Origin of the sequence: Rhodococcus sp. APC 3903 (assembly GCF_030407755.1) — a bacterium.
GTDB lineage: Bacteria > Actinomycetota > Actinomycetes > Mycobacteriales > Mycobacteriaceae > Rhodococcus_F > Rhodococcus_F erythropolis.
Window position 1 is genome coordinate 1 of sequence record NZ_JASDCV010000003.1, and the last position, 115343, is coordinate 115343.

The 115343-nt window shown below is 63.2% G+C and carries 102 protein-coding genes, 2 tRNA genes and 1 pseudogene (1 of these 105 running past the window's edge); 70 read left to right on the forward strand and 35 right to left on the reverse strand.

Going from position 1 to position 115343, the window contains the following annotated elements; genetic code table 11:
- From QMA15_RS04655 to QMA15_RS04680, 6 genes and pseudogenes are all read left to right on the forward strand, one after another.
- Nucleotides 1-167: pseudogene (locus tag QMA15_RS04655) on the forward strand (hydroxylase); the annotation flags it as partial.
- A gap of 166 nt (nucleotides 168-333) precedes the next feature.
- Entirely contained in the window at nucleotides 334-2013 is a 1680-nt protein-coding gene (gene ettA, locus QMA15_RS04660) for an energy-dependent translational throttle protein EttA (RefSeq protein ID WP_007730925.1), read from the forward strand.
- 4 nt (nucleotides 2014-2017) lie between these two features.
- Nucleotides 2018-2437, forward strand: coding sequence for an acyl-CoA thioesterase (locus QMA15_RS04665; RefSeq protein ID WP_019749099.1), 420 nt, complete (start codon nucleotides 2018-2020; stop codon nucleotides 2435-2437).
- 99 nt (nucleotides 2438-2536) lie between these two features.
- Entirely contained in the window at nucleotides 2537-7384 is a 4848-nt protein-coding gene (locus tag QMA15_RS04670) for an NAD-glutamate dehydrogenase (RefSeq protein WP_279163984.1), read from the forward strand.
- The gene (locus QMA15_RS04675; protein WP_003944573.1) at nucleotides 7381-7800 is read left to right on the forward strand and encodes a thioesterase family protein; all 420 of its coding nucleotides are present in this window, start codon (nucleotides 7381-7383) and stop codon (nucleotides 7798-7800) included. Before QMA15_RS04670 ends, QMA15_RS04675 begins: the two co-directional genes overlap by 4 nt.
- Nucleotides 7793-8479 carry a hypothetical protein gene (locus QMA15_RS04680; protein ID WP_019749097.1) on the forward strand — a complete coding sequence of 229 codons (687 nt, stop codon included), beginning with the start codon at nucleotides 7793-7795 and terminating at the stop codon, nucleotides 8477-8479. The genes QMA15_RS04675 and QMA15_RS04680 overlap by 8 nt, the downstream gene beginning before the upstream one ends.
- Before the next feature lie 66 nt (nucleotides 8480-8545).
- Here the strand turns inward: QMA15_RS04680 and QMA15_RS04685 are convergent, their stop codons facing one another.
- A complete protein-coding gene (locus tag QMA15_RS04685; protein WP_060939155.1) occupies nucleotides 8546-10144 on the reverse strand; it encodes a glycoside hydrolase family 13 protein in 1599 nt (532 codons plus the stop codon).
- A gap of 163 nt (nucleotides 10145-10307) precedes the next feature.
- Between QMA15_RS04685 and QMA15_RS04690 the strand changes: the two genes are divergently transcribed.
- A complete protein-coding gene (locus QMA15_RS04690) occupies nucleotides 10308-10742 on the forward strand; it encodes a cupin domain-containing protein (protein ID WP_021344735.1) in 435 nt (144 codons plus the stop codon).
- A gap of 4 nt (nucleotides 10743-10746) precedes the next feature.
- Here QMA15_RS04690 and QMA15_RS04695 read toward each other — a convergent pair whose 3' ends face one another.
- Nucleotides 10747-11154 carry a globin gene (locus tag QMA15_RS04695; RefSeq protein WP_003944464.1) on the reverse strand — a complete coding sequence of 136 codons (408 nt, stop codon included), beginning with the start codon at nucleotides 11152-11154 and terminating at the stop codon, nucleotides 10747-10749.
- 335 nt (nucleotides 11155-11489) lie between these two features.
- On the opposite strand from QMA15_RS04695, the gene QMA15_RS04700 reads away from it, so the two are divergent.
- From QMA15_RS04700 to QMA15_RS04710, 3 genes are all read left to right on the forward strand, one after another.
- Nucleotides 11490-12035 carry an HNH endonuclease gene (locus tag QMA15_RS04700; protein WP_019749093.1) on the forward strand — a complete coding sequence of 182 codons (546 nt, stop codon included), beginning with the start codon at nucleotides 11490-11492 and terminating at the stop codon, nucleotides 12033-12035.
- A gap of 118 nt (nucleotides 12036-12153) precedes the next feature.
- Nucleotides 12154-12417, forward strand: a complete 264-nt coding sequence (locus QMA15_RS04705) for a hypothetical protein (RefSeq protein WP_007730943.1) — start codon at nucleotides 12154-12156, stop codon at nucleotides 12415-12417.
- Nucleotides 12404-12883, forward strand: coding sequence for a DUF5130 domain-containing protein (locus QMA15_RS04710; protein ID WP_279163983.1), 480 nt, complete (start codon nucleotides 12404-12406; stop codon nucleotides 12881-12883). The genes QMA15_RS04705 and QMA15_RS04710 overlap by 14 nt, the downstream gene beginning before the upstream one ends.
- 71 nt (nucleotides 12884-12954) lie before the next feature.
- Here the strand turns inward: QMA15_RS04710 and pepN are convergent, their stop codons facing one another.
- Nucleotides 12955-15534 (reverse strand): aminopeptidase N, encoded by a 2580-nt coding sequence (gene pepN / locus QMA15_RS04715; RefSeq protein WP_279163982.1) that lies wholly within the window; start codon nucleotides 15532-15534, stop codon nucleotides 12955-12957.
- A 65-nt stretch (nucleotides 15535-15599) separates the two neighbouring features.
- Nucleotides 15600-16835 (reverse strand): FAD-dependent oxidoreductase, encoded by a 1236-nt coding sequence (locus tag QMA15_RS04720; RefSeq protein ID WP_279163981.1) that lies wholly within the window; start codon nucleotides 16833-16835, stop codon nucleotides 15600-15602.
- Between the two features lie 166 nt (nucleotides 16836-17001).
- Here QMA15_RS04720 and QMA15_RS04725 point away from each other — a divergent pair, with 166 nt between their 5' ends.
- On the forward strand, nucleotides 17002-17625 hold the full coding sequence (locus QMA15_RS04725; RefSeq protein ID WP_003944541.1) for a DsbA family protein: 624 nt from the start codon (nucleotides 17002-17004) through the stop codon (nucleotides 17623-17625).
- Here the strand turns inward: QMA15_RS04725 and QMA15_RS04730 are convergent.
- Complete coding sequence (locus QMA15_RS04730) at nucleotides 17613-18491, reverse strand: M48 family metallopeptidase (protein ID WP_290283735.1); 879 nt, start codon at nucleotides 18489-18491, stop codon at nucleotides 17613-17615. The genes QMA15_RS04725 and QMA15_RS04730 overlap by 13 nt on opposite strands.
- A gap of 100 nt (nucleotides 18492-18591) precedes the next feature.
- Here QMA15_RS04730 and QMA15_RS04735 point away from each other — a divergent pair, with 100 nt between their 5' ends.
- Nucleotides 18592-19065, forward strand: a complete 474-nt coding sequence (locus QMA15_RS04735) for a ribose-5-phosphate isomerase (RefSeq protein WP_003944571.1) — start codon at nucleotides 18592-18594, stop codon at nucleotides 19063-19065.
- Between the two features lie 15 nt (nucleotides 19066-19080).
- Nucleotides 19081-19878: a DNA-formamidopyrimidine glycosylase family protein gene (locus tag QMA15_RS04740; protein WP_020908236.1), complete on the forward strand. Its 798-nt coding sequence runs from the start codon at nucleotides 19081-19083 to the stop codon at nucleotides 19876-19878.
- On the opposite strand, the gene QMA15_RS04745 is transcribed toward QMA15_RS04740, so the two are convergent.
- Together QMA15_RS04745 and QMA15_RS04750 are read right to left on the reverse strand one after the other, a co-directional pair.
- The gene (locus tag QMA15_RS04745) at nucleotides 19875-20669 is read right to left on the reverse strand and encodes a hypothetical protein (RefSeq protein ID WP_050768698.1); all 795 of its coding nucleotides are present in this window, start codon (nucleotides 20667-20669) and stop codon (nucleotides 19875-19877) included. The genes QMA15_RS04740 and QMA15_RS04745 overlap by 4 nt on opposite strands.
- 193 nt (nucleotides 20670-20862) lie before the next feature.
- Nucleotides 20863-20936, reverse strand: a tRNA-Gly gene (locus tag QMA15_RS04750).
- 399 nt (nucleotides 20937-21335) lie between these two features.
- Here QMA15_RS04750 and QMA15_RS04755 point away from each other — a divergent pair.
- The 5 genes from QMA15_RS04755 (at nucleotide 21336) to clpX (ending at nucleotide 26063) form a co-directional block, all read left to right on the forward strand.
- Nucleotides 21336-21409, forward strand: a tRNA-Pro gene (locus QMA15_RS04755).
- A 115-nt stretch (nucleotides 21410-21524) separates the two neighbouring features.
- Nucleotides 21525-22898 (forward strand): trigger factor, encoded by a 1374-nt coding sequence (gene tig, locus QMA15_RS04760; RefSeq protein WP_019749086.1) that lies wholly within the window; start codon nucleotides 21525-21527, stop codon nucleotides 22896-22898.
- A 216-nt stretch (nucleotides 22899-23114) separates the two neighbouring features.
- Nucleotides 23115-23702, forward strand: a complete 588-nt coding sequence (locus QMA15_RS04765) for an ATP-dependent Clp protease proteolytic subunit (RefSeq protein WP_007730960.1) — start codon at nucleotides 23115-23117, stop codon at nucleotides 23700-23702.
- A 48-nt stretch (nucleotides 23703-23750) separates the two neighbouring features.
- Nucleotides 23751-24413, forward strand: a complete 663-nt coding sequence (locus tag QMA15_RS04770; RefSeq protein WP_003944539.1) for an ATP-dependent Clp protease proteolytic subunit — start codon at nucleotides 23751-23753, stop codon at nucleotides 24411-24413.
- 369 nt (nucleotides 24414-24782) lie between these two features.
- Nucleotides 24783-26063, forward strand: coding sequence for an ATP-dependent Clp protease ATP-binding subunit ClpX (clpX, locus tag QMA15_RS04775; protein ID WP_003944582.1), 1281 nt, complete (start codon nucleotides 24783-24785; stop codon nucleotides 26061-26063).
- An 83-nt stretch (nucleotides 26064-26146) separates the two neighbouring features.
- On the opposite strand, the gene QMA15_RS04780 is transcribed toward clpX, so the two are convergent.
- The 3 genes from QMA15_RS04780 to QMA15_RS04790 form a co-directional block, all read right to left on the reverse strand.
- Nucleotides 26147-27484: an MFS transporter gene (locus QMA15_RS04780; protein ID WP_020970000.1), complete on the reverse strand. Its 1338-nt coding sequence runs from the start codon at nucleotides 27482-27484 to the stop codon at nucleotides 26147-26149.
- Between the two features lie 203 nt (nucleotides 27485-27687).
- Nucleotides 27688-29910 (reverse strand): glycoside hydrolase family 3 C-terminal domain-containing protein, encoded by a 2223-nt coding sequence (locus QMA15_RS04785; protein WP_279163980.1) that lies wholly within the window; start codon nucleotides 29908-29910, stop codon nucleotides 27688-27690.
- 71 nt (nucleotides 29911-29981) lie between these two features.
- A complete protein-coding gene (locus tag QMA15_RS04790) occupies nucleotides 29982-30656 on the reverse strand; it encodes a TetR family transcriptional regulator (protein WP_019749082.1) in 675 nt (224 codons plus the stop codon).
- Between the two features lie 127 nt (nucleotides 30657-30783).
- Between QMA15_RS04790 and aroQ the strand changes: the two genes are divergently transcribed.
- Genes aroQ through QMA15_RS04805 form a run of 3 tightly spaced genes read left to right on the forward strand, consistent with a single transcriptional unit; the run spans nucleotide 30784 to nucleotide 34021 of the window.
- Nucleotides 30784-31233 (forward strand): type II 3-dehydroquinate dehydratase, encoded by a 450-nt coding sequence (gene aroQ / locus QMA15_RS04795; RefSeq protein ID WP_029538345.1) that lies wholly within the window; start codon nucleotides 30784-30786, stop codon nucleotides 31231-31233.
- Nucleotides 31233-32111 (forward strand): shikimate dehydrogenase, encoded by an 879-nt coding sequence (locus QMA15_RS04800; protein WP_029255675.1) that lies wholly within the window; start codon nucleotides 31233-31235, stop codon nucleotides 32109-32111. Before aroQ ends, QMA15_RS04800 begins: the two co-directional genes overlap by 1 nt.
- A complete protein-coding gene (locus tag QMA15_RS04805; RefSeq protein WP_020908230.1) occupies nucleotides 32108-34021 on the forward strand; it encodes a sugar phosphate isomerase/epimerase and 4-hydroxyphenylpyruvate domain-containing protein in 1914 nt (637 codons plus the stop codon). The genes QMA15_RS04800 and QMA15_RS04805 overlap by 4 nt, the downstream gene beginning before the upstream one ends.
- Here the strand turns inward: QMA15_RS04805 and fdhD are convergent.
- Together fdhD and QMA15_RS04815 are read right to left on the reverse strand one after the other, a co-directional pair.
- On the reverse strand, nucleotides 33972-34841 hold the full coding sequence (fdhD, locus tag QMA15_RS04810; protein ID WP_020908229.1) for a formate dehydrogenase accessory sulfurtransferase FdhD: 870 nt from the start codon (nucleotides 34839-34841) through the stop codon (nucleotides 33972-33974). The genes QMA15_RS04805 and fdhD overlap by 50 nt on opposite strands.
- 1 nt (nucleotide 34842) lies before the next feature.
- Nucleotides 34843-37152, reverse strand: coding sequence for an FdhF/YdeP family oxidoreductase (locus QMA15_RS04815; RefSeq protein ID WP_021344728.1), 2310 nt, complete (start codon nucleotides 37150-37152; stop codon nucleotides 34843-34845).
- Nucleotides 37153-37272: 120 nt separating this feature from the next.
- On the opposite strand from QMA15_RS04815, the gene QMA15_RS04820 reads away from it, so the two are divergent.
- The 3 genes from QMA15_RS04820 (at nucleotide 37273) to QMA15_RS04830 (ending at nucleotide 41004) form a co-directional block, all read left to right on the forward strand.
- Nucleotides 37273-38280 (forward strand): iron-siderophore ABC transporter substrate-binding protein, encoded by a 1008-nt coding sequence (locus QMA15_RS04820; RefSeq protein WP_019749076.1) that lies wholly within the window; start codon nucleotides 37273-37275, stop codon nucleotides 38278-38280.
- 63 nt (nucleotides 38281-38343) lie between these two features.
- Nucleotides 38344-38958 (forward strand): GNAT family N-acetyltransferase, encoded by a 615-nt coding sequence (locus QMA15_RS04825; protein WP_290283736.1) that lies wholly within the window; start codon nucleotides 38344-38346, stop codon nucleotides 38956-38958.
- A gap of 12 nt (nucleotides 38959-38970) precedes the next feature.
- Complete coding sequence (locus tag QMA15_RS04830) at nucleotides 38971-41004, forward strand: S9 family peptidase (protein WP_279163979.1); 2034 nt, start codon at nucleotides 38971-38973, stop codon at nucleotides 41002-41004.
- A gap of 72 nt (nucleotides 41005-41076) precedes the next feature.
- Here the strand turns inward: QMA15_RS04830 and QMA15_RS04835 are convergent, their stop codons facing one another.
- On the reverse strand, nucleotides 41077-41778 hold the full coding sequence (locus tag QMA15_RS04835; protein ID WP_290283737.1) for a hypothetical protein: 702 nt from the start codon (nucleotides 41776-41778) through the stop codon (nucleotides 41077-41079).
- 172 nt (nucleotides 41779-41950) lie between these two features.
- Here QMA15_RS04835 and QMA15_RS04840 point away from each other — a divergent pair, with 172 nt between their 5' ends.
- From QMA15_RS04840 to proB, 9 genes are all read left to right on the forward strand, one after another.
- Entirely contained in the window at nucleotides 41951-44632 is a 2682-nt protein-coding gene (locus QMA15_RS04840) for a valine--tRNA ligase (protein WP_290283738.1), read from the forward strand.
- Complete coding sequence (locus QMA15_RS04845; protein ID WP_019749072.1) at nucleotides 44629-46068, forward strand: folylpolyglutamate synthase/dihydrofolate synthase family protein; 1440 nt, start codon at nucleotides 44629-44631, stop codon at nucleotides 46066-46068. The genes QMA15_RS04840 and QMA15_RS04845 overlap by 4 nt, the downstream gene beginning before the upstream one ends.
- A complete protein-coding gene (locus QMA15_RS04850) occupies nucleotides 46065-46520 on the forward strand; it encodes a DUF4233 domain-containing protein (RefSeq protein ID WP_019749071.1) in 456 nt (151 codons plus the stop codon). Before QMA15_RS04845 ends, QMA15_RS04850 begins: the two co-directional genes overlap by 4 nt.
- Before the next feature lie 18 nt (nucleotides 46521-46538).
- The gene (gene ndk / locus QMA15_RS04855) at nucleotides 46539-46958 is read left to right on the forward strand and encodes a nucleoside-diphosphate kinase (protein ID WP_019749070.1); all 420 of its coding nucleotides are present in this window, start codon (nucleotides 46539-46541) and stop codon (nucleotides 46956-46958) included.
- Between the two features lie 471 nt (nucleotides 46959-47429).
- Nucleotides 47430-50678 (forward strand): translation initiation factor IF-2 N-terminal domain-containing protein, encoded by a 3249-nt coding sequence (locus tag QMA15_RS04860; RefSeq protein ID WP_279163978.1) that lies wholly within the window; start codon nucleotides 47430-47432, stop codon nucleotides 50676-50678.
- Nucleotides 50679-50997: 319 nt separating this feature from the next.
- A complete protein-coding gene (rplU, locus tag QMA15_RS04865) occupies nucleotides 50998-51309 on the forward strand; it encodes a 50S ribosomal protein L21 (protein ID WP_003944533.1) in 312 nt (103 codons plus the stop codon).
- Between the two features lie 42 nt (nucleotides 51310-51351).
- Nucleotides 51352-51621: a 50S ribosomal protein L27 gene (gene rpmA, locus QMA15_RS04870; RefSeq protein WP_003944532.1), complete on the forward strand. Its 270-nt coding sequence runs from the start codon at nucleotides 51352-51354 to the stop codon at nucleotides 51619-51621.
- Nucleotides 51622-51833: 212 nt separating this feature from the next.
- On the forward strand, nucleotides 51834-53285 hold the full coding sequence (gene obgE, locus QMA15_RS04875; RefSeq protein ID WP_019749068.1) for a GTPase ObgE: 1452 nt from the start codon (nucleotides 51834-51836) through the stop codon (nucleotides 53283-53285).
- Nucleotides 53286-53329: 44 nt separating this feature from the next.
- Nucleotides 53330-54433: a glutamate 5-kinase gene (proB, locus tag QMA15_RS04880; RefSeq protein ID WP_019749067.1), complete on the forward strand. Its 1104-nt coding sequence runs from the start codon at nucleotides 53330-53332 to the stop codon at nucleotides 54431-54433.
- Here the strand turns inward: proB and QMA15_RS04885 are convergent.
- Entirely contained in the window at nucleotides 54406-55263 is an 858-nt protein-coding gene (locus tag QMA15_RS04885) for an NAD-dependent protein deacetylase (RefSeq protein ID WP_019749066.1), read from the reverse strand. The genes proB and QMA15_RS04885 overlap by 28 nt on opposite strands.
- A gap of 50 nt (nucleotides 55264-55313) precedes the next feature.
- Between QMA15_RS04885 and QMA15_RS04890 the strand changes: the two genes are divergently transcribed.
- The gene (locus QMA15_RS04890; RefSeq protein ID WP_341464808.1) at nucleotides 55314-55835 is read left to right on the forward strand and encodes a VOC family protein; all 522 of its coding nucleotides are present in this window, start codon (nucleotides 55314-55316) and stop codon (nucleotides 55833-55835) included.
- A 44-nt stretch (nucleotides 55836-55879) separates the two neighbouring features.
- Here the strand turns inward: QMA15_RS04890 and QMA15_RS04895 are convergent, their stop codons facing one another.
- From QMA15_RS04895 to QMA15_RS04935, 9 genes are all read right to left on the reverse strand, one after another.
- Nucleotides 55880-56812: a D-isomer specific 2-hydroxyacid dehydrogenase family protein gene (locus QMA15_RS04895; RefSeq protein ID WP_007731007.1), complete on the reverse strand. Its 933-nt coding sequence runs from the start codon at nucleotides 56810-56812 to the stop codon at nucleotides 55880-55882.
- Nucleotides 56813-56821: 9 nt separating this feature from the next.
- Complete coding sequence (locus QMA15_RS04900; protein WP_003944463.1) at nucleotides 56822-57220, reverse strand: ectoine synthase; 399 nt, start codon at nucleotides 57218-57220, stop codon at nucleotides 56822-56824.
- A 15-nt stretch (nucleotides 57221-57235) separates the two neighbouring features.
- Nucleotides 57236-58498, reverse strand: a complete 1263-nt coding sequence (ectB, locus tag QMA15_RS04905; RefSeq protein WP_020969986.1) for a diaminobutyrate--2-oxoglutarate transaminase — start codon at nucleotides 58496-58498, stop codon at nucleotides 57236-57238.
- Between the two features lie 48 nt (nucleotides 58499-58546).
- Nucleotides 58547-59062 carry a diaminobutyrate acetyltransferase gene (ectA, locus tag QMA15_RS04910; RefSeq protein WP_019749063.1) on the reverse strand — a complete coding sequence of 172 codons (516 nt, stop codon included), beginning with the start codon at nucleotides 59060-59062 and terminating at the stop codon, nucleotides 58547-58549.
- Nucleotides 59063-59222: 160 nt separating this feature from the next.
- On the reverse strand, nucleotides 59223-61322 hold the full coding sequence (locus tag QMA15_RS04915) for a DEAD/DEAH box helicase (RefSeq protein WP_046378764.1): 2100 nt from the start codon (nucleotides 61320-61322) through the stop codon (nucleotides 59223-59225).
- A 39-nt stretch (nucleotides 61323-61361) separates the two neighbouring features.
- Nucleotides 61362-62183, reverse strand: a complete 822-nt coding sequence (locus QMA15_RS04920) for a MerR family transcriptional regulator (RefSeq protein ID WP_021333411.1) — start codon at nucleotides 62181-62183, stop codon at nucleotides 61362-61364.
- A 69-nt stretch (nucleotides 62184-62252) separates the two neighbouring features.
- Entirely contained in the window at nucleotides 62253-63119 is an 867-nt protein-coding gene (locus QMA15_RS04925; protein ID WP_279163976.1) for a ribokinase, read from the reverse strand.
- Nucleotides 63116-64558, reverse strand: a complete 1443-nt coding sequence (locus QMA15_RS04930) for an MFS transporter (RefSeq protein ID WP_279163975.1) — start codon at nucleotides 64556-64558, stop codon at nucleotides 63116-63118. The genes QMA15_RS04925 and QMA15_RS04930 overlap by 4 nt, the downstream gene beginning before the upstream one ends.
- A gap of 243 nt (nucleotides 64559-64801) precedes the next feature.
- Complete coding sequence (locus tag QMA15_RS04935; RefSeq protein ID WP_195791273.1) at nucleotides 64802-65905, reverse strand: NADH:flavin oxidoreductase/NADH oxidase; 1104 nt, start codon at nucleotides 65903-65905, stop codon at nucleotides 64802-64804.
- 172 nt (nucleotides 65906-66077) lie between these two features.
- On the opposite strand from QMA15_RS04935, the gene QMA15_RS04940 reads away from it, so the two are divergent.
- From QMA15_RS04940 to holA, 11 genes are all read left to right on the forward strand, one after another.
- Entirely contained in the window at nucleotides 66078-67364 is a 1287-nt protein-coding gene (locus tag QMA15_RS04940) for a glutamate-5-semialdehyde dehydrogenase (RefSeq protein ID WP_019749057.1), read from the forward strand.
- A 41-nt stretch (nucleotides 67365-67405) separates the two neighbouring features.
- Nucleotides 67406-68317, forward strand: coding sequence for a MoxR family ATPase (locus tag QMA15_RS04945; protein WP_019749056.1), 912 nt, complete (start codon nucleotides 67406-67408; stop codon nucleotides 68315-68317).
- 8 nt (nucleotides 68318-68325) lie between these two features.
- Entirely contained in the window at nucleotides 68326-69789 is a 1464-nt protein-coding gene (locus QMA15_RS04950) for a VWA domain-containing protein (RefSeq protein WP_020908216.1), read from the forward strand.
- Between the two features lie 18 nt (nucleotides 69790-69807).
- Nucleotides 69808-70524: a nicotinate-nucleotide adenylyltransferase gene (gene nadD, locus QMA15_RS04955; RefSeq protein ID WP_080657183.1), complete on the forward strand. Its 717-nt coding sequence runs from the start codon at nucleotides 69808-69810 to the stop codon at nucleotides 70522-70524.
- A gap of 46 nt (nucleotides 70525-70570) precedes the next feature.
- On the forward strand, nucleotides 70571-71017 hold the full coding sequence (rsfS, locus tag QMA15_RS04960) for a ribosome silencing factor (RefSeq protein WP_003944502.1): 447 nt from the start codon (nucleotides 70571-70573) through the stop codon (nucleotides 71015-71017).
- Nucleotides 71014-71688 carry a histidine phosphatase family protein gene (locus tag QMA15_RS04965; protein ID WP_019749053.1) on the forward strand — a complete coding sequence of 225 codons (675 nt, stop codon included), beginning with the start codon at nucleotides 71014-71016 and terminating at the stop codon, nucleotides 71686-71688. The genes rsfS and QMA15_RS04965 overlap by 4 nt, the downstream gene beginning before the upstream one ends.
- Nucleotides 71675-72457, forward strand: a complete 783-nt coding sequence (gene octT, locus QMA15_RS04970) for a diglucosylglycerate octanoyltransferase (RefSeq protein ID WP_019749052.1) — start codon at nucleotides 71675-71677, stop codon at nucleotides 72455-72457. The genes QMA15_RS04965 and octT overlap by 14 nt, the downstream gene beginning before the upstream one ends.
- Nucleotides 72458-72461: 4 nt before the next feature.
- The gene (locus QMA15_RS04975) at nucleotides 72462-73316 is read left to right on the forward strand and encodes a DegV family protein (RefSeq protein ID WP_019749051.1); all 855 of its coding nucleotides are present in this window, start codon (nucleotides 72462-72464) and stop codon (nucleotides 73314-73316) included.
- An 81-nt stretch (nucleotides 73317-73397) separates the two neighbouring features.
- The gene (locus tag QMA15_RS04980) at nucleotides 73398-74318 is read left to right on the forward strand and encodes a ComEA family DNA-binding protein (RefSeq protein WP_290283739.1); all 921 of its coding nucleotides are present in this window, start codon (nucleotides 73398-73400) and stop codon (nucleotides 74316-74318) included.
- Entirely contained in the window at nucleotides 74315-76675 is a 2361-nt protein-coding gene (locus QMA15_RS04985; RefSeq protein WP_290283740.1) for a ComEC/Rec2 family competence protein, read from the forward strand. Before QMA15_RS04980 ends, QMA15_RS04985 begins: the two co-directional genes overlap by 4 nt.
- Nucleotides 76672-77649 (forward strand): DNA polymerase III subunit delta, encoded by a 978-nt coding sequence (gene holA / locus QMA15_RS04990; protein WP_003944476.1) that lies wholly within the window; start codon nucleotides 76672-76674, stop codon nucleotides 77647-77649. The genes QMA15_RS04985 and holA overlap by 4 nt, the downstream gene beginning before the upstream one ends.
- Nucleotides 77650-78315: 666 nt before the next feature.
- Here the strand turns inward: holA and rpsT are convergent.
- Entirely contained in the window at nucleotides 78316-78576 is a 261-nt protein-coding gene (rpsT, locus tag QMA15_RS04995) for a 30S ribosomal protein S20 (RefSeq protein WP_003944567.1), read from the reverse strand.
- Between the two features lie 197 nt (nucleotides 78577-78773).
- On the opposite strand from rpsT, the gene QMA15_RS05000 reads away from it, so the two are divergent.
- Genes QMA15_RS05000 through QMA15_RS05015 form a run of 4 tightly spaced genes read left to right on the forward strand, consistent with a single transcriptional unit; the run spans nucleotide 78774 to nucleotide 83096 of the window.
- Complete coding sequence (locus tag QMA15_RS05000) at nucleotides 78774-80396, forward strand: circularly permuted type 2 ATP-grasp protein (protein ID WP_290283741.1); 1623 nt, start codon at nucleotides 78774-78776, stop codon at nucleotides 80394-80396.
- 56 nt (nucleotides 80397-80452) lie between these two features.
- Nucleotides 80453-81424, forward strand: coding sequence for an alpha-E domain-containing protein (locus QMA15_RS05005; RefSeq protein WP_019749046.1), 972 nt, complete (start codon nucleotides 80453-80455; stop codon nucleotides 81422-81424).
- Between the two features lie 8 nt (nucleotides 81425-81432).
- Entirely contained in the window at nucleotides 81433-82263 is an 831-nt protein-coding gene (locus QMA15_RS05010; RefSeq protein WP_007731033.1) for a transglutaminase family protein, read from the forward strand.
- A gap of 59 nt (nucleotides 82264-82322) precedes the next feature.
- The gene (locus QMA15_RS05015) at nucleotides 82323-83096 is read left to right on the forward strand and encodes an aquaporin (RefSeq protein ID WP_019749045.1); all 774 of its coding nucleotides are present in this window, start codon (nucleotides 82323-82325) and stop codon (nucleotides 83094-83096) included.
- A 30-nt stretch (nucleotides 83097-83126) separates the two neighbouring features.
- On the opposite strand, the gene QMA15_RS05020 is transcribed toward QMA15_RS05015, so the two are convergent.
- Nucleotides 83127-83660 carry a type II toxin-antitoxin system PemK/MazF family toxin gene (locus QMA15_RS05020; RefSeq protein WP_020969977.1) on the reverse strand — a complete coding sequence of 178 codons (534 nt, stop codon included), beginning with the start codon at nucleotides 83658-83660 and terminating at the stop codon, nucleotides 83127-83129.
- Nucleotides 83661-83732: 72 nt separating this feature from the next.
- Between QMA15_RS05020 and lepA the strand changes: the two genes are divergently transcribed.
- From lepA to QMA15_RS05035, 3 genes are all read left to right on the forward strand, one after another.
- Complete coding sequence (gene lepA, locus QMA15_RS05025) at nucleotides 83733-85625, forward strand: translation elongation factor 4 (protein ID WP_024487634.1); 1893 nt, start codon at nucleotides 83733-83735, stop codon at nucleotides 85623-85625.
- Nucleotides 85626-85631: 6 nt separating this feature from the next.
- Nucleotides 85632-86561 (forward strand): nitronate monooxygenase, encoded by a 930-nt coding sequence (locus tag QMA15_RS05030; protein ID WP_020908208.1) that lies wholly within the window; start codon nucleotides 85632-85634, stop codon nucleotides 86559-86561.
- An 80-nt stretch (nucleotides 86562-86641) separates the two neighbouring features.
- A complete protein-coding gene (locus QMA15_RS05035) occupies nucleotides 86642-87622 on the forward strand; it encodes an ABC transporter substrate-binding protein (protein ID WP_257207344.1) in 981 nt (326 codons plus the stop codon).
- Between the two features lie 57 nt (nucleotides 87623-87679).
- Here QMA15_RS05035 and QMA15_RS05040 read toward each other — a convergent pair whose 3' ends face one another.
- Nucleotides 87680-89638, reverse strand: a complete 1959-nt coding sequence (locus QMA15_RS05040; protein WP_003944557.1) for a glycoside hydrolase family 15 protein — start codon at nucleotides 89636-89638, stop codon at nucleotides 87680-87682.
- An 82-nt stretch (nucleotides 89639-89720) separates the two neighbouring features.
- On the opposite strand from QMA15_RS05040, the gene QMA15_RS05045 reads away from it, so the two are divergent.
- The 6 genes from QMA15_RS05045 to QMA15_RS05065 all read left to right on the forward strand — a co-directional run bounded on the left by QMA15_RS05045 (nucleotide 89721) and on the right by QMA15_RS05065 (nucleotide 94073).
- A complete protein-coding gene (locus tag QMA15_RS05045) occupies nucleotides 89721-89927 on the forward strand; it encodes a hypothetical protein (RefSeq protein ID WP_003944489.1) in 207 nt (68 codons plus the stop codon).
- Between the two features lie 123 nt (nucleotides 89928-90050).
- A complete protein-coding gene (locus QMA15_RS32750) occupies nucleotides 90051-90140 on the forward strand; it encodes an Ms4533A family Cys-rich leader peptide (protein ID WP_309599318.1) in 90 nt (29 codons plus the stop codon).
- 196 nt (nucleotides 90141-90336) lie between these two features.
- Entirely contained in the window at nucleotides 90337-91368 is a 1032-nt protein-coding gene (locus QMA15_RS05050) for a sulfate ABC transporter substrate-binding protein (protein ID WP_003944569.1), read from the forward strand.
- A 7-nt stretch (nucleotides 91369-91375) separates the two neighbouring features.
- Nucleotides 91376-92224 carry a sulfate ABC transporter permease subunit CysT gene (cysT, locus tag QMA15_RS05055; RefSeq protein ID WP_003944556.1) on the forward strand — a complete coding sequence of 283 codons (849 nt, stop codon included), beginning with the start codon at nucleotides 91376-91378 and terminating at the stop codon, nucleotides 92222-92224.
- Complete coding sequence (cysW, locus tag QMA15_RS05060) at nucleotides 92221-93027, forward strand: sulfate ABC transporter permease subunit CysW (RefSeq protein ID WP_003944503.1); 807 nt, start codon at nucleotides 92221-92223, stop codon at nucleotides 93025-93027. Before cysT ends, cysW begins: the two co-directional genes overlap by 4 nt.
- Entirely contained in the window at nucleotides 93024-94073 is a 1050-nt protein-coding gene (locus tag QMA15_RS05065; protein WP_020908203.1) for a sulfate ABC transporter ATP-binding protein, read from the forward strand. Before cysW ends, QMA15_RS05065 begins: the two co-directional genes overlap by 4 nt.
- Before the next feature lie 125 nt (nucleotides 94074-94198).
- On the opposite strand, the gene QMA15_RS05070 is transcribed toward QMA15_RS05065, so the two are convergent.
- The 7 genes from QMA15_RS05070 to QMA15_RS05100 form a co-directional block, all read right to left on the reverse strand.
- The gene (locus tag QMA15_RS05070; RefSeq protein ID WP_021333400.1) at nucleotides 94199-95095 is read right to left on the reverse strand and encodes a universal stress protein; all 897 of its coding nucleotides are present in this window, start codon (nucleotides 95093-95095) and stop codon (nucleotides 94199-94201) included.
- A 55-nt stretch (nucleotides 95096-95150) separates the two neighbouring features.
- Nucleotides 95151-95927 (reverse strand): DUF998 domain-containing protein, encoded by a 777-nt coding sequence (locus QMA15_RS05075; RefSeq protein WP_020908202.1) that lies wholly within the window; start codon nucleotides 95925-95927, stop codon nucleotides 95151-95153.
- 94 nt (nucleotides 95928-96021) lie between these two features.
- Entirely contained in the window at nucleotides 96022-96777 is a 756-nt protein-coding gene (locus QMA15_RS05080) for a sirohydrochlorin chelatase (RefSeq protein WP_020969974.1), read from the reverse strand.
- A gap of 4 nt (nucleotides 96778-96781) precedes the next feature.
- Nucleotides 96782-98068, reverse strand: coding sequence for a GTP-binding protein (locus QMA15_RS05085; protein WP_020969973.1), 1287 nt, complete (start codon nucleotides 98066-98068; stop codon nucleotides 96782-96784).
- Entirely contained in the window at nucleotides 98068-99003 is a 936-nt protein-coding gene (gene cysD / locus QMA15_RS05090; RefSeq protein ID WP_020908199.1) for a sulfate adenylyltransferase subunit CysD, read from the reverse strand. The genes QMA15_RS05085 and cysD overlap by 1 nt, the downstream gene beginning before the upstream one ends.
- Entirely contained in the window at nucleotides 99000-99743 is a 744-nt protein-coding gene (locus QMA15_RS05095) for a phosphoadenylyl-sulfate reductase (RefSeq protein ID WP_021333398.1), read from the reverse strand. Before QMA15_RS05095 ends, cysD begins: the two co-directional genes overlap by 4 nt.
- Complete coding sequence (locus QMA15_RS05100; RefSeq protein ID WP_019749031.1) at nucleotides 99740-101470, reverse strand: nitrite/sulfite reductase; 1731 nt, start codon at nucleotides 101468-101470, stop codon at nucleotides 99740-99742. Before QMA15_RS05100 ends, QMA15_RS05095 begins: the two co-directional genes overlap by 4 nt.
- A gap of 503 nt (nucleotides 101471-101973) precedes the next feature.
- Between QMA15_RS05100 and hemW the strand changes: the two genes are divergently transcribed.
- Both hemW and QMA15_RS05110 read left to right on the forward strand, forming a co-directional pair.
- Complete coding sequence (gene hemW, locus QMA15_RS05105; protein ID WP_029255651.1) at nucleotides 101974-103200, forward strand: radical SAM family heme chaperone HemW; 1227 nt, start codon at nucleotides 101974-101976, stop codon at nucleotides 103198-103200.
- A 35-nt stretch (nucleotides 103201-103235) separates the two neighbouring features.
- Entirely contained in the window at nucleotides 103236-103856 is a 621-nt protein-coding gene (locus QMA15_RS05110; protein WP_024487635.1) for a hypothetical protein, read from the forward strand.
- A gap of 26 nt (nucleotides 103857-103882) precedes the next feature.
- On the opposite strand, the gene QMA15_RS05115 is transcribed toward QMA15_RS05110, so the two are convergent.
- Complete coding sequence (locus QMA15_RS05115) at nucleotides 103883-104206, reverse strand: type II toxin-antitoxin system VapB family antitoxin (protein WP_003944521.1); 324 nt, start codon at nucleotides 104204-104206, stop codon at nucleotides 103883-103885.
- A 157-nt stretch (nucleotides 104207-104363) separates the two neighbouring features.
- Between QMA15_RS05115 and hrcA the strand changes: the two genes are divergently transcribed.
- From hrcA to QMA15_RS05140, 5 genes are all read left to right on the forward strand, one after another.
- Nucleotides 104364-105407, forward strand: a complete 1044-nt coding sequence (gene hrcA / locus QMA15_RS05120) for a heat-inducible transcriptional repressor HrcA (RefSeq protein WP_019749027.1) — start codon at nucleotides 104364-104366, stop codon at nucleotides 105405-105407.
- A gap of 81 nt (nucleotides 105408-105488) precedes the next feature.
- Nucleotides 105489-106640: a molecular chaperone DnaJ gene (gene dnaJ, locus QMA15_RS05125; RefSeq protein ID WP_019749026.1), complete on the forward strand. Its 1152-nt coding sequence runs from the start codon at nucleotides 105489-105491 to the stop codon at nucleotides 106638-106640.
- A 2-nt stretch (nucleotides 106641-106642) separates the two neighbouring features.
- Nucleotides 106643-107404, forward strand: a complete 762-nt coding sequence (locus QMA15_RS05130) for a 16S rRNA (uracil(1498)-N(3))-methyltransferase (protein WP_021333396.1) — start codon at nucleotides 106643-106645, stop codon at nucleotides 107402-107404.
- 163 nt (nucleotides 107405-107567) lie between these two features.
- Nucleotides 107568-108806 carry an Ig-like domain-containing protein gene (locus QMA15_RS05135; RefSeq protein ID WP_020908192.1) on the forward strand — a complete coding sequence of 413 codons (1239 nt, stop codon included), beginning with the start codon at nucleotides 107568-107570 and terminating at the stop codon, nucleotides 108804-108806.
- A gap of 14 nt (nucleotides 108807-108820) precedes the next feature.
- The gene (locus QMA15_RS05140) at nucleotides 108821-109597 is read left to right on the forward strand and encodes an alpha/beta hydrolase (RefSeq protein ID WP_021333395.1); all 777 of its coding nucleotides are present in this window, start codon (nucleotides 108821-108823) and stop codon (nucleotides 109595-109597) included.
- On the opposite strand, the gene QMA15_RS05145 is transcribed toward QMA15_RS05140, so the two are convergent.
- Entirely contained in the window at nucleotides 109589-111193 is a 1605-nt protein-coding gene (locus QMA15_RS05145) for an MFS transporter (protein WP_279163969.1), read from the reverse strand. The genes QMA15_RS05140 and QMA15_RS05145 overlap by 9 nt on opposite strands.
- A 128-nt stretch (nucleotides 111194-111321) precedes the next feature.
- On the opposite strand from QMA15_RS05145, the gene QMA15_RS05150 reads away from it, so the two are divergent.
- From QMA15_RS05150 to era, 5 genes are all read left to right on the forward strand, one after another.
- Nucleotides 111322-112017, forward strand: a complete 696-nt coding sequence (locus tag QMA15_RS05150) for a TetR/AcrR family transcriptional regulator (protein WP_279163968.1) — start codon at nucleotides 111322-111324, stop codon at nucleotides 112015-112017.
- 199 nt (nucleotides 112018-112216) lie between these two features.
- Nucleotides 112217-113218 carry a PhoH family protein gene (locus tag QMA15_RS05155; RefSeq protein ID WP_223304543.1) on the forward strand — a complete coding sequence of 334 codons (1002 nt, stop codon included), beginning with the start codon at nucleotides 112217-112219 and terminating at the stop codon, nucleotides 113216-113218.
- A 48-nt stretch (nucleotides 113219-113266) separates the two neighbouring features.
- Nucleotides 113267-113809, forward strand: coding sequence for an rRNA maturation RNase YbeY (ybeY, locus tag QMA15_RS05160; RefSeq protein WP_279163967.1), 543 nt, complete (start codon nucleotides 113267-113269; stop codon nucleotides 113807-113809).
- A gap of 21 nt (nucleotides 113810-113830) precedes the next feature.
- Nucleotides 113831-115135: a hemolysin family protein gene (locus QMA15_RS05165; RefSeq protein WP_019749019.1), complete on the forward strand. Its 1305-nt coding sequence runs from the start codon at nucleotides 113831-113833 to the stop codon at nucleotides 115133-115135.
- Between the two features lie 24 nt (nucleotides 115136-115159).
- Nucleotides 115160-115343, forward strand: partial view of a GTPase Era gene (gene era, locus QMA15_RS05170; protein ID WP_019749018.1) — the 5' portion only. 734 nt of this gene lie beyond the right edge of the window; the window shows 184 of its 918 coding nt (coding positions 1-184); the start codon lies at nucleotides 115160-115162; its stop codon lies off the right edge, out of view.

Sequence of the window (115343 nt, forward strand, 5' to 3'; positions counted from 1 at the left end):
GTTCCGGTGGTGGCGCGTTGCAGTTGAACACGCCGATGCAGCGGTTCTGGCGTGATGCTCATGCCGGTCTCGCGCACGCGATCCATGTGCCTGGTTCCATTTTCCATTCGTCGACGCTCTCGCAGCTCGGTGGCGAGCCGAAGGGCATCCACCGGGCAATGATCTGAGCCGTCCTGGGGACACCCGGAGGTGTCCCCGTCGCGGTTTTCGTGGGGGTCGATGAGCATGTCGGTGAATCTGGTCGATGACCTCGGACTGTCCGCAGAACCCGGATCGGAGTGAGCGCCAACGCGCAATGTGGGTTATAGGACAAACACCGATAGGCTGGCGGTCATGGCTGAGTTCATTTACACGATGAAGAAGGTGCGCAAGGCGCACGGTGACAAGGTCATCCTCGATGACGTCACGATGAGCTTTTACCCCGGCGCGAAGATCGGTGTCGTCGGACCGAACGGCGCTGGTAAATCCAGCATCCTCAAGATCATGGCCGGACTGGACCAGCCGGGCAACGGCGAGGCATTCCTGGCTCCGGGCGCGACCGTCGGCATCCTCATGCAGGAGCCGGAGCTCGACGAGACCAAGACGGTTCGCGAGAACGTCGAGGACGGTCTCGGAGAGACGATGGTCCAGCTCAAGCGGTACAACGAGATCGCCGAGCTGATGGCCACGGATTACTCCGACGAGCTCATGGAAGAGATGGGCGAACTGCAGGAGAAGCTCGATCACGCAGACGCGTGGGAGATCGACTCGCAGCTCGAGCAGGCTATGGACGCCCTGCGCTGCCCCCCGCCGGAAGAGATGGTCACCCACCTCTCCGGTGGTGAGAAGCGACGCGTTGCGCTCTGCAAGCTGCTGCTGAGCAAGCCCGACCTCCTGCTCCTCGATGAGCCCACCAACCACCTCGACGCCGAATCTGTCCTGTGGCTCGAGCAGCACCTCGCTGCTTACCCCGGCGCAATCCTCGCCGTGACCCACGATCGTTACTTCCTCGATCACGTCGCGCAGTGGATCTGTGAAGTCGACCGCGGACGCCTGTACCCGTACGAGGGCAACTACTCCACCTACCTGGAGCAGAAGGCTGCACGCCTCGAAGTTGCCGGCAAGAAGGATCAGAAGCTGCAGAAGCGCCTCAAGGACGAGCTCGCATGGGTTCGTTCCGGCGCCAAGGCCCGCCAGGCCAAGAACAAGGCTCGTCTCGATCGCTACGAGGAAATGGCGAACGAAGCCGAGAAGACCCGCAAACTCGACTTCGACGAGATCCAGATCCCGGCACCGCCGCGCCTGGGTGACGTGGTCGTGGAGGTCTCGAACCTCGACAAGGGCTTCGACGGCCGCGTGCTGATCAAGGATCTTTCGTTCACGTTGCCGCGCAACGGAATTGTCGGCGTCATCGGCCCCAACGGCGTCGGTAAGACGACGCTGTTCAAGACCATCGTCGGTCTCGAGGAGCCTGACGCCGGTGAGGTCAAGATCGGTCAGACGGTCAAGCTGAGCTACGTCGACCAGAACCGTTCCGGAATCGACCCCAAGAAGACGGTCTGGGAGACCGTGTCCGACGGGCTCGATTTCATCGTCGTCGGCCAGACCGAGTTCCCCTCGCGTGCGTACATCAGCTCGTTCGGTTTCAAGGGCCACGATCAGCAGAAGCCGGCCGGCGTCCTCTCCGGTGGTGAGCGCAACCGTCTGAACCTGGCGATGACGCTCAAGCAGGGTGGCAACCTGATCCTGCTCGATGAGCCCACCAACGACCTCGACGTCGAAACCCTCGGCTCGCTGGAGAACGCTCTCGAAGAGTTCCCCGGCTGCGCCGTCGTGATCTCGCACGATCGCTGGTTCCTGGACCGCACCTGTACCCACATCCTCGCGTGGGAAGGTGGCTTCGGCGACAACGAGGCAGCTTGGTACTGGTACGAGGGCAACTTCGAGGGCTACGAGGCGAACAAGGTCGAGCGACTCGGCCCCGACGCCGCACGCCCGCACCGCGTGACTCACCGCAAGCTCACCAGGGACTGATCCGGTGTCCGACGTATACACAGCGCAGATCCAGGTCCGGTGGGGCGATTCCGACCGGTTGGGTCACGTCAACAACACGCGTTACGTCGAGTACATGCAGGAAGCTCGCATCCAGTTCCTGGAAGCGAAACTGGCGCCGCTCGGCGGCCGGCCGGGATACCTCGTGGTTCGAAAGATGACCATCGAGTTCCTCAAGCCGGTCACCGATCGGTCCGGTCCGTTGAACGTAGAGATCTTCACGACTCACGTCGGGACTTCCTCGTTCACGGTTCGGCACGTCATCCGTGACAACGCGGGTGTCGAATGCGCCTTCGGCGACGCGTTGATGGTCGGATTCGACACCGTGTCCGAAAAGTCCAGACCGCTGGCGGACAGCGAACGTGCGGTGCTCGAAGCATCGCTTGTTCAGATGACGACATCGTAGATTTCGTTTCTCAGTTCACCCTAGGTACTGGTTGCCGCGGCTAGTCTCGAGTCAGAGATTGGTCGCGGCGATCAGAACCCACAAGGATGTGAGCCAGGAATGACAGACCGTGTACGGCAGCAGGGCACAGGCCTCGACGAAGCGACGTTGTTGACGCGTCTTCGCGAGGCCTTTTTCACGCACATCGACGAGGGTGACAGCGACGACGTCATCAACGGTCGATCGGATCGAGTCCTGCTCGCGCATCTCGCGCTCGGGAGGCAGCGGACGCCAGGCACGGCCGTATGGCGTGTGTACCGCCCGTCCGGATCCGAGGGTCTCGGCGCTGCCGTCCAGATCGTCACCGACGACATGTCGTTGCTCGTCGAGTCCGTTACGGCGATGCTCAACCGACAAGGCGTGGGAATCAGTCAATTCGCCCATCCGATCCTGACGGTTGAACGCGACAACGCGGGCAATCTGATTTCCTTGGGCGACAGCGGTATCCAAGAATCCTGGATGCACGTCCAGTTGGACTCCGAAGTCGAGGATTTCGATCTCGACGCGATCGAAGCCCACCTCGGCAAAGTGCTCGCGGACGTCCGCCAGGTGGTTGGTGACACCCCGGACATGAAGGCACTGCAACTGCGCGTTGCCGACGAGTTGGAGAGTGCTGCAGAAACTGCCTCCGGGAGGATCACCCCCGAAGAATTCTCCGATACCGCTCGACTGCTCCGGTGGATGGCGGACGGAAACTACGCCGTACTCGGATACCGGCGATTCGAGGGCACGAAGGACGGCTCACGCACGGTCGCCGGCAGCGGGCTCGGCGTGCTGCGTTCCGACGCGGTCACCGAAGGCCCGATGAGTTTGCCTCCAGTTGCAGATCTCCCGGATCGACCGCTTCTGGTCCTGACGCAGGGATCGTTCCCCGCCACGGTGCACCGCGCTGTCTACCCGTACTTCGTGGGCGTGTCGATCCTCGACGACGAGGGAAACATCGTGGGGGAGCACAGATTCCTGGGTGTGTTCACCGTGGTCGCACTCCACGAGAACGTTCTCGCGATTCCCCTGATCGAGCGACGCGTCCGCGAAGTCATCGCGCGTGCCGGTGTCGACCTGCATTCGTACTCCGGGCAGGCGATGCTCGAGGTCATCCAGTCCTTCCCGCGCACCGAGTTGTTCTCGAGCGATGCCGAGACCTTGTTCGAGACCGTCCACGCCGTGCACAGCATCGGGCTCCGCCGCCAGGTGCGACTCTTTGTCCGCGAGGACACGTTCGGACGGTTCGTATCCTGCTTGGTGTATCTGCCTCGCGACCGGTACACGACGCGGGTGCGACTGGCGATGCAAAACCTGTTGTGGCGCGAATTCGGCCCAGGCACAGTTGATTACACCGCCCGGGTTACCGAGAACGATCTTGCGCTGTTGCACGTGACGATCCGGCGCGATCCGGACAGTGAGCCGGTTCATCTGGATGTCTCCGAGGCCAACCGCGAGCGAGTTCAGGCCCTGCTCACCGAAGTCAGTCGTAGCTGGGACGACCGCATCAACGACCTTGTTCGCGACATTCCGGGTGTGGATCCGGAACTGGTGCAACGGTATTCGCGGGTACTTCCCGATGGATACAAGGAGGACTTCGAGCCGTCACGCGCGCTGGCCGACATCGCCAGGCTCGAGGCGTTGGCGCCAGGCGCGATCGACGTACTGCTCTATCGCGCTGTGGACTCCGCGCCCGGTGCCTGGCGCTTCACGCTCTTCGTCGGCGGCGACGGCATCTCGCTGAGTCAGGTGCTCCCCGTGCTGCAGTCACTCGGCGTCGAAGTTCTCGACGAGCGGCCGCACGTCGTGCAGCGACTCGACGGCGTTCAGTGCTGGATCTACGATTTCGGATTGTCGGTACCGGCGGACCTTCGGGCGTCGGTCGAGATCGACCTCGATGCGCAGGTGCCACTCGAGACCAGTACCGCCCCGCTGACCGAGGTCCAGAAGCGATTCACGGCTGCATTCGGTGCAGTCTGGTTCGGCCGGGCAGAAGCTGACCGATTCAACGAGTTGGTGCTGCGGGCCGGAATGTCCTGGCGGCAAGCCGTGGTGTTGCGTGCTTACGCAAAGTATTTGCGCCAGGCCACATTTCCGTACAGTCAGTTCCACATCGAAGGAATCGCGCTAACGCACCCGCAGACCGCGTTTGCATTGGTGCAGTTGTTCGAGGCGATGTTCGACCCCGAGAAACAGGACGACATTCGCGTCGCCGAATTGGACGAGCAGTTGCGTGCGTCCATCGACGAGGTGCTCAGCTTGGATGCCGATCGCATTCTGCGTGGAATGTTCTCCTTGGTGAAGGCGACCTTGCGTACCAATTTCTACGTCGTCGACGCCGATGGCCGCTCTCGCGACTACCTGTCGGTCAAGCTCGATCCCTCGCGGATCAGCGAGTTGCCCAAGCCGCGGCCGGCTTTCGAGATCTACGTGTACTCACCCGAGGTCGAAGGCGTCCACCTGCGATTCGGCGCAGTCGCGCGCGGCGGACTCCGCTGGTCCGACCGGCGCGAGGATTTCCGCACCGAGGTGCTCGGCTTGGTGAAGGCTCAGGCCGTCAAGAACGCGGTGATCGTGCCGGTCGGCGCCAAGGGCGGCTTCGTCGTGAAGAATCCGCCTCTGCCGACGGGTGATCCGGCCGCTGATCGAACGGCGACGCTGGAAACGGGCAAGGCCTGCTACACCACGTTCATCTCCGGATTGCTCGACATCACGGACAACGTGCACGCGGCCACCGGCGAAGTTGTGACGCCGGATCGAGTGGTGCGCAAGGACGATCAGGATCGCTACCTGGTGGTCGCCGCGGACAAGGGCACGGCGACGTTCTCGGATCTCGCGAATTCGGTTGCCGCCAAGTACGACTTCTGGCTCGGCGACGCGTTTGCCTCCGGTGGCTCCGTGGGATACGACCACAAGGGCATGGGAATCACCGCTCGCGGCGCCTGGGAAAGCGTCAAGCGGCACTTCCGCGAACTCGGGGTCGACACGCAGACGCAGGATTTCACGACGGTAGGCGTCGGCGACATGAGCGGAGACGTGTTCGGCAACGGAATGCTCCTCAGTCGGCACATCCGTCTGGTGGGCGCGTTCGACCATCGACACATCTTCCTCGATCCGAACCCGGATGCACCGAGCTCGTTCGTCGAACGTCAACGACTTTTCGAGTTGCCACGGTCGTCATGGGCCGACTACGACAAGAGCCTGATCAGTGAAGGTGGCGGCGTCTGGGACCGCACGGTCAAGTCGGTTCCGATCGCCGAAAGCGTCAGAATCGCACTGGGTCTGGCCGAGGGGGTCACGAAGCTCTCGCCGCCGGAATTGATGCAGGCGATTCTGTCGGCACCGGTGGATCTGCTGTGGAACGGCGGAATCGGTACATACGTCAAGGCTTCGACCGAGACGAACGCGCAGGTCGGAGACAAGAGCAACGACGCGGTGCGAGTCGACGGTCAAGACCTACGAGTCAAGGTGATCGGTGAGGGCGGCAACCTCGGCGTGACTGCTCTGGGACGAATCGAGTTCAGCGCCAACGGCGGTCACATCAACACCGACGCCATCGACAACTCGGCCGGGGTCGACTGCTCCGATCACGAAGTGAACATCAAGATCCTTCTCGATTCGCTCGTGCGTTCGCAGTTACTGCCGACGCAAGAACGGAATCCGTTGCTGGCGTCGATGACCGACGACGTGGCGGCGTTGGTGTTGGCGGACAACATCGCCCAGAACGCGCTGCTCGGAATCTCCCGCGTGACCGCGCCGCAGATGCTCGGTGTTCACCGCCGTCAGTTGACGGATCTGACCAAGGCACGTGGCCTTGACCGCAAGCTCGAGGCGTTGCCGACCGACAAGGAGATCGAGCGTCGACTCGAGGCCGGTGTGGGTCTGACGTCGCCGGAATTGGCGACGCTGACGGCGCACGTCAAGCTTTCACTCAAGGACGATCTGCTCGCAACCGAGTTGCCGGACAACGATTTCTTCGCCCAGCAGATCCCGCAGTACTTCCCGACCGCTGTTCGCGATCGGTTCGAAACGGAGATCAAAGCACACCCATTGCGGCGGCAGATCGTCGCGACGATGCTCGTGAACGAAGTGATCGACAACGGCGGAATCACGTACGCCTACCGCTTGGCCGAGGAGACCGGAGCGAGCAGTACCGACTCGATCCGCGCGTACGCCGCTGTGCGAGAGGTCTTTGCGCTCGACGAGGTGTGGTCGCGAATCCGCTCGGCCGGCGTCAGTGCAGAGATCGAAAACGAGCTGATCGTGGAGTCATGCCGCTTGCTCGACCGCGCGTCGCGGTGGTTCCTGGCCAATCGGCCCCAGCCGATCGCGGTCGGCGCCGAAGTTGCGCGCTACTCGGCAGCGTATCGGGCGACGGCGCCGCTGGTTCCGGGGCTGCTCGCCGGCCACCAGCTCGACGATCTGCTCGTGCGCGCTCAATCCGTGATCGATCGCGGGGCTCCGGAAGCGTTGGCGCTGGACGTGTTCCGACTGCTCGACGTCTACTGCCTGCTCGACATCGCGGATATCGCCGACATCGCAGATCACGACATCACCGAAGTCGCGGAGCTGTATTACGCCTTGGACGCGCATCTGGGAATCGACTGGCTGCTGAGCGCGGTCTCGGGACTCGAGCGCGGCGATCGCTGGCACTCGCTTGCTCGGCTCGCGTTGCGAGACGACCTCTACAGTTCGCTGCGGCAGTTGACGATGGAGGTTCTGGCCGGCGGCGAGCCGGGGGAGTCGCCGCAGGAGAAGATCGACGAATGGGAATCGACCAACGCCTCGCGGCTGAGCCGAGCGAGGGCAGCTCTCGTCGAGATCTTCGAGTCTGGGACGCTTGACCTCGCGACGCTCTCGGTGGCGGCGCGTCAGGTTCGTAGCATGGTGCGCAGCATGGGCACCCGATCGGAGGTAGGACGTTGAGCGAAGGATTCCACGCCGAAGTTGTGGTTCGGTGGTCCGACATGGATGCCTTCCAGCACATCAACCACGCACGGATGGTGACGTTGCTCGAAGAGGCGAGGATTCCTTGGTTGTTCGAAGACTCGCGCCCGACGGTCACCCTGCGTGACGGGGCTGTGATTGCCGATCTCCATGTGCGGTACCGCGGGCAACTGCGGCACGACGATTCACCGCTCGATGTCTTCATGTGGGTGGAAAAGGTTCGCGCGGTGGACTTCACCATCGCGTACGAGGTTCGCCCCCGCGGCGCCGATCTCAGCGTCCCGCCGTCCATCGTGGCATCGACTCAGATCGCGGCCTTCGATATCGACACTCAACGTCTGCGCCGCCTCAGCGGGCCCGAGCGGGAGTACTTGGAGAGCTGGCAACGTGCATGAACGTGTCCTGACCGTGCCCGAGGAGGCCGAGCGAAAGAACTTGGCCGGCTTCATCGGTCACGCCTTGCGTTTGGACGAGTCCGCGGTCATCCGAATGCGTCGACGCGGCGATGCGCACCTGAGCGTCTGGGCGTCAACGGGTTTCGACGCTCTGGCGACGCGAACCGTGGCGGGCACCATCAACCCTGACGACACGTCGGCTGCCGGCGATCAGTTGCTCTCGGCGGTGGAGCAGGCAACAGGTGAGCTGATCGATCCGGGGTTCGCCATGGATTCGGCGTGGCGTGGGGCGTTGCCGCCGATGGACGGCTTCGAGCACCTGGACGACGTACCCGCCCGGGTGTTGATCGAACTGGCGCAGCGGGGCAACGCCTTGGCGCTCGAGCATGGAAGTAGCCACGGCCCGCCGGCGTCGTTGCTCGATCAGGACGTGCTCGAGGTCAGTGGTCCGTCAGGCACGGTCGGGATCTCGATGCGAGTTATTTTTGCCCTGACCGCAATGGGATTCGTTCCGCACGCCGGATCCGAAGCGATGACTGCGGACATCGATCTCGAACAGATCGACGCGTCGGAACTGGTTCGGGTGCGGGCGAGTAGATCGTGGGTGCGCCTCGATGCACGGTTTGGTTCGATCTACCGTCACCGCGGTGGTTCGATACCGCTGATGGTTGCGCGGTAGGAGTTCAGGCGACGGCCACCACCAGCGCGATGGGGCCGCCGCCTGACGACGTGCGAGAGTGTTCGGTCAGATCAGCCACGCCGCAGCGTTGACGGGCAACTGACCGTCGACGAGTGGTGCGCTGCTCAACAGCAGCTGCCCGCTCGGCAGTGCGATCGGCACCTCCGTGGTGTTGAGAGCACAGATCAGACCGCCGCGTCGACGGAAAGCGAGGCAGCCGGGGGGACTGCCGTACCAATCGATGTCGGTGCCGGAAAACTCCGGCCTGGCGCTGCGAAGTTCGAGGGCGGCGCGATACAGCGAGAGCATCGAGTCCACATCCTCGATCTGAGCCTCCACGGTGAGCGTCGACCACTCGGCCGGCATCGGCAGCCAGGTGCTCGCACCGGTGGTGAATCCGAAAGGCGGCTCGGTTCCTTCCCAGGGAAGGGGCACTCGACAGCCGTCGCGTCCTCTCTCGGCATGCCCGGATCGTTCCCAGACCGGGTCCTGTAGTGCATCGTCGGGCAGGTCGACGTTCGGCAGGCCGAGTTCGGCTCCGTTGTAGATGAAGCTCGCGCCCGGAAGCGCCAACTCGACGAGGATCATCGCCCGTGCGCGTTGCGTTCCGATCTCGCCCCCGCCGTAGCGCGTGACTTCACGTTCGACGTCGTGATTCGACAGTGTCCACGTGGGCACACCCCCGACCTCGGCGACGGCCGCGAGGGAGTTCTCCACGGCCTCTCGGACGGACTCGGCGGAGAATTCGGTTTCTGCAAGCCGGAAGTTAAATCCGAGATGCAGTTCGTCTGGCCGGATGTATTCGCCGAACTTCTGGTTGTCCTTCACCCAGATCTCGCCGACGGTCATCGCCTCCGGGAACTCGTCCATGACCTTGCGGATGCCGCGGTGGATTTCGTGAACTGCCGGATTGTTGAACCGCGGGTCGTCGTCGGAATTGCGCATGAGCTCGTTGAGCTCCCAGTCGTGGTCCGGCAAACCGTCCGGCTTGGCCATTCCGTGGGCCACGTCGATGCGGAATCCGTCGATTCCGCGCTCGAGCCAGAAGCGCAGAGTCTTGGCGAGGTCGTCGAAGACCTCGGGGTTGTCCCAGTTCAGGTCCGGCTGTTCCTTGGCGAAGATGTGCAGGTACCACTGGCCGGGTGTTCCGTCGGCTTCGCTGACGCGGGTCCATGCCGGGCCGCCGAAGATGCTCGGCCAGTTGTTCGGCGGTTCGTTGCCGTTTTCACCTTTGCCGTCTCGGAAGATGTAGCGGGATCGCTCCGCAGAACCGGGCGCCGACGCCAGGGCTGCCTTGAACCACTCGTGCTGATCACTCGTGTGGTTCGGGACCAAGTCCATGGTGACCTTGATTCCGCGCTCGTGGGCCGACGTGATCAGCGAATCCATCGTCGCCAGATCACCGAACAGGGGATCGATGTCGCGAGGATCCGAGACGTCGTAGCCGTGGTCTGCCATCGGTGACTTCATCACCGGGCTCAACCAGATCGCGTCGATGCCGAGCAGCTCGAGGTAGCCGAGTTTCTCCTCGACTCCGCCGAGGTCGCCGATACCGTCACTGCCCGAATCGGCAAAGGAACGCGGATAGATCTGATAGAAGACCGCCTCGTTCCACCACGGGGCTTCGGGCCGGCTTACAGAGGACGAATCCGCGGGGGTGCTCACAGCAGTTCATAGTGCCAAACGTCTGGCACTCTCACGACTTGGACACGGCAAAAGCGTGACTCTTTACCTAGCCTTGGTGTACTTTGCATTCACGCGGTGACTCCATGTGGCAACTTTGGTGTTACTGCCGGGGGAGAAGTATCGAGAATACAACCAAGGGGGCTTGGCCTTGACTTTGTCGGCAATCGAAGCGGTCAGTTTGGATCACGTACTGCTCGACGATGATCCGATCAACCGTGACTGGATAATCTTCGGCACACCGGTTGCACGGTCGGCGCAATGGTCGGCGAGTAAAGACGGGACCACGACTACGCACGTCTGGGATTGCACGAAGGGGCGCTTCCGCTGGTACTTCCATGCGGACGAAATCGTGCACATCATCGAAGGGTCGGTCACCGTTCAGGGCGACGGAATCGCGAAACGAACCCTGGGCGTCGGCGATGCCGCACTGTTCCGGGCGGGCAGCTGGTCGGAGTGGGAGGTCGAAGAGTACGTGCGCAAGCACGCAATCTTGAGTTCTCCCCTGCATCCCACGGTGTCGTTCGGGGTACGGGCAGCCCGCCGGATCGCGCGTGTGTTCAGGCCGAAGGCGAAGTAAACGGTCAGATGGCGGAGTTCACCATGGACGCAGCAGCCATCTCCATGTAGTCGATCAACTGCTTGCGGTGCACCGGGCTCAGGGTCTTCTCGTCGATGGACGCGATGGCGACGTGCATGCACCTAAGCCACGCATCACGCTCGATCGGGCCGATCACGAAAGGATTGTGGCGCATCCGCAGACGCGGATGCCCACGCTCCTCCGAGTACGTGTGCGGCCCGCCCCAGTACTGCTCGAGGAACATCCGCATCCGCCGCTCTGCCGGGCCGAGATCGGCCTCGGGGTAGAGCGGGCGCACAACCTCGTCCTTCGCGACTTCTTCGTAGAATCGCGCGGTGAGCTTGTGAAACGTCTCGGCTCCGCCGACGGCGTCGTAGAAGGTCTGCTGCACGTCGTGCTGTACGTCATTCATGGCAAGTTCCATTGTGCCTGACGGCCGTAGTGGTCGGTTTCCGGGTCGACGACGGTTGCATCGGGTCGGAATGCGTACCCATTCACCGGAAATTCACCGGCCGTCCTGGCAATTTTGTTCGAAATGGGAGTGCGTAACGCGATCATCCGTGGTCAACTTGGGGGCAGTCTCCCGGAGGTCGTATGAAGAACCGACATGCTGCACGCAATCACCGACAACTCCAGCCCACTAGCGCGCGGAACGACCACGCGTTAGGGGCTGTTCTGGAAGTTGTTCCTGACGGGTTCGCGCACACTGCTGACCCACTCTTTTCCGAAGAGCATTCTCACCTCGAGATGTTCCCTCCCGATCGCGTTGTGCCCGAGTGGGTAAAACGTCGGGTGCTACTGCTCAACGTCACGTACGAACCGCTGACCGCCCTTCCTGCCAGGCGCGCGGTCGTACTGATGGCCTGCGGCAAGGCCGATACCGTCCACGAGGACGAACAGGGCCCGGTAGTCCATTCTGCGGACTGGTCGGTGCAGGTTCCCTCGGTCATTCGATTGCGCACCTATGTGCGCGTTCCGTATCGCGCCCGCATCCCCATGACTCGTGCCGCACTGATGCATCGTGACCACTTCCGATGTGCGTACTGCGGAGCCAAAGCCGAAACCATCGACCACGTCGTTCCTCGCAGCCGAGGGGGCGGGCATTCGTGGGAGAACTGCGTCGCGTGCTGTGCCCCCTGCAATCACCGCAAGGCCGACAAGATGCTCAGCGAACTCGGATGGACTCTCCGTGCGGAATTGGTTCCCCCGTCCGGTCCGCATTGGCGTCTGCTCGCGGCGACCAAGGAATTGCATCCGGCGTGGATGCCGTATCTCGGCGTGGGCGCAGCCTGAGCTATGTGTCGGCGTGGGCGCAGCCTGAGCCGCGTTCTGTGGTCACGGAAACGAAATTGCCCGAGAATTTGTGGCCCTGACGCTTTCCTTCCTGGCGTTCTGGGCTACCTTATCTGGTGTGAGCATTCTCGAGGTAGTACTGATATACGTTGGGATTCCGGCCTTGATCACCGCGTTCTTCGCGGCTGCGTCCTTCCTCGGGAAGAAGACGCCGGGACCGGTTCCGCCGGCGTTCCATCTCGGTGAGTCGTGGGATCACGCTCCCGTGCTGTGGAGTGCTGTCGACGAAGTCACCGTTCGCGGTGGCCATCACGGCAGTGCACACGCAATCGAAGCCGGTTCGGCTGATCTGATCGGAGGGTCCGCAAGTGGCAAGTGGTGATCATTCGACCGCGCTCGCAGTAGCGCCCGAGGACCTGCCCGTCGGCAGCGTCGTCACGTCCAGCGGACGCGTTTCCGGTGTGCACCGCATCGGCGAGCCGTTCACCGACGATCTTCCGTTCGAGACCATGGATCTGGTCGCGCTCGACGTCGCGATGACCGAAGCGACGCGGGCCACCAAGGTGCGATTCAACGCCTACATCGGTGATCTCGGTTCTGATCCGGCAGCGGGTGCCGACGCACTGTTCCCGACCACGCCCGAAGCCGAGCGTTCCGTGCTGATCGCCGTCTCGCCCAACCAGCGCACCGTCGAGGTACGGAGCGGGCGGGCAATCGCCGATCGGGTCACTGATCGCGTTACCCAGCTCGGAGCAACGGCAGCTGTTGCATCCTTCAGTGAAGGCAACCTGATCGACGGAATGATCAGTGCCATCCGCGTTATGGCAGCCGCAATTTCAGCGCCGTAACTGTTTGTCAGACACAGGCCGGTGCCCGCGTCGATTCGTGAGAATCGACGCGGGCACCGGCCTTTCGCATGTCAGCTCGCGTCGAACTTTCGTGCTGCCAGTGAACGAACCACACCGGCCTGGCCTTCGACGACCAGACGACGTAACGCGGGAGGGATGTCGCCTTCGAGGAATCGGTCTGCCGCCGCGACGGATTCTGCGGAGATCGACCACGCCGGGTAGAGCCCGATGACGACGGTCTGTGCCACTTCGCTCGAGCGTCGTTCCCACACCGCCGCGATGTCGGCGAAGTAACGGGAGACGAAGGGTTCGAGCAATTCGTCCTGGCCTTCGCGAGCGAACCCGCCGATGATCGATCGCGCGGTGATGTTGGGCACCGAGTCGTCGCCGACGACCTTCGCCCAGACCTCTTCCTTGACAGCGGCCTGCGGACGTCCGGCCGCGGCCGCCGCGGCTTGACGAGCGCCCGCAGCGGTCGGGTCACGCTGGGCTTCGGCGTCGATGAACGGAGTTGCGGTTCCTTCGGCGTCGATCTCACCGGCAGCTGCCAGTGCCCCGACGATGCGCCAGCGCAGGTCCGTGTCGACGATCAGGCCGTCGAGCCCAACGGTGGAGGGATCGGCGTCGAGCAATTCGCGCAGTACCTCGGTGTGCCACGGGGAGAGTGCTGCACCGGTGAGTGCGTTGACGAATGCCAGCTGGTGGTCGGACCCGGCCTCTGCCTCACGTGCGAGTTCGAGCAACCGATTGGCGAAGCTCGCCGCACCTTCGGCCTCGGCCCAGGCCGGATCTGCGTAGGAGCCGATGGCGGTTTGGGCTTGGAGCAAGAGACGTTGCACCACACCGACTTCGGTCTCCGAACTGATGCCGCGCTCGACCAGTGCGACGAAGTCGCGCGCCTTCAGTTCGGCCTGACGGGTCATTTCCCACGCCGCCGACCAGACCAGGGTGCGGGGGAGTGAGTCGGTGATGTCGCCGACCCGCTCGATCGCCGTCGCCAAAGATTCGGGATCGAGTCGCACGGAGCCGTAGGTGAGATCGTCGTCGTTGACCAACACGAGTGCACCGCGGGCGACGCCGACAAGTTCGGGGACATCCGTGCTTTCCACAGCATCGAGGTCGAGTTCGACGCGATGGCTTCGTACCAACTTGCCGTCGACGTCGTCGTAGATGCCGATGGCGATCCGGTGGATTCGCCGCTCGCCGGCGCCTGGTGCCGCACCGTCCTGCAGGACGGCGAAGCGGGTGAACTTTCCGTCTGCGTCGACATCGAAGTCGGGGCGCAGGATGTTCAAACCGGTGGTCTTGAGCCACTGCCGACCCCAGTCGGAAAGGTCACGGCCCGAGGACTTTTCGAGTGAGCCCAGCAGATCGTCGAATGTTGCGTTTCCGAATGCGTGCTCACGGAAGTACTCACGCAGTCCGGCGAGGAACGGCTCGAGTCCGACGTATGCGACCAACTGCTTGAGGACGCTGGCGCCCTTCGCGTAGGTGATGCCGTCGAAGTTGACCTCGACGGCAGCCAGGTCCGGAATGTCCGCGGCAATCGGGTGCGTCGACGGCAACTGATCCTGGCGGTATGCCCACGACTTCTCGACGTTGGCGAACGTCGTCCAGGCGTTCGTGTACTCCGTGGCCTCGGTCTGGCACAGGACCGAAGCGAAGGTCGCGAACGACTCGTTGAGCCACAGGTCGTCCCACCACTCCATCGTGACGAGGTCGCCGAACCACATGTGCGCCATTTCGTGCAGCACCGTCTCGGCGCGACGCTCGTACGAGTAGCGGGTCACCTTGGAGCGGAAGACGTAGTCCTCGAGGAAGGTCACGGCGCCGGCATTCTCCATCGCGCCCGCATTGAATTCGGGGACGAAGAGCTGGTCGTACTTGCCGAAGGCATAAGGAACACCGAAGTTGCGGTGGTAGAAGTCGAATCCCTGCTTGGTCTCGGTGAAGAGCCGCTCCTCGTCCATGAACTCGGCCAGCGAAGCGCGGCAGAAGATTCCGAGCGGGATGTCGCCGTGCTCGTCGGAGTAGTTGTCGGTCCACTGCGCGTAGGGACCGGCGATGAGCGCCACCAGGTACGTGCTCATCTTCGGGGTGGTCCGGAAAACGTGCTTGCCGGGATCGGCGGCGAGGGTCTCGACGACCGCGGAGTTGGAGATGACCTTCCACGACGTGGGAGCGGTGACGCGGACGTCGAACGTGGCCTTCAGATCGGGCTGATCGAAGCACGCGAACATGCGCTTGGCGTCAGCCGTCTCGAACTGTGAGTAGAGGTAGACGGCGTCATCGGTCGGGTCGACGAATCGGTGCAGTCCCTCGCCGGTGTGGGAGTAGATGCAATCGGCCTCGATGACCAACTCGTTGTCGGCAGCGAGGTCGGGAAGGCTGATGCCCGTCGACTCGTCGTAGTCGGAGACGTCGAGTGCGGTGCCGTTGAGGACCGCGGAATGGACTCGGGCCGCGACGATGTCGATGAAGCTGCTTGCTCCGGCCGTAGCCGTGAACGTGACGGTGGTCTTCGAAGAGAACGTCTCCTCGCCGGGTGCGTCGTTGCCGTCGGTGAGATCGAGTTCGATCAGATAGTTCTCGACGGTCAGGATTGCTGACCGTTGCGCTGCGGTTTCGCGTGTCAGGTTCGGTGCGACCACAAAGATCTCCTCGTAGATGGTGCGGATCTATTACGCCCATCCCATCACGAAGAGAACGGCTTTACTCAAGCGGACACTTCTGCCAGCGGAATCTCCGGATCGGCCAGCCGCTCCGGATCGACAGGACGCGAAGAGGCGACCAATTCCTTGATGGCGTCACCGGCATCCCAGATGTTCACGTTCATGCCGGCGAGCACCTTGTTCGCGGAATCGAGCCAGAATGCCAGGAACTCGCGCTTGTCGACATCGCCGCGCGTGACGACACGGGAGTAGCCGCCGTGCGGCGCGTGACCCACGTATTCCATCCCGAGGTCGTACTGATCGGTGAAGAAATACGGCATGCGCACGTACTCGGCGGGCCGACCCAACATGGTGTCTGCGGCGGTCTCGGGTTGGTTGAGTGCGTTTGCCCAGTGCTCCACCCGAATTCGTGCATTCAGAATCGGATGCTGTGCGGCCGCGATGTCGCCTACTGCAACGACGTCGGGGTCGCTGCTCTGCAGACCGGCGTCGACGAGAACTCCGTTGTCGACGTCGATACCCGCCTCCGACGCCAACTCGGTGTTCGGCAACGCGCCGACAGCAATCAACACGGCGTCGGCCGGAATCACGGTGCCGTCGCTCAAAGTGACGCCGGCGGCGTGATCGCCGTCGACAGAGATTGCGCTGACGTCCGTGCCAGTGCGCAAGTCGACGCCGTTCTGGCGGTGCAGAGCGGCGAAGACCTCACCCATTTCCGGGCCCAGGGTCGATTCGAGCGGAAGGCCGGCATGTTCGAGCACGGTGACCTCGACGTCGAAACCGCGAGCCGACGCGGCAATTTCGAGACCGATCCAGCCGGCACCGATCACGACGAGCTTCTTGTCGGCGGCCAGGGTGCGCAGTAGCGCAGCGGCTTGATCGACTGTTCGTACGTAGTGAACGCCCTCGGCGTCGGACCCCGGGATGTCGAGGCGCCGCGAACGTGAGCCGGTGGCCAAGGCGAGCTTGTCGTAGCTGATCGTGGAACCGTCCGGAAGTGACACGGTGTGCGCAGCGGGGTCGATGGCCGTTGCCGTCGTTCCCGGACGAAGATCGATGTGATGGTCGCGGAACCACTCGCCGTCGTGGACGGTGAATTCGGGGAGTGTCTTCTTGCCTGCGAAGAACTCTTTCGACAGCGGCGGCCGCTCGTACGGAAGGTGGTCTTCTTCGCTCAATACGGTGATCTCACCGTCGAAATCTCTGTCACGCAGGGCTTCTGCGATCTTTGCGCCCGCGAGCCCGCCGCCGACGATCACGAATCTCCGGTTGGTGCTCATTACTGAACCACTCCTTCGTACTCGTTTCTTTTCGACACTACTGCGATCGGAAGGTGGTTCGGGGGAAAGCGCGGGAAGGATTGCGGGTTCATGATTGTTGGCAGAACGGGAGTATGTCCCAGAACTGATAGAACCTGACCGACATGAACTGATAGGGAGTTTCTTCGTGAGCGCAACCTCGAGTAAGACCACGGACACTGCTGACTTCTGGTTCGACCCGCTCTGCCCGTGGTGCTGGATCACCTCGCGCTGGATTCTCGAGGCCCAGCAGGTACGCGACATCGAGGCCAAGTTCCACGTGATGAGCCTTGCGGTTCTCAACGAGGGCCGCGACCTCCCCGACGAGTACCGCGAGATGATGACCAAGGCCTGGGGCCCGGTCCGCGTCGCTATCGCTGCAGCGCAGCTGAAGGGTGACGAGATCCTGCTGCCGCTGTACACGGCCATGGGTACGAAGATTCACAACGAGGGCAACAAGGACTTCGCCGACGTCATCAAGTCGTCGCTCGCCGAGGTCGGACTGCCGCCCGAACTGGCCGAGGCTGCCGACACCGACAAGTACGACGAGGCACTGCGTGAGAGCCACCACAAGGGCATGGACGCCGTCGGACCCGACGTCGGAACCCCGACGATCCATGTCAACGGCGTGGCGTTCTTCGGTCCCGTGCTGTCACGTATCCCGCGCGGCGAGGATGCAGGCAAGGTGTGGGACGGCGCCGTCGCGCTGGCCGGCTACCCGCACTTCTTCGAGCTCAAGCGGACCCGCAACGAGGATCCTCAGTTCGACTGAGCGGTAGTGAGCGCCGGATTTCGGTAGAGCTGACCGGGCCGGAAGAACAGATGCCCTGAGTGCGTGCGGTTGCGAAGCGCGGCCGCACGCCAGGTCAGCACCGGATGCGCCGACAAGATGTTGACGAACCACGGGAAGAAACCGGATTCGAGTGTCGCGCGATCGGCGAGTTCGTCGAACCCGACCAGACCCACGAGATACTTTCCGGCGCCGAGGACACCCATTGCGCCCGGTGCGCCCTGCGGGCGCATGTGAAAACCGAAGTTGTCTGCCGTGTACTCCATGGAACGCGACAGCGAAGATCCGATCACCGGAATGTAGTTCGACGCGAACTGTCCCCACTGGCGCCAGTACGACGCATGCCCAGCAGCGATGTGGCCGACCTCGTGACCGATGATGAATGCGAGCGCATCGGGCTCGCGGGCCTGCCCACCGACCTCGAACAGGTCGCTGTAGACGACGACGAAACGCCGAAATCCGTGCCCTGACGCAAATGCATTGATCCGTCCGTTCCCCAGCACGACGTAGGCATCCGGCGGAGTTTTCATGCCGAATCGTGCCGCAGCCTCGGCGACCAGCCGATACCCCTCGGGAAATTGCGAAGGCGTCATCTTGATTCCGTTGACCTGCTGCGATCCGTACAGCTGACCTCGCGCGAGGAACAGCAGGATCGGAGCCGCGAGCACCACGAGGATCCACGTCGACAGATCACCCGCAGCGATCAGAACGATCGCCACCACATAGGTGACGACTGTCGTCAGAACGGCGAGCACGAGTAGCGGGATTTCCCACGGGTGGCGAACCGCGTCACTGCCTGGTGACACACGAACGGCGGGTGCAGCGGCCTGGCCGTTGACGGGGTACATGGGCACCACGATAGGTGCGCTCGTGCGGCGATGCGTGTTCCTGAAAGTGTGACGTCGACCCGGGTGCGCCCGGCTGGTCGGGCCTGAGAGAATTGTCGCCATGCGCGTATACCTGGGTGCCGACCATGCCGGATTCGAACGTAAGAACGAGATCATCGAACACCTCAAAGCGAACGGCCACGAGGCCATCGACTGTGGTGCTCACGAGTACGACGCCGTGGACGACTACCCGGCATTCTGCATCGAAGCCGCAAAGCGCGTCGTTGCCGACGAGGGCAGCCTGGGAATCGTCCTGGGTGGCAGTGGCAACGGTGAGCAGATCGCCGCGAACAAGGTTCCCGGCGCACGGTGCGCTCTCGCTTGGAGCGTCGAAACGGCGAAGCTGGCCCGCGAGCACAACAACGCTCAGCTGATCGGCATCGGTGGACGTATGCATTCCCTCGAGGAATCACTCGCCATCGTCGATGCTTTCCTCGCCACCGCATGGTCGGGTGAAGAGCGTCATCAGCGTCGTATCGACATCTTGTCCGAGTACGAGAAGACCGGCGTCGCACCGGCTCTGCCGCAAGCCTGATCCGAAAGTTGTTCCGTGCCTGAAGGTCATACCCTGCATCGACTGGCACGGTTGCATGCCCGCAAGTTCGTCGGTTCACCGGTCCGCGTCCTCAGCCCGCAAGGCAGATTCGCCGAGGACGCGCGTCTGGTGGACGGACACGTACTCACGTCCTCGGATGCCTGGGGGAAGCACCTCTGGCACACCTATGACAACGGATTGACAGTTCACGTACACCTCGGGCTGTACGGAAAGTTCACCGACTCCGCCCTGCCGATGGAAGAACCGGTAGGCCAGGTCCGGATGCGAATGGTCGGTGCCGATTTCGGCACCGACCTTCGTGGTCCCACCGCCTGCGAAGTCCTACTGCCGCCTCAGGTCGCCGCGATCGAGGCCAGACTCGGGCCGGACCCACTGCGCCGCGGCGCGGATCCACACCAGGCATGGGTGCGAATCTCCAAGTCCAAGAAGGCGATCGGCGCGCTGCTCATGGATCAAGCGGTCCTGGCGGGTGTCGGCAACGTCTATCGCGCCGAACTTCTCTTTCGTCACGGAATCAGCCCTGAACGACCGGGGAATCTCATCTCTCACGACGAATGGACTGCCATGTGGGCAGATCTTGTCGAATTGATGAAGGTTGGTGTCAGGCGCGGGAAGATGCACGTCGTTCGCGCCGAGCACGACAACGGTGATCCGGCGTACGCGAAGGATCGTCCGCGGACTTACGTTTACCGAAGAGCGGGATCGCCGTGCCGCGTGTGCGGCACACCGATCCTGCATTCCGTCATGGAGGCGCGAAACCTGTTCTGGTGCCCGGTGTGCCAGTCGGTTTAGAAGTCGAAGCCGCCGAAGTCTCCGCCTCCGAAATCGCCGCCTCCGAAGTCCCCGTAGTCGCTGCCTCCACCGTCTGCGGTGAAATCGGTGTTGTCGACACTTCCTTGATCCGCGCCGGAGTCACCGGCGTCCATACCCTGATCTCCCGAGTCACCCTGATCTCCCGAGTCACCCTGGTCTCCCGAGTCGCCGGCTCCCGTATCGCCACCCTGCGCGAAAGCTTCTGCGCCGTAAGGAACCCCGGCCATGCCGGAGAACATGGTCGAGAACAGCATCATCGAACCCAGACCCCAGGCGCCGGCGACGAGGGCAGGCTTCCACCATGGCTCGGAGTACCAGCCGGCCGGGACCGGGCGTCCGGCGACTCGGCCACCGGGGTAGTAGTTGGGTGTGTGCGACGACGGATTGGGTGATGCCGCGACCTTGCGGCCCTCGAATTCGACCTCACGGTCTTCGGTGACCGAACCCGCAGCCTTCTGTCCGTCGATGGAAGGAACTTCCGGTCCCGGATCCATGCCCATTGCCACCCGCGCCGCGCGGATGTAGTAAAGCCCTTCCAGCGCAGTCTGTTTCGCGAGACGTGCCTGCACCGGCGTTGCGGCCTGATCGATCTGCGAGCCTGCGGCGTTGTACCGTTCGGCCGCGTCGGCGAGGGCTTGGCGCGACGCGTCGTCACTGCCGGTCAGGTTGTAGACCTGACCGCCGAGGCGTTCGATCGCCTGCCTGGCATCGGCTTTCGCGTCGTCGAGTTGTGTTGCGCTGTGGCCGGAACCGCGTTGCTGGCTTTTCATGACCAGAAATACGACTACGGCCAGAACGACGAGTATGAGAAGAATCGTGGTCACGAGTGGCCTCCCGAGCAGAATCGATCCGGACAACTCCAGGATACGGACCACAGGGGAGTGGCCTGAGTGCACAAAGTCTGAACACAAAAAATCCGCACCGGCCAGGCCGATGCGGATTTTTTTGGAGTTTCCCTCCTCATGGAGGGGATGACGGGAATCGAACCCGCGTGATCAGTTTGGAAGACTGAGGCTCTACCATTGAGCTACATCCCCGTGCATACGACAACTCGGGATCGCCGTGTTCGTCGTCTGCGATACGAAACTGTACCCAATGCCCCACCGGATTTCATAATCGGGGGGTTGGAGAAGTTCGATACCGTCGTTCACCTGGGGAATTGCCGAAATGCCCGGCGAGTCGGGGTGTCTTGCCTTGCGGCCCGGCTTCTGATTCCGGCTGTCATCACGTTTCGTTCAGCCAAGGCTGTATGTGGCGGCGGTCGGATGACATACTGACGGGGTCGGACAGGCGGGCCGTGTACAAACGACGGTCGGGTTCGTGAGAGAGTAGTGAGCGCGATAGGGTTGTGCGCGGTCACCGATGGTGGCTGCCTTTGTGGCCCGCTGTCTTTGTGGCCTCGGATGGCCGTATCGTGTGTTTCATGTGATCGGAAACGGGATGTAGCGCAGCTTGGTAGCGCATCCGCTTTGGGAGCGGAGGGTCGCAGGTTCAAATCCTGTCATCCCGACAAGTACGTACATGGCACTTCACCTCCAGTAAGTCCGGGAGTGAAGTGCCGCGCCAGACAGCAGTACCGATTCAACACAAGTTGTGAGCAAGACCAGACGAAGGAGCGAAGTTTCGTGAAGAGCACCGTCGAGCAGCTCAGCCCGACGCGAGTCCGTATCAACGTTGAGGTGCCCTTCGCGGAACTCAAGTCTGATTTCGACAAGGCCTACAAGGCCCTCGCGCAGCAGATTCGTCTCCCCGGCTTCCGTCCCGGCAAGGCTCCGGCTCGCCTCCTCGAAGCACGTGTCGGTCGCGGCGCTGTGCTCGAGCAGGTCGTCAACGACGCTCTGCCGTCGCGTTACTCCGAGGCTGTCACCAGCGCCGGCGTGAAGGCCATCGGCCAGCCCGAGATCGAGGTCACCAAGATCGAAGACGGCGAGCTCCTCGAGTTCACCGCCGAGGTCGACGTGCGCCCCGAGATCGAGCTCCCTGACTTCAGCTCCATCAACGTCGAGGTCGATCCGATCGAGATCACCGACGAAGCCATCGAAGAGCAGTTGCTTTCGCTGCGTCAGCGTTTCGGCACCCTCACCGGCGTCGACCGCGCAGTCGAGGACGGCGACTTCGTCTCCATCGACCTGTCGGCCACCGTCGACGGCGAGAACGTTGCCGAGGCAACCGCTAGCGGACTGTCGCACGAGGTCGGATCGGGCCAGCTCATCGAGGGCCTCGATGAAGCCATCATCGGCCTCAAGGCGGGGGAGTCCAAGGACTTCACGTCGACGCTGGTCGCCGGCGAGTACGCGGGCAAGGAAGCTGTTGTCACCGTGACCGTGCAGACGGTCAAGGAGCGCGAGCTTCCGGCTGAGGACGACGAGTTCGCTCAGCTCGCCAGCGAGTTCGACACCCTGGAAGAACTGAAGGCTGACCTCCGCGAGCGCGTCGCACGCGTCCGCAAGGTCGAGCAGGCCGGTCAGATCCGCGACAAGGTTCTCGAGCAGCTGCTCGAGACGGTCGAGGTTCCGTTGCCGGAAGCCGTCGTCAAGGCTGAGGTCGATGCTGCACTGCATGACGCCGTTCACGGTCTCGATCACGACGAAGAGGCACTGAACAAGCTCCTCGAAGAGCAGGGCAGCAGCCGCGAAGAGTTCGACAAGGATGCCCAGGAAGCCGCTGAGCGCTCCGTCAAGACGCAGCTCTTGCTCGACTCGATCGCCGATGCGGGCAACGTCACCGTCGGTCAGGACGAGCTCACCGAGCGCATCCTGTTCCAGGCGCAGCGTTACGGCATGGCTCCTGAGCAGTTCATCCAGCAGATCCAGCAGGCCAACCAGCTCGGCGCCGTCTTCGCAGACGTCCGTCGTGGCAAGGCTCTCGCGTCCGTCGTCGAGTCGGCCGGTGTCAAGGACACCTCCGGCGCCGTTGTCGACACCGCTGAACTGTTCGGCAGCAGCGAGGACGAAACCGAAGCGGATGCGTCTGATTCCGCCGAGAGCGAAGACAAGTAAAAACGCAGGCGGACGGGTGTTTTCACCACGATCGACTGCACTGAGTTTTCCGCTTTGAGCGAAGTAGGGCGGCACCGGGACTCCGGTGCCGCCCTACTTCGTTACTGTCTGTGTCAGTAGAAGTGTTTCGCATAGACGATCCACCGCACAAGTAGATCCACATAGAAGGCAGGTACCGTGACTTCCAATCACCTGGAGACTTTGCAGAGTCCCGCCATGACTTCAGCGACCGCTGGGTTGAACCTCAGCGACTCGGTGTACGAGCGCTTGCTGCGAGAGCGCATCATTTTCCTCGGTACCCAGGTCGACGACGACATCGCCAACAAGCTGTGCGCGCAGATCCTGCTGCTCTCGGCCGAGGACCCGACGCGAGACATCTCGCTCTACATCAACTCGCCCGGTGGATCTGTCACCGCAGGTATGGCGATCTTCGACACGATGCAGTTCGCCGAGTGCGACATCGCCACCTTCGGTATGGGCCTTGCGGCGTCGATGGGTCAGTTCCTGCTCTCGGCAGGCACCAAGGGCAAGCGTTACGCACTGCCTCACGCCCGCATCATGATGCACCAGCCGTCCGCCGGTATCGGTGGTTCCGCCAGTGACATCGCGATCATGGCCGAGCAGTTCAAGCACACCAAGCGCGAAATGGCCGAGCTGATCGCTCAGCACACCGGCCAGACGGTCGAGCAGATCACCGCGGACTCCGACCGTGACCGTTGGTTCACGGCGAAGGAAGCTCTCGAGTACGGCTTCGTCGACCACGTCGTCTCCCGTGCGAATCAGGCCGGCGGCACCGGCAACTGAGCCGGTTCGTCCATCCTTTCGCTGCCCAATTCATACTTTGGAGAACTGATGACCAATCTTTTCGGAGCTAACTCGCTGGGCGGCCAGGCGCCGTCGGGCCCCCAATCGCGTTACATCCTGCCCCAGTTCACGGAGCAGACCAGCTACGGCGTCAAGACGTCCGACCCGTACAACAAGCTGTTCGAGGAGCGCATCATCTTCCTCGGCTCGCAGGTCGACGACGTCTCCGCCAACGACCTCATGGCACAGTTGCTCGTTCTCGAATCGCAGGATCCGGACCGCGACATCACCATGTACATCAACTCGCCCGGTGGTTCGTTCACCGCGCTGATGGCGATCTACGACACGATGCAGTACGTCCGTGCCGACATCTCCACCGTCTGCCTCGGTCAGGCTGCTTCGGCAGCTGCTGTGCTTCTCGCCGGTGGTACGCCGGGCAAGCGCTTCGCGCTCCCCAACTCGCGCATTCTGATTCACCAGCCGGCCACGGGCGGCATCCAGGGTCAGGTTTCCGATCTGGAGATCCAGGCTGCGGAAATCGAGCGTATGCGTCGACTCATGGAGAGCACGCTGTCGCTGCACACTGGCAAGGATCCGGAGACCATCCGCGTCGACACCGATCGCGACAAGATCCTCACGGCCGAGCAGGCCAAGGAGTACGGCATCATCGACGACGTGCTGGCTTACCGGAAGCTCAGCGCACAGAAGTAGTCGATTTCCGCCTCGTGTCGAGGATCTGTATTCCGATTCCCGACACGAGGCGGACACGTCGAGAAGTGCCTGGTGGAGCGCTCGCCAGGCTGAAATCTCGACTCTTTTCTTTTTTATCCGCAGGCGAAACGCCGAGAACAGGTCGACCCCGTTCGGGATCTGCGGGTACCGTCACTTCACGGGCTGGTTCTCGACCGGCGTTCTGCGATTGTTCGACCAGATTTGTTCGATCGGTTTGTTGATCAGTTTGTCTGATCCGACAACTTCTGATCTGACAACTTCTGATCTGATACCGAGTACTGCGGAGCGTCTCGACCGATCGAGTGGCGGCGAGTGCACGTACATGATGGAAAGTAGGGACCTCACGAGATGGCACGCATCGGCGACGGCGGGGATCTGCTCAAGTGCTCTTTCTGCGGCAAGAGTCAGAAGCAGGTCAAAAAGCTCATTGCAGGACCCGGGGTGTACATCTGCGACGAGTGCATCGACCTCTGCAACGAGATCATCGAAGAGGAATTGGCCGAGTCGAGCGAGGTCAAGCTCGACGAGCTTCCCAAGCCTGCGGAGATCCGAGAATTCCTCGAGAACTACGTCATCGGTCAGGATTCCGCCAAGCGGACGCTGGCCGTGGCCGTCTACAACCACTACAAGCGCATTCAGGCCGGAGACAAGGGCCGTGATGCGCGGGGTGAGACGGTTGAGCTCGCGAAATCCAACATCTTGATGCTCGGCCCCACTGGCTGTGGCAAGACGTACCTCGCTCAGACTCTCGCGAAGATGCTCAACGTCCCGTTCGCCATCGCCGATGCGACGGCGTTGACCGAGGCCGGCTACGTCGGTGAGGACGTCGAGAACATTCTGCTCAAGCTGATTCAGGCTGCCGACTACGACGTCAAGCGCGCCGAGACCGGAATCATCTACATCGACGAGGTCGACAAGATCGCTCGCAAGAGCGAGAACCCGTCGATCACGCGTGACGTCTCCGGCGAAGGTGTTCAGCAGGCGTTGCTGAAGATCCTCGAAGGTACGCAGGCGAGCGTCCCGCCGCAGGGTGGTCGCAAGCATCCGCACCAGGAATTCATTCAGATCGACACCACGAACGTGCTGTTCATCGTCGCGGGTGCTTTCGCTGGTCTCGAGCGGATCGTCTCCGATCGTGTCGGCAAGCGCGGTATCGGTTTCGGCGCCGAGGTTCGGTCGAAGGCCGAACTGGATACGGTCGATCGTTTCGCCGAGGTCATGCCGGAGGATTTGATCAAGTTCGGTCTGATTCCCGAGTTCATCGGCCGTTTGCCGATGATCGCGTCGGTGACCAACCTCGACAAGGAATCGCTCGTTCAGATCTTGTCGGAGCCCAAGAACGCTCTCGTCAAGCAGTACCGTCGTCTCTTCGACATGGACGGCGTCGAACTCGAGTTCACCGAAGAAGCGCTCGACGCTATCGCCGATCAGGCGATCTTGCGTGGAACCGGCGCTCGTGGTCTGCGCGCCATCATGGAAGAGGTTCTTCTTCCGGTGATGTACGACATCCCCAGCCGTGACGACGTCGAAAAGGTGGTCGTCACCGCGGAGACCGTCAACGACAACGTACTTCCGACCATCGTTCCGCGTAAGCCGGAGCGTGGCGAGCGTCGCGACAAGACGGCGTAGAAACTTCAAAACGACTGTGGCCCGGTATCTCTCGCGAGATGCCGGGCCACAGTCGTTCGTGCAGGGTGTCTGGGGGTGTTCGGCTAGATCGGGTTGCCGAGTTCCTTGAGGGGAGTGCGGAACGTCTCCTTGGCGGTGAACGCGGAGATCGCGCAGATGACGCAGGCCACCGATGTCAGAATGGCAACGGGCATCCAGTGTGTCTTGTCCCCGCCCATGAGGGCGTTGCCGATGGCGGGTGCAAAGCCTGCGAGGGCGAAGCCGACCTGGGTGCCGATCGCGATGCCGGAGTAGCGGACCTTGGTGTTGAACATTTCGGAGTAGAACGACGGCCAGATGGCATTCGGGGCAGCGTAGAAGACGGACATCAATCCGATTGCGGCCAGGAAGATCAGCGGGACGTTGCCGCTGGCGATTGCGCCGAAGTACACGTAGATGAACACCGCGCTACCGAGGGCGCCACCGATGAACAGCGGCCTGCGACCGATCCGGTCGGAGAGAATCGCCCAGGCGGGCTGGCTGAGCAAGGCCACGGCGTTGGCTGCGATGGCCACCCAGAGCATGGTCGACTTCGGAATCCCCACTTCCTCGGTGGTCGCGAAGGCGAGTCCGAAGACGGAGAAGATGGTCGAGACGACGGCGATGAAAGCGCAGCAGATCACGCGAATCAGATTTGCGCTGTGGGTGCGAAGGAGATCGGCAACAGGCAATTTGGCGACGGCCTTCGACTCCTGCTGCTCGGTGAACTCTTCCGGCTCTTCGAGCTTGAGACGCATGATGTATGCAGCCACGAGAACGATCAGGCTGCCCCAGAACGGGATTCGCCAGCCCCACGTGTAGAGGATGTCGTCGGGGAGTGCGGCGATGGGCAGGAAGACGAGGCTGGCGAGGATGAAGCCGGCCTGGGTGCCGTTGAGGGTCCAGCTGCAGAAGAATGCCCGTCGACCTTCGGGAGCATGTTCGAGAGTCAGTGAGCTGGCGCCACTCTGTTCACCAGCGGCGGAGATGCCCTGAGCGATTCTCATCAGGACCAGCAGTATCGGTGCAAGAACTCCGATCGAATCCGCGCTGGGAATACATCCGATGAGGAATGTTGCTGCGCCCATCATGATGAGCGTGAGCAGCATGATCTTCTTGCGGCCGACGCGGTCACCGAAATGGCCGAGGACCACAGCGCCGAGGGGACGCGCGACGTACGCGACACCGAAGGTGGCCAGCGAAAGCAGTGCCGCATGTCCGCTGTCAGGGAAGAACACGGTGGGGAAGATGAGTGCAGCGGCGGAGGCGTAGATGTAGAAGTCGTAGTACTCGAGCATGCTGCCGAGAAACGACGACGTTGCGGCGCGCTTGACCTTGGTCGTGTCCGGCCTGGCCAAGGATCCCGCCTCGGGGCCGGACGGTGTAACCGTGCTAGCTGACATGCTCATCTCCTGGGTGGAAGCGTCGTGGAGGCTCTACATCCGCCGATGATGTTCGTCGAGGGTGTTCGTATCGAGAACGTCTGTGCGGAGAGCGATACAAGGAATGTAACCGACGCCACAGCGACTGCACAAGATTATTAACCAAATAGTTCATAAAAATCTACCGGCGGACTCTTCGCACGTCGAAACCGCAGTTCAGGCGGTCAGGAGCCTGGCTGCGCGGCGGCCGCCACCAACTGCGCCACCTGTTCCTCGGTGATGCCGAGGCCGAAGGTGGCGAGTTTTTCGAGCGGCATCGAGCCTGCGAGGGCCATCATCTCGGGGCTGACCGCCTGTGCACCGTCGCCCGCTGCGGCAGCCATGGCGGCGCCGAGAACTGCGCTGCCGACGGGATGGGCGAGCCATTCGCCGATGGTCGACATGGCGTCGAGCGTGCCGACGCCGACGTTCCCGGCCAGGGTGATCGTGTCGGTGGTTGCGATGTCCCGAGACGAGAAGCCGACGCGGATCTCGTAGTCGCCAGGTTCGATCGCCCAGTCCTGCGCCGCGACGGACCAATAGGCGAATGCCCTGGTGTCGAGCGTGATGGTCACAGTCGCGGATTCGTCGGGGTCGAGGTAAACCTTGGCAAAGCCCTTCAATTCCTGCGCGGGTCGATCGATGCTTGCCGAGGCGTCGTGGACGTAGACCTGAACGACGGTGCTGCCCGATCGGTCGCCGCTGTTGCGCACGGTGACGGTCACTTCGGCGGAGTTCTCACCGGCCTCGACGGAGGTATCGGTGATGTCGAAGGTGGTGTAGCTCAGCCCGAACCCGAACGGGTACGCCACTTCGCGCAGCGCGGAGTCGTAGTAGCGGTATCCCACGTACAGGCCTTCGCCGTAGCGGACGTGCTGCTGTGATCCCGGGAAATGCAGATACGACGGATTGTCTTGGAGGCGAAGCGGAATGGTCTCCGTGAGGCGGCCGGACGGATTCGTGATGCCGAACAGAAGATCGGCAATCGCCGAGCCGCCCGCCTGGCCGAGTAGCCAACCCTCGAGGATTGCGGCGGCATGATCCTTCCAAGGCTCGGTCGAAACCACACCGCCGTTGGCGAGCACGACGACCGTGTTCGGGTTCGCGCCGTGGACCGCTTCCAGCAGGGCGATCTGGTCAGCCGGCAGTTCGATGTCGGTTCGGTCGAATCCTTCGGATTCTGTGGCGGACGGTAGTCCGAGGAACAGCACCGCGACGTCAGCGCGGCGTGCGGCGTCGACAGCCTCGGTGACCATGTCGTCGTTCGGAGTGCCGTCGAAGGTGAAGCCCGGTGCGAAAGTGACGCGGTCGGCGCCTTCGAGGTCGAGGATCGCGTCCAAGGCATTGTCGAGCTTGGTGGGAACCACCTGTGAACTGCCGGCCCCCTGGTACCGCGGGCTGCACGCGAATTCGCCGATCACCGCGACAGTTTGCCCGCCGGGGGTCAGCGGCAGTAGTTCTCCGTCGTTGGCCAGCAAGACAGCGGACTCCGCTGCAGCGGTCCGTGCCAGTTCGTGGTGACGCTCGACGTCGTACGTGTGGCCCTCGGTGCGCGCGGCGGCGGTGCGTTTCACCAGCGTAGACAGGCGCTCGGCGGCAGTGGTGAGCACTGATTCGTCCAGGTCGCCGCCGCGCACGGCGTCGACGATCTGGGTATCGGTTCCGGTCGGCGGCATTTCCAGGTCGAGGCCCGCGGCGAGTGCCGCCACGCGGTCGTTGACCGCTCCCCAGTCCGAAACGACGAGGCCGTCGAAGCCCCACTGTTCGCGGAGTACCTCGGTGAGCAGCCAATGGTTCTGGCTCGAGTACACACCGTTGATCTTGTTGTACGAGCACATGACCGTCGTCGGGGCCGCGGTCTTGACGGCGTATTCGAAGCCGGCCAGATAGATCTCGCGCAGCGTCCGTTCGTCGACGTCGGCACTGACTCTCATCCGGTCGTGTTCTTGGTTGTTGGCAGCGAAGTGCTTGAGCGAGGTTCCGACGCCGCGAGACTGGATGCCGGTGATCAGCGCTGCCGCGACGCGGCCGGAGAGGAATGGGTCCTCGGAGACGTATTCGAAATTCCTGCCACACAAGGGTGACCGTTTGATGTTGATGCCTGGGCCGAGGAGGACCGAGACCTGTTCGGCTTTGGCTTCGTCGCCCAGAGCCTCACCGACCTGGCGGATGAGGTCGAGGTTCCACGACGAGCCCAACCCGACCGCCGGTGGGAAACATGTCGCTGGAATGCTGTGGCCGAGTCCGAGTGCGTCGCCGCCCTCGGGTTGTTTCCGGACTCCGTGCGGACCGTCGGTCAGGAGTATCGATTCGATTCCGGCAACGGACTGGCTGTGCCAGAAATCCGAGCCGGACGTCAACGACGCCTTCTCCTCGAGTGAAAGCCCGTCTACGTAATTCTCGGTCACGTCATTCCTCCCGGTGGCAGCTGTGAGTTCCACTCACCACCGTAGGGGGATTTTTCGGACTTCGGGGTAGGTCAGGACGGCGCCTTCGAGGTCAGGAACGCAACAACCATGTCGCCGAGCATTGTTCGAAGATGCTCACGATGCGTCGAGTCGGTCAGATCGCGGTCGAAGAGCGCTTTGAAGGTGTACCGATTGGCGATACGAAAGACGCAGTAACTGCTGATCAACATGTGAATATCGAGAGCATCGACGTCGGAGCGGAATGCCCCAGACTGCTGCCCGTCGTGCAGGATCTGCGAGACCAGGTCGGCGGCAGGGGCGCCGAGGCCGCTGAGTAACTCGGATTTCTCGATGTGCTCGCCGCGGAGCATGTTCTCGTTGGCCACGAGCCGAATGAAATTCGGGTGCTGTTCGTGGTGGTCGAAGGTGAGTTCGGCCAAAGCGCGGACTGCTGCCGTGGGGTTCAATCCCTCGAGGTCGAGTTCACGTTCCTGCGCACGAATGACGCTGTACGCATGCTCGAGTACCGACTTGTACAGCCCTTCCTTGTCGGTGAAGTAGTAGTAGATCATGCGCTTGGTGGTATGCGTCTTGGTTGCGATCTCGTCGACCCGGGCGCCGGCGAAGCCTTTGTCGGCAAACTCCTCGGTCGCGACGGCGATGATGTTCACCCTGGTCAGATCGCTGTTTCGGCGTCGTTTCTCCGGCTTCGACACCACAGAGTTCACTGACTGCTCGGAAACCATGTGCTCACTCTATCTGCCAGCAGTTTGTCGACTTTGCTTGTCGAGTTCACGTCGGGGGAGTAACGTCCAGTGAACTAACTCACTAGTTCGTACATTAGTTTCGAGCGTCAACCCCGAGGTGCCCCTGATGACTCCATCTCTACCGGTTCTGGTCCTCAACGGACCCAACTTGAATTTGTTGGGCCAGCGCCAACCGGAGTTCTACGGGAGAGACACCCTGGACGACGTCGTTTCCCGCTGTGAAGCGGCGGCCGAGAAGTTCGGAGTGGTGGTCGAGGCAAAGCAGTCGAACCACGAGGGCCAACTGATCGATTGGGTCCACGAGGCCAGGGGAAATGTCGCGGGCATCGTCATCAATCCGGGTGGGTACTCGCACACCTCCGTTGCGTTGCGCGACGCTCTGGTCACACTCGATGCCCCCGTCGTGGAGGTGCACATCAGCAACATCCACAGTCGCGAAGAATTCCGTCACCACTCGTATGTCTCCGGCATCGCCGACGCCGTCATCTGTGGATTGGGAATCGACGGATACAGCGCCGCAGTCGAATTCGTCTGCATCCGAGAAGGGAAGAACTGATGAGTGATTCGATCCTCTGCGGTCTGATCGGCACCGGAATCGGAGCCTCCTTGACTCCGATCATGCACGAGGAAGAAGGGCGCAGACAGGGCCTGCCTTACGTCTACCGCATCCTCGATCTCGACGTGATGGGAATGGCGCCGTCGGACATCGGTGAACTTCTCACCTATGCAAGACGTTTCGGCTTCCGCGGCCTCAACATCACTCACCCGTGCAAGCAGTTGGTGATCGAGCACCTCGACGAGCTCTCGCCGGATGCGAGCCGGCTCGGTGCGGTGAACACGGTCCTCTTCGACTCCGGCAAGGCGATCGGACACAACACTGATTGGTCGGGCTTCGGCCGAAATTTCGACGACGGACTTCCCGGAGCACAGCTCGATCGCGTCGTGCAGCTCGGTGCCGGCGGAGCCGGTGCGGCGGTTGCCTATGCCGCGCTCACCCGGGGCGTCGGGACACTGACGTTGGTCGATTCGAGCCTGCCTCGCGCGCAGGAACTTGCACAAACCTTCGCGCAGCAGTTTCCGGCGCAGGTTGTCGAGGCGCGGCACACGAGCGACCTCGCCGAAGTGCTCGGCAACGCAAACGGATTGATCCACGCGACGCCAATGGGAATGGCGGCTCATCCTGGAATGGCATTCTCGCCAGATCTGCTCCGTCCAGATCTGTGGGTAGCGGAAATCGTCTACCGCCCGCTCGAGACCGAGCTGTTGCGTCAGGCGAGGTTGATCGGAGCCCCGACGCTCAGCGGAGGCGGAATGACTGTCTTTCAGGCCGTCGACGCGTTCCGGATCTTCACGGGCATCGAGCCCGACAGTAAGCGGATGCTCGCGCACATGACGGAACTCGTGCACGGCGAACAGACTGCGGCAGCGCTGTGAGTGCCCCGGTCCGGACGTCGATCGCGACGGTATCGCTCAGTGGGACTCTCGAGGAGAAGCTCGACGCCATCGCTGCTGCCGGCTTCGACGGCTTCGAGGTGTTCGAGCCGGATTTTGTCGCTTCGCCGTGGTCCCCGAAGGAATTGCGAACGCGGGCTGCGGATCTGGGCTTGACCCTCGATCTGTATCAGCCGTTCCGTGACTTCGACACGGTGGACGAGGCCCAATTTGCTCGGAATCTTGTTCGAGTGCAACGCAAATTCGAGCTGATGGATCAACTGGGGTGCGAGACGCTCCTGGTGTGCTCCTCGCCCCTGCCGACCGCAAGTCACGATGACGGTCAGTTGACAGAGCAATTCGGAGCTCTCGCCGAACTGGCGTCCGAGCACGGCAAGAAGGTTGCCTACGAGGCGCTCGCGTGGGGTGCCCACGTCAATACGTACGGCCATGCGTGGCAGATCGTCGAGGGCGTCGACCATCCTTCGCTCGGTACCTGTCTGGACAGCTTTCACATCCTCTCGCGCGGTGACGATCCCGCCGGAATTCGCGAGATTCCCGGCGAGAAGATCTTCTTCCTCCAGTTGGCGGACGCTCCGTTCTTGGCGATGGACATCCTCCAGTGGAGCCGGCATCACCGAAACTTCCCGGGGCAGGGCAGCTTCGATCTCAGTGCGTTCGCTCAGCATGTCTACGCCACCGGTTACGACGGACCGTGGTCGCTCGAGATCTTCAACGACGTATTCCGCCGCGCGGACACCCAGCGGACGGCAATCGACGCTCATCGGTCGCTCCTCCATCTGGAAGAACAGGTCGCTGCCGCGAACCCTGCCGCCGGTGGACCCACGCTGTTCACCGCCCCGGAGCGCACCCCGCTCGAAGGGATCGTGTCTCTGCGAATCGCTGCGGGTCCGGCTAAACAGGACCAGGTGCACTCGATGCTCTCTCGCGTCGGTTTCCATCTGGTCGGACGGCACCACGATCACGACTTGCAGTTGTGGCGGCACGGACCGCTCACCGTTGCCGTCGACGCGACAGCGGGCACGGTGTGGACGGCGCCCGGGCTGCCCGCGGATCTGCCGGTTCTCACTCAGATCGGCATCAGGGCAACCGAACCCGAAGTGTGGGGAGAGCGCGCTCTGGCTCTCGAAGTACCGGCGACGCGCGTGCAGTTGCCCGGTTCGAGCGACGAGAACTCCGAGGTACCGGACGTCGTACGCTTGAAGGTCACCGATGCGACATCGATCGACCTTCGTGGCCCCGGCAGCGCTGCAGCGTGGGAATCGGCATTCGAGATCTACCCGCTGCCCGCCGAGCGCAATCGTGAACAGGGCGCGGTGTTCACCGGGATCGACCACGTGGCACTGGCAGTTCCGGCCGAGAGTTGGGACGGCATCATGCTGCTCCTGCGGTCCGTGTTCGAGATGCAACCGCACGAGGGGCAGGATGTCACCGATTCGGTCGGACTCATGCGGAGCCAGGCACTCACGCTCGTTCAGGACGGTGACGGACATACCCTGCGGATCTCACTGAACATGGTGGAGGGCAGTCGAAGCGGGCTGCCGACGGTCCGTCGCGGCGGCGTCAGCCACGTCGCTTTCGCGTGTGAGAACATCTTCGGTGCCGCTGCGTCCATGCAGGACTGGGGCTTTGCTCCGCTACCCATTTCCCCGAATTACTACGACGATCTGGACGCACGTTTCGGTCTGAATTCAGAACTGCTCGACCGGATGCGCAGCGCCGGAATCCTTTACGACGCTGACGCCCGCGGTGAGTTCTTCCACCTGTTCACCCCGACGGTCGGGGGAGACCTTTTCTTCGAGGTCGTGCAGCGAGTGGGTGGATACGAGGGCTACGGGGAGGTCAACTCCGCTGTGCGACTGTCGGCTCAGTTGCGCGCGAATCAGACGTGACCTCGACTCGGTGCGGGTGCGAGTAGATATTCATCGAATCGCCGCGGATGAAACCGGCGAGGGTCAACCCCGATTCCTGTGCCAGCTCCACGGCCAATGACGACGGCGCGGAGACTGCGCCCAGAATCGGAATGCCCGCCATGACGGCCTTCTGGACGAGTTCGAACGACGCCCGCCCACTGACGATCAGGATCGTGTCGTAGAGCGGCACTCGGCCGTCGGTGATTGCCCAACCGATCACCTTGTCGACTGCGTTGTGCCGGCCGACGTCCTCGCGCAGCGCCAGGAGTTCGCCGGTGGCGGTGAACAATCCGGCTGCGTGCAGGCCTCCGGTGCGCTCGAAGATCCGTTGGCTCTCCCGGAGCGTGACCGGCATGGCCGACAGGACGGTGGAGGTGACGGAAGTCGTGTCACCGACCAGGGGATGCCGCGTGGTGGTTCGGACGGCATCGAGTGACGTCTTGCCGCACACGCCGCACGCGGAACTGACGACGGTGTTGCGATCGGTGGTGTGATCGGGCAACGGCACTCCGGGAGCGAGCGCAATGTCGAGGACGTTGTATGTGTTCGCGCCGGTTTCGTCGACGCCGTCGCAGTACCGGACGACGCTCACGTCGTCGCGGGTACCGATGACGCCTTCGCTGAGAAGGAATCCGTGGACGAGGTCGACGTCGTTGCCTGGTGTTCGCATCGTCACGGCCAGCACCTGACCGCCAACCCTCATTTCGAGTGGTTCTTCGACGGCCAGCGTGTCGGGGCGCGTGACGACCCGATCACCCGAGATTCGAACGACCGGTGTTCGTGCGGTGACCCGTCCCATCTCAGGCGCCTGATGCTTCGAGTCGAACAGTGACGGCCTTCGAGACCGGCGTGTTCGACTTGGCTGCAACGTGTTCGAGGGGTACGAGCGGATTTGTCTCGGGGTAGTACGCCGCCGCATTGCCGCGGGGGGTGTCGTAGGAGACGATGCGGAATTCCGTGACCCGACGCTCTTCGAGTGTTCCGTCTGGTGTTGTCCACTCGGACACGATGTCGACGAGATCGCCGTCGCGGAATCCGAGTGCAGTGATGTCTTCGGCATTGACGAGGATGACCTTGCGTCCGCCCTTGATACCGCGGTATCTGTCGTCGAGGCCGTAGATCGTGGTGTTGTACTGGTCGTGGCTGCGCATGGTCTGCAGAATCAGGCGCCCGCTCGGAGTGGGTATCCAGTGCAGTTCGTTCACGCCGAAGTTGGCTTTGCCGGTGTGCGTGCGGAACTCACGCGAGTCACGCGGTGGGTGTGGGAGCTGGAATCCATCCGGCTGGCGAACCCGGGTGTTGTAGTTTTCGCATCCGGGCACCACTCGTGAGATGGAGTCGCGAATCAGGTCGTAGTTGCCCTCGAAGGCCGACCAGCGGACGGAGTGATCGCTGCCGAGTAGTTCGCGGGCGAGTTGGCAGATGATGGCGACTTCGCTACGTAGGTAGGGGCTGACCGGCGTGAGGCGTCCGCGCGACAGGTGCACCATGGACATCGAATCTTCCACGGAGACAAGCTGCTTTCCGCCGGCCTGGACGTCGAGGTCGGTGCGTCCGAGGGTGGGGAGGATGATTGCGGTCTGCCCGTGAACGACGTGGCTTCGGTTCAGTTTGGTGGAAACCTGAACGGTGAGTTCGCATTGGCGCAGCGCGGTTTCGGTGGCTGCGGTGTCCGGGCTGGCCTGGATGAAGTTGCCGCCCATCGCCATGAAGAAGCTTGCCTTGCCGGCATTCATCGCGCGGATCGCGTCGACGGTGTCCCACCCGTGCTTGCGGGGGCTCGAGATCGAGAACTCGGTGTCGAGCGCGGCCAGGAACTCTTCCGGCATCTTCTCCCAGATGCCCATCGTGCGGTCACCCTGGACATTGGAGTGTCCTCGCACCGGACAGACCCCGGCACCGGGTTTGCCCATCATTCCACGCATGAGCAGCAGGTTGACCGCTTCTTCGATGGTGGCGACTCCGTGTGTGTGCTGAGTGATGCCCATGGCCCAGCAGGTGACGGTTCGCTCGGATCGGGCAAGCGCGGCAGCCGTTTCCTCGAGCTGCGCCATCGACAGGCCCGTCGCCTCGAGTACCGTGTCGAGATCGACCGCGCGGATGTGCTTCTCGTATTCGTCCCAACCGGCGCAGTAGCGGTCGACGAATGCGCGATCGACCACCGTGCCGGGAGCGCGATCTTCCTGCTCGAGCAGCAGCTTCCCCAAGCCTTGGAACAGCGCCATGTCGCCGCCCAGCCGGATCTGCAGGAACTCGTCCGCGATGTCGACTCCGTGCCCGATCACGCCGGAGACTTTCTGCGGATCCTTGAACCGCCGCAATCCCGCCTCGGGGAGGGGATTGATGGCAATGATCTTGGCGCCGTTGCCCTTTGCCTTCTCGAGTGTCGAGAGCATTCGAGGGTGGTTGGTGCCGGGATTCTGTCCGGCGATGAGGATGAGATCGGCGTTCTCGAGGTCGGGAACCGTCACCGAGCCTTTGCCGATGCCGATGGATTCGGTCAGTGCGCTTCCGGACGACTCGTGACACATGTTGGAACAGTCGGGCATGTTGTTGGTGCCGTAGCTACGAATCATCAACTGGTAGAGAAACGCTGCTTCGTTGGACGTGCGACCGGAGGTGTAGAACACTGCTTCGTCCGGCGACGCGAGGCCGTTCAGATGTTCGGCGATCAGTGCGTACGCGCCGTCCCAGTCGATCGGCTGGTAATGGGTTGCTCCCGGGGTCAGGACCATCGGGTGCGTCAGTCGGCCCTGTTGGCCGAGCCAGTAATCGGTCTTGCCTTCGAGGTCGGCGATCGAGTGCTCCGCGAAGAATTCAGGCGTGACCGTGCGAAGCGTTGCTTCCTCGGCAACGGCCTTCGCTCCGTTCTCGCAGAACTCGGCGGGCTTGCGATGTCCGGGAGTCTCCGGCCACGCACACCCCGGGCAGTCGAAGCCGTGACGCTGGTTGAGCCTGGTGAGCGTTCGGGCGGTCCGCAAGGCTCCCATCTGCTCGATTCCTCGTTGCAGCGACACCAGAACGGCCGGCACTCCGGCGGCGTAGTCCTTGGGATGCGTGACTTCGAGATCCGATTCGTCGATGTCTTTCGAGGGGCCCTGGCGCGTCATGTCTCCATACTGGCCCGAACGGCGCGGTACTGCCATCGAATGGGCCGGTCGAACTCACCGGAATGCGACATTCATCGGCTAGCCTTACCTACCGAACGAGCGGACTTAAGGGGTAAGAGCATGGATCGAACGGACGCAGGTCGGCTGACCCGGCGCGGATTTCTGATCGGCACGTCGGGAGCGTTGCTGGCATTCGCCGCAGCCTGCTCCAGTTCGAACGACGAGGACACGCCCCCCAGCGGTGACTCTGCGGGATCGATCACCCACAAATTTGGGGCTACCGAGCTGCCCGAGGATCCGCAGCGGATCGTCAGTGTCGGATACAACGATCAAGATGCGATCCTCGCCCTCGGTGGGACTTTGGTCGGAACCTTCGACTGGTACGGCGATTACCCCTACGGTGTGTGGCCATGGGCGCAGCCGCTGCTGAACGGGGCGACTCCCGAGATCATCGGAACCGCGGGCACCACCATTCAGATGGAGAAGGTCGCTGCCACGACACCCGACCTGATTGTCGGCACCTACTCCGGGCTCACTCAGGCGCAGTACGACAAACTCAGTGCCATTGCGCCGACGGTGGCGCAGCCGAAGGAGTTCGCGGATTACGGAATCCCCTGGCAGAACCAGACGACCATCATCGGCGAAGCGCTGGGGCAGCAAGGAAAGGCCACCGAGCTGATCGCCGGCGTCGACAAGAAGTTCGCCGACGTGAAGACGGCCAATCCGGCGTTTGCCGGCAAGACCGTTCTGGTCGGCGCGTTGAAGGGGCCGGGGCAATTCGGGGTCTACGGACCGGAAGACCCCAAGGTGAGGTTCTTCACTGAACTCGGATTCGTGAATCCGCCTGTCACCGATCAGATCACGGGTAACTTCGCCGAGATCAGCACCGAGCAACTCTCGCTTGCGGACGTCGACGTACTCGTCTGGTACGCCGGTGGTGGCTACGGCGACAAGCTTCGGGCGGAATTGGACAAGACCCCGATCTACCAGGAACTCGACGTCGTGAAGGACGGCCGCGCGATCATTCTGGAAGACGCTGCTGCCGAAGCCATGACGTGGAGCACCGTACTGAGCTTGCCGTATGCGCTCGAACAGATTCCGCCGCGGATTGCGGGCTTGCTCGTCTGATCGGTTCAAGGACAGCGCTGTTCAAAGTCCAGGGATTCGGACAGTCGGCGGTACTCTCGCCTCATGGGTGTACACGTGCGGCCGGCTGTCCGATCCGATATTCCGGCGCTGTCGGCGGTGTTGGCCGAGGCGTTCGAAGATGATCCTTTGATGGCCTGGATGTTGCCGGACGAGGACTCCAGGGCTGAGCGCCTGACGAAACTGTTTGCCGCAGAAGCTCGTTACCACCACTTCGCCGGTGGCGGTGTCGAGGTGGCCACCGATGACAACGGCGTGATCGGCGGGGCAACTCTGTGGGATCCGCCGGGGCGGTGGAAGCAGTCGTGGATTTCCGGGCTCGTGAGCCTGCCCGCAATGGTGAGTGTCTTCGGCAGGGGGCTACGACACGCGGCCGAGGTCAGCTCCGTTCTCGAAGGAGCACATCCGAATTCGCCGCACTGGTATCTCGCGACGGTCGGGACCGGCAGCGCGGCGCGCGGTGGGGGATACGGCAAAGCCCTACTGAACTCCCGGTTGGAGCGTTGCGATCGTGAACACGTCGACGCTTACCTCGAGAGCAGCAAGGAATCGAACATCCCGTACTACAACCGCTTCGGTTTCGAAGTGACCCGTGACATCGTCATGCCAGGCGGCGGGCCGACGATCTACGCAATGATGCGTCAACCGCGGGGCGCGTGATACCAACTAGTGGTGACCCAGATTCCCGAGCTCCACGCAGGCACACCGTTCGACGAACTCGACGACTACATCGCCTTGGCCAGGTTGTCCAGCCTGGTGTTGTCACCCGACGGCTCGCTGCTGATCTGCGCGCGCGCCGTTCTCGACGACAAGAGCGCCGAATACGTGTCCTCGTTGTGGGAGATCGACCCGGAAGGTCGGCGTCCGGCGCGTCGGTTGACCTGGGGCTCGACCAGCGAGTCGGGTGCTGCCTTCGCGTTCGACGGCGACGTGCTCTTCACCGCCACGCGAGCCGTGCCGGGCGAGAGCGATCCGCAACCCGCACTCTGGCGCTTGCCCGCGGCGGGCGGAGAAGCTCAGCTGTTGATCTCACGTCCCGGTGGTGTCTCGTCGGTATCAGCGGCCAAGGCGGCGCCGACGTTCGTGGCCCAGACTTCGGTCATGGCTTCGGCGATCAGCCTCGACCAGGACGATCAGGTGCGATCGGCGCGCAAGGACAAGAAGGTCACGGCGATGCTGCACACCGGATATCCGGTGCGCCACTGGGACCACGACCTGGGCCCCGATCATCCGCATCTGGTTGTCGCCGAGACGGATTCGAAGGAATCCGTCGAGTTGCGGGACATCACACCGACTGCAGCCGCGGCGCTGCGAGAGACGTCGACCACGATTTCCGACGACGGTCTCTTCGTCGTGACAACGTGGACTGTCGGCGATGCGAGTGCCGCCCGCCGATCGACGTTGGTTCGGATCGACACGGTGACCGGCGACCGAACCACCCTTGTCGACGAGGCCGACGCGGACGTCTACAACCCGGTGCTCTCACCGGACGGAACCAAGCTCGCGTTCATCCGGGAGACTCTCACCACGCCGGAGTTCGCACCGCGAATGACTCTGCAGCTCTACGACTTCGGATCCGGTGCCGTGACCGGCGTCGCCGACGGCTGGGACCGCTGGCCCACCTCACTTGCCTGGCTACCCGACGGATCCGGGCTGGTGGTCACCGCGGACGACGGCGGCCGAGGGCCGATCTTCACCATCGACCTGTGGGGCCAGCCGGTGCGCCTGACAGCCGACGACGCGGCGTACACCGATGTTCGAGTGGCGCCGGACGGCGAGTCGATCTACGCGTTGCGAGCCTCCTACGAAGCGCCCCCGCACGTGGTGCGGGTGGATCTGGGATCCGGTGAGATCACCGCACTTCGTGGACCCGACGCATTGCCGGAGCTGCCGGGAACACTGACCGAGATCACCGCTCGCGCCGAGGACGGTTCGACAGTCCGGAGTTGGTTGGCACTGCCGACCGGCGCCGCACCGCACGCGCCGGTGCCGTTGCTCCTCTGGGTCCACGGCGGCCCACTCGGTTCGTGGAACACCTGGTCCTGGCGGTGGAACCCGTGGCTGCTCGTCGCCAAGGGCTATGCCGTACTGCTGCCCGATCCCGCACTCTCGACCGGATACGGGCAGGATTTCGTCCAGCGCGGGTGGGGTCAGTGGGGCAAGGCGCCCTTCACCGATCTGATGGCGATCACCGATGCTGCCGTCGCGCAGCCCGAGATCGACCCCAAGCGAACCGGCGCGATGGGTGGTTCGTTCGGCGGTTACATGGCCAACTGGATCGCCGGCCATACCAACCGTTTCGACGCGATCGTCACCCACGCAAGCCTCTGGGCACTCGATCAATTCGGCCCGACGACGGACGCGGCCTGGTACTGGCAACGCGAGATGTCGCCGGAGATGGCCGTCGAGAACTCGCCACACCTGTACGTCGCGGACATCACGACTCCGATGCTGGTCATCCATGGCGACAAGGACTACCGGGTTCCTATCGGTGAGGGCTTGCGACTCTGGTACGAACTGCTCGCCGAGTCAGGTCTGCCCGCCGACGACGACGGGAAAACGGACCATCGCTTCCTGTACTTCCCCGACGAGAATCACTGGGTGCTCAAGCCGCAGCACACCAAGATCTGGTACGAGGTGGTCACCGCGTTCCTCTCCGAGCACGTTCTCGGCGAAGATGTCGCGCTGCCGGAGATTCTGGGCTGAACGCGCGCATGCCTCGTTCGGCTGAAGCAGCCGAACGAGGCACGATCGTCTTCGCGCGGATCCGGACCGGACTCAGGCGCCGGGGCAACGAACGGTGTACGACCACTCGGTGTGGTCAGGGCCCGTGACGCGAACCAGAACGGACGACGCCCCACCGGCGGGCACGTTGACGACAGCTGAACCAGTTCCCTCGTTGATGTTGTCGCCGATGTATCCGCTGCTGTGGATCAACCGACCTTCGTAGTACACCTCGATCAGGTCCGGGACGTTTTCGGTCTCGTAGCCGAGCACGAACGAGGTCGGGCCACCGCGGCCGAGTTCGTGCTTGGTGCTGGTGATTCCTGCGCCGCCCGAGACGGTCGAGGCGTCGCAGCGCTGCGTGGGTGCAAACGATCCGCCGCCGCCGCTGCCGCTGGCCAGGCCACTGAGAATGTCCCTGACGTTGCCACTGGCCAGGCCGTTGACGATGTCCGTCGCGCTGGTCGAGCCGGCGTTCAGGCCGCCGAGGACGTCGTTGAGGTTCCCAGTGGCGATCCCGCCGACGATGTCGCCCACGCTGCCGCTGGCGATGCCGTTTGCGATGTCGTTCCCGATATCGCCGACGCTTCCGTTGATCGTGGCGCTACCACTGTCGATGCTTCCTTGCACACTTTCTTCGATGCCGGGGGCAGCGGACGCAGTCGCCGGAAGCACGAGGGCAACCGCCGCTCCGATCGTCGCGGCCGCCGCCAACGTTCGAACGCCGGGACGGCGAGAACTCCAGTTGTTCAACATATTTGCTCCACAGGTAGTTGGTCGGTCGTCCTTCAGAGCGATCCTGTCAGCGGAGCGGATCGGTGAATATCGTTTGTTCGGCTGACCCCGGACTGCGGGGCAGTCGTTCGTGTGCGCCGCGGCGGCCGACGGGCGAATTCGTTCACGACGGGGGAGTCATTAGGATCAAGTGGTGACCAGTGCAGCTCCAGAGAACCCCCAGACCCCCGCCGACGCCCTACCCAAGAGCTGGGACCCCAGCGCTGTAGAGGCCGATCTGTATCAAGGCTGGGTAGACGCCGGGTACTTCCAGGCCGACGCGACCAGCGACAAGCCCGGCTACTCCATCGTGCTGCCGCCCCCGAACGTCACGGGCAGCTTGCACATGGGCCATGCCCTGGATCACACCCTCATGGACGTGCTCAGCCGTCGCAAGCGGATGCAGGGCTACGAGGTGCTGTGGCTACCTGGCATGGACCACGCCGGTATCGCCACGCAGTCCGTCGTCGAGAAGCAGCTCGCTGCCGACGGCAAGACAAAGGAAGATTTCGGCCGCGAGCTCTTCATCGACAAGGTCTGGGACTGGAAGCGCGAATCCGGTGGAACTATCGGGGGCCAGATGCGGCGCATCGGTGACGGTGTCGACTGGAGTCGCGATCGTTTCACCATGGACGAGGGCCTCTCGCGCGCCGTCCAGACCGTCTTCAAGCGCATGTTCGACGAGGGTCTGATCTACCGCGCCGAGCGTCTCGTGAACTGGTCGCCGGTGCTGCAGACCGCGATCTCCGACATCGAGGTGAAGTTCGAGGACGTCGAGGGTGAGCTGGTTTCCCTGCGCTACGGCTCGCTCGACGACAACGAGCCGCACGTCATCGTCGCGACCACTCGCGTCGAGACGATGCTCGGTGATACCGCAGTGGCGGTCCATCCCGAAGACGAGCGCTACAAGCACCTCATCGGAACCACTCTCGATCATCCGTTCACCGGGCGTCAGATTCCGATCATCGTGGACGACTACGTCGACCCCGAGTTCGGAACCGGCGCAGTGAAGATCACGCCGGCTCACGACCCCAACGACTTCGAGATGGGCCTGCGGCACAACCTGCCGATGCCCACGATCATGGACAAGACCGGCAAGATCGCCGACACGGGAACCGAATTCGACGGTATGGACCGCTTCGAGGCTCGCGTCAAGGTTCGCGAAGCTCTCGCCGAGCAGGGCCGCGTCGTCGCCGAGAAGCGCCCGTACCTGCACAGCGTCGGGCACTCCGAGCGCAGTGGCGAGGCCATCGAGCCTCGTCTCTCGTTGCAGTGGTGGGTCAAGGTCGAGACGCTCGCCAAGGCTGCGGGTGACGCGGTTCGCAACGGGGACACCGTCATTCACCCGGCGAGCCAGGAACCGCGATGGTTCGACTGGGTCGACAATATGCACGACTGGTGCATTTCCCGCCAGCTCTGGTGGGGCCACCGCATTCCGGTCTGGTACGGCCCCGAGGGTGAAGTTGCGTGCTTCGGTCCCGACGAAACAGCGCCGGAAGGCTGGGTCCAGGATCCCGACGTCCTCGACACCTGGTTCTCCTCGGGACTGTGGCCCTTCTCGACGATGGGCTGGCCGGACAACACGCCCGAGCTCGAAAAGTTCTATCCCACCAGCGTTCTCGTCACCGGCTACGACATCCTGTTCTTCTGGGTCGCCCGTATGATGATGTTCGGCACCTACGTGTCCGAGGACGAGTCGATCACCGCCGGTCCGGGTAAGTCCGGTGCGCAGATGCCGTTCAAGGACGTGTTCCTGCACGGACTGGTCCGCGATCAGTACGGCAAGAAGATGTCGAAGTCTCGCGGCAACGGTATCGACCCACTCGACTGGGTCGATCGTTTCGGCGCCGACGCCCTGCGATTCACACTCGCGCGCGGCGCCAACCCGGGCAGTGACCTGTCCGTCGGTGAGGATTCGGCGCAGTCCTCGCGCAACTTCGCGACCAAGTTGTTCAACGCGACCAAGTTCGCACTGATGAACGGCGCTGCTCCCGCGCCGCTACCCGCTCGAAGCGAACTGACCGACGCCGACCGTTGGATCCTCGACCGTCTCGACACGGTCCAGGCCGAGGCGGACGCCGCATTCGATCGCTACGAGTTCAGCAAGGCGTGCGAAGGCTTGTTCCACTTCGCGTGGGACGAGGTCTGTGACTGGTACCTCGAACTCGCCAAGGTGCAGTTCGCCGCCGACGAGGCTGTCGCCGCGAACACCCGCGCCGTGCTCGGCAATGTTCTCGATGCACTGCTCCGCCTCCTGCACCCGGTCATTCCGTTCGTGACCGAAACCCTGTGGAAGGTGCTCACCGGCGGCGAATCCGTCGTCGTCGCCGACTGGCCGACGTTGTCCGGTGTGGCGGTCGACGCCCAGGCCGCCACCAGGATCGAAGACACGCAGAAGCTGATCACCGAGGTGCGACGTTTCCGAAACGATCAGGGGCTCAAGCCTTCCCAGAAGGTTCCGGCTCGTGCGTCCGGGCTCTCGGAGGCAGGCATGGACGGCCAGTTCGCCTACGTGGCGGCGCTTGCCAAGCTGACCGAACCCGAAGAGGGGTTCACCGCGTCGATCTCCGTCGAGGTGCGTCTGAGCCAGGGCACCGTCACGGTCGACATCGACACCTCGGGCACCATCGACCTCGGCGCGGAGAAGAAGCGGCTCGAAAAGGACCTCGCGGCAGCGCAGAAGGAGCTCGTCACCGCTGACAACAAGCTGGCGAACGAGGCCTTCCTGGCGAAGGCGCCCGACGCCGTCGTCGACAAGATCAAGACACGTCGCCAGATCGCCGTCGAAGAGATCGAGCGCATCACAGGACGTCTGAAGGAGTTGGCCGACAAGTGAGTTCGTACGAGCCGTCCCAATTCGACGCTCAGAGTTCGGTTCCGACTCCGGTCGACATCGCCGAACTGGCGCTGGTGGAAGCAGAACTCGACAAGCGTTGGCCTGAGACCAAGATCGAGCCGTCACTGACTCGTATCGAGGCGCTCATGGATGTCCTGGGCTCACCGCAGCACAACTATCCGTCGGTGCACGTCACGGGAACCAACGGCAAGACGTCGGTGACGCGCATGATCGACTCCTTGATGAGCGCTCTGCATCGTCGTACCGGCCGAACCACCAGCCCTCATCTGCAGATCGCGACCGAGCGGATCAGCATCGACGGTCATCCGATCTCCCCGCGGCTCTACGTGGACACGTTCCGCGAGATCGAGCCGTACGTGCAGATGATCGACGCACAGTCGCAGGAAGCCGGGGGACCGGCGATGAGCAAGTTCGAAGTGCTCACTGCGATGGCCTATGCGGCATTCGCGGAGGCTCCGGTGGACGTCGCCGTGGTCGAGGTCGGCCTCGGCGGACGCTGGGACGCCACGAACGTGATCGACGGACAGGTCGCGGTGATCACGCCGATCAGCCTCGATCACGCCGAGTACCTGGGCACCGACCTGGCCGGAATCGCGGAGGAGAAGGCCGGGATCATCAAGAAGGGCCGCGAGGACTTGGTTCCGGTGGACACCGTCGCGATCATCGCCGAGCAGACTCCAGAAGTCATGGAGGTATTGCTGCGCCGAGCAGTCGAGGTCGAGGCCGCGGTCGCGCGTGAAGGCTCGGAGTTCAAGGTGCTTGCTCGCCAGATCGCGGTAGGTGGACAGCAGCTCGAACTTCAAGGCCTGAGTGGTGTGTACACCGACATCTTCCTCCCCCTTCACGGTGAGCATCAGGCGCGCAACGCCGCGCTCGCGCTCGCTGCCGTCGAAGCGTTCTTCGGCGCCGGTCCGGATCGACAACTGGATCAGGACGCAATCCGCAACGGGTTCGCCTCGATCGTCAATCCCGGTCGCCTCGAACGTGTTCGGAGTGCGCCGACGGTCTTTCTCGACGCCGCCCACAATCCCGACGGTGCGCGTGCTCTCGCCGCCGCACTGGCCGCGGAGTTCGACTTCCGCAAGCTCGTGGGAGTTGTCAGCGTCATGGCGGACAAGGACGTCGACGCCATCTTGACCGCATTCGAATCCGTCTTCGACGAGATCGTCGTCACCCACAACGGGTCACCCCGGGCGATGGATGTCGAGGAGCTGGCGAACATTGCCGTCGCGAAGTTCGGCGACGAGCGCGTCGTCGTGGCGCCGGTGCTTGCCGACGCGCTGGAAGTCGCGATCGAAATCGCCGAGCAGGTCGCCGAACCCGGCGAAGCCGTATCAGGGGCAGGTGTGGTGGTGACGGGATCCGTCGTGACCGCAGGCGCCGCCCGCACGCTGTTCGGAAAGGACCCCGCGTGAGTACCCCGTCAGATGCCAATCCCGAGTCCGGAGGCCACGAGCCCGGAGACCCCGAGTCCGGAGACACTGCCGGCGAGTTCGGGCCTCCGACCAAGGACCCTTGGAAAAGTTTCCGCGGAGTGATGGCCGGAACCCTGATCCTCGAGGCGATCGTCGTGCTGCTGGCTTTGCCGGTTGTCGCGGTCGTCGGCGGTGGCCTCACCGCGGCCTCCGCGGGATTCATCATCGGGTTGGCGGTACTGATGATTCTGGGAGCCGGCGTCCAGGGCAAGCCGTGGGCGATGGGGTTCAACGTCGCACTGCAGGTGATTCTTCTATTCGGTTTCTTCGTCCACCCGTCGATTGCCGGTGTGGCGATCACCTTCGGGATCGTCTGGGGATACCTCGTCTACCTGCAGAGAGACATCAAGCGCCGGATGGACAAGGGCCTGCTTCCCGGCCAGCGGGACTGACCATTTAGGCTGTCCGCTGTGACTGAGCGCACCCTCGTACTGATCAAGCCCGACGCCGTTGCCCGTGGATACGTAGGAGAAATCCTCAGCCGTATCGAGCGCAAAGGCCTGACAATTGCAGCACTCGAACTCCGTGTAGCTTCCGAAGAGGTGGCTGGTAGCCACTACGCAGAACACGCCGAGCGCCCGTTCTACCCGAGCTTGTTGGAGTTCATCACCTCCGGTCCGCTGGTGGCCGCAGTGCTCGAAGGCCCCCGCGCCATCGCTGCTTTCCGTCAGTTGGCCGGCGGAACCGACCCGGTCGACAAAGCTCTTCCGGGCACCATCCGTGGCGACTTCGGACTCGAAGCGCAGCAGAACCTCGTTCACGGCAGTGACTCCGTGGAGTCGGCAGAGCGCGAAATCGCTCTGTGGTTCCCCGCGCTGTCGTCCATCTGAATCTTCGATCGGGGCCTCTGGCCCACATGTAACGGGCCTCTGGCCCACATGAACGGGCCTTCGGCCCACATCTCCACAGCGAATTCTCGGCACGTATCCCACATCGGTGCGCCCTTTGCAGTTGCAGGCGCGTTGGTGTGGGATAATGCTTTCAGTTGAACCGCAATTTGTTTTACGCACGTTCAACCGGATGACACCTAGGTTCGATGCCCTTTCATCGCTGCTCCAGGTCAACAGGAAATCCCTGGACCTCTGCACGCTGGATGATCAGGCGCTCGCGCACAGGACAACGGCCATCCAGCCAGGCACTTCATGTGCTCGCAGTGAATAACGGGCATTGCGGACCATGCGGAGCGAGACCTTACAATCTCGCACTCACTTCTGAGTGCGAGTACACACAGCACGCTCCCGCGTGGCCGCGTGACAACTCGACTTCTGGGTTGGACGCGCCCGGGGGCTGAGGAGACTTACGTGGCCGATCAATCCCCAACCGAATCAGATTCCAGCACCACCCCGGAATTTCCCGACAAGATGCGCGTACACGCGCTGGCGAAGCTGCTCGGTGTCACGAGCAAGCAGGTCCTTGCCGAAGCCGCAGCGCTCGGTACCGAGTTGCGCAGTGCGCAGTCGAGTCTCCAACGGGACGTTGCCCAGCGGATTCACGCCTCGCTGACTTCCGCTGCCGAGGCCATCGAGCCGGTCGTCGCCGAGCTCGATAGCCTCATCGACCCGGTTGTCGAGGCCCCGGTTGCCGAGGCCCCGGTTGCGGAAGAGCCTGCTGCAGAGGCTCCGGCCGAGAAGCCTGTCAGGGCTCGTCGCACCCGCAAAAAGGTCGTTGTCGAAGAACCGGCCGCCGAAGAACCTTCAGCAGAAGAAGCAGTGGATCCGGCTGTCGCCGAGATCAGCGCTGGACTCGACGCCGCTGCTGCGCTGCAGAGCAAGGAAGCCGAGCAGTCCGATCTGTTCACTTCCTTCGAGGCGCCGCAGACCCATCAGCCCGAGGTGGCTCCCGCCGCGCCGCAGGTCCCGCTGTTCCTGCAGCCGGATCTCGAAGCCGTCGAGGTAGCTCCGCGTCGCCGTCGCGCACGCCGCGAGCCCGCTGCACCGGCGGTCGTCGAAGAGAAGCAGACAACTGCGGAAGCCGAAACCGTCGTTCCCGAGGCAGCACCGGTTGCAGTTCCTGCCGTCGAAGAGCCGGCCGTGACCGCACCGCAAACCGAGGGCGAGAGCGCCGAGTCCGAGGACGAGGACGAGGATCAGCCGCGTCGCCGTCGTCGTGGACGCCGTGGACGTGGGCGTGGTCGCGGTGAACAGGGTGGCGAGCAGGGTTCGGACGAAGAGTCGGATACCGCTGCCGAATCGGAGCAGGAATCTGCCCCTGCGGCAGTCGAGAAGCAAACCGACGACGCTGCCGGCGAAGAATCCGGTGATAAGTCCGAGTCCACCGCTGATGCGGATTCCGAGAATGCCGACGATTCCGATCTCGATGCCGACGGATCGAGCCGCCGTCGCCGCCGTCGTCGTCGTCGCAAGACCGGCACCGACGGCGCCACCGACGCGACTGCGACGTCCGAGGACGATCCGCCGAACACCGTCGTTCACGAGCGCGAACCTCGCAACAAGACCCGCGTCAAGGACGAGGTCCAGGGCATCAGTGGTTCGACACGTCTGGAAGCGAAGCGTCAGCGTCGCCGCGACGGTCGTGACGCCGGCCGTCGTCGCCCGCCGATTCTGACCGAGTCGGAGTTCCTCGCGCGTCGTGAGGCCGTCGATCGCGTCATGGTTGTGCGTGATCGAGCAGACAGCGGTCAGCCGCATGCGACTACACAGGTAGCAGTCCTCGAAGACGGAGTGTTGGTCGAGCACTTCGTCACCAACTCGGCGTCCGCGTCGATGGTCGGCAACGTGTACCTCGGACGTGTCCAGAACGTGCTCCCCAGCATGGAAGCGGCGTTCATCGACATCGGACGTGGCCGCAACGGCGTTCTCTACGCCGGTGAGGTCAACTGGGAGGCTGCCGGTCTCGGTGGCAACTCGCGCAAGATCGAGCAGGCCCTCAAGCCGGGCGATCAGGTGCTCGTTCAGGTCAGCAAGGATCCGGTCGGTCACAAGGGTGCGCGACTGACCACACAGATTTCGCTTGCCGGTCGTTTCCTCGTCTACGTGCCCGGTGGTACGTCCACGGGTATCAGCCGCAAGCTTCCGGACACCGAGCGCAAGCGTCTCAAGGAAATCTTGCGCGACATAGTTCCCGCCGACGCCGGCGTGATCATTCGCACGGCGTCCGAGGGCGTCAGCGAAGAAGAGTTGGCGCGCGACGTGACTCGTCTGCAGGCTCAGTGGGCCGGCATCGAGGAGCAGGCTGCGGCTGCGGACACCGGTAAGTCCGGCAACCCGCAGGCGCTGTACGAAGAGCCTGACATGCTGGTCAAGGTCATTCGTGATCTGTTCAACGAGGACTTCTCCAAGCTGGTCATCGAGGGCGAGAAGGCGCATACGACGGTCGAGAACTACATCAACTCCGTTGCGCCCGACCTGCTTCCGCGACTCGAGAAGTACACGCCGAACAACGGTATCGACGTCTTCGCCGCTCGCCGTATCGACGAGCAGTTGGCCAAGGCACTCGATCGCAAGGTGTGGCTGCCGTCCGGCGGCACCCTGGTGATCGATCGCACCGAGGCCATGACCGTCGTCGACGTCAACACCGGAAAGTTCACCGGAGCCGGCGGAAACCTCGAAGAGACCGTTACCCGCAACAACCTCGAAGCAGCCGAGGAGATCGTTCGCCAGATGCGCCTGCGGGACATCGGCGGAATGATCGTCGTCGACTTCATCGACATGGTCCTCGAATCGAACCGGGACCTGGTCCTGCGTCGGCTCACCGAATGCCTGGGTCGCGATCGCACGCGCCATCAGGTGTCGGAGGTCACGTCACTCGGACTCGTGCAGATGACGCGCAAGAAGTTGGGCACCGGATTGGTCGAGGCCTTCTCGACCACCTGTGAGCACTGCCACGGCCGCGGGATCATCGTCCACTCCGAGCCGGTCGAGGTGAAGTCCTCGGATGACGGCGGATCGCGTTCGGGCTCGCAGCGAAGCGAATCCGGCACCTCGCGCAAGAACAAGCGTGGCCGCGGAGACAAGTCGCCTTCGACCGAGTCCAACGGACAGGAAGCTCCGGCGCCGGAGGTTCCGGCTGTCGACGCGACCGTCAAGCGGGCTCATCCGGTGGCATTGGCGATGGCCTCGCACCACCACGACGACGACGAGACCGTCGCGGCCGACTCGATCGAGTCTGATTCCACCGGTACGTCTTCGGGGGATGATGCATCCAAAAGTGCCGATCGGCAACAGGATCGGCCGATCGATACTCCTGCTGCTACTGAGCGCCATGACGTTCCTGTTGTGGACTCTGCTGCGGAAGAAGTATCCGCAGTGGACAACGAGTCGGCGGCCGCTTCGACCGAAGCATCTCCGCGCGGTCGTCGGCGTAGTCGCCGGGCGTCGCGGGCAGCGTCGGCACCGGTTGCCGAGGCAGCTCCCGAGGTGGGTACGGTCTTCGTGATTCCGACTCCGGAACCCGTGGCAGAAGCGGTCGTGGAAAACGTTCCGGCTCCGGCCACCGAAGTTCCGGCTGAGGAAGAAGTTGTCGTCGTCAAGCGACCCCGTCGCAGGCGTGCAGCAGCACGCCCCGCAGGTCCTCCGGTAGACGGAGAGTAAGAACTACTGGCTTTCGGTCGGTTGGATGACTTCGCGATGAGCGAGGACATCCAACCGTTATCCGAAGTTTCAGCTGGTAGAAGCAGTACAGAGTAGTAAGCACCACCCCTCGGCGGGGCGGTTTGACCCTGACGGTTGCTTTCCCGTAACCTTGGAGGGTCGCCACCCGGCGGTAGAGATTCCGTGTGCCTAGAGTGCGCGTGAATGTCCCGGTACGTCAGTGCCGAGCCGAGGTGACATAAACCAGACCAGTCGCGATGCATTTGAAGCCTCAGGCAGCAGCGCGAGCAAGTTCGAAGAAGCAAGGGGTAGCCCTCCGATGGCAACGTACGCGATCGTCAAGACCGGCGGAAAGCAGTACAAGGTCGCTGTTGGTGACCTCGTCAAGGTCGAGAAGATCGAGGGTGAGCCCGGCACTGCTGTCTCGCTTGCTCCCGTTCTCGTGGTCGACGGATCTGACCTGACCACCGACGCGGCCAAGCTGGCCAAGGTCGCAGTCACCAGTGAGATCGTCGAGCACACCAAGGGCCCGAAGATCCGCATCCACAAGTTCAAGAACAAGACCGGTTACCACAAGCGTCAGGGCCACAGGCAGCCGATCACGGTGCTCAAGGTCACGGGCATCAAGTAACCAGTTCTTTCTAGCTAATTTCACCCGAGGAGGGTCAATAGCATGGCACATAAGAAGGGTGCATCCAGCTCCCGTAACGGTCGCGATTCAAACGCCCAGCGCCTCGGCGTGAAGCGCTTCGGCGGCCAGTCGGTCAGCGCAGGCGAAATCCTGGTTCGCCAGCGCGGCACGCACTTCCACCCCGGCGTCAACGTCGGCCGTGGCGGCGACGACACCCTGTTCGCTCTCGCTGCCGGTGCAGTCGAGTTCGGCCAGAAGCGTGGACGCAAGACCGTGAACATCGTTCCGGCCGTCGTTGCGGCTGAGGTCTAGTCTTTCTCGCTAGTTGTGCGTCACCGGTTCTACTTTCGGTAAGAGAGTGACGCGTTCCAAGCTCCCGATAGGGGCGGACCAGGGTTGAAATAACCCGGTCCGCCCCTATCGTTTGTTTAAGCAGTGCCAGTTTTACCCCGAGCAACCCTGCTCACCAGAAGTTCAGCTCATCGCGTGAGACCCGCAATTGACTGAGGAAGGATCCGGCAGTCATGTCCCGATTCATTGACCGTGTTGTGCTGCACGTCAGCGCTGGAAAAGGCGGCAATGGTTGCGCCTCCGTACACCGCGAGAAGTTCAAACCGCTCGGCGGTCCGGACGGTGCCAACGGAGGTCGCGGCGGCGACGTCATCCTCGTGGTCGACGAGAACATCCACACCCTCCTCGACTTTCACTTCCATCCCAACGCGAAGGCGACCAACGGCAAGCAGGGCGCCGGCAGTAACCGCGAGGGTGCAAACGGTGAAGACCTCATCCTCAAGGTCCCGGATGGAACTGTGGTTCTCGATACCGACGGCAACGTCCTTGCCGACCTCGTCGGTGTCGGCTCGCGCTACGACGCCGCTCAGGGCGGCCGCGGCGGACTCGGCAACGCAGCACTCGCCTCGAAGGCTCGCAAGGCCCCAGGTTTCGCACTCCTCGGTGAAGACGGTGTCGAGCGTGACCTGGTGCTCGAACTCAAGTCGGTAGCCGACGTCGGTCTGCTCGGATTTCCCTCTGCCGGTAAGTCTTCGCTGGTGTCCGTTCTCTCGGCGGCCAAGCCGAAGATCGCCGACTACCCCTTCACCACTCTGGTCCCCAACCTCGGCGTCGTCTCGAGCGGTGACACCACCTTCACCGTCGCCGACGTGCCCGGGCTGATCCCCGGTGCCAGCGAAGGCCGCGGTTTGGGCCTGGACTTCCTGCGCCACATCGAACGCTGCGCCGTATTGGCGCACGTGATCGACTGCGCCACCCTCGATCCGGGGCGTGACCCGATATCCGACATCGACGCCCTGGAAGCAGAGCTGGCCGCGTACACGCCCGCGCTCTCCGGCGACTCGGGACTCGGTGACCTCGACAAGCGCCCGCGCGTCGTCATCCTGAACAAGACCGACGTTCCGGAGGCAGCCGAGCTGGCCGAAATGGTCACACCCGAGATCGAAGCTCGCGGATGGCCGGTCTTCACCATCTCGGCGGTGAGCCGAGAAGGTCTGCGACCGTTGACATTCGCGCTGGCGAAGATGGTCCGCGACTACCGCGAAGCTCATCCGAAGCCCGAGCCGAAGCGCCAGGTCATTCGCCCGGTCAAGGTGAAGGATTCCAGCTTCACCATCGAGAAGGATCCCGATATCCCTGGTGGGTTCGTCGTCCGAGGCACCCGCCCGGAGCGGTGGATTCGTCAGACCGCCTTCGACAACGACGAGGCCGTTGGTTACCTCGCCGACCGTCTTGCACGCTTGGGTGTCGAGGACGCATTGGTCAAGAAGGGCGCTCAGCCAGGGGCTTCCGTCACCATCGGTGACGTCAGCTTCGAGTGGGAGCCGATGACGCCGGCCGGTATCGATCTGACCCGTACGGGCCGTGGAACCGACCCGCGTCTCGATCAGGTGGAGCGTATCGGCGCCGACGAGCGCAAGCATGCTCGTCGCGTCCGCCGCGGGCTGCTCGACGAAGACGCCTGACTCACGCGATTTCAGGACGAAAACCGAAGAGAGGGAACGGGACTGTGCTCGGGTCCACCAGGGAGTCGATAGCGTCGGCTCACAGTATCGTCGTGAAGATCGGGTCGTCTGCGCTCACCAGTCTGGTGGCGGGACTCGACACTCACCGACTTGATCTGTTGGCCGATGCCATCGAGGCCCGCATGCGCGCGGGCTCCGATGTTGTCGTCGTCTCGTCCGGTGCCGTCGGCGCCGGGCTGGCGCCGCTGGGACTGACCAAGCGACCGCGGGATCTCGCGACCAAGCAGGCTGCGGCCAGCGTCGGTCAGTTGGCGCTGGCTCACGCCTGGGGTACGTCGTTCGCCCGTTACGGGCGTACCGTCGGGCAGGTTCTACTCACGGCGGACGACATCGCTCGACGGACGCAGCACCGCAACGCCCAACGGACACTCGATCGTCTACGGGCATTGCACGCGGTGGCGATCGTGAACGAGAACGACACCGTTGCCACCACCGAACTTCGATTCGGTGACAACGATCGGCTGGCTGCTCTGGTTGCTCATCTCGTCGGCGCCGACGCGTTGATTCTGTTGTCGGATGTGGACGGCCTGTACGACGGGGATCCCCGAAAGGGCGATGCCACACTGATTCCCGAGGTCAACAGTCCCGAGGATCTCGACGGTGTGGTTGCCGGATCGGGTGGCGCTCTCGGTACCGGAGGCATGGCGTCAAAGCTCTCAGCAGCACGCCTGGCCGCTGATTCCGGAGTGCCGGTGCTGCTCGCGGCAGCATCGGACGCTGCGCAGGCACTCAGTGGTGCCGATGTCGGAACAGCATTTGCGCCCCGGCCGACGCGATTGTCGGCTCGCCGATTCTGGGTACGTCACGCCGCTGACACATCGGGTGACCTTCACCTCGACGAAGGCGCCGTTCGCGCGGTGGTGTCCAAGCGTCGAAGCCTGCTGTCCGCGGGCATCGTCGGTGTGTCCGGCGATTTTCACGCCGGCGATGTCGTGTCGCTGATGGGACCGGGGGAGAAGCCCGTCGCTCGGGGTGTCGTTGCGTTCGACGCTACGGAGATCGAGGAGATCCTGGGGCGCTCCACCGCCGATCTACCGGCCGACATGCAGCGTCCCGTGGTTCACGCGGACGACTTGGTGGCGCTGTAGCTGTCGTACTCGACCAGGGCGGAAAGTGCTTCAGCACAACCGACTTCGAGCTTGAGGTCGGCGTATTCGTCACCTCGGGTCGTTCCGCGATTGACGATGGCGATCGGCTTCCCGGTCTTGGCGGCATGCCGCACGAAACGCAGACCGGACATCACCGTCAACGACGACCCGGCTACCAACAGTGCATCGGCTTGGTCGACGAGGCTGTACGCCCGGGCCACACGTTCCTTGGGGACGGATTCACCGAAGTAGACGATGTCCGGCTTGAGTAGCCCACCGCACACGGCGCAATCCACGACGCGAAAGTGTGCGGTGGATTCGATCACGGCATCCGCATCGGGCGCGATCTCGACTCCCGTTGCAGCAGCCACAGTTTCGGCAAATCCGGGGTTGGCTTCCTCCAGTCTCTCGGCGAGAGTGGTGCGGGAGATCAGCCGCTGGCAGCTCAGGCATCGAACCTGCGCGTAGGTGCCGTGGAGGTCGATGACGTTTCGCGCGCCGGCCTTGGTGTGCAGGAGGTCGACGTTCTGGGTGATCACACCGACGGCTCGCCCTGTTCGCTCGAGTGCCGCGACGGCCCGGTGGCCCTGGTTGGGCCGCGAGCTGTCCATGTATCGCCAGCCGATGTGGTTACGCGCCCAGTAGTGACGTCGAAACGCCGGATCCCCGATGAACTGCTGGAACGTCATCGGATTGCGCGGGGGTGAATCGGGGCCACGGTAGTCCGGGATTCCGGAGTCGGTGGAGATGCCTGCACCCGTCAGAACTGCCAGGCGACGGCCGGCCAGGAGCTCGGGAAGGGCGTCGAGGCGGCTGTTGTCGGTAGGCACCGTTCCAGGATAGGCGCGTGTGCGAGACGGCGGCGCGGAGGAAGTCCGAAATGTTCAATAGAACACGTGTACGACTGTCGATACTCGTAGACATGAACACAGTGAACCCAATTCCCGCTGGTTACCACACGATCACTCCCTACCTTGCGGTGCCGGACGGCCATGCCGCACTCGACTACTACAAACGAGCACTCGGAGCTGAGATCGTCGACGCGATGAACGCACCCGACGGCTCCCTCATGCATGCCGAGATTCGGATCGGTGATTCGATGCTGCAGCTTTCGCAGGAGATGCCGGACTTCGGTCTCAGGTCGCCGCAGGACGGCTGGGTGCATTCGTCCATCGTCGTTTACGCCGAGGACACGGACGAGTTCGTCGCTCGGGCCGTCGCCGAGGGAGCCACGCTGGTCACGGCGGTAGCCGATACGTTCTCGGGTGACCGGCATGGAGTGTTTCTCGACCCATTCGGCCATCGGTGGGCCGTATGCACGAAGATCGAGGATGTACCTGCGGAGGAGGTGGCTCGCCGGGCGCGGGCGCTCTTCTTCCCGGATACGGAGTCGCCACAGTAACTTTCGGCAGCTTTCGCCGGATCATTCAGGCTTCGGCGGCGTGCTCAGTATCCGGCGACCGGGTCGACGAGGGCAGCCAGTGCCTCGCCCTTCGCGAAGCGGGTCACGTTCTTGGAGACGTGATCCGCAAACGCGGCGGGGCGAACTCCCGGCGGATTGGAATCGTGGGGTGTGATGATCGCATTCGTCAGATCCCACAGCGGGTGGCCGTCCGGGAGGGGTTCGGGGTCGGTGACGTCGAGACCGGCGCCGCCGATCTGCTCCGACTCGATTGCCTCGACCAGCGCGTCGGTATCGACCAGCGATCCGCGCGCGACATTGATCACCCAGGAATGGGGTTGCATCGCCGCCAACTGCGCGCGGCCCACGAGGTGACGGGTGGCCGGGGTGGCGGGCGCAGCGATCACGAAGTGATCTGCGCGAGAATAGATTTCATCCATCCTGGATGCGGGGTACGTCGAGATGGCCCCGGGAACCGGGCTACCGGAACGATTGACTGCGATGCTGTCCGCCCCCTGCGCGGCCAGCATCGGAATCAGCGCGCGGCCGATACCGCCTGCGCCGATGATCGCAACCGTCGAGCCACGAAGGGTGCCGATCTTGGGAAAGAACTCGAACTGACGCCACGTTCGAGCTTCGATGTGTGCGGGCAGGTGACGAACTCCGGCCAACAGCAGCATGAGCGCGTGCTCGGCCACCGAGGCCGAAAACGCGCCGGCCGCCGAGGTCCACGTGATTTCGGTGTCCTTCGGAATCACACCGGAGTCGAACCAATCCTCGATTCCCGCCGACGGCAGCTGCACCCACCTGACCGACGCCGGTAACTCCGACGGAAAAGTTTCGGGTGAGCCCGCCCAGATCAGGGCGTCGGCAGTGTCGATCGGACTGATCAGACCTCCGCCCCGAAGCACCGCGCTGTCGAGCAGTGCATCGGGGACAGGGCCGATCGCTACGCGTGGAGAGGTGTCAGTCGCCATGACTAGACGCTACGCGGGGACCTCCACCAGTGGGTAGACACCGTTCTCGTCGTGTACCTCACGCCCGGTGACCGGCGGATTGAAAACGCAGAGCATGCGCATCTGCGTATCGGGCTCGACGCGGTGACGCTCGTGACCGTTGAGCAGGTACATCGACCCCGGTGCGAGATCGTATTCCTTGTTGTTGTCCAGGTCGATCAGCTTGCCGGTGCCTTCGACGAGCCAGACCGCTTCGACGTGGTTGGCGTAGTGGAACTCGTTGACCGAACCTGCCTTGATGGTGGTTTCGTGGAACGAGAACCCGACGCGGTCGCCGCCGAGGACGATGCGCTTACTGCGCCAGTTGCCGTCCTCGCTCGTGATGTCGCGGTCGGTGTCGGTGATCTCGGTGGTGGTGCGAACGATCATGGGAGAGTCCTTCCTCTAGCTGCAGACCTTGAGTGTCGCCTCGGCCAGAATGGAGAGGCCGTGCTCGAGCTCGTCATCGGTAATCGTCAGTGCCGGAAGCAGTTTCACAACCTGGTCGGAGGGTCCGGAGGTCTCCGCGAGCAATCCCTCGTCGAATGCCAGCTGGCAGACCTTGCCGGCGCGCTCGGGTTGATCGAAAACGAGGCCCTGAACCAGGCCGCGTCCGCGGTGCGAGACCTCGCCGGGGAACTGATCGGAGAGATTGGCGAAGCATTCGCTGATGCGTGCGCCCTTCTTCAAGGTTGTCTTCGTCAGTGCGTCGTCGGACCAGTAGTGGTCGAGTGCAACCTTGGAGGTGACGAACGCCGGGTTGTTGCCACGGAAGGTGCCGTTGTGTTCGCCCGGTCCCCAGACGTCGAGTTCACGCTTGAACAGCGTGAGCGCCATCGGCATTCCGTAACCGCTGATCGACTTGGACAGCGTGACGATGTCGGGAACGATTCCGGCCTCTTCGAAGGAGAAGAACGGCCCGGTGCGGCCGCAGCCCATCTGGACGTCGTCGACGATCAGCAGGATGCCACGATCCGAGCACAGTGTTGCCAGCGCCCGAAGCCATTCGGGGCGAGCGACATTGACGCCGCCTTCACCCTGAACGGTCTCGACGATCACTGCCGCGGGACGGTTGATGCCGCTACCGGAATCATCGAGAACGCGGGAGAACCACTGGAAGTCCTCGGTGACGCCGTCGAAGTAGTTGTCGAAGGGCATCGGTGTCGTGTGCACGAGCGGAACACCGGCGCCCGCGCGCTTCATCGAGTTGCCGGTCACGGAGAGTGCACCAAGTGTCATTCCGTGAAATGCGTTGGTGAAGTTGATGACTGCCGAACGTCCGGTCACCTTGCGGGCCAGCTTCAGTGCAGCCTCGACGGTGTTCGATCCGGTCGGGCCGGGGAACTGGACCTTGTAGTCCAGGCCGCGCGGCTCGAGGATGTTGCGCTGAAAGGTCTCGAGGAACTCGCGCTTGGCGACTGTCGACATGTCGAGGCCGTGCGTGATGCCGTCGCTCATGATGTAGTCGACCAGCGCCGATTTGAGCACCGGGTTGTTGTGGCCGTAGTTGAGGGCGCCGGCACCGGCGAAGAAATCGAGATATTCGCGTCCGTTTTCGTCACGAATCCAGGATCCGGATGCGCTGGTGAACACTGCAGGCCAGTCACGGCAGTAGCTGCGGACCTCGGACTCGAGGGTTTCGAAAATGCTTGCTTCGTTGATATTCATATCTTCTTTGTTCCTCCGGGGCATGCTGTATGCCGAGCGCGAAATGCGCTAGGCGCCGATCGTGTAAAGATCTTCGGCTTCGTGTCCATCGGGAAAATCTTTGGGCGAGAACAAGTTCTGCCTGGTTATCGGTACTTCGCGTCGACGTGCGAGCGCAGTGAAGAGTGCGATCGAAGCCTCGTTGTCGGGGCTGATCGTCGTCTCCAGATGTGTAACACCCAGTGGGGCAGTGCGATCCATCAAGTCGGACAGCATGCGAGCAGCAATTGCCTTGCCGCGCTGGTCCTCGTCGACCGCGACTTGCCACACGAACAGGGTTTCCTGCGCGCTGGGACGGGTATAACCGGAAACGAATCCGACTACGCGGCCGTCTACCTCTGCGACGATGGACGTCGCGCTGAAATCCCTGCACCACAACAGGTATGCATAACTCGAATTGAGGTCGAGCACCTTCGAATCACGTGCGATCTCCCAGAGCCGGACTCCGTCATCGATCTGTGGGCTTCTGAACAACACCGCGTCCGGCGCGGTGGTCGGGATAGCTCTCGTATCAACAGGCTTCATCGGTCATCTGAACGTAACAATCATTGCTGTCGAAGTCATGCAGATGTCCGTTTCGGGCCGTGCGGAACCCGTTGCGCCCCAGGTGAGGACATGAATGTGATCGTGCTCACATTATGTAACTTCTGGTGTTGTCCGAGCGACTATTTCGGGCCAAAACTCGCTATTTGGGGCTCGCGAGCGCCAATGGGAGGACCGAATGCGCACCTGCCTGCCGAAGTGCGCGTGCGGCCATCGTGAAAGTCCAACCGGTGTCGGCGATTGCGTCGACAAGAAGTATCGGTCCCTGATGGATACTCATGTCCGGAACTTCCCAAACATCGACCAGTCCGGACACGCGATAGGCGGAGTTCGCTGCCGACACCGGAGGGTGGTCGGGTCGCAAGCGAAGGGTGCCCAGGTCGGTCAATCGCCCGACCTCGGCCAGCTTGGCAGCCAGGCTCGACACCAGCAACGGATGCGTCGTGGATTCGAGGGCCATCACACCGGTGGGGCGCTCGGCCCAATTCCAGGCGGCCAGAACGCTGATACACGCGCTGACCACCGCATCGGGTACCTCGGCGTCGGGACCGTCGAAAAGCGCGCGGAGACGTTGGCCCCAGCCCAGGTCCGACATCCGTCCGAGAATGCGCCCGGTTTCCGGTCCCTCGGTGATCTTCCCGGACAGCTTGACGCCCAGCTTGCTCAGGCCGGTCGGCCACATCTTGCGCGGCTCCAGGTCGAATCCGGGGCGCTGCAAGCGCGCCCGAGTCTCGTCGAGGGCGGTGGTGTCGACAGTGGTGTCGTAGCGATTGCCGGTGCAGTTGTCACAGCGTCCACACTGTGAGTTCTCCGATGTCAGACCAGGATCGTCGAGTTGTTCACGCAGGAAGGTCATTCGGCACGTGGTGATGCTCTGGTATTCGACCATTGCAGCCTGCTCGGCCTGGCGAGCGTCGTCGAGTCGACCGTAACGCTCGGCGTCGTACACCCAAGGTTCTCCGGTGCTGATCCAACCGCCCTTGACTCGTTTGACCGCGCCGTCGACGTCGAGAACTTTGAGGACCATTTCGAGACGGGTGCGATTGAGCTCCACCAGCGGTTCGAGTGCCGGTGTCGACGTGGCCTTTTCGGTGTCGAGGTGCTCGATGACGCTGCGGACCAGATGCTCGCGGGGGAAGGCGACCGAGGCGAAGTAGCTCCAGATCTGCTTGTCCTCGGCGCCCGGCAGCAGGATCACGTCTGCCCTGTCGGTGGAACGCCCGGCGCGGCCCACCTGCTGGTAGTACGAGATAGGTGACGACGGTGCGCCGAGGTGGACGACGAACCCGAGATCAGGCTTGTCGAAGCCCATCCCGAGGGCCGAGGTGGCCACCAGAGCCTTGACGCGATTGCCCAACAGGTCCTGCTCGAGGGATTCACGTTCGGTGGGATCGGTCTGGCCCGTGTAGGCGGCGACGGTATGACCGCGCTCGGAGAGCAGGCTTGCGAGGTCGCGAGCGGCCGAAACCGTCAGCGTGTAGATGATGCCCGATCCCGGCAGCGTCTCGAGCATGTCGGCGAGCCAGGCAGCGCGCGCCGTCGCCTCGGGAATGTGAACCACGGAAAGGTGAAGTGACTCGCGCTCGAGCCCGCCACGAAGTACGAGCGTTTCCTCGCCGCCGACGCCGAGTTGGGCGGACACGTCCTCGACGACGCGGTTGTTGGCCGTAGCCGTGGTCGCGAGGACGGGAATGCCCTCGCCGAGTTCGGCGATCAAAGTCCTGATACGCCGATAGTCGGGACGGAAGTCGTGTCCCCAGTCGGAAACGCAATGAGCCTCGTCGACCACTACCAAGCCGGCATCAGCTGCCAGGGACGGGAGGACCTGATCGCGGAAGTCGGGGTTGTTCAGGCGCTCGGGGCTGACCAGCAGTACGTCGAGATCGTTGGCTGCAACGCGGGCGTGGATGTCGTCCCACTCCGTGACATTGCCCGAGTTGATGGTCGCGGCTCGCACCCCGGCACGCTCGGCAGAACTGACCTGGTTTCGCATCAGGGCCAACAACGGAGAGACGATGACCGTGGGGCCGTGACCTGTTGCCCGGAGCAGCTTCGCCGAGATGAAGTAGACCGCCGACTTGCCCCAGCCGGTCCGCTGGACGACGAGGGCACGCTTGCGTTGCACCACCAGCGCCTCGATGGCCGTCCACTGGTCCTCGCGTAGGCGGGCATCCGGCCCCGCGAGTTCACGGAGCAGTCGCTCGGCTTCGTCGCGCATGGCTGGGGCAGTGGCGGTGGTCATGGACCCCATGGTGCACGACCCTGCCGACACGTGCGGGCTTCAGGCCTTGGCAACAGGTTCCTGCAGCTCGGTGACCCAGCCGTCGACGTCCTCCGGGCACGCCAGCGTGACCTCCCGGCTGGGGCCGGCATTGCGGTATCCCGCTGCGTCGATCCACTGAGCCAAGGCTTGATAGGCGGGCAGGCAGTTGTCCATCGACCCCTTGTGCAGCAGCGAGGCCACCTGAGCTTCGGCCTGCAGTTCGACGACCGCGAACTCGTAGTCGCCCTCGGGATCCGCATCGACCGGTAGCGCGGCATGCACGACGACGTTCTCGTCGTCACCGGCATCCTCGTAGTACGCGAGCGCAGGTCCGATCGCGGCGATACCGGCACGATCCAAACCGGTGCACAGGCGCTCGTACAGCCCGCGAACCACCGGACCGATCGACGACGGATCCATCGTCTTGGCGGTACCGGTCAACTCCGCGACCCGCAGCGCCGGAACGGACTTGATCACAACCTCGTATGCGGACATCTGTCCCTCACTTTCGATGATGCGTAGGCGCGCCTGTACATGCGCCAGTCGCGCGGTGTCTTCCTGGATTCGGGTCTCGAGTTCTGCTCGGCGAAGCGTGAGCATCCCGCGGATTTCGTCGACGGTGACTGCCGACTCCACCACCTGCTGGACCTGGGCCAGGGTCAGGCCCAACTCCTTGAGTGCGACGATGCGGTTGAGCAGCGCCAACTGGCCCGCGGTGTACGAGCGGTACCCGGTGGATGCGTCGACCCTCGCGGGCGCGAGCAGGCCGATGGCGTCGTAGTGGCGGAGCATGCGCACGGACACGCGACCTGCTCTCGCGAAGTCACCGATGCTCAACATGGTTACTTGCCCCGTTTCTCCCTCACGAACCCGACACCTACAGGTTTAGAACCTCACACGGTGTCAGAGTCAAGGCTGACGCTTCAGCACTATCTCGATCGCAGCGCGAGTGGGCGACGACACCGACGCGCCGCGAACCGTCGTCGCCAGACTTCCCGCCGTGGCAGCGAACTGCAGGGCGCGGTCCTGGCCCTGTACCCACTCCACGGCGAAGGCCCCGGTGAAGGCATCGCCGGCGCCAGTTGTATCCACGGGTGTCACGGCCGGGGAGTCGGCGTGGATTGTCTCCTCGCCCGACCGGAGATCCGCGCCGCCGGCCCCGAGCGTCGTGACGAGGTATCGGACGCGACCGGTGACCGCGGCCAACTGCTCCGACTCGGTCTGGTTGACGATCAAGATGTCGACTGCATCGATCAGTGGATCCGGAAGTTCTTGCACAGGAGACGGATTGAGGATGACCGTAGTCCCGTTAGCATGTGCGTGCTCGGCTGCTGCTGTAACTGTCTCGACCGGGATCTCGAGTTGGCACAATAGAACGTCGGCGTGTGCGATCGCGTCGAGGTCTGCTTCGGTCAACGAAGTGATCGAGGAATTGGCGCCCGGGACGACGATGATGTTGTTCTCCGCGTCTTCGCTCACGGTGATGGCCGCGACGCCACTCGGGCCGTCGACACTACGTAGCAGTGCGGTGTCGACCGCGGCGTCTTGTAGGGTCTCGCGCAATTGGGTGCCGAAACCGTCGTCGCCGACCGCGCCGACGAAGGACACGTCCCCACCGGCCTTCGCGGCGGCGATGGCCTGGTTACTGCCCTTACCTCCGGCCGCGGTGGCAAAGGCAGTGCCGAGCAGCGTTTCTCCCGGAGCGGGGAATCTGGCCACCGACGTGGTCAGATCCATGTTGATACTGCCGACGACGACGATTCGAGGCGTGCTCATACCTCGAGGTTATCGGCCTTCATTCTCTTTCGACGAACCTTGCGGATGATCCGACGTGCTTCCTCGTCGGTGGCCACGGCGGGCGGAGAGCCGTCCAGTGGCTTCCGTGCAGTCTCGGGGATCATCAGGACTGCGATACCGCCGATCACCGCGGCGATCATCATGTACATCGGTGCGACCAGATTGCTGCCCGTTGCACTTTCGAGAGCTGTCAGCACCAGGGGAGTGGTTCCACCGAAGATCGACACCGCGAGGTTGTATCCGATTGCCAAGCCGCCGTACCTGATTCCGGTCGGAAAGAGCGCGGGAAGCACGGACGGGAACACCCCGACGAACAGCAGGAGCAAGCCGCCGAGCATTGCGAGTCCCAGGAAGACCGTCACGTAGTTGCCGATGCCGATCAACAGGTAGGCAGGCAGGGACAGGACGAAGAATCCGATGAAACCGCTGAGCAGCAAGGGTTTACGCCCGACGCGGTCCGAGAACTTTCCGACGTAGCTGATTCCCATCATCATCACGATCATGACGATGATCATCAGAACGAGTCCGTGGGATTCGTCGTAACCCAACGTGTTGGTCAGATACGTCGGCATGTAGCTGAGCAGCCCGTAGTGAGCGATGTTGTACGTGGCCACCAGGACGATGCACAGAACAAGCGGACGCCAGTTGTCGACGAGAGTTTCGCGTAGTTTCTTGCCTGTGGATTCATCTGCGAGGGAGCGCTCTTCGGCCTGCTCCATCATCTGGAATGCGGGAGTTTCCTCCAAACGCAGACGGAGGTACAGGCCGATGAGACCCAGAGGTCCGGCAATGAGGAAGGGGATGCGCCAGCCCCACTGGAGGAGGTCCTCGGCACTGACGACGGTCTGGATGATCGTCACGATGCCCGCTGCCGCCACATATCCTGCCAGAGTCCCGAATTCGAGGAAGCTGGCGAAGAAACCGCGGCGCTTGTCCGGTGCGTATTCGGCGACGAACGTACTGGCCCCGCCGTATTCGCCGCCCGTGGAAAAGCCCTGCAACAGGCGTAGGAGTACCAGCAGGATCGGGGCGGCGATACCGATGGATTCGTAGCTCGGGATGAGGCCGATGGCGAAGGTACTGCCGGCCATCAGAATGATGGTGGTGGCAAGGACTTTCTTGCGTCCGATGCGGTCACCGAGTGGACCGAAGAACAATCCGCCGAGAGGGCGGACGATGAAGGCAGCCGCAAAAATTGCAAACGTCGAGAGGAGTTGAGCGCTGCCGCTCGCGTCCGGGAAGAACACTTTTCCGATAGTGGTAGCTAGATATGCGTAAACGCCGAAATCGAACCACTCCATGGCATTTCCGAGCATCGTCGCCTTGACAGCGCGCTTGACGGACGCATTGTCGGTGACGCAGACATCGGGTGATTCGGCCACTTCGAGAGCGCTGATCGAGTTCTCTGGTGTAGTCATGACATGCGCTCCCCAGCGCAATCATCGAACCGAGCGGGGCACGTACCTGATGCACGCATCTTTTCGTTGCCCACTCGCCGATGAGCCGGTCGGGAAATCGAGCGTCCGCGTGCCCTGTGGCTCGTTGCGACCCCCGTCGCACGGCTCTGGCCCGCGGCAGTGTCCGGAGCCCACAGGGCTCCGGACTACCGGCAAGTAAGACGCTTACGCTATCAAAGTTGGGCGCGGGAGCCGATTTTCGGGCTAGAAGGCGCGGGCGTACTGCGACGGGATATGCGGTCCTACCTCGGCGTTCAGTTCACGGGCCGCCCGGCGCGCCCAGTAGGGATCACGCAACAGTTCGCGGCCGAGGAGCACCGCCACTGCGCTTCCGTCTTCGACGATCTTCTCGGCCTGTTCGGGTTCGGTGATGAGGCCGACGGCGGCGGCCGGTAGCAGGCTCTCGTTCTGCAGGCGACGGGCGAACGGAACCTGGTATCCCGGTTCCACCGGAATCTGTGCCGCCGGTGAATTGCCGCCAGTGGAGACGTCGACGAGATCGACCCCGTAATCGGAGAGGATGTTGGCCAGGGCAACGGTCTGATCCGCGGTCCAGCTGTCGACCTCGAGCCCACGCTCTTCCGTGAGCCAATCGGTCGCCGAGACCCGGACGAAGAGCGGTAGCTCGGCCGGCCACACCTCGCGGACTGCTGTCAGGATTTCGAGGAGCAATCGAATGCGGTTCTCGAAGCTGCCTCCGTAGCGGTCCGTTCGCTTGTTGCTCTCGGGGGAGAGGAACTGATGGATCAGGTATCCGTGGGCCGCGTGAATTTCCACGACCTTGAATTCGGCCTTCAATGCGCGGGTAGCCGCCGCTGCGAAGTCCGCGACGACCTTCTCGATGCCCTCCGTGGTGAGCTCTACCGGATCGGCAAGGTGACCGAACGGAACCGCGCTCGGGGCAACCGTCTGCCACGAGAGTCGGTCGTCGGCGGGCAGGCTCTTGCCGCCGCGCCACGGAACCTGCGTCGACGCTTTGCGTCCGGCGTGGGCCAGCTGAATTCCGGGCACTGCGCCGAAGTACGCGAGTTGCGCGTTGATCTCGGCGAAGGCTTGCGCCTGCGTGTCGTTCCAGATCCCCAGATCAGCTGCCGATATGCGGCCTTCGGGATTGATGGCCGTCGCCTCGGTGAGAATCAGGCCGGTGCCGCCGATTGCACGGCTCACCAGATGCGTGCGATGCCACTCGTTGGGCACTCCGACCTGGTCGCCGATGACGTCGGCCGAGTACTGGCACATCGGTGCCATCCAGACGCGGTTCGGGATGGTGACGCCGCGCAGGGTCAAAGGCTCGAACAACACACTCACGGATGGCTCCTGACTCGAAGAAGAAGGTCGGTGGGTGCAACAGTGTCGCGCGCCGGAATTGTTCCCCGGCGGTCCGCCGAAATGTTCGCAGGCGGTCCGCCGGAATGGTCCCGGGTGGTCACAGCCTCGTTCCGCCGAGCAAGCCGCGGAGGTGGGTGGTTAATGTGTATTCATGACCGCTGTGACTTCCAACGCAGAAACCGTCGACTCGAATGCGTCCGACACCAAGTCCGTCGTGCACGACGCCGCACGCCGAGCCCGTAAGGCTTCGCGCGTCCTGGCTCTGCTGACCACGGCGCAGAAGGATGCTGCTCTCCACGCCGCAGCCGACGCAGTTCTCGCGGCAAGTGATCGGATTCTCGCGGCCAACGCTCTCGATATCGACACCGCGAAGGCGGGTGGCACCGAGGAATCGCTGCTCGACCGTCTTCGTCTGACCGCTGACCGCATCGAGGGCATCGCGTCGGGTTTGCGTCAGGTTGCCGGACTACCTGATCCGATCGGTGAAGTGCTTCGTGGATCCACTCTGCCGAACGGTTTGGAACTACGGCAGCAGCGGGTTCCGCTCGGTGTCGTCGGCATGGTGTACGAGGCTCGACCCAATGTTACCGTCGACGCTTTCGGGCTGACTCTCAAGTCGGGAAATGCTGCGCTGCTTCGTGGTTCGTCCTCGGCAGTCAAGTCCAACGAAGCGTTGGTGGCGGCGCTACGCGCGTCGTTGGTTGCTCAGGGGCTCCCCGAGGACTCCGTTCAACTTCTGCCGAGTGCGGATCGGTCGACGGTCACGCACCTCATCCAGGCCCGTGGCCTCGTCGACGTCGTCATCCCACGAGGCGGCGCCGGCCTGATCAGCGCCGTAGTTCGCGATGCCACCGTTCCCACCATCGAGACCGGTGTCGGTAACTGCCACGTCTACGTTCACTCGGCCGCCGATCTGCTCATGGCCGAGAAGATTCTTCTCAACTCCAAGACCCGTCGGCCCAGCGTGTGCAACACCGCGGAGACTGTGTTGGTCGACGCCGCCATCGCCGAGACGGCCGTGCCGAAGTTGCTTCAAGCGCTTCAGATGCACGACGTCGTCGTGCACGGCGATCTGCCTGGACTCGTCCCGGCCACCGAGGACGACTGGTCGAAGGAGTACCTCACGCTCGACGTCGCGCTCAAGGTCGTCGAGAACCTGGACGCTGCGGTCGAGCACATCGACCAGTACGGGACCGGCCACACCGAAGCCATCGTGACTTCCGATCTCTCGGCTGCCCGTGAGTTCACCGCTCGCGTCGACGCCGCGGCAGTGATGGTCAATGCGTCGACTGCCTTCACCGACGGTGAGCAGTTCGGATTCGGCGCCGAGATCGGCATCTCCACCCAGAAACTGCACGCGCGTGGCCCCATGGGGCTACCGGAACTGACGTCCACCAAGTGGATCGTCTGGGGCGACGGGCACACCCGACCCGCCTGAAAAGTTCACCAGACTTGCCCCACCCTTTTTAGGAGTTAACCGTGGACCGAGCTCTTCCCGATACAACACCGTTCTTCTCGAGCGTCGACGACGTGATCGAGCGTTTGGCCGAGACGGGTTACCTGTCCGACAAGGGCACTGCAACGGCAGTGTTCCTGGCCGACCGACTGGGCAAGCCCCTGCTCATCGAGGGCCCGGCCGGTGTCGGTAAGACGGAACTCGCCCGCGCAGTCGCCCAGACCACGGGCGCAGAACTGGTGCGTCTGCAGTGCTACGAGGGCGTCGACGAGGCTCGTGCACTCTACGAGTGGAACCACGCGAAGCAGATTCTTCGGATTCAGTCGGGCGGGGCGAGCGGAGCGAGGGGTGATGTCGCGGTCGACCACAGCTGGGACTCGACGAAGGCGGATGTCTTCTCGGAGGAGTTCCTGCTCGCACGTCCACTGCTCAAGGCCATTCGCCGCGAGGACCCGACGGTGCTGTTGATCGACGAGACGGACAAGGCAGACGTCGAGATCGAAGGTCTGCTCCTCGAAGTGCTCAGCGACTTCGCGGTCACGATCCCCGAGCTCGGAACGATCACCGCCACCCGCAAGCCGTTCACGGTGCTGACGTCCAACGCCACGCGCGAACTCTCGGAGGCTCTTAAGCGTCGTTGCCTCTTCCTGCATCTCGATTTCCCGGACGCCGACCTCGAGCGTCGCATCCTCGCAAGCCGGGTGCCGGAGCTTCCTGAAGCGATTGCCGAGCAGCTGGTCAACACCATTCGTGTTCTTCGCGGAATGCAGCTCAAGAAGGTTCCGTCGGTGTCCGAAACCATCGACTGGGGACGCACCCTTCTCGCTCTGGGCATGGACACGCTCGACGACGACGCCGTACGCGCCACGCTCGGTGTCATCCTCAAGCACCAGTCCGATCAGGTGCGCGCCGCCGCTGAACTTCGGCTGAACTGAGGTCTGTCATGGCTCCCGCAGGATCGACGTCGCCGCTCTCACCCGGCGGCCTGGCAGCGCCGCACGGGATTCCCGGTCACCTCGTCGATTTTGTCGAGGCTCTGCGACGACGCGGAATCATGGTCGGCCCGTCCGAGACCGTCGACGCCGGTCAGGTCATGTCGGTTCTCGACCTGCTCGATCGTGAAGCGCTTCGTGAAGGGCTGGCATGCTCGCTCCTGCGTCGACCTACCCACCGGGCGACGTTCGACGCCGTCTTCGACCTGTGGTTCCCCAAGGCGATCGGTGACCGTGCGGTCGGCGACGTCGACGTCACACTGCCGCGCAAGCCAGACGGCTCGATCGACCTACAGGCATTGCGTGAGCTGATCGCCGAACTGCTGACAGACGGCAGCGACGAGGCGATGGAGATGACCGAACTCCTGACCGCCGCGATGGTCGAGGAACTCGGGCAGTACCAGTCGAGTAACGGCCCGTCGTTCTCCGCCTATCAGGCGCTGCGCGACGTCGCCCCGGAGACGTTGCTCAACAAGATCCTGCAAGGTCTACTCGGCAACCAGGAAGGCGCGGGGTCCGAGGGCAAGGACAATTCCGACTATCAGTCCGAGGTCGCCAAGCGCACGGCAGCGCAGCGCATCGCGGACTTCCGCAAGATGGTCGAGAAGGAAACGCGTCGACGCACCGCCGAGAATTTGGGTAAGGAACGCGTCGCCACGTACGGCGTTCCGAAACTCGCCGAGGAAGTCGACTTCCTGCGGGCCTCCGACGCCGAACTCACCACACTGAAGAAGAACGTCGCACCACTCGCTCGTCTGTTGGCCAGCCGTCTCGCGGTGCGTCGTAGCCGCTCCCGCTCGGGTTCGATCGACCTGCGTCGCACGTTGCGCAAGTCCATGTCGACGGGCGGAGTGCCGATCGATCTGGTGCAGCGCAAGCCGAAGCGAGCGCGGCCGGAACTTGTGGTGATGTGTGACGTGTCGGGTTCGGTGGCGGGATTCAGCCATTTCACCCTGCTCCTCGTCAACGCGTTGCGCGAGCAGTTCTCACGAGTGAGGGTGTTCGCGTTCATCGACACGACCGACGAGGTCACGCGGTTCTTCGACTCGAACGCAGACCTCGGGTCCGCGATGTCACGGATGGTGCGTGAAGCCGAACTGATCACCTACGACGGCCACTCCGATTACGGGCACGCCTTCGGGGTCTTCCAGGAGAAGTTCGCGCAGTCGATCACCAGTCGCACGTCGCTGCTGGTACTCGGCGACGGTCGCAACAACTACCGCGATCCCAACCTCCAGTCGCTGTCGCAGATGGTTGCGGTTGCCAAGCACGCACACTGGCTCAACCCTGAGCCGAAGGGGCAATGGGGAACGGGTGACTCCGCGGCGAAGGTGTATAACGAGGTCATCAGCATGCACGAGTGCCGCTCGGCCCAGCAGCTTGCCGACGTCGTGTCCCGTCTGCTGCCGGTCTGACCCGTAAGCTCGACACTCGTGCAGAAGGGACTATCGGTGGAACGTGCTCGACGCCTCGGAGTGATGGGTGGCACCTTCGACCCCATTCACCATGGCCACCTCGTTGCGGCCAGTGAGGTCGCCGACCGGTTCGGACTCGACGAAGTGATCTTCGTCCCCACCGGGCGGCCCTGGCAGAAGCAGGGGAGGGGCGTCAGTCCTGCCGAGGACCGGTACCTCATGACGGTCATCGCCACCGCCTCCAACCCGCGGTTTTCCGTCTCTCGGGTCGACGTCGACCGTGAAAAAGTGACGTACACCGTGGACACACTGCGAGACCTCCGGGCCTACCATCCCGACGCCGAACTCTTCTTCATCACCGGTGCCGATGCGCTGGCCAGCATCCTTTCCTGGCAAGATTGGGAAGAGTTGTTCGCATTGGCGAAGTTCGTCGGGGTATCGCGACCGGGTTTCGATCTCAATGCAGAGCACCTGGCCGGTCACCTCGACACCATGCCCGCCGACGCGGTCACGTTGATAGAGATTCCGGCACTTGCTATTTCGTCGACCGAATGTCGGCGTCGGGCAAGTGAAGACCGCCCCGTCTGGTACCTGGTGCCGGACGGAGTGGTGCAGTACATCTCGAAGCGGAACCTGTATCGACCTGTCGACGCGGAGCGCCGCGACGGAGCTACAACGATGTCGGAGCCCGCACCGGGGAAGTCGGAAGCCGTCCCGGGCGCCGAATCGAGCTAGCCGAGAACAACAAGTACTTTCTGAAGACGAAACTGGAGAACATCGAGTGAGTGCAAACACCGAAGCCATCGACATGGCACGCATCGCGGCCTTGGCAGCCGACGAGAAGCTGGCCACCGAAGTGGTGGTGCTCGATGTGTCCGAACAGTTGGTCATCACGGACTGCTTCGTGATCGCATCTGCGACCAACGAGCGTCAGGTCAACTCGATTGTCGAGAACATCGAAGACCGCCTCCGCGAAGCGGGACACAAGCCGGTCCGCCGTGAAGGCACCCGCGAGGGCCGCTGGGCACTGCTCGACTACGCCGACATCGTCGTCCACGTCCAGCATGACGAGGAGCGCAACTTCTACGCTCTCGATCGTCTGTGGAAGGACTGCCCGACGGTCGAGGTCGAAGGCCTCGGACAGAACCGTCCCGGCCCCGCCGATGCCAACACGGTGTTCGAGACCGACACGGTTTCCGAGCCGGACGCGCAGGATCCCTCGCTGTGACTTCGTCGGCGCCCAGTGCGGCGTCGAACCCTGTCCGCCGGCTCATCCTGCTGCGTCACGGACAGACCGAATACAACGCCGACTCTCGGATGCAGGGGCAACTCGACACCGACCTGTCGGAGTTGGGACGCACGCAGGCCAAGAGTGCAGGTCCGGTGATCGCCGATCGCAGACCGTTGACGATCGTGTCCTCGGATCTGCGGCGCGCGTATTTCACGGCAGTCGCTGTCGGTGACGCCGCCGGACTTCCGGTCCTCACCGACACGCGTCTGCGTGAGACACACCTGGGTGAATGGCAAGGTCTGACTCATCATGACGTCGACGAGCGCACTCCCGGTGTGCGATCTGCCTGGCGAGCGGATGCCACGTTGGCGCCGCCCGGCGGCGAAAGCCGAATCGACGTCGCGAATCGCAGCCTCCCCGTAGTTCACGAATTGCTCGACACGCACCCGGACTGGGCCGAGCGGCCCGTAGTTCTGGTGGCGCACGGAGGCTTGATCGCGGCACTGACAGCGGCATTGCTCGACCTACCCGTCGATCGCTGGGCAGTCCTCGGCGGATTGGGAAACACCAGTTGGGTGCAACTCAGCGGACACGGCGACGTCAAGTCGATCGAGTGGCGACTCGACGTATGGAATGCTTCTGCGAGTGTCGCAAATGACGTCCTCTGAAAGTGCCGACGGGCAGCGCCCCGTCCTCCTCGTGCTCGCGGATTCGCTGTCGTATTTCGGCCCCAAAGGCGGCCTCGCGGCAGATCATCCACGCATCTGGCCCAACATCGTGGCCGACGAACTCGGCTGGGACGTCGAGTTGGTCGCCCGTATCGGCTGGACGTGCCGCGACGCGTGGTGGGCACTGACTCAGGATCCTCGTGTGTGGGCGGCGGTGCCGCGGGCCGGCGCCGTCGTGTTCGCGGTCGGCGGTATGGACTCGCTACCGTCCCCATTGCCAACCGCGCTCCGCGAGACCATCCGCTACGTTCGGCCACCCGCGCTTCGACGCGTGGTGCGCGAGGGTTATCAGTGGCTGCAGCCGCGGCTTGCACCTCTGGGCCGCCCGGTCGCACTTCCGCCCAAGCTGAGCGTCGAGTATTTGGAAAGCTCGCGAAATGCGTTGGAGTACATGCGGCCGGAACTGCCGATGATCGCGACCCTGCCGTCGGTGCACCGCAGCGATGCCTACGCGAGCGTGCACGCCGGACGACCTGCCGCGGTGTCCGCGATCACCGAGTGGGCTACGGAGAAAGACGTTCCCGTAGTCGATCTCGCGGATGCAGTGCGTGACAACGTCTTTTCCGAGAACGGCAACCCCGACGGTATTCACTGGGGTTGGGACGGTCATGTCGGTGTAGCCCGCGCGATGATCGCTGCGATTCGCGGGGTGGAGTCGAAGAAAGTGGTTTCGCCGCAACTGGTATCACCGCCGAGCGAAGTCGGGTAGCAGAATGCCGGTCGTCGTCGTCACGGATTCCTCCGCCTGCATCCCGCAGGAGTCGGCCGACGCATGTGGGATTCAGGTGGTTCCGCTCCATGTGCTCCGTGACGGCTGCGACTTGCGTGAGGGTGTCGACGCAATGCCGAGCGACCTGTCAGGAGTGACAACGGCCGGAGCGTCGCCCGCCGAGTTGTCCGAAGCGTATGCCCGCGCCCTGGACATGAGCGACGGTGACGGCGTTCTCGCCGTGCACATTTCACGGCAACTCTCGGGAACGTGGGAAGCCGGACGAGTCGCAGCCCAGGAGTTCGGTGGAGCCGTCCGGATCGTCGATTCGCAGTCGGCCGGAATGGGTTTGGGCTATCCCGCTCTCGAAGCTGCGCGCTTGGCCGAGAAGGGTGCGTCACTCGAAGAGGCGTACGGCCGGGCGGTCGACGTCGCGAGTCGTGGGCGCTGCTACATCGTCGTCGACAAACTTGATCAATTGCGTCGGGGCGGACGAATCGGAACCGCAGCCGCGTTGTTGGGTACTGCGTTGGCGATGAAGCCGATCCTGCATCTGGTGGACGGCAAGCTCGTGCTCGGTGAAAAAACACGTACGACCACCAAAGCGCTTGCACGCTTGGTGGATTCGGCAGTCGAGCGCGCCGGTCTCGGCCGCGTGGCGATAGCCGTGCATCACATGCGAGCGCGAGAGCGTGCCGATGCGATAGCGGAACAGTTGGCCGAGCGCATCCCCGATGTGGCGGAATCCGTGGTCACCGACTTCAGCGCGGTTATCGGAGCGCACGTCGGTGTCGGCGCGATCGGTGTTGTCGTGTGTCCGCTGCCGGAGATCGACAGCGCGGTGGACGCGAACACCTGATCGTTTCTCCACAATCCGCGAGTTCTCCACAGATTGAAATTGCTCGTCTTCGGCGGCATGGTCTCTCGTTAGCGTCCAGTCATGAGGATCAGCGAGGAGCGCGAGCGGGCGCGTGATCGCCTCGCGGCGATGGACGGGAACTACCGGCAGCGACAGGCCGTCGACGACTTCGAGGATTCAGCGTCTTTCGAGAGGTCCCCGCAGCCATTCGAGAGGTCCCCCGAGTGGCTTCAGGACTTCGACGAAGACGAATACGAGGCTCAACCCGACTCGTCACGGTTCGATCGGCTGCCCGAGCGCTGGCGCGGTACACGTTGGCGCCCGAGCCGATCGGCGACCTGGGTGTTGGCGATTGTTGCAGCCCTGGCCACGGCAATCGGCTTGTTCACGGTGTGGTGGGATTCTCCGAGTTTGCAGGCGGTCCCACCGTTGCCCTCGCCTCAGAATGTCACGGAGCAGAATGTCACGGCGCAGAATGTCACTGCCGACGATGGTGAATCAGCCAGTCCCGTACCGACCGGCGTCGTAGCGGAGCAGTCGCCTGAGGCTTTGGTGGTCAGTGTCGTCGGACTCGTGCGCACGCCTGGGCTTGTCAACCTTCATTCGGGCTCGCGCATCGCCGACGCGCTCGCTGCGGCAGGTGGAGTGCTCGAGGGCGCCGAGACGGTGGGCCTGAATCTGGCACAGAAGCTTGCCGATGGTGATCAGATCGTGGTGGGGGCCGCCGATCAGTCCGGTGGTGTTTCAGCGAGTTCGAGTACCACTGCGGGAGGGACCGGCCCCGCCGCTGCGGGGGAATCCGGCGGGGCTGGTCTGGTGAACCTCAACACCGCTACCGAGGCCGAACTGGACGACCTTCCCGGGGTAGGGCCGGTAACGGCTGCGGCGATCATCTCCTGGCGAACGTCCAACGGAAAATTCACGGACATAGAACAATTGGGGGAAGTCGACGGGATCGGCCCGGCAAGGTTGGCCAAACTGCGAGTGCTGGTATCGGTGTGAACGAACCGGAAGTCTCGCCGGTCCTCGACGCTCGACTGCTACCGTCAGCCGTCGCAGTGTGGGGGAGCAGTGCGGTGGGGATCCTGTTCGGCGCGGTCGCCGCGTGGGTACTGGCGGTGGCATGCGCTATTCCAGCGGCAATCCTCACTTACGTGGTTGTGCGCCGGACATCTGCGGGGTGGGCACGAATCATGTTGGTTGCATTGCTGTTCGGTGCCGGATGCAGTGTCGTCATCGGGTGGCGGGCGACCGAGGTCGAGGGGCACCCACTGACCCGAGCTGCCCTCGAAGGAGCGTGGGTGAGTGTCGAAGTGGAACCCTCGGAGGATCCGCACGCAGTCTCTGGCGCGGCGGGTCAAGGTCAGATTTTCTTCAGGGCAACCGTCAATTCGGTGACTTCCCAGAATCGCAGGTACTCCGGAGGCGGCCTGGTCACGATCCGGGCGCCCAGTTCGTCGTGGCTCGAAGTTGTTCCAGGGCAGAGCCTGACGGTTCGCGGCCGGGCGAGTCAGCCATGGCGTAGCGATTCCACGCTCGCCGTGATCACGTCCGAGGGGCCTCCCGTCGCGGTGGGAGAAGTGCCCTGGTATCAGCGATGGGCGAGTGTGGTGCGTACTCGTTTCGCCGCTGCGTGCTCGGCTGCGCTCCCGCCGGATCAGGCAGGTCTGCTGCCTGGCCTCGTCGTCGGAGACACATCGGCGTTGTCGCCGGTGGTGAAGGACAACTTCACCGTTGCAGGGCTTTCCCATCTCACCGCGGTGTCCGGCGCCAATATCAGCATTCTGCTCGGGGCGGTTCTGCTGCTGGTCAGAGCCGCGGCGCTCAGTCCGCGCGTCGGCGCTGCTTTGGCGCTGGTAGCCCTCGTTGCGTTTGTTGTCGTCGCGAGGCCGTCGCCGAGTGTTCTGCGCGCCTCGGTGATGGGCCTGATCGGCCTGCTCAGTCTGGTGACCGGTCGACGCAAACAGGCACTGCCCGCTCTTGCCGCAGCCATCATCGTTCTGGTTGTCGTGATGCCCGAACTTGCCGTCGACTGGGGGTTTGCGCTGTCGACTACTGCCACGGGCGCGCTGGTGATCATTGCTCCGGTGTGGGTGGATGTGCTTCGTCGAAGAGGTTGGCCCCGTTGGTTTTCGGAGATGACAGCGGTCTCGAGTGCTGCGTTTGTCGTGTCTGCGCCACTGGTGGGTGCCATGGCGGGAACCTTCAGTGTGGTTACGATTGCCGCGAACATGGCCGTGGCGCCTGTGATCGGAATCACCACGGTGTTCGGTGCGGTGATTGCCTTGAGTGCGCTGATCTGTCCACCGATCGCGGTGTTCATCACGCCACTGGTCCGGCCGCCGATGGGGTGGCTGCTGTACGTGTCCGAGCGGGCGGCGGCGCTTCCCGGAGCGTCGGTGGCGGTGCCGTCAGGGCTCATCGGTGCTCTGATCGTCGTAGGCGTCTTACTGGCCGCGGCCCTGACGCTGTGGAATCGGATCTCGAGATGGGTGGTCGGCGTCCTCGTTCTGGGAGTTGTTCTAGCCCTCATCTTTCAGCACGTGTTCGGCGGTGGTCGTATTGCTCCGGGGTGGGTACTGGTGATGTGCGACGTCGGTCAAGGGGACGGTCTTGTGCTCTCGACTGGAGACCGCAGGGTGATCGTCATCGATGTCGGTCCTGATCCCACGTCGATGGATCGTTGCCTGAACATGTTGGACGTCAACGACATCGCGTTGCTGATGATCAGTCATTTTCATGCCGATCACATCGGTGGATTGGAAGCAGTTCTGGGTGGGCGTTCGGTCGCTGCGGTCGGAGTCGGGTCGATGTTGTTGCCGGAGTCAGGTTTTCGGGCGGTAAAGGATGCCGCCGAGTCGCACGGCGTTCCGGTTGTCTCGTTGCGTGCAGGTATGGAGTTGACGTTGGGATCGGTGAACATGGAGGTTCTCGGACCGTTGCTTCCGGCTCCCCGCGATACGGGGGACGCCGCGGACGCCGCCAACGATCAGTCGCTGGTGGTGATGGCACACACGGACGCGGGTCGAATTCTGTTGACGGGCGACGCCGAAGTTGCGGGGGAGGAGGCCATCCTCCGATCGGGAACGGACGTGAAGGCCGATGTGTTGAAGCTGCCCCATCACGGTTCTCGGACCACATCGTCGGCATTTCTGGAAGCGGTGCGTCCGAGGTTGACGATGATCAGCGTCGGCGACGGCAACAGTTTCGGGCACCCGAATGAGGAGGTTCTCGACGAACTGGTTTCGTTGGGCGGGGCGGTGGTTCGGACCGACGTCGACGGCACCGTCGCTGTGTACGGCGGGGGCGGCGGGTCTGTGTCGATCGTGTCGGTTCCTCGTGGGACCATCTTCGGGTGAGTAATCCGTCTGGAGTCGATCCGCTGCATCTTGTTCTCGGGGACGACGAGTTCCTGATCGACCGCACGGTATCGCAGCTCATCAGAGCCGTCCGCGGTGACCGCGGCCAGGGTATTTCGGATCTCCCGGTGACCAAGATGCGTGCCGGAGACACCAATGCTCCCGAGTTGGCTGAGCTGCTCAGCCCCTCTCTTTTTGCCGAAGACCGTGTGATCGTCCTGGAATCGGCCGCAGAAGCAGGCAAAGATGCCGTAGCTCTTGTTCTCGAGGCGGCGCGTGAGCCGGCAGAAGGCGTCGTTCTGATCGTCGTGCACTCGGGCGGCGGTCGCGCAAAGGCGTTGGCGCCGGCCCTCGAGAAGCTCGGCGCGACGGTTCACAACTGCGGAAAACTGAACAAGAGTCAGCTTGTCGACTTCGTCCGGGGTGAGTTTCGGACCGCCGACGTGAGGGTTGCTCCCGATGCGATCGCCGCGATGATCGAAAGCGTCGGCTCCAACCTTCGCGAACTTGCGTCGGCCTGCTCGCAATTGGCGGCAGATACCGGCGGCAAGATCGACGTGGATGCAGTCCACAAGTACTACTCGGGCAAGGCCGAGGTTTCCGGATTCGATGTGGCCGACAAAGTTATCGTCGGCGATACCCGGGGTGCGCTCGAGGCTCTGCGATGGGCTGACCAGATCGGAACTGCGCACGTTCTGCTCGCTGACGCCCTCGCCGATGCAGTCCACACCATCGCGAAGGTCGGCCCGTTTGCACGGGGCGGTGACCCGTTCCGGTTGGCGTCGGATCTCGGGATGCCGCCGTGGAAGGTCAAGAAGGCGATCAAGGAAGTCGGCGGTTGGGATCCCACGTCGATCGGCGCTGCGATGCAGATCGTCGCCGCTCTCAATGCCGACGTGAAGGGCGCCGCAGTCGACTCGTCCTTCGCTCTGGAGATGGCAGTGCGGAAAGTGTGCGCGTTGCGGAAGAACTGAGGACAACATGGCCGATCGCGCGGCCGGCCAGAAGTAGTCCGACGACAGTGGCGGCCGTGGCCTCGGCCACCCGGTAGTCGAGGCGTTTCACGCAGGCTTGCTCCAACTGGGTGTGCGGAATGGCTTGAGGCCGTGTCGTCGGATCACCAGTCCTGATGTCGGTCACTCGTAGGGAGTCGTTCGTCGCCGGATTCATCACACTGCCGCAGACAATTGTTTCTTGGCCGATGCTGTCTACCGGCACCTTCACGGTGGTGAGAAGCGCTCGTCCAGTGGCGAGAAACGCCAGAATCGCAACGAGTGAACACATCACGCCGAAGAAGATCCAGAATTCGCCCCGTTGCCTGCGCCTCCACCATCCGTAGCTTGCTGCGACTCCGACGACTGCAACCGTCAATGATTCCCACCAACGAGGGATCCCCAGGGCTGCCAATACGCCCAAAGCGACGACCGCCCAGAAGACAGTCGTGAACAACCAGCTACGAGGGCGTTTCCCGTTGACCGCCATCATCAGATGGTCGCAGCCCGATCCACATATTCCGTGCAAGACATGGATGGCGGGTTTTTGCTCTGATCCGATTGAGTACGCAAAATAGCCGCCTGGTCTTTCGACCTGGCGGCTATCGAGACGAACCAGTATGACGGCGAACCGTCACAGTGGAAACGTCAGAGCTTGTTGGCAGCCTGCGAGAGTGCAGACTTCTTGTTGGCAGCCTGGTTGGCGTGAATGACGCCCTTGCTGGCTGCCTTGTCGAGCTTGCGGCTGGTGGAGACGAGGAGCTCGTTGGCCTTGTCCTTGTCACCGGCTGCCGCAGCCTCGCGGAATGAACGGATCGCGGTACGCAGCGAGGACTTCACCGACTGGTTACGGAGTCGGGCCGCCTCGTTGGTACGGATTCGCTTCACCTGGGACTTGATGTTGGCCACGCGTAAAATCCTTGTCGTCTTTAGCTGGTTACGGTCGAGAAAGCTGTGGGCGCACTGATGCACCGACTGGCAAGATTACCAGCCGAGGGCCCAAGAACCCAAACCGTCGCACGTTGCGTCTGTCGAGAAGAGTACACCGAGCGCCCGATTTCTCGCCGCGCTGCCGAATAGCCCCACTTGTAGCAGCATGTTGCCCTATGACGCCGCCGCCTTCGAAAAGTTCGAGTAAAACAGGTTCGACCATCACCCGAGCGCGTCCAGCCGCAGTGTTCGACGGATATTCAGACATCGGTCGCTACGAGTTGGCTTTCGACGAGATGTTCGAGCCCGACGGCTCGGTGCGTGCCCCGTACAAGGGTGTGTACAAAGCCCTGGCGCCGACGAGCAGCGCCGACCTTGCCGCGCGTGCCGACGCACTCGGACGCGCATTCATCGACCAGGGCGTGACGTTCTCGCTGTCCGGGCAGGAGCGACCGTTTCCGTTGGATCTGGTGCCGCGCGTCATCGCCGCGCAGGAGTGGTCGCGGCTGGAAAAGGGCATCAAGCAGCGGGTGAAGGCGCTCGAGTTGTTCCTTGCGGACATTTACGGCGAGCAGCGAATCCTGCGCGATCACGTGTTGCCGCGCCGCCTGGTGACCTCGTGCGAGCACTTCCACCGTGAAGCAGCCGGCATCGTGCCGCCAAACGGTGTGCGAATCCACGTCGCGGGTATCGACCTGGTCCGAGACGAGGCGGGAGAGTTCCGAGTTCTCGAGGACAATCTGCGATCTCCGTCCGGTGTCTCCTATGTGATGGAAAACCGTCGCACCATGACTCGGGTGTTCCCGGATCTGTTCATGTCCCACAAGGTGCGGGCGGTAGGTGATTACGCAACACACCTGCTGAGGGCGCTGCGTGCGGGTGCTGCACTCAACGAAGCGGACCCGACAGTGGTTGTTCTCACACCGGGTATCGCCAATTCCGCCTATTTCGAGCATTCATTGCTCGCTCGTCAGATGGGTGTGGAACTCGTCGAAGGTCGCGACCTGTTCTGCCGCGACAACATGGTGTACATGCGCACGACGGAAGGCGAGCGTCAGGTCGACGTCATCTATCGCCGCATCGACGACGAGTATCTCGACCCGATGCACTTCCGTCCGGATTCGATTCTCGGCGTCGCAGGCCTACTGAATGCGGCGCGAGCGGGCAACGTGGTGATCTCGAGTGCCGTCGGCAACGGAGTCGGTGACGACAAACTCGTCTATACCTATGTTCCGCAGATCATCGACTACTACCTCGGTGAGAAGCCGCTCTTGCAGAACGTCGACACGTTCCGCTGTTGGTTGGACGAGGAGTGCGAGCAAGTCCTCGACCGCGTCGCCGAACTCGTCATCAAGCCGGTGGAAGGGTCCGGCGGCTACGGAATCGTCTTCGGACCGGACGCGAGCCCCAAGGAACTGGCCGCGATCACCCGCAAGATCAAGGCAGACCCGCGCGGGTGGATCGCGCAGCCTCTCGTGCAGTTGTCCACGGTGCCGACCAAGATCGACGACGTTCTCTCGCCGCGCCACGTGGACTTGCGACCCTTTGCCGTCAACGACGGTGAGGACGTGTGGGTGTTGCCCGGCGGCCTGACCCGGGTGGCACTTCCGGAAGGCTCGCTGGTGGTCAACTCGAGCCAGGGCGGCGGAAGCAAGGACACATGGGTGCTCGCCAGCCGCAGCTCGGACGAGGACCCAGAGCTGTCCGGTGAGGAACTGGTGTCCGAGCCCCCGGAATCCGCGGAGCCGGTGCAGGGACCCGAACTGAGCACCTCTCAACAGCAGCAGCAACAACAGTGAACACCTCAGAAGTGCCCAGCTACCAAGAACTATCAGCGAACGGAGCGTGGTGACCGATGCTTGCTCGCAACGCAGAGTCCCTCTACTGGATCGGCCGCTACGTCGAGCGCGCCGACGACACCGCTCGGATCCTCGACGTCGCCGTCCACCAACTGCTGGACGACGCAACCGTCGACCCGGACCGCACGTCGCGTCTGCTCCTGCGTGTCCTCGGCATCGAAGCGCCGGAGGAGAAGCTCGACGTACGCTCGCTCACCGACCTGGTTGCGTTCAGCCGCAATCAGGTTGGATCGATCGTGGACTCGCTGGCAAGTGCCCGTGAGAATGCTCGCGGAGCACGTGAGGTCACGTCGAGTGAGATGTGGGAGTGCCTGAACACCACGTACAACGGACTGGCGGAGCGTGAACGCGCGTCACGCAGGCTGGGGCCACACGAGTTCTTCCGTTATGTGGAGGAACGCGCAGCGATGTTCGCGGGGCTGGCGGATTCCACGCTCAGCCGCGACGACGGTTACCGGTTCCTTCTGCTGGGCAGGTCGATCGAACGTGTCGACATGATTGTGCGGATGCTCCTGGCGCGCGCCGGTGACCGCCCGTCGTCGCCGGCGTGGGTCAGTGTTCTTCGCTCGGCGGGCGCACATGACACGTATCTGCGTACGTATCGCGGAGCGCTCGACGCCAACCGCGTCGTCGAGTTCATCTTGTTGGACAGACTCTTTCCGCGCTCGGTGTTCCATTCGATCAGGCAGGCCGAGAAGTGCCTGCAGGAACTCGACCCGCAGCCGGGCAGTCGCGTCGGAATCCGGGCGGAGGCGCCGCGGCTTCTCGGCCGCGCACGCAGCGAACTGGAGTTTCTGCCGCAGGGCGTGTTGCTCGAAGATCTGCAAGGACGGTTGCTCGGTTGGCAGGAGACCTGCCGCGAACTGGGTGAGGCGATTGCATTGCAGTACTTCCACGCTGCGCCGTGGGTCGCATGGACGGATGCCGGCGCCGCGTATGCGGAGTCGACGGTGGAGGGAGAGCTGTGAGCTGGCGAATGAGGGTCGTGCACACCACGGGATATGCGTACGACGCCCCGGTGACGTCGTCGTACAACGAAGCGCGATTGACACCCCGCGGCGACACCAGGCAGACGGTGATCCTCACGCGCGTCGAAACCCAGCCGGCAACGCGTTCCTATCGGTACACCGATTACTGGGGCACCGCGGTGACCGCCTTCGACTTGCACGCCCCGCACACGGAGCTGGAAGTGACCGGACTGTCGGTGGTGGAGACGGAACCGTTTGTTCAACCCGAGGAAACCGTCGACTGGGATGAATTGTCGGGAAACGCGATTAAAGATCGATTCAACGAGCAACTGAGTTTCACGAGATATGTTCCGCGTGATCGTAAGCTGGCGACAATTGCCAAGGAATTGCGCAAAGATAAATCACCTGAAGATGCAGTAGTGGCTGCGTCGCAATGGGTTTACGGTGAAATGTCATATGTTCCGGGTACGACCGGAGTGCATACGTCGGCGGTCGAGGCCTGGTCGGCCAGGAAAGGCGTCTGCCAGGATTATGCACATCTGACCTTGGTGTTGCTTCGAACGATGGGCATTCCCTGTCGGTACGTTTCCGGCTATCTCCACCCCAAACGTGATGCGGCAGTCGGGGACACGGTGGTCGGGGAATCGCACGCGTGGATCGAAGCGTGGACCGGCGCGTGGTGGGGATATGACCCGACCAATGCGATAGCTGTGAATGAACAGCATGTCTCGGTCGGAATAGGAAGGGACTATTCGGATGTGCCGCCTTTGAAGGGAATCTTTTCCGGTGGACGCTCCACAGATCTCGAAGTTGTTGTGGAGATCACCAGGCTTGCGTAAAGTCCGGCAAATCTAGGCGCGTGAGCATTACTACCGTTCGATGAGAAGAAGGTGGGAATATGTCTCCAACTGCACAGGAATTGACTGAGATCGAACCGATCTCGGATGTGAAGAAGTATGCGGCCGAAGCGGTGGGGACATTTGTGCTCGTGTTCTCCGCGGTCGGAACTGCCGTCTTCGCAGGTGCGAAAGTCGGCAATCTCGGAGTTGCCTTCGCATTCGGCTTGACCCTGCTGTTCCTCGTATATGCGATCGGACCGATTTCCGGTTGCCACGTCAACCCAGCCGTGACTCTCGGCCAATTCGTGATCGGGCGCATCTCGGCCGTCAATGCGGCGATTTACGTTGTCGCGCAAGTGATCGGCGGCTTGGTCGCCGGCGTCGTGATCTACACGGTGGCCAACAGTCTCCCGGCGTACAACCGGGCCGCAGACGGACTCGGCGCAAACGGTTGGGGCGCACACAGTCCGTCGGCCGAGAAGAATCTTCTCGGACAGGTGGTTTCCGACGGTTACGGCATCGGTGCCGCCATGATCATCGAGATCCTCCTGACCGCACTGCTGGTATTCGTCGTTCTCGCGTCGACCGACCAGATCTCCGACGTGCCGCTCGCCGGGGTGTCCATCGGCTTCACCCTGGCCGTCATTCACCTGATCTCGATCCCGATCGACAACACCTCCGTCAACCCCGCTCGAAGCCTCGCTGTCGCGCCGTTCCAGGACGGTGCACTCGGTCAGGTGTGGTTGTTCATCGTGTTCCCGCTGATCGGCGGTGCGCTCGGTGCACTCATCTATCGAGCGCTCTTCGGACGGTTCAACCGTCTGGACAGCTGATCGATACTGTTTCCATCGTTCGGGTCGGCTTCAGCTCCAGCTGAAGTCGGCCCGAAGTTTTGCCGCGACCGCGTCGAACTTCTTGTGATCCATGACGGCGCCCTCGCGCCGAATCCCGCTCTCGGGAACGTCGAGCACCCGGTCGAGCCGGACCCAGCTGGGTCTTCCCTCGCCGTCCCACGGGCCCGAACCGATTGCGAGCCAATCACGCTCGCCTTCGCGTTTGCTCTGCGAGGACAGCATCAAACCGAGCAGCGTGTTGCCGTCACGGCCGACGACCAGCACCGGGCGGTCTTTGCCCTGGGTCGGATCCTCCTCGTAGGCAACCCAGGTCCAGACGATCTCGCCCGGATCGGCCTTGCCGTCGAGGTCGGGGGAGTACTCGACCTTGCGGGCGCGATGTGCGGTCGGAGACGTCCGCGCGGCGATCGGCCGGCCGGACGGACCCGGCTTCGAGGCAGACGACTGAGACGTGGACGACTGCAACTGGCGCAGCAACGCAGGGCCCTTCTCCACCGCGAGGGCGCCGAGGGTTCTGCCGATCTGCTTCCACATGCTTGCCATAGCGTTCGAGCATAATCACCCACCCGTGGGAACCCCTGGTACGGCGGCGCCGAGACTTGGATATCCTGAGGGTTGACAGTGGCCCGGATCCGGGCCGGTGCCGGTCCGACTAAGGGGTCTCCCATCAGCAGCTTCGCCGACAAGACGTTCACGGATCCTGCGCAGATCCGGAACTTCTGCATCATCGCGCACATCGACCACGGTAAGTCGACGCTGGCAGATCGCATGCTTCAGCTCACCGGCGTGGTCGAAGAGCGGGCGATGCGTGCGCAGTACCTGGACCGCATGGACATCGAGCGTGAACGCGGCATCACGATCAAGGCCCAGAACGTTCGTCTGCCCTGGACCGTCGACGGCGAAGAGTTCGTCCTCCACCTCATCGACACACCCGGCCACGTCGACTTCACATACGAGGTCTCCCGCGCGCTCGAAGCATGTGAGGGCGCAATTCTGCTGGTCGACGCAGCTCAGGGCATCGAAGCTCAGACGCTGGCCAATCTGTACCTGGCGATGGAGAAGGATCTCAAGATCATTCCCGTCCTCAACAAGATCGACCTCCCGGCCGCGGATCCCGACCGCTATGCCGAAGAGATTGCGCACATCACCGGCTGCGAGCCAGGCGATGTCCTGCGCGTTTCGGGCAAGACCGGCGTGGGCGTCAGGGAACTGCTCGACGAGGTGATCAAGCAGGTACCTGCACCCGTCGGCGATGCAGACGGCCCCGCCCGCGCGATGATCTTCGACTCCGTTTACGACGCGTACCGCGGCGTGGTCACCTACGTGCGTGTGGTCGACGGTCGGATCCGTCCCCGCGAGAAGATCACGATGATGTCCACGGGCACCACACACGAACTGCTCGAGGTCGGCATCATCTCGCCCGAGCCGAAGGCCAGTATCGGTCTGGGCGTCGGCGAGGTGGGCTACCTCATCACGGGTGTGAAGGACGTCCGCCAGTCGCGCGTCGGTGACACCGTCACCACAACCCGCAACGGCGCGACCGAACCGCTGGTCGGCTATCGCGATCCGAAGCCGATGGTCTATTCCGGTCTCTACCCGATGGACGGCTCGGACTACCCGGTGCTGCGCGACGCTCTCGACAAGCTCCGTCTCAACGACGCCGCCCTGGCGTACGAGCCGGAGACGTCGGTTGCCCTCGGATTCGGCTTCCGCTGCGGCTTCCTCGGCCTGCTGCACATGGAGATCACCCGCGACCGCCTCGAACGTGAGTTCGGCCTCGAACTGATTTCCACTGCGCCCAACGTCGTCTACCGCGTCGTGATGGAGGACGGGGCCGAGGTCATCGTCACCAACCCGTCGTACTGGCCGGAAGGCAAGGTGCGCGAGGTCTACGAGCCGGTCGCCAAGTGCACCGTCATTGCCCCGAGCGAGTACGTCGGCGCCATCATGGAGCTGTGCCAGTCCCGTCGCGGTGAGCTCGGCGGCATGGACTACCTCTCCGAGACTCGCGTCGAACTGCGCTACGAACTGCCCATGGGCGAGATCATGTTCGACTTCTTCGACGCCCTCAAGTCCCGCACCAAGGGATACGCCAGCCTCGATTACGAGGAGGCCGGTGAGCAGCAGGCCGACCTGGTGAAGGTCGACATCCTTCTGCAGGGCGAGGCCGTCGACGCGTTCTCCTCGATCGTGCACCGCTCCAACGCCGGTGCCTACGGCGGACGCATGACGTCGAAGCTTCGTGAGCTGATTCCGCGCCAGCAGTTCGAGGTTCCGATTCAGGCTGCGATCGGCGCGAAGATCATCTCGCGCGAGAACATTCGCGCAATCCGCAAGGACGTTCTTGCCAAGTGCTACGGCGGCGATATCAGCCGTAAGCGCAAGCTGCTCGAGAAGCAGAAGGAAGGCAAGAAGCGCATGAAGACCATTGGTCGCGTCGAGGTGCCGCAGGAAGCATTCGTGGCGGCCCTGACGTCGGAATCGGTTGGCGAGAAGCCCAAGAAGTAGGAGCGCATGGTCACCACCTGGTTGTCCCGAGAATTCGGAGTCGAAATCCCGGTTCTCGGGGCGCCCATGGGTGGTCGCGCGGGCGGCGCGCTCGCCGGAGCTGTTTCGGCGGCCGGTGGGTTGGGTCTGCTTGGCGCGGCCCGGTACAACACACCGGAGTGGATCGAGGCCGAAGCCGAAGTGGCCCGCTCGATCGGCGGAAAATTCGGCGTCGGCCTGATGACGTGGTCGCTGCCCGAGAACGAGTTGATGCTCGACGCTGCGATTGCCGTCGAGCCGACGATGATCACCTTGTCGTTCGGTGATCCCGCCGCGTATGTCGGACGAATCCACGATGCGGGCATTCCCGTTGTGTCACAGATCAATACGCTCGAGGACCTTCGTATTGTCGAGGCCGCAGGTGTTGACGCTGTGATCGCGCAAGGCGGTGAGGCAGGCGGTCACACGGGCCGAATCGGAACCTTGCCGCTGCTGCAGGAGATCCTCGAAGCGACGTCACTTCCGGTGCTGGCAGCCGGCGGAATCGGAACCGGGCGCGGTTTGGCCGCCGTCCTGGCAGCCGGTGGCGAAGGCGTGATGATCGGAACGGCGCTGCTCGCCAGCCCGGAGACGGTCGGGCCGGACTATGCCCGCGACCGCGTCGTCGAAGCCGGAAGTGCGGACACGATTTACACCTCGGTATTCGACCGAGCGCGCAGTCAACCGTGGCCGCAGCGGTGGGGTGGCCGCGCGGTGGCCAACGAGTTCACTGCCGCGTGGCACGGAGTCGACGCCGACGAGGAAACGCTGGCACAGGCGTACGACCCGTCGGATCCGCACAGCGGAGTCGTCTATGCCGGAGAAGCTGTCGGACTCGTGCACGGAACCCATCCGGCCGGCGATGTGGTTCGACGCATCGGCGCGGATGCGGAGCGTCTGCTCTCTCGTTTCGCCTGAAAACAAGGTCGGACACAGCCGGGTCCCATATGAGAAGGTAAGCCTCTACTAACTAGTGGAGGAGTATTTTCGTGCGTGCGATGAAGTTCTCGGCGGTGGCTCTCTTGGGAGCACTGGTCGTAGGTATCAGTGGATGTTCGTCCTCGGACGCCGACGAGATCGCGGACGGTCGGGTCACCACGATCGATCACAAGTTCGGCGCCACCACGATCACCGGGACGCCGACGCGTATCGTCGCGGCCGACACCCAGTGGCTCGACGCTCTGCTCGAACTCGGAATCCAGCCGGTGGGGTACCTGGCTGCCGGCCCGATGGGCGACGAGCGTGGCCTGTTCCCGTGGGAGAGCGGCGTGGACGCGTCGGCGAAGGAACTTGATCGCTCGGCGATCCAGCAGTTCGGTGTCCCGCTCAAAGCTGAAGAAATTGCAGCCTTGGATCCGGATCTGATTCTCGGCGGGTTCTCCGTCGCCGATCAAGACGATTTCGACCAGTTGAGCAAGATCGCTCCGACAATTGCCGGTCTGTCCGACGTCCAGGTCGATCCGTGGCAGGACCAGGTCGAGATTCTCGGTCGAGTTCTCGACAAGGAGTCGCGCGCCGACGAGATCGTCGAGACGACAAACGGGCAGATCGATGCGCTCGCACAGCGACTGCCAGGCCTGAAGGGCAAGACGGCGCTTCTGTCGCAGTACGTCTTCCCGACGTCGCAGTTGGTGATCGTCGCCGATCCCAAGGACGGCGCATCGGGATTGTTCACGAGCCTGGGAATGTCGTTGCCGCCCAAGCTGGTCGAAGAGGCGGGCGTTACCGGTGGCCGGCTGATGCTCAGCCCGGAACGGGTCGACGCTCTGAGCGCCGACGTCGTGGTGTTACTGCCGAACGGCGGAACGCTGGAAGACATGATGAAGCTGCCGGGGTTCGCCGACCTACCCGCAGTCAAGAGTGGCGGTCTGGCGATCGTCGACTATCCGACTGTCGCCGGGTTGAACACTCCGTCGTCGCTGTCGCTGAAGTACTCGCTCGAATCGATCACGCCGCAGCTCGAAGCGGTGGCCGGCTAGCACTGCTGTGCGCCTTTATTAACCGCGGGCGGTTAATAAAGGCGCACAGCAGGGGGTCTAGGTCGCGTTGTGCGCGGGCTGGAAAGCTCCGGCTTCGGCAGCTTCCTCGGCGCGGATCACGTGGACCACGGCGTTGATCAGCGCCAGGTGTGTGAACGCCTGCGGGAAGTTACCCAGATGGCGACCGGTGTGGGCGTCGATCTCTTCGGCGTACAGCTTGAGGGGGCTCGCGAACCCGAGCAGGCGCTCGCAGAGATGCTTTGCCCGATCCAGTTCGCCGATCTCGACGAGGGCGGAGACGAGCCAGAAGGAACAGATGGTGAACGTGCCCTCCTCGCCGCTCAATCCGTCGTCGGTGGTGTCGACGCGATAGCGCAGGACCAGCCCCTCCTCGGTGAGCTCGTCGGCGATCGCCAGCACCGTCGCCCGGATGCGCGGATCGTCGGCCGGCAGGAAGCGCAGCAGCGGTGCCAACAAGAGCGACGCGTCGAGTGAATCGTGGCCGTACCGCTGCGTCAGAACTCCACGCGAGTCGACTCCGTGCGCGAGGATGTCGGCCTTGATCTCGTCCGCGATAGCCGTCCATTGCTGCGCAAAGCTCTTCTCGCCCTGCATCTCCGCCAGCTTGGCGCCGCGATCGAGTGCGACCCAGCACATGATCTTCGACGACGTGAAGTGCTGTGGTTCACCGCGCACCTCCCAGATCCCACGGTCGGGTTGGCGCCAGTGCTTGATCGCTTCCTCGACCTGCTTCTTGAGTAGCGGCCACAGCGCTTCGGGGACACGCTCGCGGGTACGGATGTGGAGATACACCGAGTCGAGCATGGTGCCCCAGATGTCGTGCTGCTGTTGATCGAATGCGCCGTTGCCGATGCGCACCGGACGGGCACCGTCGTATCCGGAGAGATGGTTGAGTTCGGATTCCTCGAGTGTGCGCTCGCCGCCGATGCCGTACATCACCTGCAAGGGATGTGGCTGACCGTTGTCCGAACTCGACACGTCGTAGATGAAGTTGAAGAAGTCGTTGGCCTCACGGTCCAACCCGAGCGTGTAGAGGCCCCAAAGTGCGAAGGTGGAATCGCGAACCCACGCGTAGCGGTAGTCCCAGTTACGTTCTCCGCCTGGTGTTTCCGGTAGCGACGTTGTCGAAGCCGCGAGCAAGGCTCCGGTCGGTGCGTAGGTGAGCCCCTTGAGTGTGAGCGCACTGCGCTGCAGGTATCCGCGCCACGGGTGATCGGGGAACTTGCCGATCGTCACCCACTCGCGCCACGACTTGGACGTCTGCCACATCTTGTCGGCGGCCTCGTCGAACGTCTGCGGCGCGGGAAGATCCGACCACGAGAGCGCGACGTACACGTTGTCGCCTTCGACCAGTCGCGTCCGGGCCCGTGCCTCACGACCCTCCAGGCCCAGTCGTAGGTCGGTGGTCAAGCGCAGAGTTGGGTGGTCTCCGGGCTTGGCGGAGCGACACGTTGCCGTTGCTTCCTCGTAGACCTTTCCGGTGTACTCCCAATTCGCCGTGCCGCGGTGATAGTCGAACGCGGGCTCGCAACTCATCTCGAGTTCAACGGTGCCGCTGACGCATTTGACCGTACGGAGAAGGGTGTGTTCGGCATCCCAGTCTGTGGGTGTGCGCTTGTGGGTGTTCGATCGCTTGTCGACGTTGTGCCAAGGACCGAGGACCAAGGCGTCGCGTACGACGAGCCAGCCGGTCTCGGTCTGCCAGGTGGTCTCGAGGATGAGTCCGCCCGGCAGATAGCGTCGGGCGGCCGGGACGTTCTGGCCGTACGGGCCGATGCGGAAATGGCCTGCGCTGCGGTCGAGGATGGCACCGAACACGCTGGGGGAGTCCGGGCGGGGAACGCACATCCACTCGACAGATCCGTTACGGGCAATCAGGCACGAGGTTTCGCAATCGGAAAGAAACGCGTAGTCGTCGATAGGGGGAAAGTTGCTTCGATGGTGACCCGTGGAGGCGGGAGGAATAGTCTGCACCACTTCGTCGTCAGCACTCATTCGGCCATCATCCGGCCAGAATCGACACACGTCCAATCCACACGCTGTCGGGACCGTATCGTCCGAAGGATAGGGTGTTGGCGTGGATCGGATAGCGGATTGGTGGGACAGCTTCGAGCTGTGGATGGCGGGGCTCCCGTTCATCCCGCAGGTCGCGTTGGTCCTGATCGTCGTCGTTCCGCTGTGCCGCCTGGTGGCCATCGGTCTGGATCGCGCGTTGGCCGCCGTTCTCGCTCTGCCGCTCTTCGGCTGGTTGCGTAGGAATTCTCGAGAAGTAGAGGAAAGCTGATGCCCCGCTCACGGGTCACTCTCGCCCTGATAGCCCTGATTCTCCTCGTGATCGTCGCGTGGCTTCTCACCCGTTAGTTCTCCCGATTAGAGCGGGCGCTGGTGCTCTGCTAAAGTCCACCGCGTGTCCGAAGCAACAGCTCCCGTAATCCGCCACCAGTTGGCGTTGATTGCTGTCGGCATGCTCGACGTCGCTGACGTCGCCTGTTGTTGATTTCCTGAGTTCGACCTCTCCGGTGGTGCTGCGCACCCCACTCGAACTTCTCTGGCCGTAACTCGCGCCCCCGATTCAGGGCTCATTGCCCGTCGGCTCTCCATGTCTGAACATCCCGATGGAATCAGCCCCAGAGGTCTCGGACTTGTCGTTTGACCAACCCTCGTTTGTCAGTCCTTTCAGGAAGGTATCTGCAATGAAACGCCGTTCCCGCACACTTCTCACTGCTATCGCGACCATGGGGGCCGTGGTACTCACAGCGTGCAGTGGTGGCTCGAGCGACACCGTGGGTGGTGACAGCGCCGCCAGCGACGGTAGCGCCGGCACGATCAACCTGTTCGCCTACGCCGTGCCGAAGCCCGGCTTCGACAAGCTCACCGCAGCCTTCCAGGCGACAGACGAGGGCAAGAACGTCAACTTCAATCCTTCGTACGGCGCCTCGGGCGACCAGTCGCGCAAGGTGAAGGACGGCGCCGAGGCAGACTTCGTCAACTTCTCCGTCGAGCCCGACATCACCCGCCTGGTCGATGCCGGTCTGGTAGATCAGAACTGGAACCAGGACGCCTACAACGGAATTCCGTTCGGATCGGTAGTCACCATCGTGACGCGTCCGGGGAACCCGAAGGGCATCAAGGACTGGGACGACCTGCTTCAGCCCGGCCTCGAGGTCGTCACGCCGAACCCGTTCAGCTCCGGCTCGGCCAAGTGGAACCTCTTGGCGCCGTACGCCGCCAAGAGCGACGGTGGCAAGAACCCGCAGGCGGGTCTCGACTACGTCACCGCCTTGGTCAACGATCACGTCAAGATCCAGCCCAAGTCGGGACGCGAGGCTTCGGAAGCCTTCCTGCAGGGCAGCGGTGACGTTCTGATCAGCTACGAGAACGAGGCACTGTTCATCGAAGGCAACGGCGACCCGGTCGAGCACGTCACCCCGCCCACGACCTTCAAGATCGAGAACCCGGTTGCCGTGATCTCGAACAGCAAGGTCCTCGACAAGGCGACCGCGTTCAAGGACTACCTGTACACGACCGAGGGTCAGACGCTCTGGGCCGAAGCAGGATTCCGTCCCGTTGATCCCGCCGTCGCTGCCAAGTTCACCGACAAGTTCCCCGAGCCGACCAAGCTGTGGACCATTGCAGATCTCGGCGGCTGGAAGGCCGTGGACAGTGCTCTGTTCACCAAGGACACCGGTTCGATCGCAGTGATCTACGACAACGCGACCAAGTAAGACTGACGTGACTGACACTATTGACCCCACCCCCGTGGCTCGTCGGCGAAAACTCGCGCGGGTCACGGGGAGTGTGGGGCCGCTCGGAATCGGAGTGGCCACCCTGTGGCTCTCCGTGATCGTTCTGCTTCCGCTCGCCGCGTTGACCGCCACCGCGTTCGACGAGGGGATCTCCGGATTCTGGGACGCCATCACCGCACCCGTCGCCTTGGCGTCGTTGCGCGTGACGTTGTTGGTCTCGGTGATCGTGGCATTGATCAACGTCGTGATGGGCACGATCATCGCGTGGGTGCTGGTCCGGGACGACTTCCCGGGCAAGCGCATCGTCAACTCGATGATCGATCTGCCGTTCGCACTACCGACCATCGTGGCGTCGATCGTGCTGCTGTCTCTCTACGGCCCGCAGTCACCGATCGACATCCACCTCAATGCAACCCAACCCGGACTGATCGTGGCATTGGCCTTCGTGACCTTGCCGTTCGTGGTTCGCTCGGTGCAGCCGGTGCTGATGGAGGTCGACCGCGAAGTCGAGGAAGCCGCTGCATCGTTGGGGGCTTCCAACTGGACGATCTTTCGTTCCGTCGTTCTTCCGACGCTGGCGCCTGCCGTCATCTCCGGCGCGGGGCTCGCATTCGCCCGAGCGATCGGTGAATACGGCTCGGTCGTTCTGATCGGCGGCAACATCCCACGCGTGACACAGATGACGTCGCAGTACATTCAGCAGCAGATCGAAATCGATCGTCCGACCAACGCCGCTGCCGTCTCGGTAGCGTTGCTGGCCATCGCATTCGTGACGCTGTTCGTCCTGCGAATCTTCGCCTCGCGAGGACAGCGACGTGAGGAGAGTTCCCGATGAACGTGTCCAGAGGATCGAAGATCGGTCTGCGGACCATCGCTCTCGTCTACCTGTTCGTGTTGTTGGTCGTGCCGATCGGTGTGATCCTGACGCGAACGTTCGAGAACGGAATCGGCCCGTTCCTCGAATCGATCACGACGCCGGCAGCGATCTCCGCGCTGAATCTTTCGCTGATCATCGTGGCGATCGTGGTTCCGATCAACGTCGTGTTCGGTGTCGTCACGGCGCTGGCACTCGTGCGTGGGCGTTTCCCGGGGCGGGGCGTACTGCAGTCGGTGGTCGATCTGCCCTTCGCGGTCTCGCCCGTCGTCGTCGGTGTGTCGTTGATTCTTCTGTGGGGTGCCAACGGTTGGTTCGGCGGCATCGAATCGTTGGGGTTCAAGGTCATCTTCGGGTTGCCAGGCATGGTGATCGCGACGATTTTCGTGACGCTGCCCTTCGTCGTCCGGGAAGTCGAACCCGTACTTCACGAGATCGGCGACGAGCAGGAACAAGCAGCCGCGACGCTCGGTGCCTCTGGTTGGCAGACGTTCTGGCGGATCACCTTGCCCGCGATCCGCTGGGGTTTGACGTACGGAATCGTGTTGACGGTGGCGCGTTCGCTCGGTGAATTCGGCGCAGTCATCATGGTCTCTTCCGGCTTCCCGGGGGTATCCCAGACACTGACATTGCTGGTGCATTCGCGATACATCGACGACCACAACACTTTTGGTGCGTATTCGGCGGCAACGCTGCTGATGGGCATCGCCATCATTGTCCTGTTGCTGATGACGCTGCTGGACCGTAAGAGGAGCACCACATGATCACAGTGACCGGGGCCCGCAAGAACTACGGTGATTTCGCGGCGCTCGACGACGTGACGGTCAACATTCCCTCGGGTTCGTTGACGGCATTGCTCGGGCCAAGTGGCTCGGGAAAGTCGACGTTGCTGCGTTCGATCGCAGGGCTCGAAGAGCTCGATTCGGGAACCATCACCATCGCAGGCAAGGACGTCACCGGCGTCTCGCCGCAGAAGCGTGACATCGGTTTCGTGTTCCAGCACTACGCAGCGTTCAAGCACATGACGGTGCGAGACAACGTGGCCTTCGGGCTCAAGATCCGCAAGCGCCCGAAGCCGGAGATCGAGAAGAAGGTCAACGAACTTCTCGAGATCGTCGGCCTCGACGGCTTTCAGCATCGGTACCCCGCGCAGCTGTCCGGTGGTCAACGTCAGCGCATGGCGTTGGCGCGCGCTCTGGCGGTGGATCCGCAGGTGCTCCTGCTCGACGAGCCCTTCGGCGCCCTCGACGCGAAGGTCCGTGCCGACCTGCGCACGTGGTTGCGTCGCCTGCATGACGAGGTGCACGTCACCACCGTCCTGGTCACACACGACCAGGAAGAGGCTCTCGACGTCGCCGACCGCATCGCGGTGCTGAACAAGGGGCGGATCGAGCAGATCGGTGAACCTGCCGACCTGTACGACCGTCCGTCCAACGACTTCGTGATGTCCTTCCTCGGATCCGTCGCGAAGCTCAACGGGCAGTTGGTCCGTCCGCATGACATCCGTCTCGGCCGCGATCCGAGCATGGCTCTCGCTCAGGAGTCCGGAACGGCCGAGTCCCTCGGCGTCACACGCGCAACCGTCGAGCGCGTCGTGTATCTCGGCTTCGAGGTTCGAGTCGACCTGCGCAACGAGGCAACCGGTGAGTTGTTCTCGGCTCAGGTCACCCGCGGTGACAGTGCAGCTCTGCACCTCGAGGCGGGGGAGACGGTCTACGCCCGGGCTACCCGGGTGCCGGATCTGCCGGAGACTCCGGTGGTGACGCCGGAGCAGGAGCCGGTGACGGTGAGCGTCGTCGGCCAGGTATGACCCGCTAGCCCTGTTTGACCTGTTTCACCCCCACTCCTGTTTGAGCGAACGGCACTTTCGGCCTCCTGATGGCGCCGAAAGTGCCGTTCGCTCAGAGTCGGGGGTCGGGCAACAGCGAGACCAGTTCAGCCCTCTCGGCAGACGAGGACCGGGCATTGGGCGTGGTGGATGAGGCTCTGACTGGTCGATCCGACTATCGACGCCATGAACGGGCTGCGGCCGTGGCTACCGACGACTACGAGTTGCGCTTCCGCTGAATGCTCGAGCAGTGCCTTCATCGGTCCGCTGCGCTGGACACTCCGGGTGACGTCGACATCGGGGTACTTCTCCGTCCAGCCGGCGAGGCACTCGGACAGCAGAGCGTGCTCATGCTGTTCGTACGGTCCCCAGTCGACGAAGCGCCTGGCTTCGGAGTACCCGCCGAGCGAGGCGTGCTCGTTCCAGGTGTGAACCGCAACCAAGGGCGCGCCGAGGAACGCGGCAAACTCGAAAGCATGCGCGACGGCGAGTTCGCTGAGCTTGCTTCCGTCGACGCCGACGACGATGGGCCTGGTGTCGGCTACCGCGTGCTCGCCGGTACCGCGGAACACCGCCACGGGGCAGTGCGCCCGGTTGACCACCCGAATGGTGTCGGAACCGAGAAACACCGATTGCATTTCGCTGGTACCGGCCTGACCAAGTGCAACGATGCGAGCGGATTTCGAAAGTTCGACGAGTGTGGTTGCGGGAGTGCCGGTCACGAGGCCGCGTTCGACGGTGACGTCGGTGTGATCGTCGCGAATGGCGTCCTCGGCCTCGTCGAGTAACTTTGCACCCTCGACGCGAAGGTGGTGGTCGAACATCTCTTCGTCGGTGACGTTGGTACCGCCACCTGACTCGGGTTGTCCCGGCAGAACGTGGGTCAGTCGCAATGGTTCGTCGAATCTCTTTGCAGCCGATGCTGCCCACCTCGCGGCGTTGACCGCGCTTGCCGAGCCGTCGATGCCGGCCACGATTCCGTGTCGAACAGATGCACTGGTCATGGAAGTCTCCTCGCGTCGCCTCCCTACCAGTGTGTCCCTGGTCACCCCGGGTTCGCTACAAACTCGTCAGCTCCCGCGGTGCGAGAACGTCGGTAGGCACTGCTGCGCGAGTTCGACGCGGGCGCAACGACAACAGAGCGGTGATGAATCCGTTACCGGGCAGTGTCAATTCCACGTTCTTCAACACGGTTCGGCGCATCAACGCGAGCAGGGCTGCGACGCCGGTGACTGCCATCCACATCGGCAGCGGGTACAGCGTCAAGCGTTCACCCAAGCCGAAAGTGAGTGTTCGTCCGAGAAGCAGTACGGCGCCGACGATTCCGGTGGCCGCGCACAGTCCCGACCATACTGCGATCCATTTGCTGTGCTTCCAGAATTGAATTGCCATGAGTACGAGAACGGCATGACGGGCGACGAAGCCGGGAAGTACTGCGGTCCAGTGAACGAAGGTCCCGTCGTTGGCCGGGAAGAGGCCGGTAGCCGCGGTGCTCAGTGCAACGACGACGGCAAGGCCGAGAATCCACTTTTTCGCACGACCGTCCGGAATGTACTTGTGCAGCAAGGCTGCACCGAGGATGGTGAGCGCACCGAGGATCATGAAGGCCGCGTTCATGACGTCGTGCATCGGCGAACACGAATCCACGCTGCATGTCGTCACGCCCAGCGAACTGATGGAGTCACGCGCGAAGCTGTACGGCGTCTTCCAGGCACCGGCCGTGAAGATCTCGACAAGCAGGTAGAGCACCGACAGGACCCAGGCGGTGCCGGCTGTGCCGAGGCGAAGATTGTGAGTGATGGTGTTCCCTCTCGCGGCGCTCTGAGGGGATTGCACCCAAAGATCTGTTTCGCAGGCGAAGGATGAACCTTCGCAGGCTGGACAGATCCAACACTACGGTAACAATCTGATAACGGCCTGTGAAACCGGATCAGGCGGAGCGGACCAGACGGTCGGGTAGTGCATCAGCGACTTGTCGGTAACGGTCGATCATCGTTTCGATCAGTAGAGAGTGCCCACCGATCGTTTCGGCGAAACGCGCGCGCGGACATACCGTTGCTGCTGCAGCGCTGAGTCGGTCGGTCAGTAGGCCGGGAGCCAAGAACCAGGGTGCGACGACAACGCGTTCGGCGCCGTTCTGCTCGAGAGCGGAGATCGCCTGGGCAACTGTTGGTTCCGCGGATGTCGCGAAACAGATTCGAACGCCCGACCAGTTGGTTCCGCTCAGGAGAGTGGACGCCAGTTCTGCGGTCGCGGCGTTGGCACGCGCGTCGGACGAGCCGACTGCCGCAAGAGCGACACCGACCGACGGATCGTCCGGCCGGGCGCCCGCTTCGAGGATTCGCTCGCGCACTGCCTCGATAAGCCGAGCATCGCGACCTAGTACGTCTGCTTGGAACACGGTCAGTTGGGGGTGGCGTGTCGCGGCAGCGGCCAAGAGCCCGGGCAGATCTACCCGAGCGTGGAAGGCGTTGCCCAGCAGCATCGGAACAACAACGGCGTGAGTGTGGCCGTCGTGTGCAACTCCGTCCAGGACCTGATCGATGGACGGTGCATTGAGATCGAGAAACGCCAGCCGGACATCGAGGTCTGGCCGGGCTTCACGAAGAGCCGCCACGGCAGCCGCGATCACCCGAGCAGAACGGGGATCACGGCTGCCGTGCGCAACAGCAATGAGCGGAACCATCGACTTAGACGCGCTCGCCCAATTCGACAGCGGAAATGACGTCGCCGACCAAGCCGGCTGCGAGAGTGTTTCCACCAGCGGGATCGATCAACAGGAAGCTGCCGGTGTGGCGGTTCACTGCGTAGTCGTCGGCCACGATCGGCTCGGCCACGCGGATCGAGATCTTGCCGATCTCGTTGAGCTCGAGAGTGTCCGGGCCCTGATCCGTGGTGAGATCCTGCTCGTTGAAGCGCTCCACCAAGCTGCCGACGATGGCCTGCGTCGTGCGCGTGCCGTGCTTGAGCAGCAGACGTGCGCCGGGGCGCAGCGACTTCTCGGCCAACCAGCAGACGGTGGCGTCGAATTCGCCGATCGGCTCGGGTGCGTCAGACGGCGAGGCGATGGTGTCGCCGCGAGAGACGTCGACGTCGTCCGCCAGGATCAGCGTGACGCTGCGCCCCGCGTGGGCGACGTCGAGTTCGCCGTCGGCCGTGTCGATACGAGTGACGGTGGTGCGCGTACCCGAGGGCAGGATCACCACTTCGTCGCCGGGTACGACGGAACCGGCGGCAACCTGGCCGGCGTATCCGCGGTAGTCGAGGAACTCGGCGGTACGCGGACGGATCACGTACTGCACCGGGAAACGCAGGCCGACGCGATGCGGCTCGGCGTCGACCGGAATCGACTCGAGGTGCTCGATCAGCGTGGGGCCGGTGTAGTACGGGGTCTTGTCGGAGCGGATGGCGACGTTGTCACCGTGCAGTGCCGATACCGGGATCTCGACGACGTCTTCGCTTGCCCAGCCCAGTGAGCTGGTGAGTTCGTTGAACTCGGCGGAGATCGAGGTGAAGACCTCTTCGGGGTTCTCGACGAGGTCGATCTTGTTCACGGCGAGAACGAGCTTCGGGACACCGAGCAACGCGAGAACCGCTGCGTGCCTACGAGTCTGCGCGATGACGCCCTTGCGGGCATCGACCAGCAGGATCACGAGCTGAGCCGTCGAGGCGCCGGAGACCGTGTTGCGGGTGTACTGCACGTGGCCCGGTGTATCGGCAAGCACGAAGGTGCGCTTGGGGGTCGCGAAGTAGCGGTACGCCACGTCGATGGTGATGCCCTGCTCACGCTCGGCGCGCAGGCCGTCCACCAGGAGCGACAGGTCAGGGGTGTCGAGACCGCGGTCCACCGACGCACGGGTCACGGCGTCGATCTGGTCGGCGAGAACGGATTTCGTGTCGTACAACAGGCGGCCCACGAGGGTGGACTTTCCGTCGTCGACGCTGCCGGCAGTTGCCAGTCTGAGCAGATCGCTCATCAGAAGTAGCCCTCTCGCTTGCGGTCTTCCATGGCCGCTTCGGAAACTCGGTCGTCGCCACGGGTCGCGCCGCGCTCGGTCAAACGTGATGCCGCAACCTCGGCGAGAATCGCTTCGTTGTCAGCCGCATCGGAGAGAACAGCACCGGTGGTCGAACCGTCGCCGACGGTGCGGTAACGCACCGAAAGGGTCTGCAGCTCTTCGCCGTCAGCCGGACCACCCCAGACTCCGGGGGTCATCCACATGCCGTCGCGCTGGTACACCGGACGCTGGTGGGCGTAGTAGATGCTGGCGAGTTCGACGTTGTCGCGGGCGATGTAACGCCAGATGTCCAGCTCGGTGAAGTTGCTGAGCGGGAAGACGCGCACCTGCTCGCCGGGGGAGTGGCGACCGTTGTAGAGGTTCCACAGTTCCGGGCGCTGCTTCTTGGGATCCCACTGGCCGAAAGCGTTGCGCAGCGAGAAGATCCGCTCCTTGGCGCGGGCGCGCTCCTCGTCGCGGCGAGCGCCACCGAAGACGGCGTCGAAGCGGTTCTCGGAGATCGCGTCCAGCAACGGAACGGTCTGCAGCGGGTTGCGAATACCGTCGGGGCGCTCGGTGAGGCGACCGTCCGCGATGTACTCCTCGACGCTGGCCACGTGCAGGCGCAGGTTGTACTTGGCGACGACGTGATCGCGGAAGTCGAGAACTTCCTGCAGGTTGTGGCCGGTATCGACGTGCAGCAGGGTGAACGGCAGCGGCGCAGGCCAGAAGGCCTTGATCGCCAGATGCAGCAGCACGGTGGAGTCCTTACCGCCCGAGAAGAGAATGACCGGGCGTTCGAACTCGCCGGCCACCTCTCGGAAGATGTGGATCGCTTCGGACTCGAGGGCGTCGAGAGTATCGAACTGTGTGCCGTCGAGCTGAGGACGTGAAAGTGTCAAGTCAACTGTCATGATGCGTGCAACCCGCATTCTGTCTTGGAGGCACCGGCCCAACGACCGCTACGCGGATCGCTGCCGGGGGCTGGCTTGCTGGTGCAGGGTGCGCAGCCGATGGACGGATAGCCCTCGTCGACAAGAGGATTGACGAGGATGGAATTGGTGTCGATGTAGTTCTGCATCTCCTCGTCCGACCACGGAGCGATCGGGTTGATCTTCACGAGGCCGAAGGCGTCGTCGAAGGAGATCAAGGGAGCGTTGGCGCGGGTGGGCGCTTCGACGCGGCGGATGCCGGTCACCCACGCGCTGTAGCCGGACAGTGTCTGCTTGAGGGGTGCGACCTTGCGCAATGCGCAGCAGCGGTTGGGATCACGGGCGAACAGATCCTTGCCCTCGGCGACATCCTGCTCGGCGACGCTTGCCAGCGCGCGTGCATTGATGACGTTGACGCCGTAGACCTGCTCGACCGCGTCACGCGTGCCGATGGTCTCGGGGAAGTGGTAGCCGGTGTCGAGGAAGAGTACGTCGACGCCCGGATGAACTTGTGCGGCAAGGTGAACCAGCACTCCATCCTGCATGTTCGACGCAACAATGTAACCGTTACGATCCCCCGTCGCTGCGCTCGCCCCGTCACCGAACGTGTCCTCGGTCCACTGCAACAGTTCCTGTGCGCTGGCTCCGTCGAGTTCTACGGCACCGCGCTCGGCGATGGACCGAAGCTCGTCGGCGGTTGCTCGCGAAATGTCCACTGTCATCGCAAATCTCCTTCGTCAGCGCGCACTGCCCATTCGGCGAACCGTTCACCTTCGTTGCGGTTCTTGACGAACTGACGTACGACGCGGTCGATGTAGTCACCCATCTCGACGCTGGTGACCTTGTGCTGGCGCAGCTTGCGTCCGAAGGCGCTGTCGAATCCGAGGCTGCCTCCCAGGTGAACCTGGAAACCCTCGACTTGATTCCCCTCACCGTCGTCGACGAGCTGGCCCTTGAAGCCGATGTCGGCGATCTGCGAGCGAGCGCAGGAGTTGGGGCAACCGTTGATGTTGATGGTGATCGGCACGTCGAGCTGGCTGTTGATGTCGGCGAGACGCTGTTCGAGTTCGGGCACGAGCACCTGCGAACGCTTGCGGGTCTCGGCGAACGAGAGCTTGCAGAACTCGATGCCGGAGCAGGCCATCAGGTTCTTGCGCCAGTGCGACGGACGGGCGGGAAGGCCCAGCGCGTCGAGATCGGCGATGAGCGGCTCGAGGGTCTCGTCGGCGACGTCGAGGATGATCAGCTTCTGGTACGGCGTGAAGCGGATCCGGTCGCTGCCGGCTTTCTCCGCGGCGTCGGCGACCTGAGCCAGGATGTCTCCCGAGACGCGGCCGGCGATCGGAGCGAAGCCGACTGCGTTGTGGCCGTTGCGGGTCTTCTGGATGCCGACGTGGTCGATCGGGCGCTTGGGCTTCTCCGGCGCGGGGCCGTCGATGAGCGGGCGCTTGAGGTACTCGGTCTCGAGAACCTCGCGGAACTTTTCGATGCCCCAGTCCTTGATCAGGAACTTGAGCCTTGCCTTCGCGCGCAGACGGCGGTAGCCGTAGTCACGGAAGATCGAGACGACACCCTCCCAGACATCGGGGACCTCGTCGAGCGGAATCCAGGCGCCGACGCGCTGCGCCAGCATCGGGTTGGTGGACAGTCCGCCGCCGACCCAGAGGTCGAGGCCCGGGCCGTGCTCGGGGTGGTTCACGCCGATGAAGGCGATGTCGTTGATCTCGTGAACGACGTCCTGCTGACCGGAGATGGCGGTCTTGAACTTGCGCGGCAGGTTGGAGTACTTGGGGTCGCCGATGTAGCGGCGCACGATCTCGTCGATCGCCGGGGTGGGATCGAGGACCTCGTCGAGCGATTCGCCGGCCAGGGGAGAACCGAGGACGACGCGGGGGCAGTCACCGCACGCTTCGGTGGTCTTGAGTCCGACGGCTTCGAGGCGCTTCCAGATCTCCGGAACGTTCTCGACCTCGATCCAGTGGAACTGGACGTTTTCGCGGTCGGACAGGTCGGCGGTGTTCCGGCCGAATTCCTTCGAGATGCCGGCGATCGTACGCAGCTGCTCGACGTTGAGAGCGCCGGCGTCGCAACGCACGCGCATCATGAAGTATTTGGCCTCGAGCAGGTCGATGTTCTCGTCGCCGGTGAAGGTGCCGTCGTAGCCTTCTTCGCGCTGGGTGTAGAGACCCCACCAGCGGAAGCGGCCGCGAAGGTCGCCCTTGTCGATGCTGTCGAATCCCTGCTTGGAGTAGATGTTTTCGATGCGGGCCCGAACGTTGAGCGGGTTGTCGTCCTTCTTGGCCTGCTCGTTGGCGTTGAGCGGCTCGCGGTAACCGAGGGCCCACTGACCTTCGGCGCGACGCTTGGCGGGACGCGCAGCGCGTGCGGGCCGGGCTTCGGCAGGTGCTGCCGAATCGGCGGGTGTGGCGGCGTCGGTGGTCGACGTCATCGATGAACTCCTGGATCTGGGCGGTTGATCGGCACGCGGCACGCACTATCGACGAACTGTGGCGGTGTCTGATCGGGACGCACCGGTCCGTGTCGGAAATCGAGGGGGCTGTCCTCGGTCTCGGAAAGCTCGCGGCCGGCAGGTGTGCTCACGAAAACGAACAGCTGGAGAAGCTGTATCTCTGAAACGACGTGTCTCTGCAGAGAGTTGTTTCGGTGAAGCAGATGGAGATGAGCGGGAAAGGCTGGAAGATCAGTGAAAGATCAACAGCTACACAGGTGCAGACACGACGAGCTGCACACACGCTTGAAGTCGACGTGGCGACGCGCCACAAGTCGCACTCCGAGTCCGGTCATGCGGACCATTGTGCCACGTCAACTCGATAATTCCGACTCGGGCGCATATTTCCACGAAAAACGGGGGAAATATCGAGTTCAGGCCACGCGCCGACCTGCATCGCAGGCTGAATAGGTGTGCGTTCCGGATGCTGGGACACTGGAGGCGTGAATGCCACCAGCACGACTCCCACTCGACAGAGCGAGGCGACGCCCTTCGCCTTGCCCGCGCGATCGCTCGAGGGTGTCGGGAAACGGCCGTTCGGGATCTACATCCACGTCCCGTTCTGTGCCACCAGGTGTGGGTACTGCGATTTCAACACCTACACGGCCGGTGAGCTCGGAACCTCGGCGTCGCCGCAGTCGTGGCTGGAGGGTTTGCGACGCGAACTCGATCTCGCGGCCGAGATGACGGGCGCCCCGGCGGCCGAGACGGTGTTCGTGGGCGGTGGAACGCCGTCGCTGCTCGGTGGCGACGGGCTGTCCGACGTGCTGTCGGCGGTTCGCAGCAGCTTCGGCTTGGCGTCCGGCGCCGAAGTGACCACGGAATCGAACCCCGAATCGACGTCGCCGGAATTCTTCGACGCTCTCCGTAGTGCGGGATTCACCCGCATTTCCCTCGGCATGCAGTCCGCGGCTCAGCACGTCCTGAAGATCCTCGACCGCACCCACACTCCCGGCCGCGCCGTCGCTGCCGCGAAAGAGGCTCGCGCAGCTGGTTTTTCGCACGTGAACTTGGATTTGATCTATGGAACGCCAGGGGAGCGAGACCAAGATCTGGACGCCTCACTCGATGCGGTTCTCTCCGCCGATGTCGACCACGTCTCGGCCTACGCGTTGATCGTCGAGGACGGCACCGCCATGGCTCGCAAGGTCAGGCGCGGCGAGCTGCCCGCGCCGGACGACGACGTGCTGGCCTCACGATACGAACGAATCGATTCACGCCTGTCCGAGGCCGGCTTGCACTGGTACGAGGTCTCCAACTGGGCAAAGGCGGAAACCGCGGACTCCGGTGACACCCGGTGCCGTCACAACCTCGGCTACTGGGACGGTGGTGACTGGTGGGGCGCCGGACCGGGCGCGCACAGTCACGTCGGCGGAGTGCGGTGGTGGAACGTCAAGCACCCGGCACGGTACGCGGAACAGTTGGCCCTCGGTGAACTTCCCGTCGGCGGCAGCGAAGAACTGACCGCCGAGGACGAACACATGGAGCGCGTCATGTTGACCGCGCGGTTGCGTACGGGACTTCCGTTGTCGGAACTGTCTGCATCCGAACGCCTTTCGGCCGACCAGGTGGTAGTCGACCGGTTGGCCGTGATCGAGAACGATCACGTGGTTCTCACCGACCGTGGCCGCCTGCTCGCTGATGCGGTGATTCGCACGATCCTGACCTGACGCGGCACCATCCTTTGCCGCGTAATGTGGCCGTGGTGGCCATCATTCATCGTGCGCAGCTGAATCCGTCCAAGAACGACCTGCTCCGAGCGTGGGTGCCCAAGCAGCCATGGATCAGGTCGGTCGACTGTTCGACGCTCGAACGCGTCGACGCCTATCGTTTCGACGACCCGGACGGCGAGGTCGGAATCGAGACGCACCTGCTCCGCTCTGCCGACGGTCGAATTCTTCAGGTCCCGCTCACTTATCGTGGTGCTCCGCTGGACGGGGCGGAGACTGCGCTGATCGCAACCATGGATCATTCGGTACTGGGCGAGCGGTGGGTGTACGACGCTTGCTGCGATCCGGTCTACGTGAGCGCGGTGGCGACTGCGATTCTGACCGGTGGGGCCGGAGTCGATCTGGTTTTCGCGGACTCCGCCGATCACATCCCGGTGACGGCTCACGTAGTAGGCAGCGGTACGGCCGGCGCTTCCGTACCGGACGTCGAATCGGTGACCTGCTCGACAGTCGGCACCGACACGATCATCGGCGCGGGAGAACTGGAATTGACCGTGGTGAGAGTGATCGACGCAGATCGAGTGTCAGGCTCGGCGACGCTCACCGGAACCTGGCCGGGGCAGCCGAATCCCGCACTGCTCGCGTTCGTCGGTTGAGTCTCGGCGCCTGAGTCGCGTGAGCGTCAGCGGACGCCCTCGATGACACCGGGCATCGCGTCGAAGTCGAAGACACGCGCGTGCAGCACGACGCGGTTTCGCAGGGCCGAACGAACCGCTCGGTGCAGGCCGTCCTCGAGGTAGAGAGTGCCGCGCCACTGCACTGCGTGAGGGAACAGATCGCCGTAGAAGGTCGAGTCCTCCGACAGCAGGCGATCGAGTTCGAGGACCTTCGTGGTGGTCACGATCTCGTCGAGTCGAACCTGACGTGGAGGGAACTTCGACCAGTCGCGTAGAGACAGTCCGTGATCGGGATACGGTTTGCCGTCCATCACGCCTTTGAAGATCATGTGCCGCCTTGTCCATGGTTGTGCGATCGACCCTTCGCCGATCTCACTCCACAGTAAGGGCAACAGCCGTCTCTGGCGCTCGGGCGATTAGACTGCCAGTGGGAACCGATGTGTAAATGTCGGTGTTCGTTCTGTTCAGGAAACGGAGGTGGCAACGATGTCGAGTACCGACGACAGGCGTTTCGAGGTCTTACGTGCAATCGTGGCCGATTACGTCTCCACCCAGGACCCGGTGGGATCCAAGGCCCTGGTCGAGCGTCACAACCTTGGAGTGTCGAGCGCCACTGTGCGCAACGACATGGCATTCCTCGAGGCCGAGGGCTACATCGCCCAACCGCACACCAGTTCCGGCCGCGTTCCGACCGACAAGGGATACCGCGAATTCGTCGATCGCATCGCCGACGTCAAGCCCATGTCCGGGCCCGAGCGCCGAGCGATCCTGGAGTTCTTGGAGTCGGGTGTCGACCTCGACGACGTTCTGCGTCGTGGGGTGCGACTGCTCGCGCAACTGACCCGTCAGGTCGCGGTTGTCCAGTACCCGTCGCTGTCCGCGTCGTCGGTTCGCCACCTCGAGGTGGTCGCATTGACGCCGGCGCGCCTGCTCCTCGTTCTCATCACCGATTCCGGCCGCGTCGATCAGCGAATCGTCGAACTCGGGGACGTCCTCGAAGACGAAGACCTGTCCCGGTTGCGCGCGCTTCTCGGCGGGGCCCTGGAAGGCAAGCGCCTGGCCGCCGCGTCGATTGCCGTGGCGGAACTGGCCGACGAGTCTCCGGCCGACCTGCGCGACGCCGTGATCCGGTCGGCAACGGTTCTGGTCGAGACCCTGGTCGAACATCCGGAAGATCGCCTCGTCCTGGGCGGAACCTCCAACCTCACGCGCAACGCCGCCGATTTCTCCGGTCTGGCCGGCTTCCCCGGTTCGCTGCGCGCAGTGCTCGAAGCACTGGAAGAGCAGGTAGTGGTCCTCAAACTGCTCGCTGCGACGCAGAATTCCGGCACGGTCACCGTCCAGATCGGTGAAGAGACGCAGGTCGAACAGATGCGCGGAACCTCCGTGATTTCGACTGGCTACGGCGCGGCCGGTACCGTTTTCGGTGGTGTCGGTGTGCTCGGACCCACTCGGATGGACTATCCGGGAACAATTGCATCGGTTGCCGCCGTTGCCAGATACATCGGCGAAGTTCTCTCCGAGCGATGACGGACGTCGACATTTGGTCGGCACACCTCCTCGCGAGGACTGAGGAAAACCTAGAAGTAAGAGAAGGACGAGAGACTCAACGTGGCACGGGATTACTACGGATTGCTCGGCGTCGGCAAGAACGCGACAGACCAGGAGCTCAAGCGCGCTTACCGCAAGCTGGCACGCGAACTGCACCCGGACGTCAACCCTGACGAGGCTGCGCAGGCCAAGTTCAAGGAGATCTCGACGGCCTACGAGGTCCTGACCGACCCGGAGAAGCGTCGCATCGTCGATCTCGGCGGAGACCCGCTCGAGTCCGGTGGCGGCGGAGGTGGTGGCTTCGGCGGCGGATTCGGTGGCGGTGGCCTCGGCGACGTCTTCGAAGCCTTCTTCGGCGGCGGTGGCGGCGCAGGTCGTGGGCCGCGCGGTCGCGTTCAGCCCGGAGCCGACTCGTTGCTTCGCACCAAGCTGACCCTCGCAGAATGTGCGACGGGAGTCAGCAAGCACGTGACCGTCGAGACGGCCATTCTGTGCGACAGCTGCACCGGAGCCGGAACCAACGGCGACTCCAAGCCTGTCCGCTGTGAGACCTGCAACGGTGCCGGCGAAGTTCAATCCATCCAGCGCTCGTTCCTCGGTCAGGTCATGACCTCGCGTCCCTGCCCGACGTGCCGCGGTGCCGGTGAGACCATCCCGGATCCCTGCCACAAGTGTGGCGGCGACGGCCGAGTGCGGGCCAAGCGCGACATCACGGTGAAGGTTCCGGCGGGCGTTGCCGGTGGCATGCGCATCCGTTTGACTGCGCAGGGTGAAGTCGGCCCAGGCGGCGGACACCCCGGCGACCTCTACGTCGAGATCGTCGAGCAGCAGCACGACGTCTTCGTTCGGGACGGTGAAGACCTGCACTGCACCATCCGTGTTCCCATGGTCGACGCAGCACTGGGTACCAGCGTCACCGTCGACACCATCATCGACGGCCCCAAGGAAATCACCATCGAGCCAGGCACCCAGCCCGGGCACGTTGCTGTTCTTCGCGGTCACGGTATGCCGAAACTGCGGTCGGGAGTGCGCGGCGACGTCCACGCTCACCTCGAGGTGGTCATCCCGAGCCGCCTCGATCACAAGCAGTCCAAGCTGCTCAAGGAATTCAAGCTGCTCCGCGATCGTGACGAAGCCGAGGTCGTTTCGACGACGTCGCAGAACAGCGGTGGTCTGTTCTCGCGTCTTCGCGAAGCATTCAGCGGCCGCTGACGGTGGCCGCAACGGTCTTCTTTCTCGACCCGGTTCCCGGCGTCGGTGAAATCGCAGTTCTGGACGGGCAGGAGGGCCGCCACGCGGCCACTGTCCGCCGGATCGGTGTCGGCGAGCGTTTGGTGTTGGCCGACGGACGTGGCCGGGTAGCCGACGCCGAGGTGACGAGCGTCGGCAAGGATCGCCTCGAACTGTTGGTCAGCGACGTTCAGGTTCTCGAGCAGCCCAAGCCGTTGGTGACCCTGATTCAGGCACTGCCCAAGGCCGAGCGCTCCGAGTTGGCCGTCGAACTGGCCACCGAGGCTGGTATCGACGCCGTGATTCCGTGGCAGTCCCTGCGTTGTGTCGCCAAATGGGAAGGCCCGAAGCTCGCCAAGGGCGTCGCACGCTGGCGAAGTGCCGCAGTGTCTGCGGCGAAGCAGTCCAGACGCGCGTTCGTCCCGGAGATTTCGGATCTGCACAAGACGGCGGCGGTGATCGCGTTGGTTCGCGACGCCGTTGCCCGCGGCGCTGTGGTTGCGGTGCTTCACGAATCGGCGACGACGCCGTTGGCCGGCTTGCCGTTGGCGAGCGCGGACGAGGTATTTCTCGTTGTCGGTCCCGAAGGTGGGCTCGACGATTCGGAGATCAGTGCGTTGTCGGAGGCCGGGGCCACTCCGGTGCTTCTCGGGCCGACGGTCCTGCGCACGTCGACCGCCGGGGCTGTTGCTCTCGGCGCGATCGGAGTGCTGACCGATCGCTGGGGACCACGGCCACTGCACTGATCTTGTTGTGACTGCACTGATCTTGTTGTGACTGCACTGACGTTGGTGTGATCCCGAGCTGAATCGGATCCGGCGCTCAGCGAAGTGTCAGATTTGCGCACTATCGTAAGGACGTCGGGGGTCGCCTTCGGCGTGAGTTGGTTCGGGGATTTCAGGAGGCCAGATGTTGTCACGTGCGCATATGCGAATTGCCGGAGCGGTGTGTGCCGCGGCGGCGATGATGCTGGTTGCGGGGTGCACGGTCTCCACCGGAGACAACCCGGGCTCTTCCGGTAATGCCGTCACCACCACACCGACCAGCGAGGCGCTCGTCACCGTCACTCCCGCCGACGGCGGAACCCCCGTGAGCCCCCTCGATCCCATCGAGGTCCAGGTCGCGAAGGGAACACTGACGACCGTCGCGCTGACCAATCCCGAAGGTAAGGAAGTCGCCGGTATCACGACGCCTGACAAGACGTCCTGGAAGCCGAGCGAACCACTCGGATACGGCAAGACCTACAAGCTTGTCGTCGATGCCGTCGACGCGAATGGTGTTGCCACGACCAAGAACACGACGCTGACCACCGTCGCGCCGAGTAATCAGACTCGCGCGTACATCAACACCACCGGTGGCGCCTCGATTTCGGACGGTGGCACGTACGGCGTCGGCACGGTCGTCGCCGTTCATTTCGACGAGTTGATCGGTGACAAAGCCGCGGCCGAGAAGTCTCTGGTGGTCACCACCAATCCGCCCGTACAAGGATCGTGGTACTGGGTCGACGGTCAGAATGTTCACTGGCGTCCGCAGAATTACTACGCACCAGGCACGACGGTCTCGGTGAACGCGAACATCTACGGCAAGCAACTCGGCAACGGACTGTACGGCCAACAGGACGACACCGTGTCCTTCAAGATCGGCGACTCCCACGTCTCGGTCGCCGACGACAACACCAAGATGGTGACCGTCTACGAAAACGGTCAGGTGATCAAGGAGATGCCGACCTCGATGGGAATGGGCGGCACCGAAACGATCGGCGGCACGACGCTCTCGTTCTGGACCCAGCCCGGCACGTACACCGTGATGGACAAGGCCAATCCCGTCATCATGGATTCGTCGACCTACGGTCTGCCGATCAACTCGCGCCTGGGCTACAAGGAATCCATCAACTGGGCCACCCGCATCAGCACGGACGGTATCTATCTTCACGAGTTGGAGAGCACCGTCTGGGCGCAGGGAAACACCGACACCTCGCACGGTTGCCTCAATCTCAGTGCGGCCAATGCCAAATGGTTCTTCGATTTCTCGCAGCCAGGAGATGTCGTCGAGATCAAGAACACCGGCGGGGCTCCGCTGGAGGTGTGGCAGAACGGCGACTGGACCCTCTCGTGGGCAGACTGGGCCGCAGGCAGCGCCCTCGCCTGAGATAGATTTCCTCGGTGCCTCGATTCAAGATTCCGTACGGCCGACACGAGCAACAGTTCGGGCATCTCTACGTTCCCGACGAGGCGGTTGACGGCCCGATCCCGATCGTCATGCAGATCCACGGCGGCTTCTGGAGCGGGCAGTACGGATTGAATCTGGGCACCGCATTTGCCGTCGAACTCGCGCGGCACGGCGTCGCAGTGTGGAACATCGAATACCGCCGCCTCGGGGCGGGCGGTGGTTGGCCGGAAATGTCCGCCGACGTGAAAACGGCGTACGACGAAATCCCCGGACTGGTTGCCGCGAAGTCCTCGGCCGAATTCGATCTGAATCAGATTCGCCTGCTCGGGCATTCGGCCGGCGGACATCTTGCAGTGTGGCTGGCGGGAGAGAAGGACACGTTCACCCGGCCTGAACGGGTAATCGCGCAGGCTGCCGCACTCGATCTGGCGTCGGCAGGCGAGCGTGGACGACGGATCAGCTTCATCGAGGATCTGTTCGGCGTTCCGTTCGAAGCGGACCCGGATCTGTATCGCAATGCGTCGCCACAGCATCGACTGCCGATCGGCGTTCCCGTTGTGTGCGTCACGGGTGCGGAGGATCTGCAGGTGCCGGCCAAGGTGAGCTCCCGGTATGCGAAGGCTGCCGAAGCGGCTGGTGATCCCGTGGCACTGCGTGTGATCGAGGGCGAAGGGCACGACGCATTTCTCTCACCCTCGACCGAGTCCTGGCGGGTCTCCCGCGAGTTGGTTCTCGCCGAAGACCCGCTGGCTCCGAGCACGTCAGACTGACACGGGGCCTTCTTGCACAGGGGCCTTCTTGCCCGGCAGGATGAACGCCACGACAACTGCCCCCACGAACAGTGCAAGGCCGCCCGCCCAGCTGGCCGCCGAAATCGCGTCGGCGTAGGCACTGCCGGCGGCGTCGAGCAACGGCGCTGCCTGAGCTGCAGCCAAGGGGTTGCCTGCCATCTCTTCGGCGACCAACGAAGCGCCGCCGACGGATTCTCCCGACACCTCCATCGCGTACGCGGCCTGTTGCGCCAGCTCACCCGTCAACTGTGGAACCTGCATACCGCTGATGAATCCTGCGATCGAATCCTTGTAGCTCGCAGCGAGGATCGAGCCCAGGATCGCGATTCCCAGAGAGCCGCCGAGTTCGATGGCGGTGTCGTTGAGGCCACCAGCAGCGCCGAGATCGTCCTCGGAGAAGTTGTCCATGATGGCGTCGGTGGCCGGCGGTTCACTCAAGCCGATGCCCAGGCCGAGCAGGATCAGTGGGACAGCGAACATCCAGTAGCCCGAATCGCCGTCTACCTGCGTGAGAATCAGAACACCGACCGCGGCGACGACCATGCCGCCGACGATGGATGCCCGGACGCCGATCAGCGGAGTGATCCGGCCACTGACCACGGCGCCGATCGAAACGGCAATTGCCAAGGGCAGCAGACGAACACCGGTTTCGAGTGCGCCGTAGCCGAGGATGAACTGGAACTGCTGTGAGATGAAGTAGATGGCACCGAAGGCGGCCAGGAAGAGCAGAAGTACGGCGAGTGTCGCGCCGCCGACCATGCGCTGGCCGAGTTTGCGGACGTCGAGCAGTGGCTGCGGGTGACGCAGTTCCCAGACGACGAACGAGACGAGGCCGATCGCAGCGAGCATGGCGGCGCCGATGGGTCCGCCGGTCCACCCGAAGTGGAATCCGTTGATGATCGAGTACACGAGCGATCCGATGGTGACCACCGAGAGTGCGCCGCCGATCCAGTCGATCCGGCCCAGGTGCTCGGCCTTGCTCGGCGGCACCAGGATTACGGCGGCGACGGCAACGACTGCGGCGATCGGGACGTTGATCAGGAAAGTGATGCTCCAGGAATGGCTGTCGAGAATCCATCCGGCCAACAGCGGGCCGAGGGCAATCGCCAGACCCGACGTCGCCGCCCACGCCGCGATGGCGCGTGATCGCTCCGCCTTGGGAAAGGTCGCGACCAGAAGCGAAAGCGTCGCGGGCATGATGATCGCGGCGCCGACGCCCATGATCATTCGTGCCGCGATGACGGCGTTGGTGGTGTCCGCGATACTGCCGAAGACGGCGCCGCCGGCGAACACGGCGAGTCCGGCCAGAAGCGCTCCGCGGCGACTGTACTTGTCACCGATCACGCCGAACAGCAACATCAGCGCGGCGTAGGGGACTGTGTAGCCGTCGATGACCCATTGCAGTTGCGTGCTGGTGAGCCCGAGGTCTCTGGTCATGTCCGGCGCCGCGACGATCAGCGCGGTATTCGCCATCACGACGATCAGCAGACTCAGGCACAACACCCCGAGCGCGGCCCACCGCCGTGAGTACGGCTGGTCCATCTCCGAGACAGGTTTGCTCATGAGTGTCGTCATGACGCGACTCCGTTCCTGATGATCGAAGAGACTCCTCGATCTATTTGCACACTGATGTGTAAGTTAATAACTTGCACATCGATGTGCAACTATGATTGACCTAGATCACAGTTGGGCAGTCGAAAGAGGTGGAACGCGCGTTGACGCATTCGGGCACAGTCGTTTCGGGAACTGCCGAATCGGGCGGAAGGCAGCGTCGTAGTCAGGCCGCGGCGAATCGCAATCGCATCATCGAGGCGGCGATCACGGCGTTCGCTGCTGATCCGGATGCGAGCATGGACGACGTAGCAAAGGCTGCCGGTGTGGTCAGACGAACCGTGTACGCGCATTTCGACAGCCGTGAGGCGCTGATCAACGGCATCGTGGACGAGGCGTCGACCGATCTCGTTGCTGCGCTGAGCCAAGCCGGTGAGCCGCCCGAGCGCCCGGATCTGGCGACTGCCGTTCTGGCATTGCTGTCATGGCCGGTCGGCGATCGATTCCGGATGCTGCTCAGCTTTGCCCGCAAAGAGTTGGGGGAGCAGCGGATTCTCGATTTGATGGAGCCCGCGCGCGCCGTGAGTGTCAGCGTCGTCGAGCGAGGTCAGCGTGACGGCACCTTCTCGACATACCTGCCGGCCGAGACTCTGGTAGCGATGACCGAGGCGATCACGATCACTTTGTTCGATCAGGCCAACAGTGGGCTCATCACCGACTCTGGCGAATCCTTTGCCGCCGTATGCCTGGTCATCGCGGGTATCAGTCCGGACAGAAGCGCCGAGGTCGTCGCCCAAGCGTCGGAATGGATCCGAGAATCGCTGCCGTCCGGTCGCCGCGAGGATTAGGCCGGGACGATTAACAAGTGGGCCGTGTCCGACTCTGGCGCTAGACTTCGAAGTATCGAGGCTCACGAGTCGAGTGGGCTGATCGGACCAGAAAGCAGGCCATATTCACCACGTGAGTGAACACAGTGAACTCGACGGGAACCGTGTAACCACCATCACCGATCGCGCTCTGCCCGCAGAGCGCACCGTCCGTTCGAGTATGGATCTGGCGCCGGAGACCGTGCGCCAAATCCTGGGGGCGACGGACGAGAATCTCACCGCGATCGAACGTGAGCTTCGTGCCGACATTCACGTACGTGGCGGAACCATCTCCTTGTCGGGGACGGCTGCAGACGTTGCGCTGGCAGAACGTGTGTTCAGTGAATTGGCGTCGCTGGCCGGTCGGGGGCAACCCATCGCACCGGATGCTGTTCGACGAACCATCGGCATGCTCACCAACGAGGTCGGCGAGTCTCCGGCCGAGGTGCTCTCCCTCGACATTCTTTCGCGTCGGGGCAAGACGATTCGGCCCAAGACCCTCAACCAGAAACGCTACGTCGACGCCATCGACGAGAACACCATCGTGTTCGGAGTCGGCCCGGCCGGTACCGGCAAGACCTACCTCGCCATGGCCAAGGCCGTTCAGGCGTTGCAGGCCAAGCAGGTCTCTCGGATCATCCTGACCAGGCCGGCAGTCGAGGCCGGCGAGCGACTGGGCTTTCTGCCCGGCACGCTGCACGAGAAGATCGATCCGTATCTGCGCCCGCTGCACGACGCATTGCACGACATGATGGATCCCGAGGCGATTCCGAAGTTGATGCAGGCCGGAGTCATCGAGGTCGCTCCGCTCGCTTACATGCGCGGCCGGACGCTCAACGATGCCTTCATCATCTTGGACGAAGCGCAGAACACCACGGCCGAGCAGATGAAGATGTTCCTGACCCGTCTCGGGTTCGGTTCCAAGATCGTGGTCACCGGAGACGTGACCCAGGTCGATCTACCTGGTGGGGCCCGTTCGGGTCTGCGTGCGGCATCCGAAATCCTCACCGGGATCGACGATATTCATTTCGCCACCCTCGACAGCAGTGACGTCGTACGTCATCGGCTGGTCTCCCACATCGTCGACGCTTACGAGCGTCACGAATCGGATCGGTCCGGCGAGTTGGCCGTCGGAAACCGGGCGCAGCGCCGCGCTGCACATGCTCATTCACCGCGACGGTAGGCTGATCGACGCATCAACCCCTACTTTTCCCAGGAAAGAGCGTCGCACATGAGCATCGAGGTCTCGAACGAATCGGGCATGGACATCTCCGAACCGGAGTTGATCAGCGTTGCCCGTTTCGTGATCGCTCGGATGGATGTCCATCCGGCGGCCGAGCTGTCGATGGTTCTCGTCGACTCCGCGACGATGGCGGATCTGCACGTTCGCTGGATGGACCTGCCGGGCCCGACCGACGTCATGTCGTTCCCGATGGACGAACTCGAGCCGGGTGGCCGTCCTGATTCCGCGGAGCCTGGACCGTCGATGCTCGGCGACATCGTGTTGTGTCCGTCTTTTGCCGCGGATCAGGCTGACAAGGCCGGGCATTCACTGGCCCACGAACTTGCCCTCCTGACCGTCCACGGTGTGTTGCACCTCCTCGGCTACGACCACGCGGAGCCGGAAGAGGAGAAGGAGATGTTCGGCTTGCAGAACAGCCTCCTCGAAGAGTGGTACGAAGACCTTCGCCGTATCGACCGCGAAGCAGCACTGGCCGAACGCGATCAGAAGCTGCTCGGCAAGACCGGTTTCGTCGACGGAGTGGACCGATAACAGGCATCCGGGGGTTCTGTAGTGAGTAGCGCCATAGCGCTCTTTGTTCTGGCGATTGCTCTTGTCCCGGTCGGTGGTGTCTTCGCGGCCGTCGACTCGGCGCTCAACACCATTTCGTCGGCGCGCATCGACGAGATGGCAAAGGAAGAGCGAGCCGGCGCCGCGCGCGTGCAGCGCATTCTGACCGATCGTCCGCGATACGTGAACCTGATGGTCCTGCTTCGCATTTTGTGCGAGATCACGGCCACCGTCGTACTCGTGGGCGGTCTGATCGACATCCTCTCGTTGGGCTGGGCGCTGACCGTCACCGCGGTGATCATGGTTCTCGTCTCGTACGTGGTCATCGGCGTCGGACCGAGAACGCTTGGGCGCCAACATGCGTACTCCATCGCGATGGCCGCGTCGTTGCCACTGCTGTGGATCGGTGTTCTGCTCGGGCCGATCAGTCGCGTCCTGATCCTCGTGGGTAACGCCTTGACCCCGGGTAAGGGCTTCCGCAACGGTCCGTTCGCTTCGGAAATCGAGTTGCGTGAACTCGTGGACATGGCGCAGGAACGCGGCGTCGTCGCCGACGAAGAACGCCGAATGATCCAGTCCGTCTTCGAACTCGGAGACACGTCGGCACGCGAGGTGATGGTGCCTCGCACCGACATGGTGTGGATCGAAAATGACAAGAATGCCGGACAGGCGACGTCGTTGGCCGTGCGCAGTGGTCACTCGCGCTTGCCGGTCATCGGGGAGAACGTCGACGACGTGCTCGGTGTCGTCTACCTCAAGGATTTGGTCAAGCAGACCTACCACCTGCCCGACGGCGGCCGGAACGTCAACGTCTGCGACGTCATGCGGCCGGCGGTCTTCGTTCCCGACTCGAAGCCACTCGACAGCTTGCTGGCCGAGATGCAGCGCGACCGCAATCACATGGCGATCCTCGTCGACGAGTACGGCGGAATCGCCGGGCTGGTCACGATCGAGGACGTCATCGAAGAGATCGTCGGTGAGATCGCCGACGAGTACGACGAGGACGAGACGCCGCCCATCGAGGATCTCGGCGACGGAATGTTCCGCGTATCCGCGAGGCTTCCCATCGAAGACCTCGGCGAATTGTTCGATCTCGAACTCGAACTCGACGAGGTGGAGACCGTCGGCGGGCTGATCGGATACGTACTCGGCCGAGTTCCGCTTCCTGGTTCCGAGGTGGAATACGACGGTTTGATCCTGCGCGGTGAGGGAACCAACACGGGCCGAGGCCGGGTACGCATCAGCACGGTGTTCGTGCAGCGCATCCCGCGGTCCGAAGACGAAGAGACAGAAGACACCGATGACTGAGCGAGTGTTCAGCGAGGAGCAGTTATGAGCAAGAACGAATTCCGGTCAGGCTTCGTGTGTTTCGTGGGTCGACCCAATACGGGTAAGTCCACGCTGACCAATGCGTTGGTCGGCAGCAAGATCGCGATCACGTCCTCGCGCCCGCAGACGACGCGCCATACGATTCGTGGCATCGTTCACCGCGAGCATGCGCAGCTGATCCTGGTGG

Coding starts and splice junctions, on each gene's coding strand:
- ettA (WP_007730925.1), top strand. CDS start 334: ATGGCTGAGTTCATTTACACGATGAAGAAGGTGCGCAAGGCGCACGGT.
- QMA15_RS04670 (WP_279163984.1), top strand. CDS start 2,537: ATGACAGACCGTGTACGGCAGCAGGGCACAGGCCTCGACGAAGCGACG.
- QMA15_RS04695 (WP_003944464.1), bottom strand. CDS start 11,154: ATGAATGACGTACAGCACGACGTGCAGCAGACCTTCTACGACGCCGTC.
- QMA15_RS04700 (WP_019749093.1), top strand. CDS start 11,490: ATGTTCCCTCCCGATCGCGTTGTGCCCGAGTGGGTAAAACGTCGGGTG.
- QMA15_RS04720 (WP_279163981.1), bottom strand. CDS start 16,835: ATGAGCACCAACCGGAGATTCGTGATCGTCGGCGGCGGGCTCGCGGGC.
- QMA15_RS04730 (WP_290283735.1), bottom strand. CDS start 18,491: ATGTACCCCGTCAACGGCCAGGCCGCTGCACCCGCCGTTCGTGTGTCA.
- QMA15_RS04735 (WP_003944571.1), top strand. CDS start 18,592: ATGCGCGTATACCTGGGTGCCGACCATGCCGGATTCGAACGTAAGAAC.
- QMA15_RS04745 (WP_050768698.1), bottom strand. CDS start 20,669: ATGAAAAGCCAGCAACGCGGTTCCGGCCACAGCGCAACACAACTCGAC.
- QMA15_RS04765 (WP_007730960.1), top strand. CDS start 23,115: ATGACTTCAGCGACCGCTGGGTTGAACCTCAGCGACTCGGTGTACGAG.
- QMA15_RS04770 (WP_003944539.1), top strand. CDS start 23,751: ATGACCAATCTTTTCGGAGCTAACTCGCTGGGCGGCCAGGCGCCGTCG.
- clpX (WP_003944582.1), top strand. CDS start 24,783: ATGGCACGCATCGGCGACGGCGGGGATCTGCTCAAGTGCTCTTTCTGC.
- QMA15_RS04780 (WP_020970000.1), bottom strand. CDS start 27,484: ATGTCAGCTAGCACGGTTACACCGTCCGGCCCCGAGGCGGGATCCTTG.
- QMA15_RS04790 (WP_019749082.1), bottom strand. CDS start 30,656: ATGGTTTCCGAGCAGTCAGTGAACTCTGTGGTGTCGAAGCCGGAGAAA.
- aroQ (WP_029538345.1), top strand. CDS start 30,784: ATGACTCCATCTCTACCGGTTCTGGTCCTCAACGGACCCAACTTGAAT.
- QMA15_RS04800 (WP_029255675.1), top strand. CDS start 31,233: ATGAGTGATTCGATCCTCTGCGGTCTGATCGGCACCGGAATCGGAGCC.
- fdhD (WP_020908229.1), bottom strand. CDS start 34,841: ATGGGACGGGTCACCGCACGAACACCGGTCGTTCGAATCTCGGGTGAT.
- QMA15_RS04815 (WP_021344728.1), bottom strand. CDS start 37,152: ATGACGCGCCAGGGCCCCTCGAAAGACATCGACGAATCGGATCTCGAA.
- QMA15_RS04820 (WP_019749076.1), top strand. CDS start 37,273: ATGGATCGAACGGACGCAGGTCGGCTGACCCGGCGCGGATTTCTGATC.
- QMA15_RS04825 (WP_290283736.1), top strand. CDS start 38,344: ATGGGTGTACACGTGCGGCCGGCTGTCCGATCCGATATTCCGGCGCTG.
- QMA15_RS04835 (WP_290283737.1), bottom strand. CDS start 41,778: ATGTTGAACAACTGGAGTTCTCGCCGTCCCGGCGTTCGAACGTTGGCG.
- rplU (WP_003944533.1), top strand. CDS start 50,998: ATGGCAACGTACGCGATCGTCAAGACCGGCGGAAAGCAGTACAAGGTC.
- rpmA (WP_003944532.1), top strand. CDS start 51,352: ATGGCACATAAGAAGGGTGCATCCAGCTCCCGTAACGGTCGCGATTCA.
- obgE (WP_019749068.1), top strand. CDS start 51,834: ATGTCCCGATTCATTGACCGTGTTGTGCTGCACGTCAGCGCTGGAAAA.
- QMA15_RS04890 (WP_341464808.1), top strand. CDS start 55,314: ATGTTCAATAGAACACGTGTACGACTGTCGATACTCGTAGACATGAAC.
- QMA15_RS04895 (WP_007731007.1), bottom strand. CDS start 56,812: ATGGCGACTGACACCTCTCCACGCGTAGCGATCGGCCCTGTCCCCGAT.
- QMA15_RS04900 (WP_003944463.1), bottom strand. CDS start 57,220: ATGATCGTTCGCACCACCACCGAGATCACCGACACCGACCGCGACATC.
- ectB (WP_020969986.1), bottom strand. CDS start 58,498: ATGAATATCAACGAAGCAAGCATTTTCGAAACCCTCGAGTCCGAGGTC.
- ectA (WP_019749063.1), bottom strand. CDS start 59,062: ATGAAGCCTGTTGATACGAGAGCTATCCCGACCACCGCGCCGGACGCG.
- QMA15_RS04915 (WP_046378764.1), bottom strand. CDS start 61,322: ATGACCACCGCCACTGCCCCAGCCATGCGCGACGAAGCCGAGCGACTG.
- QMA15_RS04920 (WP_021333411.1), bottom strand. CDS start 62,183: ATGTTGAGCATCGGTGACTTCGCGAGAGCAGGTCGCGTGTCCGTGCGC.
- QMA15_RS04925 (WP_279163976.1), bottom strand. CDS start 63,119: ATGAGCACGCCTCGAATCGTCGTCGTCGGCAGTATCAACATGGATCTG.
- QMA15_RS04930 (WP_279163975.1), bottom strand. CDS start 64,558: ATGACTACACCAGAGAACTCGATCAGCGCTCTCGAAGTGGCCGAATCA.
- QMA15_RS04940 (WP_019749057.1), top strand. CDS start 66,078: ATGACCGCTGTGACTTCCAACGCAGAAACCGTCGACTCGAATGCGTCC.
- QMA15_RS04950 (WP_020908216.1), top strand. CDS start 68,326: ATGGCTCCCGCAGGATCGACGTCGCCGCTCTCACCCGGCGGCCTGGCA.
- octT (WP_019749052.1), top strand. CDS start 71,675: ATGACGTCCTCTGAAAGTGCCGACGGGCAGCGCCCCGTCCTCCTCGTG.
- QMA15_RS04975 (WP_019749051.1), top strand. CDS start 72,462: ATGCCGGTCGTCGTCGTCACGGATTCCTCCGCCTGCATCCCGCAGGAG.
- QMA15_RS04980 (WP_290283739.1), top strand. CDS start 73,398: ATGAGGATCAGCGAGGAGCGCGAGCGGGCGCGTGATCGCCTCGCGGCG.
- QMA15_RS05000 (WP_290283741.1), top strand. CDS start 78,774: ATGACGCCGCCGCCTTCGAAAAGTTCGAGTAAAACAGGTTCGACCATC.
- QMA15_RS05005 (WP_019749046.1), top strand. CDS start 80,453: ATGCTTGCTCGCAACGCAGAGTCCCTCTACTGGATCGGCCGCTACGTC.
- QMA15_RS05010 (WP_007731033.1), top strand. CDS start 81,433: ATGAGGGTCGTGCACACCACGGGATATGCGTACGACGCCCCGGTGACG.
- QMA15_RS05015 (WP_019749045.1), top strand. CDS start 82,323: ATGTCTCCAACTGCACAGGAATTGACTGAGATCGAACCGATCTCGGAT.
- QMA15_RS05020 (WP_020969977.1), bottom strand. CDS start 83,660: ATGGCAAGCATGTGGAAGCAGATCGGCAGAACCCTCGGCGCCCTCGCG.
- QMA15_RS05030 (WP_020908208.1), top strand. CDS start 85,632: ATGGTCACCACCTGGTTGTCCCGAGAATTCGGAGTCGAAATCCCGGTT.
- QMA15_RS05035 (WP_257207344.1), top strand. CDS start 86,642: ATGAAGTTCTCGGCGGTGGCTCTCTTGGGAGCACTGGTCGTAGGTATC.
- QMA15_RS05040 (WP_003944557.1), bottom strand. CDS start 89,638: ATGAGTGCTGACGACGAAGTGGTGCAGACTATTCCTCCCGCCTCCACG.
- QMA15_RS05050 (WP_003944569.1), top strand. CDS start 90,337: ATGAAACGCCGTTCCCGCACACTTCTCACTGCTATCGCGACCATGGGG.
- cysW (WP_003944503.1), top strand. CDS start 92,221: ATGAACGTGTCCAGAGGATCGAAGATCGGTCTGCGGACCATCGCTCTC.
- QMA15_RS05065 (WP_020908203.1), top strand. CDS start 93,024: ATGATCACAGTGACCGGGGCCCGCAAGAACTACGGTGATTTCGCGGCG.
- QMA15_RS05070 (WP_021333400.1), bottom strand. CDS start 95,095: ATGACCAGTGCATCTGTTCGACACGGAATCGTGGCCGGCATCGACGGC.
- QMA15_RS05080 (WP_020969974.1), bottom strand. CDS start 96,777: ATGGTTCCGCTCATTGCTGTTGCGCACGGCAGCCGTGATCCCCGTTCT.
- QMA15_RS05085 (WP_020969973.1), bottom strand. CDS start 98,068: ATGAGCGATCTGCTCAGACTGGCAACTGCCGGCAGCGTCGACGACGGA.
- cysD (WP_020908199.1), bottom strand. CDS start 99,003: ATGACAGTTGACTTGACACTTTCACGTCCTCAGCTCGACGGCACACAG.
- QMA15_RS05095 (WP_021333398.1), bottom strand. CDS start 99,743: ATGACAGTGGACATTTCGCGAGCAACCGCCGACGAGCTTCGGTCCATC.
- QMA15_RS05100 (WP_019749031.1), bottom strand. CDS start 101,470: ATGACGTCGACCACCGACGCCGCCACACCCGCCGATTCGGCAGCACCT.
- QMA15_RS05115 (WP_003944521.1), bottom strand. CDS start 104,206: ATGATCTTCAAAGGCGTGATGGACGGCAAACCGTATCCCGATCACGGA.
- hrcA (WP_019749027.1), top strand. CDS start 104,364: ATGTCGAGTACCGACGACAGGCGTTTCGAGGTCTTACGTGCAATCGTG.
- QMA15_RS05135 (WP_020908192.1), top strand. CDS start 107,568: ATGTTGTCACGTGCGCATATGCGAATTGCCGGAGCGGTGTGTGCCGCG.
- QMA15_RS05145 (WP_279163969.1), bottom strand. CDS start 111,193: ATGACGACACTCATGAGCAAACCTGTCTCGGAGATGGACCAGCCGTAC.
- QMA15_RS05155 (WP_223304543.1), top strand. CDS start 112,217: ATGGATCTGGCGCCGGAGACCGTGCGCCAAATCCTGGGGGCGACGGAC.
- ybeY (WP_279163967.1), top strand. CDS start 113,267: ATGAGCATCGAGGTCTCGAACGAATCGGGCATGGACATCTCCGAACCG.